This is a genomic window from Corynebacterium sp. 2571A (assembly GCF_055700935.1).
The window spans coordinates 561,069-676,411 of record NZ_JASTTE010000001.1; the positions used below are offsets into that span (position 1 = coordinate 561,069).

The following is a 115,343-nucleotide window of genomic DNA, read 5'->3' on the forward strand; positions in this document are numbered from 1 at the left end:
GCCCGGGTCGAGGTACTCGATAAGGCCCAGGTCCAGGCTGGAGCGGTGCAGGTGCTCGAGGGCGGCAATCGGCAGCAGGTCGCCCAGGTTACGGCCGTCGATGCGCGCCGCCAGCGCCCCGTGCCACGCCTCCGGCAGGCGGATGAGCGGGTTCGGATCGCGCCAGTGGTCCGGCGCGGCGACGTCGAGGAGCTGGCGGACCAGCGAGGGGCGCCCGCCGGAGACGTGCTGCAGGCTCAGCGCCGACAGCGGTGACAGGTGCACGCCCAGGTGGGTCAGCGCCAGGGACTGGATCTCCTCCGCGCCCAGCGGCGGGATGTCGACGACGACGTCGGAGATGGCGCGCAGCCGCGGCATCGGCAGGCGGTTGGTGCCGGAGTGGGTGGCATCGATGGTAAAGACCAGGCACATCGTGCCCACCGTCAGGCGGCGCGCCAGGGTGACCAGTTGCTCGAGGGACTCCGGGTCGGCCCAGTGGGCGTCGTCGACGATGATGAGCGTGGCGGCATCGGGGGTATCCAGCACGCTATCCAGGCTGGCGTGCGGGTGGCGGGAGCGGGCCAGCAGGCGGGCGCGGATGAGGTCGAGCAGCGGGGTGTCGTCCCAGTCCAGCGCCGCGGCCTGCACCGTGGACCAGCCGGACAGCGACTGGAGGATGCGGCGGGTCAGTTCCGTCTTGCCCGCGCCGGCCGGGCCAGAGATGCTGGCGATGAGGCTTTCGCCCGGGCCCAAGTGGCCCAGGGCCGAAAACAGGTGCCGGCGCGAGTGACGGGAATCACTAGTGGGGTGGGGCATGTGTTCTGAGTCTACCGATTCTGCTCGGAGGCTGTCCTAGCCCTGATCCCCGCCGGCGACCGGCAGGACCGAGCCGTTGATGTAGGAGGCTTCCGGCGAGGCGAGGAAGGCGATCGGGGCGGCCTGCTCGTCCAGGGTCCCGTAGCGCTTGGCCAGCGAGGACTCGATGGTCTGGTCGACGATCTCCTGGTACCAGGCCTTTTCCTGCTCGGTGCCGGGGCCCGGCCCGCGGGGGACCTGCCGCTTGGGCGCCAGCGTACCGCCGGGCGCGGCGGCGACGACCCGCACGTTGTGGCCGGCCGCCTCCTTCGCCAGGGCGGAGGTCAGGGCGTTGACCCCGCCCTTGGCGGCGGCGTAAGGCACGCGGTTGATGCCGGCCGTGGCCACGGAGGAGACGTTGACGATGGTGCCGCCGCCGGCATCGATAAGCAGGGGCAGCTCCGCGCGCACCGACCACAGGGTGGTAAACAGCGAGCGCTGGATCTCCTGCGTGATCTCGTCCTCGGTGTAGTGCTGGTAGGGCTTGGCCCAGATGGTGCCGCCGACGTTGTTGACGGCGGTATCCACCCCGCCGAGCGCCTCCGCGGCCTCCGCGAGCGCGTCCTGGGCGCCGCCGAAGGCCTCCAGGTCGGCGGTGGCGGAGCCGACCGCGCCCAGGGTCAGCTCGCACAGGGACTCGGCGACCTCGTGCACGATGGGAGAGCGGTCGACCAGGAACACGGAGCCGTTCTCGCGCGCGATGCGCCGCGCCACCGCCCGGCCAATCCCCTGCGCGGCCCCAGTGACCACGACCTTGCGGCCCCGGAAGCGGTCGGGCGTATGCAGCTGCGAGGTCTCTTCGCTGCCGACGGGGACCTCGCCGGGTCCGGATTGCGTGGAAGACATGGTTTAGGCGGACTCCTTTGCCGTTTCTTTAGCCTTTTCCGCCGTGGTGGACGGGTTGAACTTCTCGAAGTAGAAGTTGCGCGGCGGGGTATCCTGGCCGTCCAGGTACTTGCGGACGGCCTCGACCATCGGCGGCGGGCCGCACAGGTAGACGTCGGCGTCGCCGTCGTGCAGGTGCTCGCTGATGTCCATGTGGTCGGTGACGTAGCCGCGGCGCTCGTGGGAGGACTCCGGGTCCGCCACGACGGTGGTGTAGTCGAAGTCCGGCAGCTTGTCGCGGAAGGCATCGAGGCGCTCCAGCTCCACCAGGTCGTGGTCGAAGGTCGCGCCGTAGATGAGGCGGACGGGCACGTCCAGCAGCTCGTCGCGGGAGAGCTTTTCCAGGATGGCCATGATGGGTGCCAGGCCCGTGCCGCCGGCCAGCAGCAGGATGGGATCCAGCGGCTCGCGGAGGAAGAAGGAACCGACGGGGCCGGCCATCGTCAGCCGATCGCCGACGGCGGCGCGCTCGTCCAGGTAGGTCGACATCAGCCCGCCGGGGGTGTGCTTGATGAGGAACGTCGCCAGCTCGTCAGAGACGTCGGAGGAGAAGGAATAGGAGCGGTGCTCGGAGCTGCCCGGCACGGTGATGTTGATGTACTGGCCGGCCAGAAAGTGCAGGGCGGACGGGTCGTCGAGCTTGACCGAGAGCTTGAAGGTCGAGTCCGACAGGCGGTCCAGGGCGGCGACCTCGCCGGCGAACTCGCTGACGCCGGTCTTGGCCATCTCCGAGGTGGAGGCGATTTGCACGACCATGTCGGTCAGCGGCTTGGTCTGGCAGGCCAGGATGTAGCCTTCCGCGGCCTCGTCGGGGGAGAGCGCCTCGTCGACGTAGTCGCCCTCGGTGAAGTCGCCGGCGTCGCAGAAGGACTTGCAGGTCCCGCAGGCGCCGTCGCGGCAGTCGAAGGGAATGTTGATGCGGGCCTGGTAGGCGGCATCGGCGATGGTTTCGTTTTCCGCGCAGTCGATGAAGCGCGTGACGCCGTCCTCGAAGGCCAGCGCGACCTTATGCGGTGCAGTCATGATTTCTCACCTTTCCTAGTGTCGGGGTCTCTAGACCTGGTAGATGTCTACGACGTGGTGGATGTAGTCGTTTTTGAGCACGATCTTCTTCTTGGCGATCTGGAGGTTGTCCTGGGAGGTATCCAGGGTGATAAACGTGGTGCCGAAGTAGTGGTCGGTGGTGTTGTAGCGGAAGTAGTAGGAAATCCAGTTGAAGCGGATGTCCACGGCGTCGTCGCGCCGCTCCAGGATTTCGACGTTGGTGATGTTGTGGTTGTGGCGCGGCTCCGGGATGGAGGTCGCGGACGAGCGCTCGGTGCGGATGCGGAAGACGCGGTCCTCGAGGCCGGCGCGGGTCGGGTAGTAGATGAGCGAGATTTCCTGCTGCGGGTCCTGGGTTAGCTCGTCGTCGACGTCCCAGGCGGGCATCCAGTACTCGGCGTCTTCGCGGTAGCAGTTCAGCCAGTTCTCGAAGTCGCGGTCGTCGAGCAGGCGGGCCTCGTAGTAGAGGAAGTCTTCGATTTCCGTGCGCGTGATGGTCTGTGACATGGCGTTTCTCCTTCGGGCTTGTGTTTAGCGGCGGCGGCGACGGCGGCGGGCGGGGGCGTTTTCGGCGGCTTCGGCCTTGGCGGCGGCCTTCTGCTTGGCGTAGTCGACGGTCGCGGCTTGCGATGCCTCGTTGTCCTCCCGCTGCTTGATAGCGCCGGATTCCTCGTGCTCGAGGGCCTTTTCCATCACCTGCTCCCAGTAGCCGTGCTGGACCGGGTAGAGGCCTTCGTCCTCGGTGCGGGCGCCGGAGGAAAGAACCTCGTCCATGCCCAGCTCCTGCGCCTTGTCGTTGGGGCCTGCGGACTGCTGCTGCTGGCCGCGGGTCATGTCGTTCCACGGGAAGGCGGAGGCCTGGTAGGTCTTCTGGCAGCTGCGGAATTCTTCCAGGTCGTCCGGGGTGGCCATGCCGGTGGCGTTGAAGAAGTCCTCGTACTGGCGGATGCGCGCGGCGCGGGACTCTGCGGACTCGCCCTTCGGGGCGATGCAGTAGATGGTCACCTCGGTCTTGTCCACGCCCTTGGGCTCGAGGCGGCGGATCTGGGTGGAGAACTGGTCCATGATGTAGACGTTCGGGTACAGGCACAGGTTGCGGGAGGCGCCGACCATGAAGTTGGCGCGTTCCTCGCCGTGCAGGTCCTTGAGGGCGTCCAGGCGGTCGTAGAGTGGGCGGTCCTCCGGGTTGGCCCAGGTGGACCAGAGGGCCAGGTGGCCGTTCGGGAAGGAGAAGTAGCCGCCGCCCTGCTCGCCCCACTTGCCGGCGTCCATGGCCTTGGTGTCGTTTTTGGACTCGCCGGAGCCGCGGCGGGAGGTGGTCGCGGCGTAGTTCCAGTGGGTAGACGAGACGTGGTAGCCGTCGGCGCCGTTTTCGGCCTGTAGTTTCCAGTTGCCGTCGTAGGTGTAGGTGGACGCGCCCTTGAGCACCTCGAGGCCCTCGGGGGACTGGTCGATGAGCATGTCGAGGAAGACGCGGGCGTCGCCCAGGTGCTCCTCGAGGTCGACGACGTCCGGGTTCAGGGAGCCGAACAGGAAGCCGCGGTAGGAGGCGAACTTGGGTACGCGGCGTAGGTTGTGGGAGCCGTCGGTGTTGAAGTTGTCCGGGTAGCCGCCGTCCTTTTCGTCCTTGACCTTGATGAGCTGGCCGTCGTTGGAGAAGGTCCAGCCGTGGAACGGGCAGGTGATGGTGGTGCGGTTGTCCACCTTCTTGCGGCAGAGCATGGCGCCGCGGTGGGAGCAGGCGTTGATGAGGCAGTTCAGCTCGCCGTCTTTGGAGCGGGTAATGACGACGGGTTGGCGGCCGATATTCGTAGTGAAGTAGTCGCCGGGGTTGGGGATCTGCGAGTCGTGGGCCAGAAACAGCCAGTTGCCCTCGAAGATGTACTTCATCTCCAGGTCGTAGATCTCCTGGTCGGTGAAGACCTCGCGGTTCACGCGAACGATGCCCTCGTCCGGGCGGTTGTCCAGCGCCCGGGAGAGGATCTCGCGGGCGGAAGAGGTGGGGGCAGTCATGGGAAAACCTTTCCTCGTTGTGCGCTTAAAGCAACGTCATGTGTTCGCCCTCACGTTTTCGGTGAAGGTGTGACAATGATGGGTCGAACGTGACCCGAGTCGCATTAGGGAAAGTCCTAGGGTGATTTAAGGGTCCCGCGTTCGCGACGTCCCCAGGCGGTTCGCGGGGCGAAAACCCGCAGCACAATCCCGGTTAGGCAAGCCTTTATTTACTGAGATAAGTATTTTTCGCGCCGCCGGGTGTGCCGCCACCCCCAAGGCCCAGGGTGGCGCCTAGTGGTTGTTAGGGGTGCCACGTTCGCGTGGCGGCGGAGCGTGGGGAAAGTGCTGTTGGGGCATGCCGCAGGGTCAAATTAGGGCAGCGTAACCTAAAGAAAACGTTCCAAAAAGGGGCTTGCGCACCGAGGTGAGTTGAAACACACTTGTGCTCATCAAGTCGCCCACATCACGGGTCGGGCGCTTGGCACTCCGCAAGACCGAAACACGAACACCGAAGGAGCACCCCATGTCTAAGCTGGCAAACGCCCACGACGAGGAACTGTCCGCCAAGGGTTCCGGCAACGCCGCGACCGACGCGTTCAAGAACACCATCGTCAAGGCCGACACCTCGCAGGAACGCGCCGGGGAAATCTACAAGGACCTGCTGGCCGCCATCGCCGAGGTCGCCCACAAGCACCAGGTCACCTACGACGAGTACCGCGTGCTCAAGGACTGGATGATCAAGGTCGGCGAGTACGGCGAGTGGCCGCTGTGGCTGGACGTCTTCGTCGAGCACGAGATCGAGGAAATCAACTACAACCGCAACAACTTCACCGGCACCAAGGGGTCCATCGAGGGCCCGTACTACGTGCCCAACGCCCCGAAGCTGCCGTGGAAGACCGAGATGCCCATGCGCGACAAGGACAAGGACTCCGAGCAGCTGGTCTTCCAGGGCCAGGTCACCGACCTGGACGGCAACGGCCTGTCCGGCGCGACCGTCGAGCTCTGGCACGCCGATGAGGACGGCTACTACTCCCAGTACGCCCCGGGCATCCCGGAGTGGAACCTGCGCGGGACCATCGTGACCAACGAGAACGGCGAGTACGAAATCACCACCGTCAAGCCGGCCCCGTACCAGATCCCGACCGACGGCCCGACCGGCTGGTTCGTTGAGTCCTACGGCGGCCACCCGTGGCGCCCGGCGCACCTGCACCTGCGCGTCAAGCACCCCGGCTACCGCGAGATCACCACGCAGCTGTACTTCCAGGGCGGCGACTGGGTCGACAACGACGTCGCCACCGCCGTGAAGCCGGAGCTCATCCTGGACCCGCAGCCGGGCGAGGGCGGCATCGACGTGGTGACCTACCCGTTCGCACTCGACAAGGAAGAAGCCTAAGGGATTATCACCCCACCACACCTGGCCCCAGCCGCACGAAGTAGCGGTGGGGCTTTTGGTGCGTTAAACCTAGGAAAAAGAAGCGAGGATTGAGCAATGAGTGATCTGGTAATTGACAAGGTAGAAACCCGCCTGCTGGACGTGCCGCTGTTTCGCCCGCACGGCTTTGCCACCTACACGGCGACGGCGCAGCCCATCCTGCTGGTGATGGTGCGGCTAAAAGGTGGCATCGTTGGCTATGGCGAGGGCGTGGTGCCCGGCGGCCCCTGGTGGGGCGGGGAGTCGGCGGAGACGATGAAAGTCATCATCGACGGCCACCTGCGCCCGCACATGGAGGGCCGCCCGGTCAATGAGCTGGCGGGCATCGTGGCGGATTTCGAGCGCTCCGTGGCGAATATGCGTTTTGCGAAGGCGGCCTGCGACGTCGCCATGCACGACGCCTGGGCCCGCGCGCTGGGCGTGCCGGTCACGGACCTGCTGGGCGGGCGCGTGCGCGAGGCCATCGACGTGACCTGGGCGCTCGGCGTGCTGCCGCTTAAAGAGGCGCTGGAAGAAATCAACGACCGCCGCGAGCGCTTCGGGCACACCTCGTTCAAGCTGAAGATGGGCGCGGGCGATCCGGCGCGGGATACGGGGCGCATCGCGGAGCTTGCCGATGCCCTGGGCGGCGAGGTGGGCCTGCGCATCGACGTCAACGCGCGCTGGGACCGGCTTACGGCCCTGCGCTACCTGCCGCGCCTGGCGGCGGCCGGCGTGGAGCTTTTCGAGCAGCCCACCCCGGCGGATGATGTGGCCACGCTGCGCGAAATCACCACGCGGGTGGGCGTGCCGGTCATGGCGGACGAGTCGGTGTGCTCGCCGGCCGATGCCCTGCGCGTCGTACGCGCCCAGGCCGCCGACGTGGTGGCCATTAAGACCACCAAGCTGGGCGGGCTGCAGGAGTCGAAGAAGACCGTGGCCGTCGCGGCGGCCGCGGGCCTGGCCTGCCACGGCGCGACCAGCCTGGAGGGCCCCTTCGGCACGGCGGCCTCGCTGCACTTCGCGTGCTCCACGCCGGAGATTAACTTCGGATCCGAGCTCTTCGGCCCGCTGCTGCTGCGCGAGTCCTACACCACCGAGGACCTGGTCTACCGCGACGGGAAGGTCGAGCTGCCCGCAGGCCCGGGCCTGGGGCTCGAGCCGGACTGGGACAAGGTGGACTTCTTCACCCGCGACTAGGCGGACAGGAAGTCTGCCAGCGCCTTGGTTACGGCCGCGGGGGATTCCAGGGTCGGCACGTGCGCGCCGGGCACGGTGACTGTGGTTGCCGGCCCGCCCACGCCCTCGGCGATGGCGTGGACGGTGTCGGGTGGGGTGGAGGCGTCGTCGGCGCCGGCGAGGGTGAGCACGGGGCAGGTGATGTCGGTTAAGCGCTCGGTGAAGTCCCAGCCGGCCAGGGCGTGGGCGCAGCTGGCGTAGCCGGACCCGCGGGTGGCAAGGACCATGTCGAGGCAGGCGGCCGTGGTGGCCGGGTGGCTGCGGCGGAAGTCGTCGGTCAGCCAGAGCCCGACCACGGACTCGGCCATGGGGGCAAGGCCCTCGCGGCTGGTGAGCTCCACGCGGGGCAGCCACTTGTCCGGGCCGCCGAAGTAGGAGGCGGTGCACAGGAAGGCGGCGCGCTCCACGCGCGGCGAGGTCGCGGCCAGGTACTGGGCGATCGCCCCGCCCAGGGACAGGCCCACCACGCTAAAGCTATCGATGCCGGCTGCATTCAGCGTCTCCAGCACGTCGGCGGCAAGGGCCTCCATGCTGGCCGGCTCGGCGATGTCCGGCGAGCACCCGTGGCCGCGGTGGTCGATGGCGATGACGCGGTGGTCGCCGGCGAGTTCGTCGGCGACCGGGGCCCACATCGCGGTGGTAGAGGCGATAGAGCCCAGCAGGACGACCGGGCGGGAGGTGTCTTGGGTGGCGGGGAAGTCGTGGTAGTGCAAAACGGTCATGGTTTTTATCCTTTCGACTAGTCGCGGGTGAGGATGGCGGCTAGGCCCTGGCCGCCGCCGATGCACATGGTCACCAGCGCGGTGTGCAGGTCCTGGCGTTCCAGGGTGTGGGCGGCGGTCACCAGCATGCGCGCGCCGGTGGCGCCGACGGGGTGGCCCAGCGAGATGCCGGAGCCGAGCGGGTTCAGGCGCTTGTCGTCGGCGGAAATACCCCATTCGCGCAGGCAGGCCAGGGCCTGGGCGGCGAAGGCCTCGTTGAGCTCGATGAGGTCCAGGTCGTCGAAGCCCAAGCCCAGGCGTTCCAGGACGCGGGCGGTGGCGGGCACCGGGCCGATCCCCATGCGCTCCGGCTCGACGCCGGCGACGGCCCAGCCGCGCAGGCAGGCGGCCGGGGTCAGGCCGAGCTCCCGGGCGCGGGCGCGGGTGGTGACGATCATGGCGGCCGCGCCATCGTTTTGGCCGGAGGCGTTGCCGGCGGTGACCGTAGCCTCCGGGTCTTGGGCGCCCATGACCGGGCGCAGGCCGGCGAGCTTGTCGGCGGTGGTGCCCGGCCGCGGGTGCTCGTCGCGCTCGACCACGACGTCGGGGTCCTTGCGGCGCCGGCCCGGCACGGTCACCGGCACGATTTCGGCGTCGAAGAGCCCGCCTTCCTGGGCGGCGACGGCGCGCTGCTGGGAGGCGGCGGCGAGCTCGTCCTGGGCGGTGCGGCTAAGCCCGGCCTCGCGGCGGAGGTTCTCGGCGGTTTCGATCATGCCGCCGGGGATGGGGTGGTGCTTGCCGCCGGCGGTCTCGCGGGCCTGCTGCAGGCGGTCGCGCAGGACCATGTTGCCGGCCTTCACGCCGGTGCGGATGTCCGGGTCGACGGTGTATTCGGTCTGGGACATGGACTCGGCCCCGCCGGCGATGATGAGGTCGGCCGCCCCCGTGGCCACGTGCGCGGCGGCGGTGGTCACCGCCTGCAGGCCGGAGCCGCAGCGGCGGTCCAGCTGCATGCCGGGCACGCCCTCGCCCAGGCCGGAGTCCAGCGCCACCACGCGGCCCAGCGCGGGGGCGGCGCCGCTGGGGGCCGCCTGGCCCAGGATGAGGTCGTCGACGTCGGCGGCGCGCAGGCCGGTGCGCTCGACCAGGGCGCGCACGACGGTGGTGGCGAGATCCTGGACCGGCACGGCGGCCAGGGCGCCGCCGAAGCGGCCGACCGGGGTGCGCAGGGGCGAGCAGATGACGATGTCGGCATCGTTAGCGTCGTGGGCGGTGAACTTAGGCATGGTAAGGCTCCTTCGCGTGGGTGATATCGGCGCTGATGGCCTGCGTGGTGCGCAGCAGCGCGGGGATGAGGGTGGTCTCCAGGTGCTCGAGGTCGTAGGAGGCGGTCTGGGTGGAGATGTTGACCGCGGCCACGACCTTGCCTTGCGGATCGGTCACGGGCGCGGCGATGGACCGCAGGCCCAGCTCGAGCTCCTGGTCGACCAGGCTGTAGCCCTGCAGGCGGACCTCGTGCAGGATCTCGCGCAGCTGCGCCGGCGAGGTGACGGTCCGCGGGGTGAGCGGTTCGAGCGTGGTGTGGTCGAGGTGCTGGGCCAAGGAGGCATCGTCAAGCCCGGCCAGCAGGACGCGGCCCATGGAGGTCGCGTGGGCGGGGAAGCGGGTGCCGACGGTGATGTTGACCGTCATGATGCGGCGCACGGGCACGCGGCAGACGTAGACCACGTCGGCGCCGTCGAGGACGGACAGGGAGCTGGACTCGTCGATGGTCTGGGAGAGCGACTCCAGGTGGGGCTGGGCGAGCGCGGGCAGGCCCAGGCCGGAGACGAAGCTGTAGCCGAGCTCTAAAACCTTCGGCGTGAGCCAGAATTCGGAGCCGTTCGTGGCGGCGTAGCCTTCCCCCACCAGGGTGTGGAGGAAGCGCCGGGCGGTGGCGCGGGCTAGGCCGGTGGCGGTGGCGACCTCGGAGAGGGACTGCCGGGGTGCGTTCGGCCCGAAAGACCGGATGACCTGCAGCCCGCGGACCAGTGACTGGACCGGCTGAGGGGTCGGGGTGGACATGGTGGTTGCTCCTAAGCGTGTACGCTGCGTGTTCGCATAATGAACCCTTGTGCTCTGTACGAACTTCAGTGTACATTGTGGGGCATGTTTGACAAGACATTCCCCGAAATATCCGCGGCGGTGGCCGATATCCCGGATTCCGCATCGGTGGCCGTCGGCGGGTTTGGCCTGGTAGGCATCCCCGCCCGACTCATTGATGCGCTCCGCGAACAGGGCGCCAGCGATCTGACGATCATCTCCAACAACTGCGGCACCGACGGCTTCGGCCTGGGCCTCCTGCTGGCCGACGGCCGGATCGCCCGAACCATCGGCTCCTATATCGGCTCCAACAAGGAATACGCCCGGCAGTACCTGGCCGGCGAGCTGACCGTGGAATTCACCCCCCAGGGCACCCTGGCGGAGAAGATGCGCGCCGGGGGCGCGGGCATTCCGGCCTTCTACACCACCGCCGGCGTGGGCACCCAGGTCGCCGAGGGCGGGCTGCCCATGCGCTATAACCCGGACGGGAGCATCGCCGAGGTTTCCGAGCCGAAGGAGACCCGCGTCTTCGGCGGCCGGACCTACGTGCTGGAGGAGGCCATCGTGGCCGACTTCGCCCTGGTCCACGCTCATATCGCCGACCGCTGGGGCAACCTGGTCTTTTCCAAGACCGCGCGCAACTTCAACCCGGACGCCGCGCAGTGTGCGCGGACCACCATCGTGCAGGCGGAGCACGTGGTCGACCAGCTCGACCCGGACGAGGTCCACCTGCCCGGCATCCACGTCGACCGGGTGGTGGAAGTAGGACCGCAGGAAACGGGCATCGAAAACAGGACGGTGAGGTAAATGACCTGGACGAGGGAACAGATGGCCGCACGCGCGGCGAAGGAACTGACCAACGGGCAGTACGTGAACTTAGGGATCGGCATGCCTACGCTGGTGCCGGGCTTTCTGCCGGAAGACTCGGAGGTCATCCTGCACTCGGAGAACGGTGTGCTGGGCGTGGGCCCGTACCCGACCGAGGACGAGGTGGACCCGGAGCTTATCAACGCCGGCAAGGAGACCATCACGGTCAACCCGGGGGCGGCGTTTTTCTCCTCCTCGGATTCCTTCGGGATGATCCGCTCGCGCGCGGTGGACGTGGCCATCCTGGGCGCGATGGAGGTCTCGCGCTACGGCGACCTGGCCAATTGGATGATCCCGGGCAAGATGGTCCGCGGCATGGGCGGGGCGATGGACCTGGTGCACGGCGCCCAGCGGATCGTGGTGATGATGTCGCACACCAACAAGCACGGCGCGTCCAAGGTGCTCAACACCTGCGAGCTGCCGCTGACCGGCGCGCAGTGCGTGGACCTGATTATCACCGATTACGCGGTCTTCCGCGTGGACCCACAGGAAGGTCTCACGCTCATCGAGGTCGCCGACGGCGAGACCGTCGAGTCGGTGCGCGAGGTCACCGCCGCGGACTTCGCCGTCAGTGCAGAGTTAGAAGGCTAGAAGGCTAGAAGGCTAGAAGAGCCAGAAAAGCCAGAAAGCCCAGCGTCTTAAGCGCCCGGCCCGATATAGCTTTCGGGCGGGGTCAGCCGGGTGATCGCCAGGTTGATGCGGTCCTCGGTGAACTCGCCGAGCGACATGCTGCGGTGCAGCAGCAGGCCTTCGTAGAAGGCGTCCAACAGGTAGGTGGTGGGGGCATCGAAGTACTGGCCCATCACGTTGCGGCAGCCCTGCGTCCATTCCAGTAGGTTCATGCGGTGCAGGGGGCGCCGCAGGGACAGGGTGTAGAGCTCGGTGCCCAGGATCAGCGTCTTGCGGGAGGCCGCGGACGCGATGAGCATCTGGGACAGGGCGGCGCGGGCATCGTCAAGGCAGTGAATACCCGTGAAATAGGACCCGAAATCCGCCACGGAGCGCTCCGCGAAGACGGAAAAAGTGGCCGCCAGCAGGCCGTCCTTGTCGTTGAAGTAATAGGCGATGGAGCCCAAGGACACGTCCGCCTTGTCGGCGACGACGCGCATGGTGGTGCCGGCCACTCCGTTGTGCACGATGGAGTCTAGGGTGGCATCGATAATGCGCAGTCGGGGGCCGTACTGGGGGTTATTCTTGGGCAACCATCGCTCCTCAACGCAGCCGAAACGCGGCCGACAAGAAAGCGGGCGGCCGCGGCAGTAAACCGTGTGCTAGGGAAAGTATAGTTGCCCACCCCGGACCGGCAAGCAGGGGTCGGGGGTGGTGGCGTTAAATTTAGGCCTCGTTGCGGCGGGTGTCCGGCACGGCCTCGGCGGCCTTGCGCTTGCTGGAGGAGGTGAAAATCTTCCACAGGCCGAACAGGGCGACGATGGCCCAGACGGCCTCGGTGATGAACAGGCCCGGGTTGAACGGGGACAGGGCGGTGTAGACGAAGCCCATCGCGCCCAGGAAGTTCAGGGTCTGGTAGATGGGGGAGGTAGCGGTCAGGACCTTGAAGTTGAGCAGGCCGAAGGCAACGACGAAGCAGATGCCGGCGATGATGCCAATTTCGTAGGAGAGTGCCATGAGGGTTTTCCTTTCGTTCGTTGCGGACTAGGCGGTGGCGGACTGGGACTGGTTCTTCCGGCGGTTCAGGAAGATCTTGATGATGCCGTAGAGGCCTAGCAGGGACCAGATGAGCTCGGTCCAGAACACGCCCGCGTTGAACGGGTTGGCGGCAGAAGCGGTCAGGAAGCCGGCGCCGACGAAGTTCAGGATCTGGTAGGGGTAATCGTCCGGCGTCCACTTGCCCAGGTTGAGCATCGCGAAGGCGAAGAGCAGGGCGACCGAGGCGATCAGCCCGAAGATGACCATTGCTGACATTGTTCGACGGTCCTTTCAGAGTGTTTGCGATATGTGAGCGCGACTAGCCGCGCGCAGGAGCGCCCCGCGGGCGCTACATTTATAGACTCTAAGCTGGGTTTTTAATCCATGCGAAGTCGAACGAGCATACGGTTTTGGACGCTTGATCTAAACCGCAGGTAAACGGGATAGCCCCGCCCTTGAACGAACGATCAATTCAGCGCGTTTGCCCAGCTTAAACTACCTTGGGGTTATGGGCGCAGCGGCCTGATACCGGCCACCGGCCGGACGCGCGTGCCCCGTAAAGCCCGGAAAGACTTCAGTGTCTTTTCGCCCAAACCTGCAACGCGAAAACTCCGCCGGCGCGCACCCGCAGTGCCGGCAACCGAAGTCGATAAAGAACAATCTGAACAGAAAAGGAGCCGAGCCGTGTCACAGCAACCGAACCCGGACACCGAGGACATCAAGCTCCACGTCAAACCCGGGAAGACGCGGGCGCCGTTTTTCCGCTATATCCGCATCAACCTGCCGCGCCTGACCAAGGCCGCCATCCTGGTGGTCGTGGCGCTTATCGGCGGCTGCGCCTGGGCCGTGCTGTCCAGCGGCTTCGACATCTTCGCCGGCAGCGACATCGCGCTCGGCCTGGTCATCGCCCTGGCCGCAATCTTCCTGGTGCTGGGCCTGGTGACCAAGTGGCGCATCTGGGGCTTTGGCACCGTGGTGGCCGCCGCCGGCATCCTGGTCTACATCGGCGGCCTGTTCGGGCATGCGCCCTTCGTCGGCAACGGCGCGGGCGTGTACCTCGCGGCCGGCTGGAACACCATGTTCTTCGCCAGCCTGGCCTACTGCGTTATCTACTGGGCGCTGAACTACGGCGTGCTGGTGGCATACCCGGATACCCAAGGATTTGAGGATTAATCATGCTAGAAGAATTTCCGGTCTGGCTCCGCGTCGAGCACTTCGTCAACATCTTGTTCGTGACGCTGTTTATCCGCAGCGGTATCGAAATCCTGGGCACCTTCCCCAAGCTGCACCGCTCCGTGCACACCCCGCTGGGCGGGCAGTGGGCGCAGTTTTCCATTAAGCAAAAGCGCAAGCGCAAGTACTTCCCGGTCTCCGGCGAATACGACGACTACTCGCCCGTCATCTCGCTGCCCGGCCACGGCGCCCTGGGCCAGGGCCGCTACTGGCACTTCATCAGCGTGATGGGCTGGGTGCTGCTGATGGTCATCTACTGGGGCCTTTTGCTGGGCACCGGGCAGTGGCGCCGCTACTGGCCGGAGGACTGGGGCGTTTTCGCCCAGGCCTGGGACGACCTCATCCACTACCTGGCCTTCCAGATCCCGCCGGCGATGGATGGCTACCCCTTCAACGCCATCCAGCAGCTGTCCTATGGCTTCGTGGTGCTCATCCTGCCGCTGTGGATGATCATCACCGGCGCCTTCCAGTCGCCGGCCATTAACAACCACTTCCCGCGCATTTCCAAGCTGATGGGCGGGCGCCAGGTCATCCGCACCCTGCACTTCTGGGGCCTTATCGCCTACGTCGTCTTCATTGTCATCCACGTCGCGATGGTGGTCCTGCACGGCTACGGCCACGAGGTCTCCAAGATGGTCTTCGGCCACTCGGAGAACCCGATCGCCGGCGGGGTCATCTTCACCCTGGGCCTGGTCGGCATCGTCGCCTTCCACGTCTGGGCCACGAAGACCTCCCTGGAGCGCCCGAAGGTCATCGAGCGCCTGCACAACGTGGTGGTCCGCCCGTTGACCCGCGCGCTGCGCAAGCTGCCCTCGCGCCAGAACAGCTACAGCGATGCCGAGATCACCAAGGCGCCGCACCACCGCGCCTCGGGCATGCCGCCGGCAACGGAGGCCTATATGGCCCTGGTCTGCAACGACTACGAGGACGACTACGTGCTGGAAATCGGCGGGCTTGTCGAAAAGCCCATGCGCTTGACCATGGCGGATATCCGCGAAATCGCCGGCGGGCACTCGCAAAACACCGTCCACCACTGCGTGCAGGGCTTTTCCTCGGTGGGCAAGTGGGACGGCGTGCCGCTGTACAAGCTGCTCGACCTAGCCGGCCCGCTGGACGGCGCTAGCGACGTGGTGGTCCACAGCTTCCAGAACATGACCCGCGACGACGACAACTACAACGGTTCCTACTACTACGAGTCCATGCCGATGGAAGAGGCCCGCCAGCCGCAGTCCCTGATTGCTATCGGTTACGACGGCGACGAGATCCCCATCAAGAACGGCGCGCCCATGCGCCTGCGTCTGGAGACCTCCACCGGTTTCCGCTCGGCGAAGTGGCTGGACCGGATCGAGGTGGTCAACCGCTTCGACATCATCGGCAACGGGATGGGCGGCTTCTTCGAGGACACCGATTCCTACGACCGCCTGCAGATGCTCTAAGGAGGACACACCATGTCACGAGCGTTATACCAAGACATTTTCCTAAGCCCCGAGCAACAGCAGCGCGTGCGCGACTACCTCCGCGAGGTCGACTTCCACCTGCCGGGGGCGGGCCCGGACGACTTCGAGGTCAACCCGCGCGCCCGCTACCTGGGCTACATGTTCCAGGCCGAGGACCTGGAGTCCTTCGGCGTGGGCCTGCAGTGCACCCGCCCGGGCATGGAGGACCAGCGCACCTTCATCCGGGTTAGTCGCGGACAGCTGCTGGGCGAGGACGACGCCCCGCGCCTGCCCGTCAACGACCCGGTCCTGGCGCGCGAGGCCATGACCCTGGATCGCTTCTACCGCGCCGAGGACCCGCCGCGGCCCACCGGCGTTAACGCCTATGCTCACGATGCCGGCCTGCCCGGCGCCGACATGGACCTGTCCATGCTGGAGGAGCAGCTGCGCGACATCGTCGCCTTCCACAACGGCGAACAGGTGCCGGGCAACCAGGAGATCCTGGACCTGCGCATCTACTGGGGTACCCTGCTGGCCGGCCGCTACCCGCGGCTGCAGGCCCTGCGGGCCAAGCTCAGCGAGGACCAGGCCGCCCGCCTGGACCGGCTGGAGGCCGACATCACGGCCCTGGCCGGAATCCTGGAGGCGCTGGACCTGCCCACGCTGGAGGATCTCAAGAAGCCGAAGCGCGAGGACGGCTAGCCCGCCCGGTGGTCGAAGACCAGGGAGGTGTTGGTGGAGGCCACCTCGGGGCGCGCGCTGACCACATCGGAGATGAAATCCCGCAGACCGGCCGCGCTGGCCAGCTGCACGTGCGCCACGAAGTCCTGGTTGCCGGCCACGAAGTAGACGTGGCGCACCGGCTCTAGCTCCAGCAGGTAGTGGTAGAAGTCCCGCAGGGCGCCGCGGGCGCCGGGGTGGAGGCGGATGTGGATGAGCGCCTCCGTCCCCAGCCCCAGGGCCGCCGGGTCCACGTGCGCGGAAAAGCCGGTGATGACCCCGCGCGCGATGAGCGAGTTCAGCCGGCGGTGGGCGGTGGACTCGCTGACGTTGATGCGGTGGGCGAGTTCGGAGATGGGCAGGCGGGCATCGGAAGCCAATTCGCGGCAGATGGCCGCCTCAATCTGATCCAGCTGCATGGGGGTGTTCGTTCTCCGCGGTGGGGGATGCTTGCAAAATCGGGCGGATTCTGGGGGATCCTGCCAATGTGTACCCGCCCACTCTATCCTCCGTGGATGATATAGGTATTCAAATCATCTGTGAGGAGGAGCACATGACTAAGGCTATTGTGGTGGGCGCCGGTATGACCGGCCTGTCGACGGCGTGGTACCTGCAGGAACACGGCTACGACGTGGAAATTGTGGACAAGATCGGCGTCGCCGCCGGCGCGTCCTGGGGCAACGCCGGGTGGCTGGCGCCCGGCAAGACCATCCCGCTGTCCAATTCCAGCCTCTGGGGCTACGGCCCCACCGCTCTGTTCGACAAGGATGCGGCGCTGAGCGTGCCCACCCGCATCGACCCGAAGCTGTGGGCGTTCGTCGCCCAGTTCATGGCTCGGGCCAACCAGCGCTCCTGGGACAAGACCATGGCGGCCCTGACCCCCATCGACAAGGCCGCCCTGGGCGCCTACGACGAGCTCATCGACGGCGGCGTCGACGCCGTGACCCACGAGGGCCCGTTCATCGTCGGCTTCGAAAACGACAACCAGGCCAAGGGCTTCTTGGACGAGGTCGAGGGCGCCATCCGCCACGGCCAGGAGATCCCCTTCGAAAACCTCAGCCACTCCCAGGCCCTGGACTACGCCCCGATGCTCTCGGAGCGCGTCCAGACCGTCTACAAGCTGGGCGGCCAGCGCTACATTGAGCCGCAGTACTTCTGCGAGGCCATCGCAGAGTCCTTCGTGGCCCGCGGTGGCACGATCACCACCGGCGCGGAGGTCACCGACGTCCAGTCCACCCGCAAGCCGGCCATCCAGCTGGCCACCGGCGAGTGGAAGCCCGCCGACGTGGTGGTCATCGCCACCGGGGCCTGGCTGCCGAAGCTGGCCAAGTCCCTGGGCGTGCGCACCATGGTCCAGGCGGGCCGCGGCTATTCCTTCACCGTCAAGCCGGAGCAGGAGGCCAAGCACTCGGTCTACCTGCCGGAGACCCGCGTGGCCTGCACCCCGGCACCTACCCGCGGCCGCTTCCAGATCGCCGGCACCATGGAATTCCGCGGCCCCGACGAGGCCTTCCAGCCCGGCCGCATCGAGTCGATGATCAAGGTCACCGCCCCGATGTTCAAAGGCATCGACTGGGACGACATCCAGGACGAGTGGGTCGGCTCCCGGCCCGTGACCCCGGACGGCCTGCCGCTTATCGGCCAGACCCAGGTGCCCAACGTCTACACCTGCGGCGGCCACGGCATGTGGGGCGTAGTGCTGGGGCCCATCTCCGGCAAGCTGCTGGCCAAGCAGATCGCCACCGGCGTTATCGATCCCATCCTGGACCCGTTCGACCCGCTGCGCTAAGGCCAGCAGTCAAGCAGGCACAGCGCAGAAAGAATTCCCATCACCTCCCGCGAGGCGATGGGAATTTTTTGGCGCTTAGGCCAGGCCGATCTGGCGCAGCAGCTTCTGAATGGGGGAGAAGTCGATCTTCAGGATGCCGGCTGCCTGCGCGGCGGCGAAGATGGCGCCGAAGATAGCGGCCACCAGGCCCGCGCCCGCCAGGCCGGAGGCGGCGTTTGAACTGCCCTGCGCGGAGCCAGCGGTGCCGTCCTGGTCCCCATCGTCCTGGGCGTCATCGCCCGGCGTGCCCGGGGTTTCCTTCCACCAGGACTTCATGGCCAGCTGGGCGACGTCGGTGTTGTCGATGTAGTCGCCGCGGACCGGGTCGGTGCCCTTGACGCGGGACATGATGTCCTCGGAGCCGGCGCCCTTGAAGAAGAACGGAACCAGCTGGTTGGTGTGATCCGTAGAGTACCACTGGTGGCTCGGCAGGGACTCGGCGTCGCCGGCCATCTGGTTGAAACGGCCCTCCTCCGGCTCGTTCTCACCGGACAGGTAGCCGGTCTCGTGGTCGGCGGTGACGATCAACAGGGTCTCGTCCCAGTTGGAGTTCTGCTCTACCCACTCGATGGCGGCGTCGACGGAGGCGTTAAAGTCCTGCATCTCCTCGATCTCACGGGCGGACTGGTTGGCGTGGCCGGTCCAGTCGATGGCGCCGCCCTCAATCATCACGGAGAAGCCGTCGGCGTCCTGGCCCAGGGCGTTCAGGGCGCCGGTGGTCATGGTCGGCAGGTCGACGACATCGTTTTGCGGATCGGAGTACGGGGTTGTCCCCTCCCCGGAGCGGGACTGCTGCAGGGTGGAGTGGACCGGAGCCAGGCCCCAGTACTTCTTGCCCTCTTCCACGTTGCCTTCGGCCAGGCTGGCGAAGCCGTCGTTGGAGTCGAAGTACTCCCAGTCGGTCTGGCCCTCGGCCAGGCGGTTGTAGTCGGCCTCGTCGATGTAGCCAAAGGAGCCGGTCTCCGTCGGCTGGTTGTCATTGGTGAAGAACGGGTGGCCGGCACCCATGACCACGGACAGGTCCGAGTCGATCATGTCCTTGGCGATCTCGCCGTAGGCGTTGCGGTCCTGGTTGTGGGCGGCAAAGGCCGCCGGGGTGGCGTGGGAGAACGGCACGGAGGAGACCACGCCGGCGGACTTGCCCTGCTCGATGGCGGTTTCCTGGGAGTTCTTCTGGGCCATGCCGTAGTTGGACATGCCCAGGATGCCGTTTTCGACCTTCACGCCGGTGGCCATGGCGGTACCTGCCGCGGCCGAGTCGGTGATGATGCCTTCCTGCACGTACTCGTGGGTGGCCCAGGCCTTGGACGGGTCGTAGGACCCGCCCTGGGAGTAGGTGGACATGGACAGGCGGTTGAAGTCCTCGTAGGACTGGACGGACTCGCCGTCCAGCTCCTGCGGGCCTTCCTCGCTGAATTCGCCGTCGACCAGGTACTTGGACTGGCCGGTTTCGTACAGGTTGTTGTAGGCGACGTGGCCGTAGCCCATGCCGTCACCGATCATGTAGATGATGTTCTTTGGGCCGTTGGATTCCTGGGCGGTGGCCGGGGCAACGCCCGCGGCGATCAGGGAAGCCGCAACGGCCACGGAGCCGGCGCGCAGAGAAAAACGCATGAGAAGGGTCCTTCACTTAGACGAGATAGAGAGACAAGATGAGACAGCGTACGGGCAGTGGTGGCCTCCGTCCCCATGCTGCGCCAAGGGCGGCGTTATGGTTTTGACAGGCCGGTCACAGCCGCACGTGAAGAAACTCTAAACTCCGAACATCTCGGGACCATGACAGTGAAGGAAACTTCGCGTTAACTCTCGCGGGCGCACCCCGCGCCGGGGCGCGCCCAGGGGCAAGCCCCGGAGACAAACGTCGGGCGCTAGCCGGCCGGTACCTGCTCGACGAGCGCGGCGGCACGGGCGACCTCGGCGCGCTGGTGCTCGTAGAGCTCGTCCACGCCTTTGGTGTCCAGGTTCGCCGCGTGCGGGTCCCCGAAGCCGGACGCGCGGCCGGTCAGCTCCTCGATAACCCCCAGCCCGCAGATGGGCAGGTAATACGGGCTGTAGCCGCCCTCCTGGAGGAAGGCGATCCGCCCGCCGCAGAGGGCATCGGCAGCCGCCAGCAGCCGGCGGGTCAGCGCCTTGAAGCCGCGCTGGGTGACCATCATCTGCGCCAGGGGATCCATGATGGCGGCATCAAAGCCGCTGGCCACCACGATAAGCTCCGGCCGAAAGCGCTCGAGCGCGGGCACCACCACGTCCGCGAACGCCAGATCGTAGACCGCGTTGCCGCTGCCCGGAGGCAGGGGAATATTCAGCGCCGCGCCCTGACCCGCGCCGGCGCCGTTGTGCTCGCGGTGCCCGGAGCGCGGCGGGAAGTTGTTGTGCTGGTGGACGGAGATGGTCAGCACCTCCGGGTCCTCCCACCAGATGTCCTGGGTGCCGTTGCCGTGGTGGACGTCCCAGTCCACCACCGCCACGCGCCCCACCCCGTGCACCTGACGCGCGTGCGCAATCGCCACGGAGGCGTTCCCGAACAGGCAAAAGCCCATGCCGCGGGCCCGCTCGGCGTGGTGTCCCGGCGGGTTGACCAGCCCGTAGGCCGTATCCACCTCGCCGGTGACCACGGCCTCCACCGTGCGGATCGCCCCGCCGGCGGCCAGGCGCGCGATGTCGAACCCGCCCCGGCCGAACGGGCTGGCGTCGTCGCCGGCGTCACCCCCGCGCAGCAGCTGCGACTGCCGCTTCATCTCCGCGATGTGCCCGCGGGTGTGCACCCGCGCCAGCTCGTCTTCGCTCGCATACCGCGCCCGCAGCGGCGTCAGGTGCTCGCGCAGGGCGCTGACCTGCACCAGCTCGTGGAAGCGGCGCTTAGTGTCCGCGTGCGCGACGTGGTGGGAGATAGGCTGCAGGCCCCGCGCCGGGTCCGCGGCCTCCATCCCGCCGGTGCCGGTATCCACCCAGCCGTAGAGCGTGTCCCACAAATACCCAACCCGGTCCACCATCACAGCGTCCTTTCCTCGCGTTCACAAAACCAAAATGTGATGTGGAGCCTACCGAAGCACGGATGTGGTGTAAACGATAATCTGTGCGGCGGGGTTAACCGGCTAGGCCTCTCCAGTATCCGCCGAGTCCTCGCCGTCCGCGTGCTCCTCCCGCTGCGGCAGCAGCGGGCTGGGGTCGCCCACGACGCTGACCAGGAGCTGGTCGCGGGCGCGGGAGGCCGCCACGTAGAGCAGGGCGCGCTCGCGCAGGAGGGCGTCTTCGTACTCGGCCGGCGCCAGGCCGCGTAGCGCACTGCGCTGGGGCAGAGAACGCTCGCCCACGTCCAGCAAGATGACGTGGCTGAACTCCATTCCCTTGGCGTTTTGCATGGTCATCACGGACACCGGCATCTCGGAGGCGCGCACCGGCGAGTGGCTGTCATTGACCGCCACGCCCGCCTCCGATAGCAGCGTGGAGACCGAGCGGATGCGCATCTTGGACCGGGCCAGCACGCCGATGGACGCGTTCGGGTTCTGCTCCAGCCAGGTGCGGATGGTAGCTACCAAGAGCTTTGATTCCTCGCCTTCGTCCTGGCTGTAGGCCACCTGCGGCACCGGGCCCAGGCGCACCGAGCGGTAACCGGTGATGTCATCGGTGGATTCCGTGGAGTCAATCCATTCGGCCCCTTTCAGGATGGCGGAGGCATAAGCCAGGTTCTGCGCGGTGGTGCGGTAGTTCAGGCGCAGCTTGTGGCTGGCGCGCCCGCGGGTGCTGATCCCGTAGTGGGAGAGCACCAGGCGCTGGCCGTAGATGCGCTGGTGGGAGTCCTCGGCCAGGAAGATATCGTTCGGCCCCTGCGACACGCTTGCGCGCAGGAAGCGCCAGTGGCCGGGGTGGAAGTCCTGGGCCTCGTCGACCAGCACGTGGTCGAAGAGGCGGTCCTGGCCTTCGCCGTAGCGGGCCTCGAGAATCTCCGCGGCCACCACGGCCAGGGCGGGGAAGGGCAGGCGCTGCTCGCTCACGCACTTCTTCAAGAAGGCCTGCACCGTGGCCCAGACCGCCTTGCGCTCCTTCCGCGACAGGGAGGTCCCGCGCCCGGCCCGGGAAACGCGCAGGTAGTCGCGCTCGGCGTGGATGTTGCGGGTCAGGAAAACCGCGGCGAATTCCTGGGAGAGAAACTCCGGCTTTTCCTTGCCGCCGCTGAGATCCTGGCCGACCAGGTTGATGGATTCCTCCCAGAGCTTTGTCTCCGTGCGGGCGTCCATGGACTTGGGGTGGAAGGAGGCCTGGATACCTAAGCCAGCCTCGAGCGCGCTGCGGATTTCGCCCGGCTGGGCGTGATCGATGACGCGGCGGATGAGCTCGTCGATGCCGCTAATCCACAGCCCGGGCGCCCCGTGGGTGGTCGCCTCTGGGTAGGTGGGGTAGAGCTGGTACATCTGGTGCTTCAGCGACCGGGACAGGTCCCGGGTGAAGGTGGTCAGCAGCACCCGCGGCGGGCGCCCGGCCGTGGTTTCCTTGTCCAGCAGGTGCTTCGTGCGGTGGAGCACCACGATGGTCTTGCCCGTGCCCGCGCCGCCGACAATCCGCGCGGACCCGGAGTGCTGGGCCGTCACGGCGGAGCGCTGCGACGGGTGCAGGAAGATCCGCCAGTCGTCCATGGTGCCCTCGGTGAGCACCCGGCGCATCTCCTCATTGCTTTCCACCATGATGAAGCTGCGTTGGCCCGCCGGCGTGGACATACCCGCCACTAGCGCGTCGTCCTCATTCTGCGGCTCCTCGGCCGAAGGCGAAGCACCAGCATCAGCAGCACCAGCATCCGCCTCAGCCTCGACATCAGCGTCAACACCAGGCTCGCCCAAGCCAAGGTCCTCGATGACCTCGGCCACGCTCATCCCGGCCAGCAGGCCGGTGGCGGCGTCCAGGGTCCATTCGGGCTGGGTACCAAGCAGATCGACGAGCTCGTCCTCGCTGCCGGCGGCCAGCACGGCGGCGGCTACCTCCGGCCGGAAGCCTAGGCGCTCGATCAGCACCGTGCTGTCGATGCCGCCTTCTGCGAAGACCTCAGCCGGCGGCCGGCTAGCGGTGGGCGCCTCGGTGATGCCGCTTGTCGCAGCCGGCTCTTCCGGGGCCTGCTTTTCCTGCCAGCGGGCCAGCTGCCGGCTGGCCTCCTCGGCCGCCAGTGCCTTGGCGCGGGATTCGACCTCCGCCGCGATCGCAGCCTCAGACTCCGACGGGCCAGGCGCCCCCAACTCATCCGTGGCGAGCGGTTCGCCCATGATGAGCTCGGTGACGCCGTTGGTCGGGTTGATGTCCAGCTTCACCCGGGCGGCCAGCTCGTAGGCGTCGTCGTGGTTCAGCACGTCCGCGATCAAAAACGTGCGGTCCCGGCTGCCGTCCATGTCGAACAGCACCGCCCGGTATTTATGGTTGACCCGCCCGGTGCGCACGCGCTTGTCCCGGGCGTTGCGCACCGGCTCGATGTGCAGCGACGGGTTGGTGGGATCCGAGGTGAGCTTGTTGACAAACGCCATGATGTGCTCGGAGATCCCGTAGCGCTGCGTGATGGACTTGTAAAAGACAACTTTGGGCATGGTTTAGTTCTCCTCGCTACTGTCACTGCTACTGCCGGCGGTGAGGTTCTCAATCAGGCGGGCCAGCCCGGATTCGGTCGCCGCACACACGGCGGTGCCGGCGGGCACGTGTTCGCGCACCGCGTCGACGTCCTCGGGGTAGACCAGTACCGCGGCGGGCTCGGCCCAGCCGGCCACGGTGATAAGACCGGCGACCTCCTCGCCGCTCTCGTCCGGCACCGGCACGCCGGCGCGGGCCAGCTGCTCGAACCAGGCGGCCTCTTCGTCGCCCGCGTAGTCGGCGACCAGCTCGCTCCATTCTTCGGGCAGGGGCGCAGCACCGCCGGTGGGGGCGGGGCTTTCCGCTGCCGCGAGATCGGCCGCGCCCGGGTACATCTCCGTCACGGTCGGCTGGCCGAGCGGCTCGGCGGCCCCGGCAACGCGCACCTTCGACCGGTTACTATCCAGGTAGTACAGGTTGGAACGCGCCGTGAACGAGTTCCATACCTCCGGGGCGAGGGCCCGCCCGTCCAGGTTGAGCTGCAACGTGTACTGGTTTCTGGCGAAGGTCGCGTCGATAAGACCGGAGGGGGACTGGGCCTGCGAACTCAGCGCTGCGGCCGCCTGGGCGACGCCGGCCCAGTCGCCGGTGGGCTCGGCCAGGATCTTGAGCAGCTGGGTGAAAGGATCGGTGGTCAGCAGCTCCATCTTGCTGCGCTCCAGGTTTGTATTCATGGCCAACGCCTTGGCCAGGCGCTGGTTGTACCAGGCCGGCGGGGTGTCAGCCTCGCCCGCCTGAGCCCGCTCGAAGCTGTTGAGATCCTCCCAGGTCATGGTCCAGGGCAGGACGCCCATCTCGTGGTAGAGCCAGTTGCGCTTTTCAAAGTCGCCCACCACGCGGTTGTGGGCGGTACTCGCGTGGTACTGCTGCCCGTCGAGGTAGAGCGCGATGTCGCGCAGGCGTGAGTCCTGGGTCTCGAAGTAGAAATCCGGGATGGTTTTCCCCAGGTCCTTTTGCTCGTGCATCTGCCACACGTGCGGTGAGCCGGGGAACGTTATGGTCCACTGGGCGTGCTGACCATTGACCTTTTCCGAAACCGTGGCGCGACTAGACTTCAGCTCCTCGCGCAGCATGGTCAGGAAGCGGGCCTCGAGGTGGGACTGGGAGGTCTGCTTCGGCTCCGAGGTCGAGATCTTGCCGGACCAATCTCGCAGAAGCGGATCGTCCTCGGCGTCGAGGTGATCGGTATCCGCCAGGATCTTGGACAGCACGACTAGGGCGGCTTCCCTAGAGGTGGACTCGGCTAGGTGTTCGCTGGTATACGGCAGCAGGCAGTCCGGGCAGGCCAGGCGCGAGTCGTGCGCACAGGCGCATTTCTGGAGCTTCTCATAGACTGCAGTCAGCAGCTTGCGGATGTGCTCCGGGGTGATGAACTCGGCCAGGTAGCCGGTGCCACCGGGGATGGTGTCGTGCAACAGGAGCATCGGCGTGACCACCCCGTCCGACGGGGTGTACACCGCGGCGACGTCCAGGTGGGAAGGATCGCCGCCCAGGTAGGTCTTGAAGCCCAGGCGCAGCGCGGCGATGAGGCTCGGCACGGTCAGGCTATCGCCGGCGGTCAGGCGCTGCGGCAGGTTGAGCATGACACCCTGGGTGTTGAGCGTGCGGCCCAGGGCGAAGCTGACGGTGTCCTCTTCTTGTGCGTGGCGCTGCTTGCACCAGGGCGCGTGATCCCGCCAGCTGTTCCTGCCGGCCTCGCTGTCCAGGTGCCCGCAGTGACGGCAGACCCGAAACAGCGGGGCCTCGACGGTCTGGCCGGAGACCTCGCGCTGGTTGGCGCCGGCGGGCTGGCCCAGGTTGAGCCAGCGCATCTGCAGCTGCGGCAGGTAGCGCACGCCGAAGCCGGTGCCGGTCAGGTACCAGGCTTCCTCCTCACCCGGCGCCCGGGAGATAAAGCTCAGCGCCTGCTGGTAGTTCGTGGTTTGGCGCTCTTCCCGCAGGTCGTTGATGGCGGCGCGGGTGTGGTCCACGGACGCGTAGACCTTGGTCATCTCGACCACGGAGAAGACCTGGTCTCGGTCGGCGAAGGCGGCGGACCCGCACACCGGGCAGCCGGTCGGGGTAGCCGGCGCGGTGCCGGCTACGTCCTCGACGATGGTCTCCGAGTAGGAGCACTGCGGGCACAGGCGCCACTGCTGGATTGCGGATTCCTTCATCCCCAGTTCGACCGTGTCCACGGTGGCGGCCACGCCGCGCACGTAGAAGGTCGAGCCCGGCGCCAGCTCGTAGAGGGCGCTGGAGATCCCGCGCTGGTAGTCGTAGCCCTCGGTGGTGATTTCCGCGGTGGCCGGGTCCAGCTTCGAGACGGAGACGTGGAAGTCCACCGTGTCGTCCAACAGGGTGAAGTTCGGCAGGAGGCCGTAGCGCTCCAAGGCGGCGACCCAGTGCTCGTCGGTGACGGTCTCGCGCTGCTGGCGGCGCAGGAACCTCCGGCTGGCGCGCAGCGAGTCGAGCTCCTGCTGGAACTCGTCAGCCTCGCCTTCCGCCCGGGCCAGGCCCGCGGAGGCCTCCGCCACGTTCTGGGCTTCGAGGTCATTGATGGCGTTCTCGACCACCTTAAGCCGCTCCAGGAGTTCGCGCAGCGTGTCCTCCCAGTCGCGCCGGGCCGCGTCGATTTCTGCGCGCAGCCCTCCCGGATCGCGGGCCCAATCACGCAGGTTCTCCAGCACGTCGGCGTGGCTGTGCTCGGCCAGGCTGCCGGTGAAGACCTCTAGCTCCGGCTCGATGCCCGCGGCGATGGCGTCTCCCACCGCGTCCAGCAGGGTGCGCTTGTTGAAGGGGAAGATGTCGTTCGCGGTGCGGGGCGGCTCGATGTCGTCGGCCAGCTGGAGCCCGTCGATGAGGAAGGCCACGAACTGGCGGCGCACGATATCTCGCGCGGACAGGTGCGCGGCCGGCGCGCCCACGGTCCCGGCGATGGTGTGCAGGGGGTGCTCGAGCTTCATCAAGGACTGGCCGCGGCCGCGGATGAGTGCGAGCACCAGGGAGTTGCCCGACAGGCGGCCGGCGCGGCCGACGCGCTGGACGTAGCTGGCAACGCTGGTCGGCATGGACGACAGCATCACGGTGGACAGGTCGCCGATGTCGATACCCATCTCCAGCGTCGGGGTCGCCACCAGCACGTTCGGGGCGTTCGCGGCGGCGTCATCGAGGGGCTTTTTGAATTCGGATTCCACGGCGAGGCGCTCGGAGGACTCGAGCAGGCTCGTGTGCTCCTTGGAGACCACCGTGCGCGAGCTCTTCGACTCGTAGAGGCGCCGGTAGTAGTTGTCCGCAACCTCGCTGGCCTCGTAGACGCCCGCGCAGGACAGGTTGTAGCAGGGGGCGCCGAGCAGGGTGCTAAGGACGCTGGGCGCGACGCCGATCTGGGTGTGGCAGGTCGTGCACTCGAGCACCGGGCTAGCCCCGCCTCGCGCAGGCCCGTCCGGCGCGCTGATGACGATCTGCTCCGGGGCCAGGTAGTAGATCGTGCCGCCGCTATCCGTGGTGGCGGTGCCTAGGGCCCCATCGTCGGCGAGCTGTCGGAGCAAGGACGATGCCAGGTGGCCGGCGTCGTGTCCGGAACCGCCGATGGTGCGTCCCGTCCAGCGGGCGAACCAACCGGCCGGCGCGCCGACGGGCAGCAGGCCGTCGTCCCACTTGCGGTTGCGCGTCATCTTCGGGCCGGTGCGGGGGAACTGCGGCGCGCCGCCCTTGACGAATCCGGGCAGCCCCTTGGCGCGGGCCTCGCGCCGGTTGAGCTGGAACGGGTTGCAGTCCTGGCGCAGGTAGGAGCCAAACCACGGGTGGTTGATGGAGCCGGCCGTGCGCATGTATTCCACCAGCCCGCGGGCCCAGCGCAGCAGCTCGGAGTCCTCGGCGACAAGGCCCAGGGTGCGGGCGGCGTCTAGCAGCTGCTCGTCGCTGATATCCACGCGCACGGTCAGCGTGCCGGTCGAGACCAGCGAGCGGGACAGGTCCACGCGGTCACCGAATTCCAGGGCGGTGTCCAGCCCCAACCGCCGGAGCGCGGCGGTGGTCGCCGTACGGCGCTGGTTGCGGGTGGCCGCCGGGTCCCAGAACGCGGAAAACGCCCCGGACTCGGCCACGTCCGGCGGCAACAGCTCGTAGCGGGCGCGGGGGACCAGCTCCTTGCGGAGGCTATCCACGTGCTTGACCAGCTGCTGCGGGAGGGCGGCGAGCGTTACCTCGCCGTCGCCGACGATCTGCCGGATGCGGGTACGCAGCGTGAACGTGCGCGCACGGGCCTGGATGAAGCCGGCGCGGTGGGCGGCGTCCTGGACCGAGTCCGTGAACACGAGGGTCTTCTTTTCCTCGTCGGCCAGGTCGGCCATGCCGAAGAGATTGGAGATGGCTACGGACAGCAGCGTGGCAACGGAAGAACCGAGGTAGCGGATCGCGTCCGCTTCCCCGCACGCCGGGCAGGTATCCGAAGCGGCGAGCTCATCCACGTCCTCACCGTGGTAAGTAAGGACGGGAATGCACGGTTCATTTTCCAGCTCCTCCTCCTCGGGTTGGGTGGAGCTCAGCGAAGGTTCGTCTATTTTGAACCAGTAGAGGCGCGGATCCGAGTTGGGTTGGGAGGTCCCTTGTGCGGCGATTTCCGAGGAAGCGTCAATGAGCGGTCGCATGTAGCGCCGGTGCCGGATAGACTCGCGGCGGATGTTCTTCGGTTTGATCTCCAGCCCATCTCCGCCCGGGGCGACAGAGATCATCCACCCGGAGCGCCCGCAGTGCCGGCAGTAGCAGGCCGGCAGCCATTTATGCTTGGAGTCCGCGGTCGTGACGCCGTCATCGGACCAGCGGAAACTGTCCTCGCCGCTGTCGTCCAAGTCCACGACGCGCTCGAGGCGGGAGACCTCCCGGACCCACAGGTGGGTTTCCACGCCGGGCAGCTTCTTCGCCTCCCACGCGTCCACCTCGCCGTAGGCGGCTCGCAGGTGGGCCAGCTCGGTCAGTAGGTGCGTTACCAGTTCTAGCGCCCCGGTCCCGGCCAGGCGACGTGTCAGAGGATCGAAGACCATTTCCACCAGGTGCTGGCTGTCCTGGTCGCCGACCTCCTCGGACAGCGGCCGCGCGACTGCCGCCGCCTGCAGTACCTCCAGCACCAGCGCGTTGCGCGACATGGCCGCAATCGCGGACTCAAGGGAGGAATCACAAGAAAACAGCCGCCGGCACAACACCTCGTGCACAATCGACTCGTAGGACGAGGCGCCCTCAGAACTAGCAGAACTGGCACTGCCCAGGGAATCCAGACCTTCCGCAATCTCCTGGTTGATAAGCGCGATGGTATCCACGCTCGGCATGTCCGTAGGTCTGCCTTCCCGGCCGACCATTTTTTCCACCGCGGCCTGCCAGTCGGGCAGGTCCATTAGCGTTTCGCCCACGACGGCCTCGGCTCCCACGTCCTCGCCGAAGACGGTGTGGGCGAAGCTGGCCATATTTGTGGCCGCATCCGGCCCGCCACCCAGCGTGGCTGAGGTCGCCACCGGCGTGACCTGGCCCAGCGGCCGGGCCGCCGCGTCCGCGTCCAAGAAGCCTTCCGGCTGGTGCTTCTTCAGCCGCAGCCCCAGCCGGCGAATCAGCATGGCCACGTCCGTGCCCTGCGCACCGTCGTAGGTGTGGAACTCATCGAGCACCAAGTACTGCAAGGACGCTGCCGATGCCTCCCAGATCCCCCGGTCGGCCTCGCGCAGCAACAGCTGGTCCAGCATCTTGTAGTTGGTGAGCAGGATATCCGGCGGATTATCGCGCAGCACCGAACGATCACTAATCAACCCGTGCTCGCTCATCACCGTACGCGCGGAGTCTTTCGCCTCGCCGGTATAGATACCCGCGCGCACCCCGGCCAGCTCCGCGTGGGCGTGCAGCAGCTTCGCCAGACGCCGCTCCTGGTCATTGGCCAGCGCGTTCATGGGGTAGAGGATCAACGCCTTCACACCGGGGCTATTGACCCGGCGGCAATGGTCCAGGATGGGAAACAGGAAGCTCTCCGTCTTACCGGAACCAGTACCCGTGACCACCAGGGTGGGCTCCGGTCGCTTCGGCGCGCCGTCGGCCCAAGAGGCCAGGCGTCGGAAGGCCTCGGCCTGGTGCCGGTAGGGCTTGAACCAGTCCGGCAGCCACTCCAGGATCCCCTCCCAGTCGTCCGCGGGCGCATACGGCAAACGCGTGCGCACGTACGGACCGTGGAACATCCCGGCAGCGTCCGACTGCAGGAATTCGCGCAGCTTAGCCGCCGTCTTCGCCTCACTCAGCGCGAAGTTCGTGGCCAGGTATTCGCTGAGTCCCTGCGCAACGTGGGCCGCGGCATGGGTGGGGATAAGACTTGGCATGGTTCCCATTGTCTCCTAGGGTCTAACTCTCGTCCATCAGAGCAGCGAACTTGGCATACGATGCCCGCAGGTCCGCCTCACGGTCCAACGGCGCGAACGGGTACTCGAACAGGTACTCCACACCCGACTGCGGATGCGTCCACCGCCGCTCCGATTCCGGCAACTCGACATCAAAACCAGCCTTCTTCTGTGCCTTAGCCACAGGCCCCTGCACCAAACGTCCGTTAGCGTCGTACAAATCCTCCGTGTCGTAGCGCCGCATCACCGGGAACTGGGTGCGGTAGATCATGCACAGCTCATCAACCGTAATCCCCAAGGACAGAGCCACAATCGCATCAATCTCATTCTGCGCATGCCACCGCTCACGAGCATTGCGCAACGGCACATCCACAGTCCACGCAGTACCCATCACCGACTCCCACAGCTCCGCATACGCCGAGGTGAGGCAGTTGAGGCGGAGGTAGTTTTCGGAGGCAGTTTCGAGAAGTGACGATGAATCATTGAACGGAATGCTGTCCACCAAGCTTCGGAAGAGATGTCCGCTACCCGCAGACCGCGCCCAAAAATCACTTGTGATGGAGGAGAAAACTGCTCCGATTTGGGCAAGAGTCCTATCCTCAGCAGTGCAGCTAAGCACGGTGTTGACATGGGCTGAGTTGCGAGGAATTATTGATGGGTAGAGCGTGCGGAAACCCGTGGTCGCAGCCATTTCTCGCCAGGCGATGCGATAGGTACTGATGGCGTTCACGGATTTGCCATCTATGGTCCACTGACCGTAGTCGATATCGTAGTTGGGCTTGTCAGCTCGATTAGGAGCATATGCTGTCGCCGGAATGAAGTCCACGGGCATGGCCTCGAAATCAATCACCGACCAGTCCTGGTTGTGCTTCATTGTGGGGTTCGGCTGTTTGATCATGGGCGTGGAGACGCCCAGGTGCGGTCCCTGCAGGATGACGTCGCTCCAGGAATCTGGGTGCTGCCACGAGGAGTCGAAGTATCCGGCTTTCTTGTCCGCGCTTTCGTGCCACCCAGACGAGTACGAAAGACCTAGCTCGTGCAAGCGTGGGGCCTCGGCGAGCTTTTGAAGGACTTTAGCGGCCTCGGTGTTTACGGAATAGACCGTGCGCGACTCCAGCAGCGGAGTACCAGGGTCCTCCAAAATCGAGTTCCAGGTCTTGAGCATCTCCTTGTCGACGTGGATCAGTCGATCGCGGTGGGGGCGCAAATCCCAATTGTTGTTGTCATCCTTGAAACCGGGCAGAGGGCCGGTGCCGTCGTGGGCGAAGGAATCGATGACGGTTTGTGGGTGGTACAACGACGTCGCCATGAGGAAATCTGGGGAGTCCTGCGGATCACCGTAAACGTGAACACCGTACTGAACTAAGTGGTGGACATCGAAAAGTACATGTTCATTGATGAACTGCCAATGCCTGCGCAGGCGTCGATAGGCGCCGGCGCGCAGGGCCGCTGCCTTCTTCTCGGTGAAATGGGACTCGGGGTGAATCAGGGTGGTGATGCCCGCGGCGTTCGCGTTGCGCCAGGTTACCTCCATGAAGCCGCGGTACAGATCCGGCTGTTGCTTGACTAGGAGGGGGAACCGGGTGGCATCGCCAAGCACGGCAGACGTGACCACAGAGTCGGCGAGGCCCTTGGCCAGGGTGTCGCGGACGGCGGAATCGTTAGCTAGGTGTTGACGGCGTTCCTTCTTCTGCGCCTGGGTAGGTTTGTGTGCCAGGTTGAACCACGGGTCGTGCTCGGACAGGAGGGCATCGACGTCTGTGCGGGGGCGTACCCACGGCGGGTTGCCCACTTGGAAGTCGAAGCCGCCGCGGGACATGACTGCGGCGAAGTCGAGGTCCCAGTGGAAGAACGCCTGCTCTTGGGCGACGGTGATGGCGGTTTCTAGCCAGGGGTGGGCGACAAGGAGCTCGTCGCGGGACAGGGCGCTGGTGGCGGTAAGCTCGAAGGATTCGAGGTAGCCCAGATCCTCCCACCGCATGTCGAAGCCGAAGCCTTCGGTCTGCTTCGGGCGCTTGCGCGATTCGGGGAAGATACCCAGCAGGTCCTTGAGGGTGTTTAGCCACTCGTCGAGGTCAGGCAGTTCGTCGGTTTTGGTAATCGGCCAGAACCAGAGGGCGTTCCACGCGTCCATGGCTAGGCGCAGGCGCTGGTAGGCGCTGTCCGGGTTGTTGAACAGCTGCTCTTCGATCTCCGCGCGGGTAACGTTCTTGGCCGTCGGGTTGAATTCCTGGCCGAAGATGCGGATGTCGCGGCGGGATTGCTGCTCCGCGAGGCGGAGGCGGACCAGGGAGATCTGCCAGAGGCGTTCGACCTCCTTGGCCAGTTGCGTGGCCAGCTTGGCCTGGGCCGCGGTCAGCGAGGTGCGGATGCTCTTGCGCCAGGCCTTCATCGCCTTGACCTCGTCGGGGGCGATGTCCTTGAGATCCTTGGCATCGGCGGCAGCACCCCAACCATTCGATGGGAGCAGGAAGTGGTGGATGCGGCCGGCCAGCTTCGGGTCTGGGGAGCCGTTGGTGATGGACTCCGCCACGCTTTCGACGCCGTGGTAGGTGGGCATCTCCTTCAGATATGCCCGCTTCTTCACATCATTGGCGCTCAGCGTCGAGCGCGTTGCGCCAATCAGCGAGTTACCGGCGCGCAGGTGCAGGCCGAACCATGGGGCCTTCAAATCCGAGGTCATGGTGTCCAGCCAGAGCGAGATTTCGGCCAGCTCAACCGCAGTGTCGTTAAGGTCTACGCCGTAGACCTGGTGCAGTGCAATAGTTGCCTTCACCCGTTGCAGCTCCACAGGGCGCTGCTCGGGCTCAATCTGCTCGCCAAGCTCCTCCTGCTTCATCTCCAGGTAGAGCTCCGCCAGCTGATTGACCGTCTCCACCGCGAAGGCCCCGGAGCCCATGGCCGGCTCACAGATGGTCAGGCCCAAGATGTCGTCCGCGTGGTCGATACGGCCCGCCGCCTTGAGCTCCTCAATACCCTGGCCCACGGTGAAGCTGGACAGAACCTGCGGGGAGTAGAAGGAGGCGGAGCGCTCCCGGTCGCGGGAGGACTGCCGGTAGACGAAGCTGCCCCGCGGGTGGCGGCGGCGGTGCTCCGAGAAGCCGCCGGTGGCCTCCGCGCGCTTGACCAACACGAAGGAGTCCTCGGGAAGGCCTGCGGCCTTATCCTCGGCGACCAGCCAGGAGCCCTTCTCCGGGTTACCGTGGGGAGCGACCTCCAGCAGGTCCTCCTCCGCGATGAAGCCCGTATAAGACATCAGGCCCTCGTAGACCTGGCCCAGCTCTGTGACGCCGAGGGTGGCATAAGAGATGAAACCGCGGTCGGCCCCGCGCTTCTCCTTGGTCAGCAGCAGGTTGGACAGGACCTTCTGCAGCGCGGCGTTCGACAGCTTCACCCGGTCGATATACGCCGTGGCGGCCGGCTGAAACAGATCCGCCGACAGGTTGCGGAACGTCAAGCCTTCTTCGCCGGCCTTCGGCGCGTGCAGCGGGTTATCCGGGTCGAGCGGATCGTGCCCGTCATTGACCTGGCTGAACAGCAACTGCAGCGAGTCGTAGAGGTAGGTGCCGCGCCGGGCGCGGTCGCTAGTGGGCTCTACAAGGATCTGGTCCCGCAGGCGGGTCATGCCGTAGCCTTCGTCGTAACCGGCGTCCCCGGTCGGGAGGATTTCCAGCTCCGGGGAAGACTCCGCGAACAGCAAGAACAGGATGCGGTAGAGGTAGCGCAGCGACTGCTTGGCCAGCTCGTTGCCCTCCAGATCCTCGGTGGAAATGCCCTGCTGGCGGTAGCGCTCCAGCACGTCGTTGCCGAGCACCTCAATCGAGTCCTTAATTGCCTCGCGCAATCCCGCGGAGACCTTCGCGGTGTGCGCGTGCGAGTCCTCGAGCGTCTGCGACCACCAGCAGGTACCGTCCGCTGCGACCTCCACGTTCTCGCGCGCCAGGGAGGCGACCGTGCGCGGCACCTCACCCTTGGCGCGGGTGTCGTTGCGCTCGGTAGCCAGCGCCACGTCCACCGCCAGGAACCGGCCCAACGGCCAGGACTCCCGCTCGGCCAGGATGGCCCAGTTGCCGGCGAAGACCAGGATGAACTGCGGCGGGGTATCCGTCAGGAAAAGCTCACTGACCGTCTTGCGTGTAGACCAATCCTGCTCCTTCTCGTTGAGCCGCGGGGCAGTTAGCGGGCTGACACTGCTGAGATCTTCCACCGCCTCGATGGGGTGCGACTCCAGCGCCAACATCGAGCCCTGTGCTCCCCGGAAGGCGGTGAGGGTGAGGTCCTGTCCGTTGCGTTCCAGCGTCAGTTCTTCCGGCCCCGGGTAGCCGAAGGCCTGCTGGATGGCGCGGTGGCTGGCCAGGGCGGTGTCCGGGCGGTCCTTGTCGAGCTTGGACAGCGCGCGCTGTAGCTCCTCGCGCTGGCCGGTGTAGCGCGCGAGCGGGGAGGTGTGCGCCTGGTTCTCCTTATCGGCGGCCTTCCATTCCTTGACGCGTGCGTCGACCTTCTTGCCGAAGTTGTCTTCCTTCTTCTCGTCCGAGGTCAGGTAGTAGTCAGAGATCCACTCTTCAACGTTGATGATGGAATCAAAAGCAGACATGGTGAAAATTCCTGTAGAGGTTGGCGGGGAAGCGGTATTTGGGGATGGTGAGTGCTTGGGCGGTTGTGTGCTTGGGCCTGTGTGGTGGGTCAGGCCGGCAGGATGACGGCTAGCGGGCGGATGAGTAGGCGCTCTGGTTGCATGGCTGCGAGCAGGTTGTCCTCCTCTTCGAGCAGGGCCTTGGAGCGCTTGCGCGCGCGGGCCAGTTGCTGCGGGGTACCCTGCTTATCCCAGGCGTTGACGCGCTCGTGCCAGTGGTCGTTGATCTCTTTAAGCCGTTTGGTGACCTCGTCTTGGACGAAGAACAGCTCATCTTCCGAGGCCTCTACCGCAGCAGCGACCAGCTTGGCCAGGTTATCCGGGACGCTGGCGGTGGAAGCGTTGATCGACGTGGAGCTCAGCCCCAGTTCTTTTAGCCGGGTCAGCGGTTCCTTGAGCATTTCCACCTGCGCACCCTGCACGCCCGCGGGAACGTCCAGGCCGAAGGGGCCTTCGGTGGCCAAGGAGAACGCGCGGGTGACCACCTGGCCGCGTGCGTTGGTGAGAGTGCCCATGGAAAAGACGGTGGGCTTGTCCACGTTGCCGGTAAAGGCCGGGATTTCGTTCTGGCTCATCGCGGCCAGGGCCCGATCGGCCGCCCAGGAGGTCACCGGGTGCAGCGGCGAGAGGTAGTGGGCGACCGGCCAGGACTTTTCCGAATCACCCTCGCGGGCGGCCTGGAGCTGCTCGTTGCCGCGGGAGGTGGACGTGGCGAGCACGAGGCGCTCCATCACCTTGCGGTAGTCCACGTAGTCCTGGGGCAGGAACTCGAAACGGCGCTGTAAGTCATAAGGCGGGGTGAATTCCACGATGTCGTTGTCGAAGACCTCCAGATCCACGCCGCCGGCGGACGGGGACGCCTGCGGCACGTCGTGGAAGGCCTCGTTCAGCGCATCGATAAGGTAGTCGATCTCCGCGGGGTACAGGCTCACCCGGTGCTGGGCTTGCGGCTGGTCGTAGTCATCATCCGCGTCGTCGCTGGCGTCGAAATTCGCCAGGAGTTCCATGATGTCCCGGTTCTGCGCGGTGATATCGTCCTGTGCGGTGGTGTCTTTCTCCGGTGCGGGCTTGGCGTGGGCGCCGCGGGCGATATCGGTGGGATCAGCCACGACCGCGTCGAAGGCTTGCGAGCCCTGCAGGACGGTGCGGATGGCGTCTTCCTCAGCGCGCACGTTGTAAGAGCCCATCAGGGAAGCGGCGTCGCCCAAAACCTTGAAGGCTTCGGTTTCGCGGTCGACCAGCTTGGTCAGCACGTTGAGATCGCCGACCGAGGACCCGGTGTCCAGCAGTAGCGTGGTGATTTGCGGTTCATGCTCCTGGCCGTAGCGGTCGATACGGCCGTTGCGTTGCTGAATACGGATGAGCGACCACGGGATGTCGTAGTGAACGAGGTCGTGGCACTGGGAGTGCAGGTTCACGCCCTCCGAGGCGACGTCGCCGGTAATTAGGACGCGCAGCGGGGTGTTTTCCCGCTTGAACTCATCGATGAGGGCCATCTGCTCCACATCGGACAGGGACCCGTGCATGACCGCCACGGACTTGGCCGGCAACTTGAGGTACTTGACCAGGTTCTCCTGCAGCCACTTCAGCGTCGCGACGCGTTCGGAGAAGACCACCGCGCGCTTGGCCTTGCCCTTGCCGACCCCAATGTCAGTGAGGTAGGTGGCCAGCTCCGCGAACTTAGCTGAGTTCTCCGGCGTGACCTTGGCGTTGAGCTCTTGCAGGCGCTCGAGTGCCTTGATCTCCTCCGTGCGGTCAGTGCCCTCCAACGAACGCAGGCGGGTGTTCAGGGTTTCGGCCAGTGCGGCCGGCGAGGACAGGAACGCCTTGATGAGCGTCCACGGGAACAGGCGGTCCTTGCAGACCGAAGAGTTCAGCCAGGTGTCGTGGAGCTCGCGGGCGACGGCCTGCTCTTCCGGGCTGGGCTCGACCGGAACGTGCAACGGGTCTTTGCGCTTGGCCCACTTGGAACCCACCACGGAGGCAACCTCCGGGGAGTTGCGGTGGCGCCGGATAATCAGGTCCTTGGCGGCGTCCTGATCGATGGTCCCGTCCGGCAGCACCGCGAGCGGGTCGAGTAGGCGCAACAGCTCCTTGAAGGAGTCCGGGTCGCCGTTGTGCGGCGTCGCCGAAGCTAGGATGAGGGCCTCCGTAGTCGGCGCCAGCGTGCGGGCGAGCTCATTGTTTTGAGTACCCGCGTTGGTGGCGTTGTGGATCTCATCAATAACCACCGCGTCCCAGCGCACCTTCTCCAGCTGCGCGCGGTACTTCACCGACTTCAACGTGTCCATGGAGACGATGACGCGGGGGAAATACGTAAACGGGTTCTTTGAGGCGGGCAGCTTTTGGCGCACCTGCTGGATGCCCAGGGAGTCGAGGCGCACCAGCGGGATGGCAAAGCGCGTCCACATCTCCTGCTGGAACTGTTCCAGCACGTGCTTGGGGGTCACCACCAAGATGCGCTCGCCGCGGCCGCGCCGGATAAGTTCCGCCAGAATCATGCCGATCTCCAGGGTCTTGCCCAGGCCGACCGCGTCCGCGAGCAAGATACGGGTGCGCAGGCGCTGCGGATCGAGTGCCTTGTCCACGGCCGCCAGCTGGTAATCGAGGGGATCCGCCAGCATCTCGTCGGCGACCTCCACCTGCTGCTGGCCGACCGGGATGGGAGTTTGCCGCAGCGTGGACTCCAACCACAGCGCGGTGTGCCGGTAGCGGGGGCTTTCGTCCGCGACGACGGTGACCTCCGAGGGATCGAAAATCTTGATATCGTCCAGCGCGGTATAAAAGACCGCGGTCGCATCCCGGACGTAGTCGCTCAAACCGCGGACATTAACCCGGTAACCATCGGTGGTGCGCGCAACCTTGGTGACCAACCACTGCTCGTCGCGGCAGTGGACAGTCACACCGGGCGAGAGCTGGTCGAAGGAGTCAGTGTCGAATTTAGGGGCCGCGGTGCTGGAGGTGGAAGAGAGGTCCATAAGGAGGAATTTTATCTTTTCGGTCGTAGAGCTCGCGTCGATTAGCGACGCGTGTATGCTCCTGATTTCTGGGGGCCTATATAGGGGACCTTAAGGCTTACCCCCGACACATAACGGAATGGATTGGTTTCTGTGTTCTAAAGACGTTGGGGTGGCTACTTTAAGCGCGCGTTTGATTACTACTTATCTGATCTCTTCCGCAGATTCGTGTACGTAGGTTCGAAACCTGATGTAATTTTCACCAGAAAAGTCCTTCTCAGTTAGTAACTTGAGGAGCGCATTACTCGCTTAAAATGTATGAGTTGTTTTCCTCCGATTTTTGGAGGGAACCGTATGGGCGTTCTCGGTATAGGGCCCCGGAAGCGGGTGGCCGTTATCGCTATGCGTTGAGATTTGTGTGGCTCGTTGAGCCGGAGTTCGAGGAGTGTCGTGGAACCTCAGATTGAGAAAGCTGTCAGTCTCTTTGCCTTCCTGGCTGATATGCAAAAGCGTTCAGAAAAGCCGGTCAAGGAGACCAAAGATTACGGTCCTAAGAAACACCGGGTCTGGTTCCATGATCTGAAGGAGCTGGTGCAGCAGCGCGGAAAGTACCTGACCCTAGCTGCGCCTCTGCGCGCACTGCTGGGTTTGCCGGCAGGCAAGGCCGGAGCGGAGAGCGGGGACGCTGCCGCGAATGCGCTGCTGAAGATTGAGCGCCTAGAAAAAGAGTCCGCACCGGAGCCAGGCGCCGAGGTCCAACGCTGGCTGGACGGTGGAATCGATAACCCGCTCAAGCGCCCGCAGATCCGCGAAGAGGTCACCGTGGGCGTGGAAACCTCCTACTACGAGGAACTCGACACTACGGTCACGCAGGCTATCGAACAGTGGCTGCAGCTGTGGGACGAGTGGGCGCTGGATGAACGGATACGTGACCTCTACGATCAAATCTTCGAAATCCAAACCGATGCCAACCAGAATTCGGAAGAATTCGAGTTGGTATTCGGCTTCGGCAACCTGCACTGGGTGGCCCCCAACCGGGACAAAATCAACCGACACCTATTCGTTGCGAAGCTGGAGATCGAACATTCGCCGCGCAACGGTTCTCTGACCGTCAGGTTAGAAGATACTCCCGCAAAGGCGGAGCTGAACGCGTTGCCGCCGGACGCGCTGGATGACATTAATTTCATTGATGAGACCAAGCGTGCCGTCGCAGAGTTCGAGGGCGAGGTTGTGAACGTCAACGATCTGACCGATTTGCTGCGGACCACCGCTAACCGCTTGCACCGGCAGGCCGTCTACCGCCCGAGCGCCGAAATCATGGCCGGGGACGGACACCCGGTGCTCACCTACGCCCCGGCGATGATTCTCCGCAAGCGCGTCAAAGTGGGGTTGGGTTCTTTCTTCGAGCAAATTGCCCGCGCCATCGCTGAGACCGGCACCGTACCCCGCTCCCTGTGGGAGCTGGTGGAGATGCCAGTCGAGGAGAGCCCGGAGGAACGGCTGCGCGAAGACCATATCGCTGATCGCGGCGGAGTGCTGCGCATTGACGGCGAGATCTTCAGCCCTTTGCCGCTGAATGACAAGCAAAAGCAAGTCCTCGCCCGCGTGGACTCCAGCGCCCAGACCATCGTCCAGGGCCCGCCGGGTACCGGTAAGACGCACATGGCGGCGGCCCTGTTGTCGCATCTTCTTGCCCAAGGCAAGCGGGTCCTAGTCACCGCGGAGAAGGCCCGTGCTTTGTACGAGCTGCGGGATAAGCTGCCGGCTGAGATTCGTGAGCTGGCGGTCTCCGTACTTGATTGGTCAGATCAGAACATGAGCGAGCTCGAGGTGGCGGTGTCCACTATCGCAAGGAAAGCCGACAGCTTTGACGCCTCGCAGAATGTGCGGGACCTGGAGAGGCTCTCGAACGAGCTGGACCAGCTGCGGGAACAGCGCCAGCGCCTGGGGCAGGCGTGGAGCAAGCGCTTGGAGCGCGAGTTCACCGACTTCGGTGTGGCCGGTTACCCGGATAAATTCTCCGAGGCGGCCCTGCGTACCCAGGAAGAAACCGACGATTACAGCTGGGTCCAGCAGCTCAATGACGCTTCCTTTACTGAACCCTTTCCGCTGAGTTCCGGGGAGATCAACGAATGGTTCACGCTCCTTGATGATGCTTGTCTCACCGGCGCCCGGGGCAACGAGGACGAGCTCGACGTCATCTCCTTGGGCCTTCCCGAGCCGGCGCAGTGGGAGGAGCTCGTAGCTGACCTCGAACAGTCACGAGGCGCACTGGAGACCCTCGAATCTGAGCTGCCGGCATGGGCAACAGAATTGGCCAAACTGGATGAGTTCACTCGGGCCAGCCGCGAAGCAAAACTAAATGAGCTGAAGGAGGTGGAAGAAAAGATCCAGGGCTTCCACCAAGACTGGGCGGATGATGTTACCCGCGATTTCGCGCAAGACAGCGGCCAGCGCTCGGTATCTACGGCGAATTTCCTGGCAGGCAAGATATCTACTTTCCAGAAGGAGCGCCTGACTGACGGCAGCTTGGCCCGCGTCAGCGTTAACGGCAGCCTCGAGCAATTCACGGCTATGGCTCGTTCCCTGCAGGAATACCTCAACGGCGGCGGTACGGTGAAGACCCGCGCTGATGGCTCGGTTAAAACGGGTTTCTTCACCTCCTCGGTCGTTAAAGAAAGTGAACCTTTCTTCTCCAACGTGCGCGTAGACGGGCTTCCTCCCACGTCGCTGGAGGCGGTGCATACCTTCCTGGACTACGTCGCCCTGCGCTGGGTGGTCTCCGAGTTAGTCGAGGCTTGGGCGCCGCTGGCACGTATCCAGGACGCAAGCCTGGAGCTGCGGATGGGCAATATCCAGCGCGAGGTGAACAACCTCACCTCCCTCGTAGACCTACACCAGCAGCGCGCCACGAACTACCGGCAGCTCAAGGACCGCGGCCTGGTATCTGCCGATGGCAAGCCTTACGACCTCGCAGTAGTGCGCCAGTACCGTGCCTCCGAAAAGGAACTCAACCAGCGGATTAAAGACCTGGAAGCGCAGGCGCAAGAGGTAGAAGACGCCCTTGCTAGCCCAGCCGATAAGGCGGGTGCGTCGCAAAACCTGCGGGATCTATATGCGGCGGCGAAGGCCCGCTCGGCCGAGGGCTATTCGACCGCGATGGGCGAGCTTGTCCGTGTGGCGGGCGAAGCGCCCCGGGCACGCCGCCGCAATGAACTCAGCGCCGCGGTTAAGGAGTGGTCGTTCAAACTGACCTCGTTGGTCTCTGACGCGGAAACCGCACCGGAGTGGCGCCCGCGGGTCTTTATCCTGGATGACGCTCGGGCGTGGGCTCTTGCGGCGCAGCGCCTGGCCGCTACCGAAGACATCGACTTCGTGCAGCTACAGGAAGAGCTATCCTTCATCGACCAGCGGATCACCGACATCGCAGTGGAAATCGCCGCGCTGCGGGCCTGGGACAAGGCTGTCGGTCACGGCCGAATTAACCGGCAAACGCGGACCGACATGATGGATTACACCCAGCGGGTCCGCAAGCTCGGTAAAGGCAAGAGCAAGGACACCGAGCGCTATCGTCGCGCCGTGCGCAAGTCACTCGAGCGCTGTTCAGCGGCGGTGCCCGTGTGGATCATGCCTATCTACAGGGTAGTCGAACAGTTCCAGCTCAAGGAGAACATGTTCGACGTCGTCATCGTGGACGAGGCTTCGCAGGCGGGCGTGGAAGCAGTATTCCTCCAGTACTTGGCTGAGAAGATCGTTGTCATCGGTGACGACCAGCAGGTGTCTCCGATGAGCGTGGGTTCCCGTACCGATGAGGTGTACGAACTGGCGCGGCAGCACATCAAAGACTTCCGGTATTTTGATAGCTGGACCAACCAGGATCAGTCCCTGTTCGGCGCGGCCCAGATGTATTACCAGGACCGGATTGTGCTCGATGAGCACCGGCGCTGCGTACCGGAGATCATTGAGTTCTCCAACAAGCTGGCCTACCGGCCGAATAAAATCGAGCTCACCCCGGTGCGCCAGGTACCACCGGGAGAGCGGCTCGCGCCCTTTAAGGTCACCCGTACTCCGAATGCGTTTAGTGAAGCCTCTAGCGGCGCCCAGGTCAACCGCGCCGAGGCTCTCGTCCTCATCGATCGGTTGAAGCGCTGCTTGGACAACCCTCGGTACGACGGGTTGACCATGGGCGTGATCTCTCTGTTGGGTTCCGCACCGCAGATCAAATTCATCCGGGCCCGCTTACAGGAAGAACTGCCGCCGGAGATCTGGGAGGAACGCGAACTTGTTGTCGGTGCCCCGTCCGATTTCCAGGGCGCGGAGCGCGACGTCATTTTCCTGACTATGGTCTCCACGGCCCAAGTTCAGGAAAATGGACGACTGGCGCCCAAGCGTGTGGCAACCCTGAGCGGGAAGGAATACGTACAGCGCTACAACGTCGCGGTCAGCCGCGCCAAGGACCAAGTGTGGCTTTTCCACTCCATCGGCACCGACCAGCTGCACTCCAACGAGGACGTGCGCTGGCAGCTTTTGGAGCACGCCTACGCCGTGGCCGAAGCGGACCCGGAGGTCAGCTACAGCGAACTCGTTTCTGGTGACCAGCGTTGCGAACCCTTCGACTCGCTCTTTGAACAGCGCGTCTACAACCGGATTGCCCAGCGCGGCTTCCGGGTGATCCCGCAATACCAGTCCGCACACTATTACATCGACCTCGTCGTCGAGGGCGCCGGCGGACGACTCGCGGTCGAGTGCGACGGCGATCACTGGCACGGGCCAGCCCAAGCCAAGGAAGACCAAGGGCGCCAGCACGAGCTGGAGCGCCTCGGATGGAACTTCGTGCGCATCTTCGAGTCCGATTTCTACCTGAACCCCGACGAGCAGATGCAACGCGTCTTCGACGAGCTGGATAGCCGCGGGATCACTCCGTTCACCTCTGCCAACCAGGCGAAGAAGTCCAAGAACGTTGAGGTCATTGAGGAGGCATTCCGGCTGCTGGAGACCGGTGAGGTTCCCGGCGGCAGTGGGGTAATGGATGAGCCTGTGTCCCCGCAGATGAGTCCAGAGCCTGCTCCGCGGGAGGGCCAACCGCTACCAGCCAGGGAACCGAAGGACACCTCGGAGCCGGCTGCGTTGAGTGATTCTGGAGCAAGCACGGGCAAGCAAGTGGGGGAGTCTGGCCAAGGAGAAATTGACGGGCCGTTTGACGCTGTTTACAGCAAGTTTTCGGGGCAGGTTCATCCTTATGAGGCAAGCAAAGATATGCGCGTTCCGATCCAAAAGATCAGCGTTGGGATTCGCGCGATCGTGGAGCATGAAGGACCTATCACCGGTGAGCTAATCTACCGCCGTTACCAGGAAGCTAACGGGTTCCGCGTTACCCGCGCTTCTCGCACAGCGCTCAATAAGGCCTTGTCCGACTTGCTCCACAAGAAAGCTATCCACGTGACTGAAACAGCAGGTACAGCTGGATACAAGGAACGGACCTTCTACCTAGAGGGCCAAGACTTGGCTTGCGTTCGCACACGGGGTGACCGCGACTTCGATGTCATCCCGTTCGAGGAACGCGCAGAGCTCATGCGGCGAGTATTCGAGCTGACCGGAAAGAGCCAGCGTGAAGACTTGATGCGGGAAACCATGAAGTACTGGGAGCATCAGAGGCTAACTGCGAAGGTGCGGGAAGCGCTCGATGAGCCCTACAACTGGCTGCGAAAACAAGGGGTGTTCTAAACCGGAGTAGCCTTTCTCCCATGAGTCTGAATAACAAGGAACGCCAGGCCGCTGCGGGGGAGATTGCGGAGAACCTGCGGCGGGCGGGCATCGATGAGCCGGCGCTGCAGGCCATGACCGGGTTGCCGGATGGGCGCTTTGCGGCGGCGCTGAACGTGACTGCCGTCTGCGACCCGGCAGATGTCTGGCAGGAGCGGGCTCAGGAATGACAAAAGCGGCCGAGGGCTGGATGGTGGATCCGGTCCTCGGCCGCTTCTCTGCGCCCGGCAGGGTCGTGCGGTGGCTAGGCCACGGCCTCTTCGACGAGGGCGACGACGGCGCGGCGGTCCGCGGCGGCGTAGAGCTTATCGCGGAAGTCCTGCTTCATCAGGCTGCGCGCCAGCTTGGACAGAAGCTTGAGGTGCTGCTTGCCGGCGTCGTCGGGCACGGCGATGAGGAAGACCAGGCGGGAGGGTTCCTCCTCCGCGGCCCAGGGGATGCCGGGCTCGTCCAGGCGGGCAAAGGCCAGGGTCGGGGCGGTCACGCCGGCCACGCGGGCGTGCGGGATGGCCACGGCGTTGCCCACGGAGGTCGAGTGCTTGGCCTCCCGGTCCAGGGCGGCGTCGACGACGGCCTGGGCGTCGGTGATGCGCCCGCTGGAGGCCGCGGCGGCGACGAGCTCACGGATGACGTCGTCGCGGCTGGAGACGGTATCCGGTTCCAGCAGCACCACCGAGGGGTCGATGAGCGTGCTGGGGGTGGTGGCGGTCGCCGTAGTACTCGGGGCGGCAGTGGTAGCACCCGCGGCGCCGGCCGGGACCGCGGCAGCCGTGGTGTCGGTGCCGGGCTGGGTGGTGGCATCGGCGGTGTTGGCGGCGTCGGCGTCGGCGCCGGTGTTTTGTGCTTCAGGGGTGGCAGGGTTCTTCTTCTGGGTGAGCCCCACCAGGACCAGGATGAGGATGGTCGTGGCGGCTACGCCGGCGGCCATGGCGATGAAGAAGCCGACGACGTTGTCCACCGCGCCCAGCAGGGCGACGATGGGTCCGCCGTGCATGACGTGGTCGGCCGCGCCGAAGGCACCGGCCAGGGCGCCGGCGATGGCGCCACCGACGACGTTGGCCGGAATGACCTGCAGCGGGCGGGCCGCGGCCAGCGGGATGGCGCCCTCGGTGATGCCGAAGAAGCCCATGAACAGCGCGGCGATGCCGGAGTCGCGCTCCGCCTTGGTGAACCAGGCGCGGCGGATGAGCGTGGCCAGGCCCACGGCCAGCGGCGGGACGGCGATGGCGGCCGCGGCCATGCCCATCGGCAGCGCGTTACCGGAGGCGATCATGCCGCCGCCGAAGAGGAAGGCGGTCTTGTTGAAAGGCCCGCCCATGTCGAAGGCCATCATGGCGCCGATGATGGCACCCAGCACCAGCACCGAGGCGCCCTGCATGCCGGCGAGGTACTCGGTCAGCGCGGCGAAGACGCTGGCAATCGGGGCGCCGATGAGCCAGATGAAAGCCAGGCCCACGATGAGCGTGGTTAGGATGGGGATGACGATGATGGGCCAGATGGGCGCGATGAACTTGTGCACCGGGATCTTCCTAATCCCCAGGGCCACGTAGCCGGACAAGATGCCGGTGACGATGCCGCCCAGGAAGCCGGCGCCGGCCTCCGAGCCGTAGAGGGAACCGGTGGTGGCGATAAAGCCCGTAATCAGGCCCGGGGCGAGCCCGGGCCGGTCCGCGATGCCGACGGCGATATAGCCGGAAAGCACCGGCACCATCAGGGAAAACGCCAGGGTGCCCAGCTCAGAGATGGTGAACCAGAAGGAATCTTCCGGGATGGCCAGGCCCTCCGGGGTGGGCGTGCCGCCGATGGATAGGGCCACGGCCAGCAGCAGACCACCCGTGACCACGAACGGGATCATGTGGCTGACACCGTTCATCAGGGCCTTGTACATCGTCTGGCCCACGCCGGCGAGGCCGGAGGACTCGGACTTGGTGCCCGCGCCCTGGCCGGCCTGGTCGGCCTGCTGCTTTTGCAGCTGGCGGTCGGTGAAGGTGTTCGCCTCCAGGGACTGGCGCAGCAGCTCCTTCGGGCGCTTGATGGCGTCGTCGACGCCGGTGGCCAGCAGGCGCTTGCCCACGAAGCGCTCCTTGTTGATGACGGTATCGGCGCCGATGAGGACGGCATCGGCAGCCTCAATATCAGCGGGGGTGAACGCACCCTCGACGCCGATGGAACCGTGCGTTTCGACCTTAAGATCGAAACCCAATTCTTGCGCGGCCGCGGTGAGGTTTTCGGCCGCCATATACGTGTGCGCGATGCCCGTGGGGCAGGCGGTGATCGCCAGGATGCGCGGCGGGTTCTTAGTGTTATCGGACATGGAACCAATTTTATGGCCCCAGCCGGGCCGGGCCAAGACAATCCAAGATAATGGGGAAGAAAAACGACAAGAAAACTCCCTTGGTTGCGCGGGGAGGAATGACATTCCCAGTGCGCAACCAAGGGAGTTTCAAGCATCACCGCCTGAGGCGATGAGCAGATAGTCCCATGTAGTTCCTCTGTCCCTTAAGGAACCAGGTGGTCTTTAGTACAGACCGCTGTGCTTCTTACCGAAGTCGTTGGTGCCAACCTTGCGGGAGTCAACGTTCTGGTCGTTGCCCTTGGAGTTGTCACCGTCCAGGCGGGAGGTCTGGGTAACGGTGATGTAGTTCTTCAGGCGGCCTTCCTTGGTGTTGCCGTCGCCGAAGTCCAGGAACGCCAGCTCCTGCTTCTCACCCTTGTTGATCGGGTTGGACAGGTTAACCTCGAAGGAGCGGGTGGAGGTCTTCTTGTCGAAGCCCAGGTCGCGGATGTGAGCACCGTTGGTGGAGCGCGGGGTGATCAGGCGGTCGACGCCCTCCGGGCCCTCACCGGTCTTGACATCGACGCGGAACTGGGTAGCCGGGAACTCACCGTAGTAGCGCTTGGAACCAACGTTCTCAGCGCCGACGGCGACGGTGCCGGAGAAGCCAGCGTGCTTAGCGCCGGAGGTCTTGATGAACGGCTTCAGGTCCAGCTCGGAGTCTTCCTCGGTGGCCTCGCCCTTGTCGACCTCTTCCTGCTTCTTCTTGTCAGCAGCCTCTTCCTTGTCGCCCTCAGCCTCGGAAGCAACCTCTTCCTCAACCGGCTTCTCGTTCTCGGCGACAACCTCAGCGTCAGCCTTCGGGTCCTTCTCTTCCTCAGCCACCTTCGGGTCGTTGACGTCGGTGGTGTTCTGAGCGTCCTTGTTCGGGGCGAAGGAATCAGCCAGATCGTCGTACAGCTTGACGCGGACCTCGTTCTTGACCGGCTGCAGAGCGGACCAGAAGGTCGGGGTGGACCAGGTGCCGTTCGGCTTGCAGTACTGCTGGGTACCGGTCATGTTCAGGACGCGGAAGCCGTAGGTGGCCTCACCGGTGTGGTTCGGCGGAACGTCGTACGGGCCGATGGTCTGGCCAGCGTCCCAGGACAGGGAGTAAGAAGCGGAAGCACCGATCTTGGTGGCGATGGAGTGGGAGATGCCCACGGAGGACTCGCCGCCATCCTTGGAGTAGCCGCCACCCAGGTTCATGGAGGTGGTGGAGGTGCGGTCACCGTTGATCTCCACGTTGATGGACTGAGACTTGGACAGCTCCTGGCTAAGCGGGATGTCCTTCTTGGTCTGGTTGGTGGTGGAGATGGTGCCGGCCGGCATGAAGGTGTCGGTGGCCTTGTAGACCACGGTGCGGTGGTCTTCCCACGGGTTGCAGACCGGACGCGGGTTCAGCACGTTGGCCTTCATGTGATCGGAGCCGTGGGTGGTGTGGATGATCGGCAGCTTCGGGTTCAGCGCCGGGGTCTCCGGGTAGGACTCGGTCTGGGTGGCGGCACCGGCGACCGGGGCGGTCAGAGCGGTACCCGCAACGATGATGCCAGCGGTCAGGCCGGCAAAACGACGACGGATATTCATAAAGAAAAATCTCCTGAAGTAGGGGATGGGTTTTGACAGTACGACACGCATTCCTCAAGGCGTGATGCAGTCCAACGTAAAGGCCGCTGGAAAGAACCGCAATAGTCGGAATGTCTAGACAAATTATCGTTTTCGAGGATCGGACAGTTGGTTCATCCTTTGTTGAGCTTTTTCTGTAGATTCGCTGGCTACGGCGGGATAAATCATTATCTACTTAGGGATGAAAGGTATATACAAGTAGAATTTCCAGAAAAGCCCGACACCCTCGAATAGGGGTGAAATAGGGGTTAAAAATAAGGAAACTCTCAGACGTTACCGGCCGGTAAACACTGTTAAAAAGCGTTATTGAGCTGGCAGTTGCTTGGCGCCGGGGAAGTGGAGTCGATTTTGGTTTAGGCGTCAAGTTAACTAAAGGTTAACTACACCACGCCGGTTAGGCTGACCTCCGTTGATGGGTAGGAAGTGATAAAAAGTTTGCAATCCTAGGTCTAGCTGGGCACTGGGACAGCTGTTTCGGGGTGTTTCGCCCGTGGCAGGGGTCAGGCTGCCGCCAGCGCTGCGGCTTTAGCGCGCTGCGCCGCCCTGCGCAGGGAGGGACGGCGGGTGGGAGCGGCGAGCCAGGCTGTGTGGCGGCTGCTTAAGCCACGTGCACGCTGGGGCTGGGCTGACCGGTGTCCAGACTTGTCCGCCGTAGGATCTCGCGGGTGACCGTGGCGACCTGACCGCGGCCCAGGAAGACGGTGCGCAGCGCGGCCTTGAGCGGGCCATCGTCAGCCCACTCGAAGTAGACCTCCACCGGCTTGCCGGTGCGCCGCTGGATGTCCAGGGCGATAACGGCCACCGCGTTGGACACCGAGGCCGCCTCGACCACCAGCGCGCCGTCCACGCCGCGCACGGAGTAGGGCTCGGCGAAGGCGCTAGGATCGCGCACGGAAATCTCCAGTGCCACGATGTCCGCGGCGCTGTCCAGGTGGTGGGCGCGGCAGATGCGCTCCTTCTTTGGCCCCAACTCAGGGCAGGGGGCCGCCGGCATCAGCTGGATGCTAGATCCTGGGACCTCGAGCAACTCTACGGCGGCTGCATCCCAGGAGATGCCGTTGTCGCGCAGCTCGTAGGAGCGCAGGGCGCGGGAGGCCAGCGAGCTCAAGACAATGGCTACGATAAAGAACCCGGCCACGCGCAGGCCGTCGGGGCGCTCCACGAGGTTGGCGGCAAGGGTCAGGCCCATGACCACCGCGATGGCGGCGAACCAGGCCTTGGCGCGCGCAGTGCAGGTCACCGCCACGGCGCCGGAGAAAATCACCACCAGCACGCCGGTGGCATAGGCCCCCGACTGCTTGTCCACGTCCGCGTCGAAGACGCAGGTAATGCCGATGGCGATGGCGCTGAGCAACAACACCATCGGCCGGGAGCGCTTGGCCCACTCCGGGGCCATTCCGAAACGCGGCAGGTACTTCGGGATCAGGGCGAGCATGCCCGACATCGCCGAGGCACCGGCGAACCATAGGATGGCCGTGGTGACGTATCCGTAGAACTGCCCGAAGGTGGCCCCGAGGTAGTGCTCGGCCAGCCAAGCCAGCGCCCGCCCGTCGGCGCTGCCGCCGGCGCCGAATTGGTCGGCCGGGATAAGGGTGGTCACAAGTAGCGAAGAGGCCAGCAGGTACAGGCTCATAATCACCGCGCTGGTGGTCACCAGCCGGCGGGCGCGCTTGATGCGCTGCGGCAGGGACTGCGAGCGGATCAGCGGCATGACGGACACGCCCGTCTCAAAACCGGACAGGCCGAGGGCGAGCTTGGGGAAGACGATCAGGCACACCACCGCCATGCCTACCGGGTGTGGGTGCTGGGCGTGAAGGGTATCGGCCCAGTCGCCCAAGAGGGCCGGGTGGGTGGCCAGAGTCCACAGGCCGGCGGATACTACCACCAGGGTCAGCGAGAGATAGGTCACGACTAGGCCCACGGCCACGCCGACGGCCTCGCGGAAGCCGATCAAAAAGACCACTGCCAGGGCGCTGACCAGTGCGATGGTGACGGGAAGCTGGTGCGGGCTGTCGGTGGCGCCGAGAAGGTGCGCGGAGGCATCGGAGGCCGACAGCGTAATGGTGACCATGAAATCCGTGGCCGCAAAGCCCAACAGCACCAGGACGAGCAGCTTGCCCCACCAGCCGTGGGTGAGGGCCTCCATCATCGCGATAGATCCCAGCCCGTGCGGCGAGCGCGCCGCGACGCGCCGGTAGACCGGCACCGCCCCGGCCAGGGTGACGACCACGAGGATGAGGGTGGCGGCCGGGGCCAGGGTGCCGGCGGCCAGCACCGCGATGCCGGGCTGGTATCCCAGCGTGGAGAAATAGTCCACCCCGGACAGGCACATCACCTGCCACCACGGGTAGGTGCGCTCGGGAATGGGGTGCGAGGAAAAATTGTCCCTCCGCACTGGCTTGTGCGGGCGGGGAAGATGCATTGCCACGACAAAGAAATATACGCCGCGCGCCGGAGAATAAAAGTCCTGCGGCGGTGGTATATATCACTGCTTTGCAAGCGGGAGTCCGCCGCCTGAGCGGCTGAAGGCATGAAGTTGCCCCTCCGCCTGCTCGGGGGGGGTGATAGGCAGAGGGGCAACGGGTGCGAGGTGGGGCGGCCGGAACGCTCGGGGGGTGATGTTCCGGCGCCACGCTGCCTCGCAATTACGATACTAACGTAGGTCGGCTAAGAATGCACGCCCAAAGCAAAAACTTTTTTGTTAGCGCAGCTCAGTGGCCTTTTCGTTGGCCCGGATTTCCTCTAAACGGCGGTCATCTGCTAGGCCCGAAACCACTACTGCGGACCCGCCTTTAGCCAGCGGCACCAACACGTTCGCGCGGAAGCTGTCCCAGTCGTGCCAACCGGTGCTCAGCACGCGGGGTCCGTTAGGGCCGCCGTGGGCCTGGCCGGCGGGGCCCGCGGGGCTGTCAGGGTTGTCTGCGGCCGCGTCGGTGAGCACGAGCTCGGGCAGGGGCGTGGTCGGCTCGAAGTACTGGTCGCCGTAGAAGCGCACGGTGGGGCCGAAGTCGATGGCGCCCAGCGGCAGCGTGCCGCCGGATTCGGCCACGCCGCGGCCGAAGGGATCCTCGGTGACCAGGACGACGTCGCGGCCCGGGAAGTCTTTGAAGCGCTCCGGGCTGGTGAAGACCACCTGCGCGGTGTCGGAGCCGGCGCTGGCGCTGGTGGACAGCTGGACGTCGATGTCGCGGGCCAGGGCGCCGAGGCAGATGACGGCGGCCTGCCAGCTGACCGGCAGGTTCACGGCGATGGTGTCGCCGGGTTCCAAGTCGAGCTCCTCGGCCAGCATGTTAGCGATCTTCGCCACCCAGTTCTGCAGGGTCTGGGCGGAAAAGTCGAGGCGGGCGCCGGTGGCCTCCGTGTAGACGGTAATGCGCGGGGCGGCCGGATCCTGGTCCAGCAAAGCTTTGAGGAAATTCATGGCACCCCATGGTAGGCAAAAGCCGCCCGCCACGGCGCTGGAGGCGGTGGCAGGCGGCGGTGCTGGTGGGGCGCCGGCTGGGCGCCGGATGGGCGCCGGCGGTGTGGCTGTGTGGCTAGTTCACGCAGCGCGGGCCGTGGCCGCCGGCGTCGATCTCCGGGGAGACCTCGGCGGTGCCGAAATCGCCGCCCGGGGTGCCGACGGGGGCATCGGCGTTCGCGTCGGCCTCGCCGGCCGGGCCCTGCGCCTCCTCGTCGGAGGGGCCGGAGTACTCGTCGGCGGTGACCACGATGAGGGTGGAATCATCCAGGCCCTCGTTGACGGTAACCGGCAGGCCGCCGAGCTTCTCCGCCAGGGCCTTGGCCTTCTCATCATTGGCGTCGGCGGCGACCACCTGGGACTCGGCGTAGACACCCGGCTGCGCGTTCGAGGTGCGCGCCACGGTGTAGCCCTCGCCCTCCAGGAAGGAGCCCACGCCGCCGGCCAGGCCGGAGACCGAGCCGGCGTTGAGGACGTGGACCTCGACGCCGTCGACGTGGGCCGGGGCATCGCCCGCGCCCGCGGCCTCGCCGGAGTCCTCGGCCGGGGCTTCTTCCTTGTCCTTTTCCTCCTGGCTGCGGGCCAGGTCGTCCATGAACTTGTGGACCTCGGCCACGTCGATGGTGATAATCGACTCGCCATAATCGCCCGTGCCGTCCACGGAGGTGACCGGGATGGTGTTGAAGGTGACGTTGCCGCCGGCGAGATCGGCCAGCTGGGTGGCAAAGCTCATCACGTCCCAGTTCTCATCGATGACGACGGAGCGCTCCACCGCCTCGGAGATCTTGCCCAGCTTGGACGGGTTGGTCAGGGTGCCGGCGTCCAGCAGCTTGTTGACCAGGGAGGCCATGAAGGCCTGCTGGCGGGTGATGCGGTCCAGGTCGCCGCGGGGCAGGCCGTAGCGCTGGCGGACAAAGGCCAGGGCGTCGGCGCCGTGCAGGGTCTGCTCGCCGGCGGGGAACCTGGCGCCGGACATCTCGTCATCGACCGGCTCGTTGAGGCAAACGTCCACGCCGCCGACGGCCTCAGTCAGCAGGACGAAGCCCAGCAGGCCGATCTCCGCGTAGTGATCGATCTCGATGCCGGTGAGGTCCCGGACCTCCTCCAGCAGGGCGGCGCGGCCGGCCTCGACGCCCTTTTGCTCGATCTCCTTGGCGTCGTGCGGGGCAGACTTGCCGGCGGCCTCGGCCTCGTCGTTTTCGGCCTGCAGCTGGTCCGTCATCGCGCCCTTGTGCGCGGCGTAGACGCCGTTGATCTTCATGTTGCCGTGCTCGTCGTCGGAGATATAAGTATCGCGCGGGATGGACACGGCGGAGGCCCGCGAGCCGTCGTTGGGCACGCGGATGACCATGATGGTGTCGGTGTTTTCCTCGCCCTCGTCGACGCCGGCGTGGAGCTTTTCCAACTCCTCGTCGCTCAAACGGTTGCCGTGGGCGTCCGAGCGCGAGTCGGAGCCGACCAGCAGGATATCCACGGCGCCGTCCGCGGCGTCCTTATCCTTAAAGCCGCCCCCGCCGCCGAGCTGCAGGTTGGACACCGAGGACAGGTCCCCGCCCAGGCGGCCGATGGTGGCATAACCGATGCCGCTGACAACCAGCACTACCACCGACAGGATGGTCAGCACGGTCTTCAGTGCTGTGGACCCGGTCTGGGCGGTCTGCGGACCGCGCGTGGGGGCGGCCTGAATATCGCGCACGGGGCGGGCAGGTTCTTTGTTCACAAGTTCGACTTCCGTTGGACTGCTGGTAGCGAGGGGTACTGGAACTGGGAAATAATAGCACTCAGTTTAGGCGAGATCGGGTAAATCCCCGAAAGCCGGCCGCGCCTTCACCACCCTTTACGCTTTCTTGGTGGGGCAGTGGCCGGGGGACGAAGCCTCCCCGGGCGGGTGGCCGGAACTGGGCGCGCCGGCTCGTGTCGCGGGCGAGCCGGCCAGGCGGGGTGGGTAGTGTGGAAGCCATTGTGACTACCGATAACCAAACCCCGCTGGCCGTGGTGACCGTGACGTACTCGCCCGGCGCCTTCCTGGCGGACTTCCTGGATTCGCTGGCCGGCGCCTGCAGCCAACCCACCCACGTCGTGCTGGCCGACAACGGCTCCACCGACGGCGTGCCGGAGGCGGCCGCGCGCGAGCGCGACGGCGTCGACTTCGTGCCGACCGGCGGCAACCTGGGCTACGGCGGCGGCATGAACGCCGGCGTCAAGGCGCTGGGCAAGCTGCGCGCGGCCGGTGAGATCGACCCGGACTGGGTACTGCTGTCCAACCCGGACGTGGCCTTTTCCCCCGGCTCTATCGATGCCCTCCTGGCCTGCGCCCGGACCTGGGACCGGGTGGGGTCGGTGGGGCCGCGCATCGTTGAGCCGGACGGCAGCAACTATCCCTCGGCGCGCGCGGTTCCGGACCTGCTGACCGGGGTCGGCCACGCGGTCTTCTCCGATATCTGGCCGTCCAACCCGTGGTCGGCGCGCTACCGGGCGGGCGAGGACATGGCCCGCCAGCGCGAGGCCGGCTGGCTGTCCGGCTCCTGCCTCCTGGTCAGCTGGGAGGCCTTCGCCGCCGTCGGCGGCTTCGACGAGCGCTACTTCATGTACCTGGAGGACGTGGACCTGGGCGACCGCCTGGCGCGGGCCGGCTACCGCAACGTCTTCTGCCCGGAGGCGGTCATCACGCACGCCCAGGGCCATTCCACCAAGGCGCACTCGGCGGCCATGCTACGCGCCCACCACGACTCCGCCTATCGCTTCCAGGCGGATAGGCATCCCGCGGCCTGGCAAGCGCCCCTGCGCTGGGTGCTGCGGGCGGGGTTGCGCCTGCGCGCCGGGCTGGCTGTGGCGAAAGGTACAGACAAAGTTTAGTGCCGCTTTTATCGGCGTTGTGGCAGCTAGGAAGCTGTGTCGCTGCGGCGAGCGGGGTCGGCGGCCGGGAAAATGGCGGCGGCACGCGCGTGGCGCGGCGCGGCGGCCGGGGCTCGGGCTCTACAATCGGGCGAGAATATTATTAACTAAACCAAAGAAAGATGGATTCTATGGCCGAGCACGAGACTGCCGCAGCAGACAATCTGGGCGCGGTTACTGATGCCGTGATCCTCGTCGGTGGACGCGGTACCCGCCTGCGCCCCTTGACCATCGGCACGCCCAAGCCCATGCTGCCGACGGCCAACTATCCCTTCCTGCAGCACCTGCTGGCACGCATCCAGGCCGCCGGCATCACCCACGTCATCATGTCGACCTCCTACAAGGCCGAGGTCTTCGAGGAATACTTCGGCGACGGTGCCGATCTGGGCCTGGAGATCGAATACGTCGTCGAGGAAGAAGCCCTGGGCACCGGCGGCGGCATCCGCAACGTCTACGACCACCTGCGGCACGACACCGCCATGGTCTTCAACGGCGACGTGCTCTCCGGCATGGATCTCAACTCCATCCTGGAAACCCACCACTCCAAGGGCGCAGATCTGACCATGCACCTGCTCAAGGTCGCCGACCCGCGCGCCTTCGGCTGCGTGCCCACCGACGCCGACGGGCAGGTCACCGCCTTCCTGGAAAAGACCGAGGATCCGCCCACCAACCAGATCAACGCCGGCTGCTACGTCTTCGACAAGGAGCTTATCGCCACCATCCCGGCCGGCCGCGTGGTCTCCGTCGAGCGCGAGACCTTCCCGCAGGTCCTCGAGGCCGGCCGCAAGGTCATCGGGCACGTGGACAACTCCTACTGGCGTGACATGGGCCGCCCAGAGGACTTCGTGCGCGGTTCCTCCGACCTGGTCCGCGGGATCGCGCCGTCGCCGCTGCTGGCAGGCCGCACCGGCGAGGCCATCGTGGATGATTCCGCCGGCGTGGCCGGGGGAGCGCTCCTGTTGTCCGGCACCTCCGTGGGCCGCGGCTCCGAGGTCGGCGCCGGCTCCCGCCTGGACGGCACCGTGGTCTTCGACGGCGTGACCATCGAGCCGGGCGCGGTGATTACGAATTCCATCATCGCCTCTGGCGCCCACATCGGCGCCAACACGCACATCGACGGCTGCGTCATCGGCGAGGGCGCCCAGATCGGCGCCCGCTGCGAGCTGGAAGGCGGCATGCGCATCTTCCCGGGCGTTGTCATCCCGGACCGCGGCGTCCGCTTCTCCTCCGACGCCTAAACCTGCCTGGCGGGCCACCGGCTGGTGGCCCGCTTTGTGCTGCCGATGCCACCTGTCGCTCCCCGCAGCCCCCGCCACCGCGGTCGCCGCGGACTGCCGATGCCACCTGCGCCGGCGGCGCTCCCTGCATTGTCCGGGCCGCCCGCGCGGCTAGGTTGCCGGGCTGCCCGCCCCGGTTGGGCGGGCTGAGCTGCCAGGACTGCCCGGTCCGTGGCCGCCAGGATCAAAAACCTGGCAAAAGGGTAGCGACACGCCGGGGATTCCTGTGAATTGTGAACAGGGATCGGGGCGACCCCTATATGTAGTACCCCCGCCTTCTCCCCCGGGGAAGTCGTGTCTGTGATCCGTGTGAAGAATGTGAATAGTGACGTGGGGTTTCGGGATCTTTTCGCTAATTTAGCTCCCGACGGGTTGACGATATTTAGTGATACAGTGTGAAATAACAACAGTGTAAGAAACCACTTGGCGCGGCCCCCGGGCTGGCTAAGGCTGACTGAACTGACTGAACTTTTAACTACTGCAAACTACGGAGGAAGGACGAGGCGTGAAAGACATGGCTAACGGCGCCATTCCCCGTGGCGGTGCTGCTGCAGAGATGTCCATCGACGAGCTTTTCGGGGCGGTCGAGCAAGAATGGCAAGACCAGGCGCTGTGCGCGCAAACCGATCCGGAGGCATTCTTCCCGGAAAAGGGAGGCTCCACTCGGGAAGCGAAGCGAATCTGCCAGGCCTGCGCCGTACGGGATGAATGCTTGGAATACGCGCTCGAACACGACGAGCGCTTTGGCATCTGGGGTGGCCTCTCCGACCGCGAACGCCGCCGCCTGAAGCGAGAAATCAGCTAACTAACCTGGCCTGTCCGCCGCGGGTAGCTACCCGCTCCCAGCCTGCCGGGCTGGGATTTTTGAGATCTTGGGGCGCTTTGAAGGCCGGTGCGCGCCTGCGCCTGCTACCAGCTAAACCGCGGGTCGATGTCCTGCGGGCTGAGGTTCAGGTAGTTGGCCACCAGGGAGGTCAGCACCGTGGACAGGAGTTCGCTGCGCTCCTCGCGGGTGGCGCAGCGGGCCTCGATGGGCATGCGGAAAATCACCAGCCGCGAGCGCGTCGGCCGGCCCTTCGCATCCACGCCGGCTGGCACGATCCGCCCCAGCGGCACCGGGCCGTCCGCGACGATCTCGTCGGGCAGCACCGTCATGTCGGCGCGCAGGCGCATCCGCGGCACGGTATCGACGGCCAGATCCAGGGTGGTCAGCTGGTCGGCGAAGGCGTTCTGGATGGGCGCGTAGGCCTCCAGCACGGCCATGTCGAAGCTCTGGGCGCGCGTGCGGAAGCGCGGCGTCTGCTGCGGCAACAGGGGGCCGCGCTGGCCGCGGCCGTGGCGGTCGCGGCGGACGGAAAGCGGCGGGGTAGCGGGCATGAGGCTTACTCTAGGACGCCGCGGGGCGGATTTTTCCGGGGCGCGCCGGTCGGGGACTGTCTAAATGACTACTTGAGGTCTAGACTGTGTGGCTGTGACTGAATTTCGACGTTGTTCCCGCCCCGGCTGCGGCCGTGAAGCCGTGGCTACGTTGACTTACGCCTACGCCGAGCAGACCGCCGTGGTCGGCCCGCTCGTGGAAGAAGAAGACCCGCACTCCTGGGACCTGTGCGCCGAGCACGCCGAGCGCATCACCGCCCCGCAGGGCTGGGAGATGCTGCGCGTCGACCAGGTCGACATCGAAGACGACGACGATCTCCTGGCCCTAGCCGAGGCCGTCCGCGAGGGCGGGCGCGTGACCACCGGGCTGGTCGAAGGCGGCGAGCCCGGCTCCGGCGCGGACCCTATCGACTACGCGCCCACCTTCGACGGCGCCGATCCGGCCCGCTCCAACCACCCGGTCTTCCGCACCCGCCGCGTGGCCACCGCCAAGCAGCAGCGCCGCGCCCACCTGTCCGTGGTCCCGGACCCGGGCAGCAACAGCTAGCCTCCCGTTGCCTGTGAGTTAGCTACCAGTAACCCTCGGGGAGCCCGGCCCGTGGCTCCACCGCCGCAGCGGCGGACTAGACTGGTCATTTATGCGAGACCGTGAAAAGCTGGACCAAGTAATCAAGGCCTATGACGTGCGCGGCGTGGTGGGCGAGGACATCGACGTCGACTTCGTGCGCGAGGTCGGTGCGGCCTTCGCGGCGCTGATGCGCTCCGAGGGTGAGCACGTCGTCGCCATCGGCCACGACATGCGCCCGTCGTCGCCGGAGCTGGCCGCCGCCTTCGGCGAGGGCGTCAACGCCCAGGGCCTCAACGTGGTCATGCTGGGGCTGACCTCCACCGACGAGCTCTACTTCGCCTCCGGCGACTTGGACTGCGCCGGCGCGATGTTTACCGCCTCCCATAACCCGGCCAAGTACAACGGCATCAAGCTCTGCCGTGCCGGCGCGAAGCCGGTGGGCGAGGCCACGGGCCTGGCCGACATCAAGGACATGCTGGCCGCCGGCGTGCCCGACTTCGACGGCGAGCCGGGCGCGGCCACGGCCCGCGAGGTCCTGGACGACTACGCGGCCTACCTCAACAAGCTCGTCGACCTGTCCGCCACCCGTCCCCTCGTCGTCGCTGTCGATGCCGCCAACGGCATGGGCGGCCACACCGTCCCCGCCGTCCTGGAGGGGCTGAACCTGGACATTCGCCCGCTCTACTTCGAGCTGGACGGCACCTTCCCCAACCACGAAGCCAACCCGCTGGACCCGAAGAACCTGGTGGATCTGCAGGCCTTCGTCAAGGAGCAGGGCGCGGACATCGGCCTGGCCTTCGACGGCGACGCCGACCGCTGCTTCGTCGTGGACGAGCTGGGCCAGCCGGTCTCCCCGTCGGCCATCTGCGCGCTGGTCGCCGAGCGCTACCTGGACAAGTTCCCGGGAGCGACCATCATCCACAACCTGATCACCTCCCGCGCCGTGCCGGAGCTGGTCGAGGCCGCCGGCGGCACCCCGGTGCGCACCCGCGTGGGCCACTCCTTCATCAAGGCCCAGATGGCCGAGCACGACGCCGTCTTCGGCGGCGAGCACTCCGCCCACTACTACTTCCAGGAGTTCTGGAACGCCGACTCCGGCATGCTGGCCGCCATGCACGTGCTGGCCGCCCTGGGCGCTAGCGACAAGCCGCTCAGCGAGCTCATGGCCGACTACCTCAAGTACGAGGCCTCCGGCGAAATCAACTCCACCGTCGACGACCAGGACGCCGCCACCCAGGCCGTGCTGGACGGCATGGCCGACAAGATCGCCGGCGTCGACCGCCTGGACGGCGTGACCGTGGATCTCAAGGGCACCCCGGCCTGGTTCAACGTGCGCGCCTCCAACACGGAGCCGCTGCTGCGCCTGAACGTGGAGGCGCCGAGCAAGGACGAGGTCGACGGCATCGTCCAGGAAGTCCTAAGCTTCATCCGCGCATAAGCTCCTGTTCACGCGGGCGTCCCCAGCCGTTTACTAGGCGGTTTTAATATTCATCGCGTATTGAATCGTTCTAGTAAAAGGAAAGGCCGTCATGCCCAACCGTCGTATCACCGCCACCGTGGTTTCTACCGCGGTGGCTTCTTCTTTGGTCGTCATCACCCCTGCTACCGCCGCCGAGGACGCCGGCTCCCGGTTCACCCTGGGCGTCATCCCGGACACCCAGTTCTACTCCCGCTATTCCACCCCGGAGACCGGCAACCTGGCCAGCGAGCGCTACGGCAGCGAGCCCTACCAGGCCCAGATGGAGTGGCTGGCCGACAACCAGGACGCCCTCAACATGGAATTCGCCACCCACCTGGGCGACGTGGTCGACCAGGCCGACGTCGCCGGCGAGTGGGACGTCGCCGACAAGGCCATGCGCGTGTTGGACGACTCCGACCTGAACTACTCCATCCTGCCTGGCAACCACGACATGGCCGACGATGACCCGTTTGGCACCCACTTCCCGGCCTCCCGCGCCGCCGGCAACGACACCTTCGGCGAGCGCCACGAGGTGCCCAACCAGGAGTCCGAATACCACATCTTCGAGGCCGAGGGCCAGCAGTACCTGGTCCTGGCGCTGGCCTGGCGCGCTAACGATGCCACCCTGGACTGGGCCCAAGGCGTCATCGACGCCCACCCCGAGCTGCCGGTCATCCTGACGACCCACGAGGTGCTCAACATCGACGGCCAGGGCCAGGTCTTCTACTCCGACGACTACGGCCAGGGCCTGTGGGACAAGTTCATCCGCAAAAACGACCAGATCTTTTTGACCATGGGCGGCCACCACCACGGCGCCGGCTACCGCGTGGACACCAACGACGCCGGCCACGAGGTCGTTTCCATCCTGCAGGACTACCAGATGGCCTACCAGGGCGGCAACGGCCTGCTGGGCGTGCTGGAATTCGACCTGTCCGGCAACGAGCTGGAGATGGCCGCGCTGTCGCCGTGGGTGGCCAAGAAGCCGCACGCGGAGCTGACCCAGTTCGACAAGCTCATCCTGGACGGCGAGGGCGACAGCTACCGCATCCCGCTGAACTTTCAGGAGCGCTTCGCCGGCTTCGCCCCCGAGTGGGAGACCGGCGACGGGAAGGAAGGCGACCTGGCCGGCAAGGCCAAGGAGATCGTCGCCGAGGGCTACCAGCCCTACGAAATCACCGATGACGAGCTGCCGATTGACGATCAGGACTACGTTCAGGCCGAGGACACCGTGTTCCACTGGCGCCCGGGCCAGACCACCCTGGACGGCAAGCAGCTGGCTGAGGGCGAGGCCGCCGGCCGCGGCTCGGTCATCCCGGACATTAACGGCGACGGCGATCTCACCCGCGAGTCCGGCCTGGACGACCGCGTTACCTACAGCACCGAGCACCACCCGCTGTCCGCCGACGCCGGCTCCCTCTACTGGTCCGACCCGGCCGGCAAGCCCGCCGTGGCCTGGTTTAAGTCCGCCCCTGATGCCGCCATCAACAACGTCGACACCTCCCGCGGCTACACCTTCGAGTCCTTCGTGAAGCTGCCGGCCGACTTCGACGGCGAGAAGCACGGCTGGGGCAACGCGATTGCCCGTGATTCCTCCATCGCCGACCTGGTGGACGGCTCCACCGACACCGACCCGACCGTCATGATGGGCGTGTCCAACCTGCGCGAGCTGCGCTGGTGGGCCGAGCCGGAGGAGGGCAGCGGCAGCACCGTCTGGTCCCACGAGGTACCCACCGACGAGTGGATGCACGTCGCCGTCGTCAACAACCCGGAGCGCGACACCGTCGAGATGTTCATCAACGGCGCGCCCATCCTGCGCAACGCCGTCGGCGCGCAGGGCCTGCTGCCGCGCGAGCTGCGCTGGGTCATGGGCGCGGGCATGGACGACAAGCGCCCGCAGGACCCGTGGTACGGCTGGATTGGGGAGACCCGCCTGGTCAACAGCGTTATCGACGAGGACGAGTGGCTGACCGCCCGCGCCCACAACGCCGGCGATGCCACCGATGCCGGCTCCAGCTCCAGCTCGGCCGACGGCTCCAGCTCCAGCTCCGCCGACGGCTCCAGCTCCGCCGACGACTCCAGCTCCGACAACTCCAGCTCCGACAACTCCAGCTCCAGCTCCGACGGCTCCAGCAACGGTTCCAGCTCCAGCAAGGCTGGCCCCATCGTCGCGATTATCGCGGCTCTGGCGGCGGGCATCGGCTTGGCGTTCAACTGGCGGTCCATCGCCGCCCAGCTGGACAAGTTCGGTATCCACCTGCCGCGCTAACCACCCACCCCCGCGGCGTACCAAGCCGTCTAGACCAACCCGCCCCGGCGCTGATAAACCCAGCGCAGGGCGGGTTTTTCGCGATTGTGGCCCGCGTAACTTTCGGCTAACCGAATTCAGGTGGCCCCGCCGCGCTAATTATTTTCTAGCCAAAGCACCTACTAAACCCCAGCGCAAGGCATATATATCCACCGCCCCCACCTAAGACCGAGCGGTCTAGCTGGACCGTACCTGTTTGTTCGCTAGACTTTGGGCACACAATTTTCCCGCCCCGCGCCACACGGAAAGGCACACGACTATGGCAACCGACGTCAAAGAGCGAAAGCGATCCGCCCGGCCGAAAAAGCCCGAGGGCCAATGGAAAATCGACGGCCAGGACCCCCTCAACAACGACGAGTTCATCAAGCAGGAAGACGGGGGCATGTCGGCGCGCCAGCGCGTCATCGACATCTATTCTAAACAAGGTTTCTCCTCCATTCCGGCCGACGACCTCGCCCCGCGCTTCAAGTGGCTCGGCCTCTACACGCAGCGCAAGCAGAACCTGGGTGGGGAGCTGACCAGCCAGCTCGACAACTCCGAGCTGCAGGACGAATATTTCATGATGCGCATCCGCTTCGACGGCGGCCGCGCCACCCCGCAGCAGTTGCGCGTCGTCGGCGGAATCTCCCGCGACTTCGCCCGCTCCACGGCGGATTTCACCGACCGGCAGAACATCCAGCTGCACTGGATCCGTATCGAGGACGTCCCCGAAATCTGGGACCGCCTCGAGGCCGTCGGCCTGTCCACGCTCATGGGCTGCGGCGACGTCCCCCGCGTCATCCTCGGCTCGCCCGTCGCCGGCGTCGCGGCCGACGAAATCATCGACGCCACCCCCGCCATCGAGGAGATCGTCGACGACTACCTCCTCCGCGAGGAATTCCAGAACCTGCCCCGCAAGTTCAAGACCGCCATCTCCGGCAATGCGCGCCAGGACGTCACCCACGAAATCCAGGACGTCGCCTTCATCGGCACCGACCACCCGGACTACGGCCCGGGCTTCGACTGCTTCGTCGGCGGCGGCCTGTCCACCAACCCGATGCTCTCCCGCTCGCTCGGCGCCTTCGTGCCGCTGGAGCGCGTGCCGGAGGTCTGGGCCGGCGTGGTCGGCATCTTCCGCGACTACGGCTTCCGCCGCCTGCGCAACCGCGCGCGGCTGAAGTTCCTGGTGGCGCAGTGGGGCGTCGAGAAGTTCCGGCAGGTCCTCGAGGACGAGTACCTGGACGCCCCGCTAGCCGACGGCGTGCCCACGCCCATCAACCCGGGCAGCCGCGACCACCTGGGCGTGCACCAGCAAAAGGACGGCAACTACTACGTCGGCGTCAAGCCCACCGTGGGGCACGCGACCGGCGAGCAGCTCATCGCCATCGCCGACGTCGCCGAGCGCTTCGGGCTGACCCGCATCCGCACCACGCCCATGAAGGAGCTGCTCTTCCTCGACGTGCCGGAGGACCAGGTCGCCGCGCTCAGCGATGCCCTCGACGCCACCGGCCTCTACTCCCACCCGTCCGAGTTCCGCCGCGGCGTCATCTCCTGCACGGGCCTGGAGTTCTGCAAGCTCGCGCACGTGACCACGAAGGCGCGCGCCATCCAGCTCGTCGACGAGCTGGAGGACGCCCTCGACGACCTCGACGTGCCGATTTCCATCGCGCTCAACGGCTGCCCGAACTCCTGCGCCCGCACGCAGGTCTCCGACATCGGCTTCAAGGGCCAGACCCTGACCGACCCGGACGGCAACCGCGTGGAGGGCTTCCAGGTCCACCTGGGCGGCGCGCTGGGCTTGGACCCGGACTTCGGGCGCAAGCTGCGCGGCCACAAGGTCCTAGCCGACGAGGTCACCGATTACGTCATCCGTCTGGTCACCAAGTTCAAGGAGCAGCGCACCGAGGGCGAACAGTTCCGCCAGTGGGTGCTGCGCGCTCCGGACGAGGACCTGCAATGAGATTTCGCCGCCAGCCCAACCCGAACCGCAACCACCCGACGTACTGCCCCTATTGCGCCGGCACGCAGCTCTTCCCGGACACCGAGGACGAGTTTGCCTGGAACTGCCAGGACTGCCGCCGGGTGTTCTCGGTGCGCTTCCACGGCCAGGACGACTCGCCGGTCGCCCCGTCGCCTGCGCCCTCGTCCCAGGAGGCGCTGCAGCAGTCGCTGCGCCGGCGCGGTCACTCCACGGCCCGGCAGGAGGCCAACGATGCCTAAGCGCGCTCTCATCACCCTCGCCCACGGTTCGCGCCGGGCGGGGGCGGCCGCCGGCATCGAGCGGCTTACCGCCGCGGCCGCGCGCCGAGCCGGGGTGTCTCTGTCCGCCGCCGCGCACCTGGAGTTCAACGACCCCGACCTAGCCGGTGCCGCCGCCGGCCTGCGCGACCGCGGGGCCGACGAGGCCGTCGTCGTGCCGCTGCTGTTTACCCCCGGCTACCACCAGCGCGTGGACTACCCGGCCGTGCTCGCCGATGCCCACTCAGCCACCGGCCTGCCCCTCAAGGCCGCCGCCGGCCTCGGCACGGGCGCGGATCTCGCCGACGTGCTGGCCCCGCGCTGCCCGGCAAATAACCACGGCGTGCTCTACGCGGTGGGCTCTGCCGACCCGGAGGCGAACGCCGCCGTGACCGACCTGGCGGCTGAGCTGGGCTGGTCCACGCTCTTTGCCACGAAGGACTCCCCGGACGCCCCGCGCGGGGTGGCCGGGCTGGAGCACCTAGCCCGCCAGCACGCCGAGCAACACGCTCAACACCGCACCCAGCTGCAGGTTCAACAGCGCACCCAGCAGCTTGCCCGCCTGCACGTGGTGCCGATGTTCGTCACCGACGGCCTCCTGCTCGACCGCCTGACCGCGGCCGTGCCGGAAATCGAGGCGGCGACGGGGACGCGCGTGACCTGCCAACCGCCGCTGGGCGCTGCGCTCGCGGGCATCGTCGCGGCGCGGTACGGTGCCGCATATAAGCACGGCAAGCTGCCGGCACGGGAACTGTTGAAGGCGGGTGTCTAGATGACGGCATTGCTCTTGATTGCGGTGGGCGGCGCGGCTGCCCAGCTGGTCGATGGCGGCATCGGGATGGGCTTCGGCGTGACCTCGACGACCATCCTCATTTTCCTGGCCGGCCTCGGGCCGGCGCAGGCCTCGGCTGTCGTGCACACCGCGGAGCTGGGCACCACGCTGGTCTCCGGCATCAGCCACTGGCGCTTCGGCAATATCGACTGGAAGACCGTCGTGCGCCTGGCGGTGCCGGGGTCGATTGCGGCGTTTGCCGGCGCGACGGTGCTCTCCAGCCTGTCGCTGGATGCCGCGGCGCCGATTACCTCGGCCATTCTCTTCGCCGTCGGCCTGAACCTGGTCTGGCGCTTTTCCCGCGGCCGGGTCACGCGCAAGCTCACCGAGACCCCGCATTCCACCCCGTTCCTGCTGGGGCTGGGCTCGGTCGGCGGCTTCGTCGATGCCACCGGCGGCGGTGGCTGGGGACCCGTCACGACGTCCACGCTGTTGTCGTTGGGCAAGCAGCAGCCGCGGCGGATTGTGGGCACGGTCAACACCGCGGAGTTCTTGGTCACCCTCGGCGCGACACTCGGCTTCGTGGTGGGCCTGTGGGACGACTTGGTCGCGAACGCGGCCGCCGTCGTGGCGCTGCTGGTCGGCGGTAGCCTGACCGCGCCGGTCGCGGCGTGGCTGATTAGCCGCCTCAACCCGATCCTGCTGGGCGGGTTCGTGGGCACAGCCATCGTGCTGCTGAATGTCGGCACCATTGTGGGCGGGGCGGAGAACGCCTTTGGCTTCACGATGCCCACCGCCCTCACCGTCGCCCTCTACCTGGCGTTGGCCGCCGGGGGAGTGGCCCTGACCCTGCGGGGGCGCAAGCGCGCCCGCGCCAACCGGCAGGCCGCGGCTGACCAGACCCCGGCCGTGGAGGCAACCGACCCTGTGCCGGCGCCTTCCAGTCGTTAGGCGCGCCCAGTAGGCACGCCGAGTAGGCGCTACGGACGTGGTCCGTGGCGCCTTTTTGCGTATTTCGGCTGGCCTCGCTCCTTGTGGCCCGGCAGTCGTGGGGTTTGGCTGGCCTTGTTCCTTGTGGCGTCCCCTCGCAGCCTTCGTCCCGCGGCTTTGTTCTCTCGGCTTTGTTTTCACGGCGGGCCTAGGGCCCGCTGCTCCAGGGCGGGTCCCACGTGACTTCGCCGTGTCTTCGGTTGACCCTTCCGTGTCTGGGGTAGGCGGGGTCGTCGTCGTTCCAGGAGTTGTGGAACTCGCACAACAAGGTCAGGTTTTCTTGGTTGGTTTCTCCGCCGCCTGCCCAGGGGTGGATGTGGTGGACCTGGCACTCATCCGCAGGCTTCCTACAGTTCGGCCAGGCACAGGTGGTGGTCTCGGCTTTGGCCATGTCCTTCTGCTTGGGCGAGGCATGCCGTTGGTAACGGTATTGGTTGACCGGCCCGCGCCTCGGGTCCACCAGGGTGGCAAGGCCGGCGTCTAGGAGGCATTGGCGGACGTAGTCGGCACCGGTCATGGTGGTGCCGTTGCTTAGCTGCAAGGTGATCTCGTCCCCGTCGCCGGCGAGGATGCGCACCCAGTCGGGAAGGGAGATGACCACGTGGGTGGTCTTGGGTTGTTTTTCTAGGCCGCCGCTGAACAAGGCTTCCACGTCGGGGATGGTCTTAATGCTGGCCCAGAGGTTTTCTACCAGCTGCGGGTCCCCGGTGATGGAGAAGGTGCTGGGTCCGTCTTTGCGGCGGGTCACGCGCACGCCTTCGGCGGGTGGGGCCGGGCGGTTGAGTTCCAAGACTTTTTGGTTGGCCAGCCTGCGGAGTTGTTTGGTGGTGCCGGGGGTGTTGCACAGTTCGATGAGCATGGCCCAGGCGTCGCCCTGGTGGCGCACCCGGCGGAAGGCATTGTCCAACACCAGCAAAGTATCCAGGTGATGGCCCTGAGAAGCGGCGCCCCGGCGGGCGGCGGCTTGCTTGCGCGTATAGGACGTTTTCCCGAAGAAGGTTTGGCAGGCACGGTGCTGCGCGGCGGCGGCCACGTCGGACATGACAGCCTTCAAAGCGGGCAGGCTGAGCTGGCGGCACAGGTCCAGGTAGCTGATCCCGTCCGCGAAGATGGCGTGCGCTGCTTTGAGTGTGTCCATGGCTGTCGTTGTCATGACTCACACGCTAGAAGCACAGATCAACCCCTACAAGGGCCGGAATGCCGATCTGTGGATAACTCGGGGCAATATAACCGCCCTGCGTAAACCATCCACAGGCCGAAAACGGCCGTTTTTGCGGCACGAGCTGCCCAAAGGCCGAAAAATGGAGCAACGTGCCCAAGTAGGCGCAAAGCTGGTCTCAACACACGGCGCGGCTGTGGATAACTTAGGCCTCCGCGCGTAGTCCCGCGACGTCTCCAATGACGAAGACGGCCGGCGGCTGGATTTTTTCCTCCTCGACAATTGCGCCCAAGTGGGCCAGATCGGTGCGCACCACGCGCTGGCCGGACAGGGTCCCCTCCTGGATGGCGGCGACGGGGGTGTCGGCGGGGAGGGAGGCATCGGTGAGCGTGGAGGCAATCGCTCCGGCGTTGCGCACGCCCATGATGACGGCCAGGGTGGCCCCGGAGCGGGCGAGCGCCTCCCAGTCGACCAGGGAGCGCTCGTGGCCGGGTGGCAGGTGCCCGGAGACCACGGTCATGGCGTGGACCATCCCGCGCTGGGTCACGGGGATGCCCACGGCCCCGGGCACGGCGACGGCGCTGGTGACCCCGGGGATGACCTCGCAGCTTAAGCCGGCGGCGGCCAGCGCTTGGACCTCTTCGAAGCCGCGGCCGAAGACGAAGGGATCCCCGCCTTTGAGCCGGGCGACGCGGCGGCCGGCGCGGGCGTGGGAGATGAGCATCTCGTTGATCTTGTCCTGCGACGTCTGGCGCTTGTACGGCAGCTTGGAGACGTCGATGAGCTCCTTGCTGGCGATATCGCAGAGCTTATCCAGCTGCGCGGTCGGGCCGAGGTGGTCGGCCAGGATGACGTCGGCGTCCTGCAGGGCGCGCATGCCGCGCACGGTGATGAGGTCCCAGGCGCCGGGGCCGCCTCCGATGAGCAGGACGGGATGAACAACAGTGTTTCCGGTCATGATGTCGAAATAGTATAACCGGCGCTACTAAGGTGGGAAACCATGGAGAGCACACAGTGGACACCGGAGCAGGTGCGCTTTTTCGACATTGCGCACGAAGGGGCGCAATTACGCGCGCTCGCCGGCCAGGCGGCGGGTCTGAATGAATATCTGGCCGGCCTGCGCCCGCGCTCGGTCGTGGTGCTGGCCACTGACCAGGTCGCCGCCGCGGCCGCCGGCGCGCTCGCCCAGGCCTACCTGCCCCAGGCTCACTGCCCGGTGGTCGTCGCCCGCGCGCTGCCGGCCTACGTCGGCGCCCTCGACATCGTGGTGACGGTGGGGGAGGCCGCGGACTGCGAGTGGGCATCGCGGGCCATGCTCACCGCCCAGCAGCGCGGCGCCGCCACGGTCTTTGCCGGCCCGCCCGGGCCCCTGGCCGACGACGTCGCTGACGATGCCTTCTTGTTCACCGCCCTGCCCGACGTCACCGGCCCCGCCCCGGCCCGCGTGGCGGGGGCGCTCTGGCTGGTCCTGGGCGGCGACCCGCAGCCCTTGGGCGACGCCGCCGACGCCGTCGATGCCGAACTAGCCGCCTGCGCCCCCGACCGCAGCGCGGATACCAACCCGGCCCGGCAGCTGGCCGCCTTCGCCGCGCAGGCGGGAGGCAGCGGGGTGATGCACTCGGCGCCGATGGGGCAGACGGTGGGTGCGGCGGTGGCATCGGTAGCCGCGGCGGTCTGGGCCACCCGCGGGCGCTCCGGGACCGTCGTGGAGGCGGCCCAGCTGCCGCAGGCCCTGGATGGTGCCGGCACACAGCAAGCTGACGATATCTTCTACGATCCTTTTATAGATGGTGCGCTAACCTGGAGGGTGATTTTCTGGGGGCAGGAGGAGGCGAACCTGCCCCATAGCCTGGCTGTCAACGCGGCGGAGGGAAGCGAATTCTCCCGCGCGCTGCAGCTTTTGACGCGCGCCTATGCCGCGACCGCCTTCGATGAATGAGGAAGAGGACTCATAAACCGCATGAAGTTGCTCGATAGTTCCGTGCGTAACTATTCGTGGGGATCCAAGACCATGATCCCGCAGCTGTTGGGCCAGCCTGAGGGGGATAGCCCCGTGGCCGAGCTCTGGTTCGGCGCCCACCCGGCCGCGCCGGCGACGCTGGAGGGAACGCGCCTCGACGAGGTTATCGCCGGCGACCCGGAGACCCACCTGGGTCAGCGCGTGCGCCGCGAACACGGCGACCGCCTGCCCTTCCTGCTGAAGCTGCTGGCCGCCGAGGAGGTCCTCTCGCTGCAGGCGCACCCGTCCAAGGCCCAGGCCGAGGAGGGCTTTGCCCGGGAAAACGCCCAGGGCGTGGCCCTGGACTCGTCGCAGCGCAACTACAAGGACGACAATCACAAGCCGGAGCTCATCGTCGCCCTGACCGAGTTTTACGCCATGGCGGGCTTCCGCCCGCTGGCGCACACCCGCGAGCTCTTCGCCGCGCTGGACTGCGCCAGCCTGGACCGCTACCTGTCTATGCTGGACGACGACCCCGCCGCCGAGGGCGCCAGCCTGCGCGCGCTGTTTACCACCTGGATCACCATCCCGGCGGGCGTGCGCAAGGAGCTCATCTCCGACATCGTGACGGCCGGCGAGCGCCTTGTTGCCGCCCCGGCCCCGGGCACCCCGGAGTGGATTGTGCGCGACGTGCGCACGGTGCTGGGGATCAACGAGCAGTACCCCGGGGACATCGGCGTGCTGGGCGCGCTGCTGCTCAACCACATCGTGCTGCAGCCCGGCGAGGCCGTCTTCCTGGCCGCGGGGCAGCTGCACGCCTACGTCCACGGCCTCGGCGTGGAGCTGATGGCCAACTCGGACAACGTGCTGCGCGGCGGGCTCACGCCCAAGTACGTCGACGTGCCGGAGCTGGTCAAGGTCCTGGATTTCCAGGCCGCCGCCGACCCGCAGGTCCACCCGGGGGAAGTGAGCCCGGCCGCAGGCTGCGAGGTCTTCGACTACCCGGTGCCCATCGACGAGTTCTCCCTGCGCCGTTACGCCCTCGATGCCGGCGCGCAGGCCACCCTCGAACTGGACGGGCCTGCCATCGTGCTGTGCACCCGCGGCGACGGCGCCACCGCCGGGGACCTCAACCTCACCCCGGGCCGCGGCGCCTGGGCCCCGGCCGCCGAGAGCCGCGTCCACTTGGCAGCCGGCGATAGTCCGGCGGAATTCTTCGTCGCGAGCGTCTAGGCGTCAGCCGCCAACGCGTCAGACGCCCGCGCGCTGGAGACGCCTTGAGCGCCGGCCTGCCGCGCGCCGCAGCCAGCGCCTAGTTGTTGCCCTGGCCCGCGGTTTCCTCCGTGGGCTCGGGCGCGTTTTGCGTCTCGGCGCGTTCCTTTTCGGCCGGCGGGGCCTGTAGCTGCGGCGGCTCGGGCAGCAGATCGGAGATCTGGATGTCCAGGTGGCCGTTGTTCTCCTCGGCCGGCAGTCCCGGCACGGTTGGGGACGGCTCCGGCTGGTTCGGGCTGCTCGGCTGCGGCTCGTTCGACGTGGACGGCTTCTCGCTGGTATCTGGGCGGGTGGTCTGCGTGGGCTGTGCCGGCTGCGTCGGAGCGATCGGCTGGACCTGCTGGCCCGAATCCTGCGTGCCTTGCTGGCTCTGCTGACCCTGCTGGTTCTGCTGACCCTGCTGGTTCTGCTGACCCTGGGACGCGGAGAGGTTGTCCGGGCGGTAGTACGTCGTCGGCGCGGCGGGCCCGGTCTGGGCGTCGACCACGGCGTTGGGGGCCAGGAACGGGTCGTTGGCCTGCGGGGCGGAGTAGTTGGCGTCCTCGCGGGTAGCGCGCTGGTTGTCGTCGTTGTCCTTGGCGTCGTCGCGATCGCGGCTCTCGGAGGGCGCGGTGCTGGACGCGGAGCTCGACGAGGTCGTCGCCTTCTCCTCGGAGCTGGTTAGCTGCTTGTTGGCCACCGGCGTGGCATTATCGTCCATGGAAGAGGACTTGGGCGCACCGAGGTGCCAGACGCTCACCCCGACGCCGGCGGCCACTAGCAGGCCGACGACGACGAAGATGACGACGCGGCGCGTATCCGTATTCACCGTGCGGTCCCCTTCCGTGGTAACAAGTCGATAACAACAGTACCATGCACCTTAACGTCTGATACCCGACTTCCGCTAGTGCGGGAGCCAAATTCACCTTGCGAAGGAGATCACAGTGAGCACCTGGGACGAAGAGATTTTCACCCGCGACAGCAACACCGATTTTCTCGATGAGCTGTCTGCCCTCGAAGAAGAGGAGGTCGTAGAAGCCGTGCGGGACGCCGTCGTCCTGGCCGCCGACTCCGCCCAGCCCACCGACGAGGAGCTAGCCAACGGCCTAGCCGCAGCCACCATCGCGGCCATCTGGTCCGGCGCGCCGTTTAGCGCCGGCGACGTCGTGGCCGAGTACCCGTTCATCCGCTCGCTGGCCGGCAGCTCCGACGAACAGCTCAACGAAAAGGCCGCGGAACTGCTGGAAAACGCCGAGCCAGGCGAGGCGGACGACGCCGACATCGAGCCCTTCCTCGAGGCCCTGGCATAAGGGAGTAGGTGACGCACTGCTGTGATTATTGCCATAGAGGGCATCGATGGCGCGGGCAAGAACACGTTGGTGTCGCGCCTGCGCGAGGCGGTAAGCCGGGAGATCCACACGCTGGCCTTCCCGCGGTATGCCGACTCCATCCACGCGCAGCTGGCCCAGGACGCGCTGTACGGCCGTATGGGGGACATGACGGACTCGGCCTACGCGATGGCCACGATGTTCGCCCTGGACCGCTGGGGCGCGAAAGACCAGCTGCTGGCGGCCCACCGCGCGCCGGAGGTGTGGGTGCTGGACCGCTACGTGGCATCGAATGCGGCGTATTCGGCTGCGCGCTTGCGCGATGAGGCGGTGGCCGACTGGGTCTACCATCTGGAATTCGAGCGGTTGGGCCTGCCGAAGCCGCACCTGCAGGTCTTCCTGGACACCGACGTCGACCTGGCCGGGGCCCGGGCCCAGGGCCGCGCGGCTGACGATGCCACCCGGGCCCGCGACGCCTACGAAAAGGACGCCGGCCTCCAGGCACGCACCGCGGCGGCCTACCGCGCGCTGGCCGACCGCGAGTGGGCGGGGCGTTGGATAGCTACCGCAGATAGCGATATGATTATCCAAGCTGTACGACAACTGGTAGGGGAGAAGTAGTGGCACCGACAATCCTGGTGGTCGATGACGACCCGGCGATCTCGGAAATGTTGACCATCGTTTTGGAGTCTGAGGGCATGGAGCCCATCGCCGTGACCGACGGCAACGACGCGGTGCCCATGTTCCAACGCCACGACCCGGATCTGATCCTGCTAGATCTCATGCTGCCGGGTATGAACGGCGTGGACATCTGCCGCAGCATCCGCCAAAGCTCCTCGGCGCCGATCGTCATGCTGACCGCTAAAACGGACACCGTCGACGTCGTGCTAGGCCTAGAATCCGGCGCGGACGACTACATCACCAAGCCGTTCAAGCCGAAGGAGCTGGTGGCCCGCATCCGCGCCCGCCTGCGCCGTACGGATACCGCGACGACGGAGATGATCGAGGTCGGCGACTTGGTCATCGACGTGCCGGAGCACACCGTGACCCGCCGCAACGCGGACGGGTCTTCCCGCGAGCTGAACCTGACGCCGCTGGAATTCGACCTGCTGGTGGAGATGGCCCGCCGCCCGGGCCAGGTCCACACCCGCGAGGAGCTGCTGGAGAAGGTCTGGGGCTACCGGCACGCCTCCGATACCCGCCTGGTCAACGTCCACGTCCAGCGCCTGCGCGCCAAGATTGAACACGACCCGGAGGATCCCCAGATCGTGCTGACCGTGCGCGGCGTGGGCTACAAGGCCGGCAAGCCGGCCGGCGCCGAATAAGCCGGGGGAGTAACAGCCATCCTGGACCGCATCAGACAATTCCGCGATTCCGCCATCCAGTGGTGGCGCACCTCCCTGCAGGTGCGCGTCATCGGCCTGATCTTCATGACCGCCACCGTGGTGATGGTCATTTTGACCTACGCGCTGGTCTCCGTGTTGACCTCCCGCCTGGTGGACCAGAAGCAGGACGTGGCGCTGCAGGAGCTGGAGCGCGCCCGGATCGCGGTGGAGCAACAGATCGCGGCCACGGGCACGGCCAACTCGGTGCAGGTGCGCATTAATTCCGCGCGCGCCTCGCTGACGCAGCTGGGCTCCCAGAGCGGCGAGACGCAGGCCTCCTACGAGCCGGTGATCGTGGTCAACGGCTCCGACGGCTCGGTGACCACCTCGCCGGAGGGCTACCGCATCCCGACGGAGCTGCGCAACGGCGTCTCCCACGACCAGGTCATGGTCCAATACGCGCCCATCGACCACGGCGACGGCACCAAGTACAACGCGATGATCGTCGGCACGCCCACCGAGTCCGATATCCCGGACACCCAGGTCTACCTGGTGATGAGCATGGAGTCGGAGGAAGCCACGCTGGCGCTGATGCGCGGCCTGCTCTCGGCGGCCGCGGTGGTGGTCATCGTGCTGCTGGTCGGCATCGCCTGGCTGGCCACCCAGCAGGTGATTACGCCCATCCGCTCGGCGTCCCGGATTGCCCAGCGCCTGGCGGCCGGGCACCTGCGCGAGCGCATGGCCGTCGAGGGCGAGGACGAGATGGGCAGCCTGGCCCAGTCCTTCAACGACATGGCCGACAAGCTGTCCAAGCAGATTACGCAGCTGGAGGAGTACGGCGACCTGCAGCGACAGTTCACCTCCGACGTCTCGCACGAGCTGCGCACCCCGCTGACCACGGTGCGCATGGCCGCGGACATGATCGCGGCGAACGCGGACAGCCTGGACATCTCCACCCGCCGCGCCAGCGAGCTGATGAGCCGCGAGCTCGACCGCTTCGAGGAGCTGCTGGCGGACCTGCTGGAGATTTCGCGCCACGACGCCGGCGTGGCGGACCTGTCCACCAACAAGTTGGACCTGCGCAACTGCGTCACGAACGCCTTCGGGCAGGTCGACCACCTGGCCGACGAGCTGGGGGTGGCGGTCAACCTGCACCTGCCGGACGAGCCCATCAGCTTCGAGGGCGACGACCGCCGCGTCCAGCGCATCCTGCGCAACCTGCTGGCCAACGCCATCGACCACTCGGAGGGCAACCCGGTGGACGTGCACCTAGGAGTCAACGACACGGCCGTGGCCGTGACCGTCACCGACCAGGGCGTGGGCCTGAAGGAGGGACAGGAGGAGCTGGTCTTCAACCGCTTCTGGCGCGCGGATTCCTCCCGCAAGCGCCACTCGGGCGGGACCGGCCTGGGCCTGGCTATCGCCCGCGAGGATGCCGTGCTGCACAGCGGTACGCTGGACGCGACTGGTGTCTTCGGCCGCGGGTCCTGCTTCCGCCTGGTCCTGCCGCGCGTGCCCGGCGAGGCCGTGGAGGAGGCCCCGCTGGACCTGTACGTGCCGGAGCCCAAGGCGCTGGCACAGCCGCAGGGGCTGGCAGAGCCGCAGGCATCGAAGGCCCCGCAGGAACCGAATGAACCGAAGGGAGGCCAGCCGTGATGCACAAGACCCACCGGCGCCCGACCCGCCCGGCCCGTCCGGCCCGCGCCGTCCTCGCCGTCCTGGCCGCGACGTCGCTGACGCTTAGTGCGTGCTCGACGCTGCCGCAAAACTCCAGCCCCAAGGTGCTGCACTCCTTCGAGCCGGCCGCCACCCCGGAGCCGTCCATGGGCCCGCGCGCCGGGGAGGAGCCGGACCTTTTGCTGCGCGACTTCTACGCGGCCTCGGCGCTGCCGGCTGGGGATTATTCGGCCGCGCGATCGTTTATGACCGAGGAGGCGGCCGGGGACTGGGACCCGGACCAGCAGGTGCTCATCGTGGACTCGCTGGACATTATCACCGCCGCCGAGGCCGACTCCGCGGAGGGCGGCCGCAGCTTCAACGTGCGCGGCTCGGTCATCGGCACGCTCTCGGAGGGAGGGTCCTATACCTCCGAAAACGGCGACTTCGAGGCCCAGGTCCACATGACGCAGGTGGACGGCGAGTGGCGGATTTCGGATCTGCCGGAGGTCGTGGTCATCGAGCGCACGGAGCTGCGTAACCGCTACCAGCCGCATGCCCTGTTCTTCTACGAGCACACCGGCCAGGCGCTGGAAAGTGATCGCCGCTGGCTGTCCACGGGCCAGGAGTCCCTGGATACCGAGCTCATCACGCTGCTTTTGCAGGGCCCGGCCGAGGAGCTGGCGCCGGCGACGATGTCGGTGGTGCCGCGGGAGGCGAACTTTGGCGGCATCGAGGACGGGGTCTACCACTTCACCGGCATGTCGGACATGAGTCAGGAGGACCGCACTCGGTTTGCCGCCGAGCTGGTCTGGACCCTGTCCACCGCCGGCATCCCGGGGCCCTACCGGGTCGTGGCCGACGACGCCCCCTTGGTCGAAGGCCTCGACGAGCTGACCACCGACGACTTCGCGGACTACAACCCGAAGGCGAACACGGACGCCGCCACCTCGCTGTACGCGGTGACCAACGGCAACGTGGTGCGCCTGACCGGCAACGAGACGCAGCCGCTGAACAACCCGGCGGCGAACGCGGGCAACGTGGAGTCGGCGGAGATCTCGGCGGAGGAGACGTTCGCGGCCGTGCGCAAGAAGGGCGCGGAGAAGACCCAGCTGGTGCTGGGGACGCTGAACGGGGACGTGGCGGAGTCCTTGGAGGGTGAGAGCATCACCCGGCCCACCTTCGGCATTACCGGCCGGGGCGCGTGGGTCGCGGTCGACGGCAAGAAGATCTACCGCGTGGTGCGCTCGACTACCGGCGAGGTCACCGAGCAGCCGATCAACGCGGACGCGCTGGATCACATCGAGGGCGAGATCTCGGTGATGCGCCTGTCGTCGACGGGCGCGCGGGTGGCCTTCATCATCGGGGGCGCGGTCTACTCCGGCGTGGTGGCGCAGGAGACCGACGGCGATTACCGGATCGTCAACGTGCGCGAGCTCGACTCGGAGCTGGGCCGCAACGCGCTGTCGCTGGACTGGCAGCCGGACGGCTCGCTGGTGGTGGGCACCTCGTCCACGGAGACGCCGATCTGGCGCATCGAGCAGGACGGGTCCTCCCTGACCACGCTGCCCAGCGGCAATATCACCGCCCCGGTGGTCTCCGTGGCGGCCTCGCCGACGACCGTCTACCTGACCGACGCCAACGCCCTGCTGCAGCTGCCGGCCGGCGAGTCCGACTCCGTGTTCTGGCGCGAGGTCCCCGGCCTCCAGGGCGTGCGCGCGGCCCCCATCGTGGGCAACTAGGCGGCGCGCGCGATGGGGGTCTGGCAGCAGGTCGGGGAGCTGTTGGTCCCGCGCGCCTGCGCCGGGTGCCAGGCCCCGGGCCAGGTGCTGTGCGCGGCCTGCCGGGAGCACCTGCGCACCCCGCCGCACCGGATCAGCCGCCGCACGCTGCTGGACCCGCCCATCTTTGCGCTGGGTCCGTATTCGGAGATCCGCCGCAACCTCATCATTCAGATGAAGGAGTACCACAACCAGGCGGTGCGCCCCTTTGCCGGCGCGGTCATCGCCGCCGGGCTGGAGCAGCTGGTGGCCCAGGGCGTGCTGCCGCCGCGGCTGGTGGTGGTGCCGGCGCCGACGCGGGCATCGTCGGCCAGGGCCCGGGGCGGGGACCCGGTGCTGCACATGTGCCAGCACGCGGCGCGCCTGCTCGGCGACGGCCTGCCGCTGACGGTGGTCAACTGCGCGCGCCTGCGCCGCGGCGTGGCCGACCAGTCGCGGCTGAACGCAGACCTGCGGTGGGCGAATATGCGTGACGCCGTGGCTGTCGATGCCGACCCGCGGCTGGTGGGCCGGGCCACCGTCGTGGTCGACGACGTGGTGACCACGGGCGCGACACTGATCAATACCGCCGACAAGCTGCGGGCGGCGGGGGCGCTGGTGCGGGCGGGCTTGGTGCTGGCGGACGCCTAGAGGGGGAACGGCGTGGGGGTAAACAGAAATGTAATTCCAACCTTTGGTGGGGGATGGTTATGACCACTGGTATGATGAGGGGTGTCACAGGTTGAGGTTTTAGCCTCCGGATTCACACGGTTTCCGCCGGTGAAGGCCCGGGGCGGCGATCTCAGCAGGACGAGTCCAATAGTCCCCCGGGGGCGCCGGGATTGCGCGCCCCCAGCCAAATCTAGGGAGGCAAGTCAATGACCGAGCCACAGGCCACCAACGCACAGGTAACCATCACGGGGCGCAACGTGGAGGTGCCGGAACACTTCCAGGAGCGCGTCTCCGGCAAGCTGGCCAAGATCGAGCGGCTGGATCCGACGCTGACCTTCTTCCACGTCGAGCTGCAGCACGAGCCGAACCCGCGCCGTGACTCCCAGTCGGACCGCATCCAGATCACCGCCACCGGCAAGGGTCATATCGCCCGCGCGGAGGCCAAGGAAGACTCCTTCTACGCCGCGCTGGAGACCGCCCTGGCCAAGATGGAGCGTTCCCTGCGCAAGGTGAAGGTCCGCCGCGAGAACGTCAAGTCCGGCCACCGCGCCCAGAAGGGCACCGGCGAGATCGCCGCGGAGATGGTCGCCGAGGCCGAGGCCGAGCGCAAGGCCGCGCCGGCGAAGGAAGATCGTTACGTCGATCCGTACGCGGATTCCATCGAGGAGCAGCGCCCGGGCCAGATCGTGCGTACCAAGGAGCACCCGGCCAACCCGATGACCGTGGATGACGCGCTCAGCGAGATGGAGCTGGTGGGTCACGATTTCTACCTGTTTATCAACTCCGAGACCCAGCAGCCGGCGGTCGTCTACCGCCGCCACGCCTTCGACTACGGTCTTATCACCCTGACCGAGGACGCCGAGGGTGCGCAGGCTAACAGCTAGCTAGCCCGCCCTGCGCCCAGCTGCCCGCCCGCCGGGCACTGGGCGCTTTTTCGTGTCTTTTTGGGCCGGGGCGGAGACAGTTAAGGCGCCGTTGGTGGGTACAATGGCACGGAGTTAACTAGTTTACGTGTCGCGACAAAGAAGGAAACTACTACGTGTTAGGACTTTCGAAGCTGCTGCGTGCCGGCGAAGGGCGCACCGTCAAGCGTCTGGAAAAGATGGCCGACCGTGTCATTGCCCTGGAGGATGAGTACGCCGCCCTCAGCGACGACGCGCTCAAGGCCAAGACCGACGAATTCAAGCAGCGCCTCGCCGATGGCGAGGAACTCAACGACATCCTGCTGGAGGCCTTCGCCACCGTCCGCGAGGCGGCCTGGCGCGTGCTCCAGCAGAAGCACTTCCGCGTCCAGCTGATGGGCGGCGCGGCCCTGCACTTCGGCAACGTCGCCGAGATGAAAACCGGTGAGGGCAAGACCCTGACCTCGCTGCTGCCGGCCTACCTCAACGCCCTGGACGGCAAGGGCGTGCACATCGTCACGGTCAACGACTACCTGGCCAAGCGCGACGCGGAGATGATGGGCCGTGTCCACCGCTGGCTGGGCCTGTCCGTGGGCGTCATCCTGTCCGAGATGCGCCCGCCGGCGCGCAAGGAGGCCTACGCCTGCGACATCACCTACGGCACCAACAACGAGCTGGGCTTTGACTACCTGCGCGACAACATGGTGCGCAGCCTGAACGACATCGTCCAGCGCGGGCACAACTTCTGCATCGTGGACGAGGTGGACTCCATCCTCATCGACGAGGCCCGCACCCCGCTCATCATCTCCGGCCCGGTAGACGGTTCCTCCCAGTTCTACGGGGTCTTCGCGCAGCTGGCCCCGCGCATGCGCGAGGGCATCCACTACGAGGTCGACCACAAAAAGCGCACCGTCGGCGTGCTGGAAGAGGGCGTGGAATACGTCGAGGACCAGCTGGGCATCGATAACCTGTACGCCCCGGAACACTCGCAGCTGGTGTCCTACCTCAACAACGCGCTGAAGGCCAAGGAGCTGTTCACGCGCGACAAGGACTACATCGTGCGCAACGGTGAGGTCATGATCGTCGACTCGTTCACCGGCCGCGTGCTGGCGGGCCGCCGCTACAACGAGGGCATGCACCAGGCCATCGAGGCCAAGGAAAACGTCGAGATCAAAAACGAGAACCAGACGCTGGCCACGGTCACGCTGCAGAACTACTTCCGCCTCTACGACAAGATCTCCGGCATGACCGGTACCGCCGAGACCGAGGCCGCCGAGCTGCACTCCATCTACGGCCTCGACGTGGTGCCGATCCCGACCAACAAGCCGAACCAGCGCAAGGACCACTCCGACCGCATCTACAAGACGCAGGAGGCCAAGTTCGCCGCGGTGGTCGACGACATCGCCGAGCATGTGCAGAACAAGCAGCCGGTGCTGGTGGGCACCACCTCCGTGGAGCGCTCCGAGTACCTGTCGCAGCTGCTGGACAAGCGCGGCATCCAGCACACCGTGCTCAACGCCAAGCACCACGAGGAAGAGGGCAACATCATCGCCCGCGCCGGCCGCCCGGGCCAGGTCACCGTCGCCACCAACATGGCCGGCCGCGGTACCGACATCGTGCTGGGCGGTAACCCCGAGGTCATCCTGGACATGAAGCTGCGCGAGCAGGGCCTGGATCCCTTCGAGGATGAGGAAAAGTACCAGGAAGCCTGGGACAACCACATCGAGGAGGAGAAGGAACGCTCTAAGCGCCTGGGCGACGAGGTGCGCGAGGCCGGCGGCCTCTACGTGGTCGGTACCGAGCGCCACGAGTCGCGCCGTATCGATAACCAGCTGCGTGGCCGCACCGGCCGCCAGGGCGATCCGGGCGAGACCCGCTTCTACCTGTCCATGCGCGACGAGCTCATGGTGCGGTTTGTGGGCCAGTCCATGGAGAACATGATGAACCGGCTGAACGTGCCGGACGATGTCCCGATCGAGGCCAAGATGGTCTCCAACTCCATCAAGGGCGCGCAGGCCCAGGTGGAAAACCAGAACTTCGAAATGCGCAAGAACGTCCTGAAGTACGACGAGGTGCTCAACGAGCAGCGCAAGGTCGTCTACGGCGAGCGCTACAAGATCCTGGACGCCGGCGACATCAAGGACAACATCCGCTCCATGATTGATGACACGGTCTCGGACTACGTGGCCGCCGCCACCGCCGCCGGCTACGTCGAGGACTGGGACCTGGACAAGCTCTGGCAGGCCCTGGACTCCCTCTACGGCCCGTCGGTGTCTGCCAAGGAGCTGGTGGAAGGCTCCGAGTACGGATCGCCGGGCGAGCTGAGCGCGGAACAGCTGCGCGACGCCCTGACCGACGACGCCCAGCACCAGTACGACGAGCTGGAGGAGAAGATCTCGGCCATCGGCGGCGAGAAGCAGATGCGCAACACCGAGCGCATGGTCATCCTGCCGATTATCGACCAGAAGTGGCGCGAGCACCTCTACGAGATGGACTACCTGAAGGAGGGCATCGGCCTGCGGGCGATGGCGCAGCGCGACCCGCTGGTCGAGTACCAGAAGGAGGGCGGCGACATGTTCCGGGCCATGAATGAAGGCATCAAGGAAGAGACCGTCCGCCAGCTCTTCCTGCTGCGCAAGCAGTTCGCGACCGAGGAGGAAAACGCCGAGTCCGGCTCGACTTCCGAGGCCTAAAGCGGTCTAGACCCCGCTAGGAAAGCAGGTTTCCCATGGTGGCAGTCACCGTGACCTGGGCGCTGTTTAGCGTCCTGTTGGTAGCTGCCGCCATTTTTTCTGTCCGGCGGGCCCGCGCCGGTCAGGGGGTCGCTGCCGGCTTCGTCGGGGGCGTCGGCGCCTGGCTGCTGAGCCTGGGTTGGGGCAACCACACCCACTATGCCGTGTGGCAAATTGCCGTGGCAGCCATCGCCGTGGTGGCGCTGACCGCCGCGGTGGCTTGGCGCGTTCCCCGCACCGGCGCCGGCGCGCTGGGCGCGGTGACCGGTCCGACGCTGGGGTTTGGCTTCGCCTGGTCCGTGCAGGCGGGGCTCAGCGACTCGACCGGCATGTGGCCGGTCGGCCTCATGGCGCTCAACACCGGTCTGGTGGTCGGCTTGGGCGTGGTCGTCGGCCTCGTGTTCTGGTCCCGCCGCCGCGCGGAGCACGGAAATTCTGCGTCGCCGGCCGGCTTGAGGTAGGCTTAAGTCCTTGATAAGTACCTACTAATCGACTGGAGTTTTTATGCGAACGCCGCGCCGCCGAAGCCGTCTGGCTTCCCTGTCGGCCTTGGTGACCGCAGCGTTGCTGGGCGCGCCGACGGGGGCGAGCGCCGCGCCGACGGAAAACTACCGCGCCGATAGCTACGAATCCCGCACCGCACTAAGCGGCGGGCAGGAAACGGTAGGCGAGTGGCTCGATCGCGTCGAGGCAGAACAGGGCCAAGCCGGCCAGGCAGGCCGGGCAGATGGCGGTGCCGTAGGGCGAGCGGCCGACAACGCCGCCGCGCCGGACGCGTACGGTACCGAAAACGACCACGGCGCCGCTGGCAGCGCTGCTAGCGATGCCGACGCCGGGGTGCCCGTGTGGGGCATCGGCGCCGCGCTGGGTGGGATCCTGGCGGCGGTGGGGGCATCGGCAGCCGCGTGGTCTTCCGTGGACTGGACGCAGGTCCTGATGTTTTTGGGCTCGTTCTAGGCTAGAGCAGCCGGAAGGACACGAGCCGGTGCTGCTCGTAGGAACCGGTGAACGCGTGCTGCGTGACGCCGATGGTGGCGGTGCCGTAGAACTCCCCGTTGGCGTGCGCGTGCACGGCGACCAGATCGTGGCGCGCCGGCAGGCTGAACCCGCGCGTGCGCAGCCAGGCGGATAAGTGGTTGGCCAGCCGCGGCGGGAAGCGCTCGGAGCGCACGTGGCTGAGCGGGCGGCGGCCGGCGGCGGTCTCGATGACCTGGCGGATAAGCGTCTGGGCGCGCTCCTTGACCTCCTCGTCCATCGGCGTGGGCTGCCGGTCGTAGGAAATCGGGTCGGCCGGCACGTACAGCTGCAGGTGGGCGAATCCGGGAATGGGGGCATACATAGGCCGTATTCTGACACGCGCGGGGCCGGTGCGCAGGCCGAGGCGCGGAAGCTGTGAGCTTGCTGAAAGGGGTGGGGGCGCGCGCACTGCCTCTTCGCTATAATTTGCGGGGTTAGAGGGAAAAAACCCGAAGCGAGAAGAAAGAGAACTCATGCGTGGTTTGATTGTGGACTACGTCGGCGTGCTCGACGGCACCGACGAAGACGTGAAGCGCTGGCGCAACCTCCTGGCCGCAGCCAAGGCCCAGGGCGTGGCGACGGCCATCTTGTCCAACGACCCGGGCGGCCCCGGCGCCGAGGCAATCCGGGAGTGGGAGTACCGCGGCATCGTGGACGCGGTCATGCTCTCCGGCGAGATCGGGGCGGAAAAGCCGGAGCTCGCGGCCTTCCAGGCGGCGGCCGACGCCCTGGACCTGCCGGTCAACGACTGCGTCTTCGTGGACGACAACATCGTCAACGTCAAGGCGTCGGTGGAGTTCGGCCTGCTGGGCATGCTGTACACGGTCTTCGACCGCACCAGCATTGAGATCCAGGCCGTCTTCGACATCGAGGGCGAGTTCTAAGATGACTGATTGTCGCGTCTACCTGCCGGCCACCTTTGCCATGCTCACGGAGCTGAAGGAGACCGGCCAGCTGCACGCCCGCTCGGGCTGGGGCTTTATGGTCACCGACGCCCTGCGTGAGTTCTACACCGCCGGCGACGAGGAAGAGATCGCCTACTCGGCCTTCCTGGAGGCCTCCATGGCGTCGCTGCGGCTGCTAGCCATCGGCGACGAGGAGCACTTCCCGCACCGGCGCGTGGTCATCTCCGTGGACGTGCCCGCCGAGGCGGTCACCCCGCAGCCGGAGATGGGCGAGCCCGTGGTGAAGCTGGAGCCGGCGCTGGTGACCACCGAGCAGCTGGCCGCCATCCACGTCGACATCGAAGAGTCCGAGGCCGCGACCGCCAAGGCCATCGAGGTCATCGACACCGCGGACCTGGGCGACGAGGACGCGGAGCTGGCCGTCGGCGACGCCCTCGACAACTTCATGGCCTTCTACGACCCGAGCGAGCTGCCCTTCCTGGTGGAACTGCTCTAGGGGGGCAGCGGCTAGGGCTGGGTTAGTTTTCCCAGTCGACGTTGGTGCGCAGCGCGGCCAGCAGCTTGCGCACCGCGGCCGCGCGCCGGGCCGAGGCCGAGTCCGGGGGGATGAGCGCGGGATCGTCGAGCCCGCACTCGGGATCGGCCGGGGGACCGGCGTGCGTGCACCCGCGCGGGCAGGACTCGGCGGCCGCGGCGAGATCTTCGAAGACGCCTAAGACGGTGTCGGCATCGACGTGCGCGAGCCCGAAGGAGCGGATGCCGGGGGTGTCGATGATCCAGCCGTTATCGCCGGGCAGCGGCAGCGCGACGGACTGGGTGGAGGTGTGCCGGCCCTTGCCCACCGCGGAGACCTCGCCGGTCTCCCGGTCCGCGTCCGGGACCAGCCGGTTGACCAGCGTGGACTTGCCCACCCCGGAGTGCCCGATGAGCGCGGTGATGTGCCCGGAGATCGCGTTGCTGACCTGCTCCAGGCCGTCGTCGAGACCGGCGTAGACCACGCTGATGTCCAGGTCGGCGAATTCCGCGGCGAAGGGGGCCGGGTCGGCCAGGTCCGTCTTGGTCAGGCACAGGATGGGGTGGACATTGCCCACGAAGGCGGCCACGAGGGCGCGCTCGACGAAGCCGGAGCGCGGCGGCGGATCGGCCACCGCAGTCACAATCAGCATCTGGTCGGCGTTGGCCACGACGATCCGCTCGTAGGGATCGGTGTCGTCGGCGGTGCGGCGCAGCACGGAGCTGCGCTCGGCGAGCTTGACTATGCGCGCGAGCGTGTCCTTGCGGCCCGAGGTGTCCCCCACGACGCCGACGCGGTCGCCGACCTCGATGGCGGTGCGGCCCAGCTCGCGGGCGCGCATGCAGGTGACCACGGGGCCGTCGTCGAGGGCCACGCCCCAGCGGCCGCGGTCCTTGGTGATGACCATGCCGAACTTGGCGTCCTTGTGCTTGGGGCGGTCCTTGGTGCGCGGCCGCGAGCCCTTGCCGGGGCGGACGTGGACGTCGGACTCGTCGTAGTGGCGCCTAGGCATGCGCGCTGCCTTCGGAGACCATGGTCTCCCAGAGCTCGGCGAAGCCGGGGAGGGTCTTCGCGGTGGTTGCGATGTCCTCGACCTCGATGCCCTCGACGGCCAGGCCCAGGATGGCCCCGGCGGTGGCCATGCGGTGGTCGGCGTAGGTGTGCCAGCGGCCCGCGTGCAGGGGCGCCGGGGTGATTTCCAGCCCGTCGGGCAGCTCGCGGACGTTGCCGCCCAGGCCGTTGAGCTCCGTGGCCAGGGCGCTGAGCCGGTCGGTCTCGTGGCCGCGTAGGTGGGCGATGCCGGTTAGCCGGGAGGGGCTTTCGGCCAGCGCGCAGAGCGCGGCCACGGTGGGGGTCAGCTCGCCGAGGGCGGACATGTCGTAGTCGATGCCGCGCAGGCGGGCGCCTGGAGAGCCCACGACGGTGACCTGCCCGTGGGCCTGCTCGACGGTGACGGACATGCGGAAGAGCACGTCGCGGATGAGATCCCCGGCCTGGGTGGTCACGGCCGGCCAGTCGCGCACGGTCACGCGCCCGCCGGCCACTGCCGCGGCGGCCAGGAACGGGGTGGCGTTGGACAGATCCGGCTCGATGCTCCACTCGCGGCCGTTGATGGGGCCGGGGTGCACGGTCCAGGTGTCCCCGTCCTCGTCGACGGTCACGCCGGCCTCGCGCAGCATGGCCAGGGTCATCTCGATGTGCGGGCGGGAGGGGATGGCGCCGCCGACGTGGTGGACGGTGATGCCGTTGTTAAAGCGCGGGGCGGCCAGCAGGAGGCCGGAGACGAACTGGGAGGACTGGGAGGCGTCGATGGTGACCTCGCCGCCGCGTGGGGTGTTAGAGGCGGAGATGCTAAACGGCAGACTGTCGCCTTCGGCGTCGACCGTCACGCCCAGGTCGCGCAGGGCGCCCAGGATGGCGCTCATGGGGCGCACGCGGGCCTGGTCGTCGCCGTCGAAGGCGACCGGCTCGCCGGCCAGGGCCGCCACCGGCGGCAAGAAGCGCATCAGGGTGCCGGCCAGGCCGCAGTCGATGTGCCCGCCGCGCAGCTGGCCCGGGGTCACGTGGATCTCCGGGCCGGTGGTGGCGTCCTGGACTTCGATTGCGGCGCCGAGCTCGCGCAGGGCGGCGATCATGAGCTCGGTGTCGCGGGCGATGAGTGCTTGGGTGATGACGGAGGGGGCATCGGCAAGCGCGGCCAGGACCAGGGCCCGGTTGGTCATGGACTTGGACCCGGGGACGCGCTGCTCCCAGCGCAGGGGGCCGGTGGGATGCGGGGCTAACCAAAAATCTGCCATATAGGCCATAATAGAGGTTCATGTGTGGTCGTTTTGTCTTGTTCAGCGAGTCGTTGCTCGATTCCGTCGGTGCGCTGGAGGGAATCGCAGAAGTTTCCGCGCCCGCGGGCCTGCCCGGGCCGCGGTACAACATCGCGCCGACCCAGAAGGTGCCCGTGGTGCGCATCCAGGCCGCCTACGCGCAGGTGGATCCGGGGCGCTGGGCGCTGCTGCCGCACTGGAAGAAGGACTTAGACGGCCCGCCGCTGTTTAACGCCCGCGCGGAGACGGTGCAGAAGAAGCCGTCGTTCCGGGACGCGTTCGCCGGCCGGGCCGGCTCCGGGCGCTGCCTCATCCCCATGGACGGCTACTACGAGTGGCACGACGACGGCACCGGCAAGAAGCCCTACTACGTGCGGCTGGGTGACGGCCAGATGATGTGGGCGGCCGGCCTGTGGGCCACGGGGCTGGACCAGCTCTCGGCAACCATCGTGACCACCGCGGCCACCGAGGAGATGGCCTGGCTGCACGACCGCCTGCCGCGCTTTTTGGCCGCCGGCGAGATCCGCCAGTGGGTGGAGGGCACCCCGGAGGAGGCCGCCGAGCTTTTGCACCCCAGCCCGGTGACCGGGTGGCAGGTGGACCAGGCGGCGAAGGAGGTGGGCAATATCCGCAACGATTACCCGGAACTTCTGCCCCAAGGCGCCGGGGCCTAGGATGGTTGGGGCAGAAAGCTCATTTAAAGGAGTACGTTAATGGCGAAAGACCGGGCCGCCTCGTTCGAGGAACAGGCCATGCCGCTTCTGGACCAGCTCTACGGGGGAGCGATGCGCATGACGCGCAACCCGCAGGACGCCGAGGACCTGATCCAGGAGACCTATCTGAAGGCGTATAAGAACTTCGATTCCTTCAAGCAGGGCACCAACCTGAAGGCGTGGCTGTACCGGATCATGACCAACACGTACATCAACTCTTATCGCAAGGCGCAGCGCCGCCCCACGCAGTCCTCGGCGGACGAGCTGACCGATTTCCAGCTGTACACGACCTCCGGACACGACTCGACGGGCCTGGAGTCCGCGGAGGTCGCCGCGCTCAAGGCCATGCCGGACACGACGATTTCGGAGGCGATGAACGACCTGCCGGAGGACTACCGCATGGTGGTCTACTACTCCGATGTGGTGGGGCTGGCCTACAAGGAAGTCGCGGAAGTGATGGATATCCCCTTAGGTACGGTCATGTCGCGGCTGCACCGGGGAAGAAAACTACTGCGAAAAGCGTTGAAGGATGTAGCACGTGAGCAAGGCATTGGGCTCAACCACCCAGATATGGAGGCAGACAAGTGAGCAACTGCAACCACCGCGGGGCTTGTGACTGTTCTTCGCAGGAGATAGAGGCGCTGCTGTGCCGGCTGCTGGACGAGTCGCTGAGCCCGCAGCAGCGCGCGGCCGTCGAGGCGCGCATAGCCGAGTGCAACGTGTGCATGGAGCGCCTGGAGACCGAGCAGATCGTGCGCCGCCTGGTGCGCACCTGCGACAAAGCCACCCACGCCCCGGAGACCTTGCGGCAGCGGATCACCGTCCAGATCCGCTCCATCCGCTACCAGTAAATAACACAGCCTCCCCGCGCCGGCTCTTCTCCGGGTCCCGGTAAACACGGCCGGGGAGGCCAAGACACAACAAGCCCGCCGCGGCGGGGGCTTACGCTGTGAGGCGTTATCCCCGCTGCGGCGGGCTCGGTGTTTTTAGCTGTGATTATGCGTTAGGACGCTTGCCGCGGTTAGCGGACTTCTTCCGGCGATCCTTACGCTTACGGCCACGCTTGCTCATGGTGGTACTCCTTTGCAGAGAGCGGTTAGATGAACTGGTAATAACTGTAGCGGCAGGCAACGCCGGGGGCGAAATTGCCCTACCTTAGGCGGAGACGCGAGCGCGTCCGCGGCCGCGGTTGCGGCGGCGCTTCAGGGCGCGGCGCTCCTCCTCGGACAGGCCGCCCCACACGCCGGCGTCCTGGCCGGACTCCAGGGCCCACTTCAGGCACTGGGAGGAAACGGGGCAGCGGTTGCAGACCAGCTTGGCCTTGGCGATCTGGGTGAGGGCGGGGCCGGAGTTACCGACCGGGAAGAACAGCTCGGGGTCCTCGTCGCGGCAAATTGCTTCGTGGCGCCAATCCATGATTGATATCTCCTAACAAATTTTCGACAGCGTTTAACACCGGTGCCTGGAGCCGAATTCGGGAGCCACCACAAATGGCGCACCGAAAATCAGAGCCAAGCCCTAATGTCATGGGGTTTGCGTGCCAGGGCCGGTCTGCAACGCGGGGTGTCTGGTCTCGAGGTCAGGCCTCCGCTTGCCGCCATGGTTTACCTGGCGTTCACTCTGCGTTGGTGCAGAGTTTGGAGCTGGTTAAGCAGCTCGTCTTTTTTGCTACCTGAAGATAATGACACGTTTACAAAGACTTCGCTAGGGTTAAAGGCTAAATTGTGGCCAACATCACCGAATTATATGTCGGTGGCTTGGGGAGCTTTCGCCGAATTTCAGGCAGCTGACAGGTACTAATAGCGCGCTGGCCTGCGCGGACAGTTTTTGTCTGCTAAATGCCTAAGGTATGCCTAGGTCAAATCCGGACCGGCGGACCACACCCGAGCGCGGTGGATCGGGCGCCCGCTCAGTGCCCTATCAGTGCCCTAGACAATGCGTTTAACATTACGGCGGCTAAACCCGCCTTTAAGCTTCGGAGGCTATGGCGAGTGGAGGCGCGCGGGCGGGAAAACGTAGACTAAGCGCCGTGAGCTCTAAGAAATCGACATCCGCTGCTTCCGCCGCTGGCAACTCGGCCGGCCGCGCCGGTGGGCTGGGCGCCCCAGCGACGGTCCGCCTGGGGGCCGGGATCGGCATCGTCCAGTCCATCGCCGTCATCATCTTCGGCATCTTTTTGATCGTGCACGAAGCCACCCACCCGGAAAACCCGTCGCTGGTCTCCGAGACCGCCGCGACCGACTACCTGGGCCTGGGCACCGCGATCTTCATCTTCATCGTCTTCGGCTTCGTCATCGTGGGCGCTATCGCCATGACGCGCGGCCGCCGGTGGGGGCGCGGCGCGGTGCTGCTGGTGCAGTTCATCCTGGCCGCCAGCTCCTTCCAGATGTTCTCCGGCGGGGCCATCGCCCTCGGCATCGCCACGCTGGTATCCGCCCTGGCGGGCATCTACCTGCTGATGGTCAACCCCATCTCGCAGGAATGGTTCCAGCAGAACTTCTAGGGCGGGCCTCAAGGCCCGCGTAGCCAGAGCAGGCCCAGGCAGCTAGGCCCGCGCGGCCTGCAGGGCCACCAGCTGCCCGCCGCGGGCCTCGACCAGGTTGCTGCCGGCGACGGTCAGGTGGACCGGGCCGCGGTAGGAGCCGCGGTCGACCGGCACGGTGCGCTCCGTCTGGCCGGTCTTCCAGTCGTAGACGGCAATACCGTCTGCGGTGGGCACCAGCAGGCGGTCGCCGATGGCCGCACCGGTGCCGAGCGCGCCGTCGAAAACGCGGGTGACCTTGAGCTCGTTGGGGCTGAAGAGGTACAGGCGGGCGCCGTCGAACCACGTCATGTGGTGCGGCAGGTCCGCGGTGGCGGGCTGAAACAGCGTGGGGGAGTTGCTCACGGCCGGCGAGGAGGGGACGGCCTGGCGGTGCGTGACGGTGCCGTCGTCGCTAAAGGAGATGAGCTCGGGGGTGTCACCTTCCGCGTAGACGGTGGCCGCGGACTGGCCGACGGCGACCAGCCGGGCGGAGGCGGCCTCGACCTCGGCGGTGGCGTTGACGTCCGGGGTGCGGGAATCCTCCGGCTCCGTGGTCTGGAAGCGCAGGAAGTCGCGGTTGGCGGCGTCCGGGCAGGTCTCCGAGACGACCAGCAGCTCGGTGCGGGTCAGCGCGGAGTTGATGGTGCACTCCGGGTGCGGCTGCGTGTGGGCCTCCTGCGGGGCGGGGATCTCGCCGTATTCCACCGTGCGCACCATGTCGGAGCGCCACAGCTCGACGCGGTCGGTTGAGGCGGTGCCCACCCGGTCGTTGGAGCTGACCGGCACGGTCTCCTCCGAGTTCAGCGCGCTGCGGGTGTCCGAGTACTGGCCCGTGGTGGCATCGATAGCCACGGTGTCGCCGCAGCCGACCGAGGTGCGGTAGGTGGCCACGACCTTGTCCCAGGCGGTGGCCAGGCTGCACAGTGGGGCATCGGTGCGGGTATAGGACCAGAAGTCCTGGCCTTCGGTATCGACGGCGCGGACGGTGTCCCCGTCGGCGGCGATGATGAGCCCGTTGGTGGCGATGGGTTGGACCCCGGCCGAGGTCTGCGGGGCGGCGCCGTTGGCTAGCGTGAAGGCCGGGGTTACCTGCGCGGGGATCTCCGCCAGCGTGGCGGGGGCCTCCGGGACCGGCTGGTCGGCCGGGTGCAGGTCCGCGGCCCTTAGGGAGCCGGAGAAATAGGCGCCGACCACCGCGACGACGCAGACTACTGCGATGACCGCGGTGAGCACCCAGTCGCGGCGGGAAGCGCGCAGCACCACCGCGCGGCTCATCGCTTCCGGCCCCGTGCTTGAGGCGCGGTCCGGGGGCGGCGGGGGCGCCCGGAGCGGCGCTCGCGCCCGGGCCGCTTGCGGTCCCCGCCCACCACGGCGCGGGCCGGGCCGACCGACTCCTCGGCGTCTTCCGGGAAGCCCAGGACCTCGGCCAGCTCCGGGGAGGTGCTGAACCAGGTGGGCAGGTCGTGCTGGCCCAGGTCCAGCTCGGCATCGATAGCCTCCCACTTAGCCTGCTCGTCGTAGCCGACCAGGGTGATGGCCGTGCCGGTGTCGCCGGCGCGCCCGGTGCGGCCGATGCGGTGGACGAAGGTCTGCGGATCGTCCGGGACCTGGTAGTTGATGACGTGGGTGACATCATCGATATCGATGCCGCGCGCGGCCACGTCCGTGGCCACCAGCGTGGAGACCGCGCCGGAGCGGAAGGCCTCCAGCGAGCGCTCGCGGGCGGCCTGGCCCATGTCCCCGTGCACGGCGGCCACGGCGAAGCCGCGCTGGGCCAGGTCCTCGGCCACCTGGGCGGCCGAGCGCTTGGTGCGGGTAAAGATGATGGTCCGGCCCCGCCCGCGGGCCTGCAGCGCGCGGGAGAGCACGGCCAGCTTGTCCATGCGGTGGGCCAGGAAGGAGATCTTCTTCGTCGAGGCGTGGGTCTGGTTGGCCTCGCCGGACTCGGCGCGGATGTGCACCGGCTTGTCCATGAAGCCGCGGGCCAGCGACAAGATGGCACCCGGCATGGTGGCCGAGAACAACATCGTCTGCTGCAGGCTGCCGGCCACCGCGCCGGCGAGCTTCTCAATATCGGGCAAAAAGCCCAGGTCCAGCATCTCGTCGGCCTCATCTAGGACCAGGATGGCCACCGCGTCCAAGCGCAGGTGGTGCTGGGCGTGCAGGTCCAGCAGACGGCCCGGGGTGCCGACCACGACGTCCGCGCCGCGTTCCAGCTCGGAGATCTGCTCGGCATAGGGCCGCCCACCGAAGACCGTGACCACGCGCAGCGGCAGGTTGGCCGCCGCCGCCCGCAGGTCGTCGCCGACCTGGTGGGCCAGCTCGCGGGTGGGCACCACGATGAGGGCGTGCGGGGTGCCGTCGCACTCCGGCAGGGCCGCGTCGTCGAAGACCCGGTCGAGCAGGGGAACCCCGAAGCCCAAGGTCTTGCCCATGCCGGTGCGCGCCTGGCCGATGATGTCGGCGCCCTTGAGCGCCAGCGGCAGGGTGAGCTCCTGGATGGCGAAGGTGTGGGTAATGCCCTGGGCGGCCAGGGCATCGCAGATCTCGGCGGCCACACCTAGGCGAGAAAACGTCGGGGTCGGCGGTACGGTGGAAGGCGTTTGCGAGTCAGACACACCTCGATACTAACCGGCACGGTTATAGTGGGGGCCATTAGATTGTTTGGCTTTGCGCTCAAACAGCAGGAATTGGCGCACCGCGGTGCGCCGGAGACGATGAAGACGCAGAAAGGCGGGTTTTTCACCCATGGATATCAAGTTCGGTTTCGCGGACACGGCCCGGGAATTGGTCATCAACGCGGAGGGCACCCAGGAAGAGCTGACCCAGCGCATCAACTCCGCCCTCGCGGACAACTCCACCCTGGAGCTGGCCGATGAGAAGGGCCGCAAGTACCTGGTGCGCACCGACCGCGTCGTCTACGTCGAAATCGGCGCGGTCAAGCCGCACGCCGTCGGCTTCGCCGGAGCCTAGTTTTCCCACCGCTGCCCGGGGTCTTCGGCCCGGCCGCCCGCTTGCGGGGCGCCGGCAGGCACCGGGTAACCTAAAGGGCCATGGAGAATTCGGAATTTCCACAACCCCGGCACCACCGCCGCGCCGAGCCGCGCGGTGAGAACGACCAGCGCAGCTGGGCCGGGGATTCTGGCGTGCCGGAAAACGCCCGCCATTCCGCCGCGCACAACAGCACGGGCGCCGGCGGGGCGGTGCAGCGCTTCGCCGCGGACTACGGCTGGTGGCGCGTGGTGGCCATCCCGGTCCTGGCGATCATCACCATCTGGGTGCTCATTGACATCTTCACCGGCCCCGGTGACCCAGCTGAGGAGGCCGGCTCCCCGCGCGCCCAGGAGCACGACAGCGCAGCGGCCGGCCACGACGCCACGGCCGTAGGCCCGGACCCGGCGGACGCCGGCGACGTCCAAGGCGCTATCGACCAGCTGCCGCCGGGCGGGGAGTTCACCCGCGCCGGGGACGACACCTACCGCGAGGTCGGCACGCCCGGGCTCGAGGTGGGGCAGGGCGAGGTGCGCACCGTGCGCTACTCGGTGGAGATTGAAAATGGCATCGACACCTCCAGCTACGGCGGCGACGCCGCCTTTGCCAGCATGGTGGACGCCACCCTGTCCGACCCGCGCGGCTGGACCAACGACCCGGCCTTCAAGTTCGTCCACGTGGGCGCCGACGAGGACCCGGACACCCGCTTCCGGCTGACCTCCCTGGAGACCACCGCCGAGCTGTGCGGCGCGCAGCTGGGCATGGAGACCTCCTGCCACACCACGATTACCGGGGACTCGACCGTGGTGGTCAACGAGTCGCGCTGGGTGCGCGGCTCCCGCGCCTTCGAGGGCGATGTGGGCAACTACCGCCAGTACCTCATCAACCACGAGTTCGGCCACGCCATCGGCTACGCCGAACACCAGGCCTGCGGCGGCGAGGGCAAGCTGGCGCCGGTGATGATGCAGCAGACCATCTCGCTCAACAACAAGGCTCTGCACGCCGAGGCCCCGGACGAGGTCTACCCGGACGAGGATGTGACCTGCGAGCCGAACCCGTGGCCCTACCCGGTCCCCGGCGTGGAGGATCCCCACGACCCAGGCCACGGTAAAGCCCGCAACGACTAAACACACCTCAAAACCTCAACTAGAGACGTAACCCCAAACCGAACCGAGTGAAGGAGCCGGACGTGATTTCTAACCCTCCGGAGCATGTCTTAAGCGCATTCCGCAGCAGCGGCCGGCCGGCCGTGGGCCAGCCCGAGCAGCTGGGGTATGCCTGGGACAACGGCCTGCGCGTGGGTGATGTGGTCTACGCCGTCGCCCCGGCCACGGCCACCTGGTCGGCCCGGGTGCGCGAAAAGTTGAGCGTGCCGGGGGCGCGGGTGGCCCGCCCGTTGCTGACCACGGACGGGCGCTACACCGTGGCCGGCTGGAAGGCCACCCAGTTCGTGGCCGGGGACCTAGAAAAGCGCGTCGACGAGACGGCGCTGCTGGCCGGGCGCTTAGAGGCCGCGCTGGCGGAGTACTCGGTGCCTTTCGCCGGCACCGCGGAAAGCCGCACGGACGTCTTCGCCCAGGCCGAGCGCGCGGCCTGGGAGGAAACCAGTGAGTACTACGCGGACCTTTCCGGTCTGCCGCGCGTGGTCGGGCACGCGGACCTTCTGGCCACCACCCTGTATTCCGGCCACAACCCGCCGGCCATCGTGGAGGTGGTGCCCACCGCCGCGCCCCGGCCGAAGGGCTACACGGCGGCCCTGGTGATTGTCGACGGGCTGATTAACCGCGCCGTGGACGACGCCATCTGCGACCGCTTCGACCACCTTGAGGGCCTGGGCCAGCTGCTACTGCGCGCGGCGGCCTACCGCCGCCACGTGAACTCCCTGCACGAGGATTCGCGCGTGAACGTACGTTCGGAGATCCAGCGGGTGGAGCAGATGCTCGTGTCCCGCGTGTGTGCCAAACTTTAGGGCATGACAGGACGTTATGACCCCCATGACACCGCCCGCAGCGGCGTAGTCCTCCCGCCCTCGCCCGAGGTGCGCCTCGTGGCCGGTGAGGAGCCCGAAGGCACCCGCGCGTGGCCGCACCCCCTGCCGGAGCGGGGGATATGGAAGGTGACCGGCCGGGCCGGGGCCGGGGTGAGCAGCTTTCTGGTGGACACCGTCCTCAACGTGCTGCGCGCCGGGGCGGACCCGGCCGGGGTGCTGGTGGTCAGCTCCTCCAAGGAATCCGCGGCGGCGCTGCGGCGCGAAATCTCCGCGCACCTGGGCGACTACGCCTCCTCGGCGGCGCTCGTGCGTTCGGTGCACTCGCTGGCCTTTTCGCTCCTGCGCCAGGCCAGCGACGAAGACCTGCGCCTTATCACCGGCGCGGAACAAGACGCCGTCATCCGCGAGCTGCTGGAAGGCCACGCCGCCGCCGGCGGGGCTAGCTGGCCGGAAGAGGTCCGCCCGGCGCTGGGCATGGTGGGCTTTGCCCGGCAGCTGCGCGACTTTTTGCTGCGCGCCATCGAGCGCGGCCAGTCGCCGGAATCCCTGCGCCGGAAAGGCCGCGAACACTCCCGCCCCATGTGGACTGCTGCCGGGGACTTCCTGGAGGAATACGAACAGGTCATGGCGCTCAGCGGCGCGCATTCCTACTCGGCCGCGGAGCTGGTCAGCCAGGTGCTCCTGCGCGCCGGGCAGCTGGATTTCGGCCAATGGCACACCATCGTGGTCGATGACGCGCAGCTTTTGGCGCCGGCCTCCGGCGAGCTGCTGGAACTTATCATCGCCCAGGCGAAACTGGCCGTGGTGGGCGGCGACCCGGAGCAAGCGGTCTTCGCCTTCCGCGGCGCTAATACCCGCTTTTTCGACGAGCTGGACGCCGAGCACCGGATCGACCTGGGCGCCTCGCAGCGGCAGCCGGAGCCGGCCTGCCTGGACATCGTGTCCACCGCGGCCCAGCTGCAGGCCTCCGTGGCCGACGCCATCCGCCGCCGCCACCTAAGCGACGGGGTGGCGTGGAGCGATATTGCCGTCATCGTGCGCTCGGTCGCGGATATCACCCCGCTGCGCCGGGGCCTATTGGCCGCCGGCGTGCCCGTGCACCTCAACCCCACGGACGTGGTGCTGGCCGAGCAGCGCCTCGTCGCCGCCATGGTCCAAGCCCTCGAGGCGGTCTACCAGCCCCTGCGCACCGCGCAGCTGGAAGAGCTCATGACCGGGCCCATCGGCGGCGCGGACCCGGTGACCCTGCGCCGGCTCATCCGCGGCCTGCGGCGCTGGAATCCCGCCCAGCGCGGCCTGGAGACCCTGCGGGAGCTCATCACCGGCCCGCTGCCGGACTTCGGCGATGTGCTGACCGAGCGGGAAGTCGCCGTGCTGGAGCGCGTGCGCGGCGTCCTGGGCGCGGGCGTTCAGCAGGCCCAGGCCGGCGCCAGCGTGGAGGAGATCCTGTGGGCCATGTGGAACGCCACGGGCCTGGCCGAGCGCCTGCAGGCGGCCGCCCTGCGCGGCGGCGCGACCGGCTCCCAGGCGGACCGGGACCTGGATGCCATGATGGCGCTCTTCGACGCCGCCGGCGACTTCGTGGAGCGCTACCCAGGCGCGGGGCTGGAGACCTTCGTCCGCCACATCACGGAGCAGGAGCTACCCACCGGCGTGCGCGACAGGCGCAACGCCACCCCGCAGGCGGTCAACATCCTGACCGCCCACGGCGCGGTGGGCCGCGAATTCGACACCGTGGTCGTGGTCGGCGCCCAGGAGACCGAGTGGCCGTCGCTGGGGGAGACCGGCACCATCTTCGACCAGGCGGACCTGGTCGACCTGGTCGACGAGGGCATCGACCCGGACGTGCCGGTCAGCCACCTGCGCGAGCGCCTGCACGAGGAGCGCCGCCTCTTCCACGTGGCCACCACCCGGCACACCGCCCGCCTGCTGGTCGTGGCTATCGATGCCCCCGATGCCGAACAGGTCCAGGAGCCCTCCCGGTTCATCGCGGATTTCGCGACCCCGGCCATCAACTTCCCGGCGCTGTTCGCCCGCCGCGCGGCCACCAGGCGCCTGCGCGCGAGCGTGTGGCCCAAGGAGCTGGGCCTGACCGTGCCAGAGCCGGCCGCCGAGTCCCACCCGCAGCCGGTGCCCAGCGCCCTGCCCACCACAACCCAGGCGCCGAGCGCGCCGGGGCAGGCCGGCGGGGCGGAGGTGGATCCGCTGCAGGTCTGGGTGCTGTCCGTGCCCGTCTTCGTAGCGGCACTGCGCCGGGTGGTCAGCGACGCCGAGCAGACCGAGTCCGCCCGCGAGCAGGCCGCCCGGCAGCTGGCGCGGCTGGCCGCGGCCGGGGTCCCGGGTGCGGCGCCACAGCAGTGGTGGGCCGCCCGCGAGGTGGCCAGCAGCCCGGAGCTTGACCCGCGGCCGGCACTGTCGCCGTCCAAGGTGGAAGCACTCATGCAGTGCCCGCTGCACGCGGTGCTGTCCAACCTGGAGGAAGAGCCCGACAACCAGATGGCCATGCTGCGCGGCAGCCTGGCGCACGCCTTCCTGGAGGCCATCGGCCGGGGGCTGAGCCCCGCCCTGGCCCACGAGCTGTCGCTGGCGGCCTTTAGCAGCATCCAAAACTCGCCGGCCTGGAAGCGCGCCTCGGAGGCGGAGTCCTTCGCGGAGCTTTTGCAGCGCACCCAGAGCTGGGTCGCGGAGGCGAACGTGAACTTCACGGCCGTGGGCACCGAGGTGCCCGTCGACGTGCGGCTGGACAACGGCGTGCGCATCTCCGGGCGCATCGACCGCCTGGACAAATCCGCCGAAGGCTACCGCGTGGTGGATCTCAAGACGGGCAGCTCCGTGCCCTCGGTCCAGGCCGCGGAGGACAACCCGCAGCTGGCCACTTACCAGCTGGCCCTGTCCCAGGGCGAGGTGGTCACCGAGGACGCCAGCGCGCGCAACCCCAGTGGGGTGAAGGTCGCCAGCGGCAACGGCCTGCCGCGCGAGGGCGGGGTGCTGTTCTACCCGGCCTCGTCGAACAAGTCGGTGCCGGGCCGCTACCAGACCGCCTGGGGAGAAGAGGCCCTGGAGGAATTCGCCGCGCAGCTGCCCGACCTGGTGGCCGAGCAGCGCGGGCCGACCGTGACCGCCCGCCTTAGTGATAGTTGTACGTTCTGCCGGATTAAGCCCATTTGCCCGGTGCAGCCGGAGGGAAGGATGACCACCGATGTCGAAGGCTAATTACCCCCACCTGAGCCCGGACGTGCTGGCCGCGTCGCTGGGCAAGAAATTCCCGCCCAGCCCGGAGCAGGCCCAGGTCATCGACAGCCCCCTGGGGCCGAAGCTGGTGGTCGCCGGCGCCGGCGCCGGCAAGACGGAAACCATGGCCTCCCGGGTGGTCTCCCTGGTGGCCAACGGGGTGGTCCGCCCCGAGGAGATCCTGGGGCTGACGTTTACCAAGAAGGCCGCGTTGCAGCTGGAAAACCGCATCCGCCGGGCGCTGGTGCTGCTGCGGGAGACCGGCATGTTCCCGCCAGGCTCGCCGGTGGCCGACGCCCTGGAGACCATCGCGCCGAAAGTGGCCACCTACGACTCCTACGCCGGAGACCTGGTCCGCGAGTACGGGCTGCTAGTGCCGGTGGAGCCGGGAGCGCGGATTATCACCGACGCCGAGCGCTTCGCCCTGGCCCACGAGGTGGTCACCAACTACACCGGCCGCCTGTCCAGCACCAGCCAGGTCGGCACCGTCACGGAGCAGCTGGTCAAGATGGTCTCCGCCATGGATAACGTGCTGGCGGACCCGGACGATATCCGCCAGCACGCCAAGGACTTCCGCGCCGAGGTCGACGACCTGCCCAAGGGCCCGCGCACCAAGGGCGAGTATTCCAAGAAACTGCAGAGCTACCTGGACACCCAGCAGGTGCGCGTGGACTACCTGGAGCTGGTCGAGGCCCTGCAGCAAGCGCAGCGGGACAAGGCCGTGGTCACCTTTGGCGAACAGATGGCCGTTGCCGCGAAGCTGGCCGCCGCGCACCCGGCGGTCGGCGCGGCCCAGCGCTCCCGCTTCCGGGTGGTGCTGCTGGACGAGTACCAGGACACCTCCCACTCCCAGCGCGTGCTGCTGCGCGCGCTCTTTGGCGGCGAGCCCCACCCGGGCCTGTCCGTGACGGCGGTGGGCGACCCCATGCAGTCCATCTACGGCTGGCGCGGGGCCACCGCGGAGAACCTCGCGGCGTTCGTCACGGACTTCCCGCAGGTTGGCGGCGAGCCCGCGGACAAGGACCAGCTGACCATCTCCTGGCGCAACCCGCGCAAGGTGCTGGAGATGGCCAACGCCGTGGCCGACGGCGTCTTCGCCGGCGGCCCGCGGCCGGTGGACCCGCTGCGCGCCCACGATCACGCCGGCGAAGGCGAGGTTTCCCTGGGCTTTTTTGCCAACGAGGACGCCGAGATGGAGTTCGTGGCAGGGCACCTGCGCGAGAAATACGCGGCGGCCCAAGAAGAAGAGCGGGACTTCAGCGCCGCGGTGCTGGTGCGCACCAACAAGCAGGCCCAACCCGTGGCCCGCGCCCTGGAAGAAGCCGGGGTGCCCTACGAAATCGCCGGCCTGGGCGGGCTGCTCTTCGAGCCGGAAGTCCAGGACCTGGTGGCGCTGGCCACCATGCTCATCCGGCCGCAGAACAACACCGCGGCCCTGCGCGTGCTGGCCGGGCCCGCCTGCGGCATCGGACTCAAAGACATCCAGTCCCTGGGCAAGCGCGCGGCCAACCTGGCCGGCCGCCTGCGCCACCCCGGCGAGGAGGACCCGGCCCAGACCACCGAACAACACACCGACCAACACACAGAGCAACCAGCAGACCAGGCGCCGGAGGAGCCGCTTAATCCCAGCGATCCGGAGGCGGTGCTGCGCGCGGAGCTGGACGATATCACGGCCCAGGCCCCGGAGCAGGTGCTGGGCCTGGCGGACGCGGTTGCGGACCTGGGCGAGCGCGAGCGCTACACCCCGGAGGGGCTGGCCCGCATCGAGGAGCTGTCCTCCCGGCTGCGCTACCTGCGCACCTATAGCCTGGCCAAGCCGCTGGGTGATCTCTTCGCCGACATCGAGGCGGTGTTCAACCTGCGCACCGAGGTCCTGGCCCGCGGCACGGCGGGCGGGGCCACACACTTGGACGCCTTCGCCGGCGTGGTGGAATCCCTGCCGGTCGACGGCCTCGGCGCGCTGCTGGACTACCTGGAGCTGGCCAAGGAGCACGAGAACGCGTTGGAGCCGGGGGAGGTGCCGAAGGTCAACAACCGGGTGCAGATCCTGACCGCGCACAAGGCCAAGGGCCTGGAGTGGGAGCACGTGTGCGTGGTGCGCGCGGACAACAACTCCTACCAGACCCGCGGCGGGACCTTCCTGTCCCAGGCGGCCATCGTGCCCGGCGACGACGACTACATCGAGGTCGTCGAGCCGGAGCCGAACGCCAAGGGCGAGGTGAAGGAGGCTACCCGCAGCGACTTCGAGAAGGGCTGCGAGGCCTACAAGCAGGAGAAGAAGGAACACCTGGCCCAGGAGGCGGCGCGCCTATTCTACGTGGCCATGACGCGCAGCGAATCCACGCTGACCGTCACCGGCAGCTTTACCGGCAAGCGCGAGGAGGGCGTCTACGAGCAGCTGGAGCTGCTGCGGGACAAGTTCCCGGACGCGGTGGTGCACTGGGACGAAGGCTTCGAAGACACCGACGCCGAGCAGGCCCCGGAGGCCGGCTTCCCGGTCCTGCCGCAGCGCCCGGGCGCCCGGGACGGCGCGCGGCGGGTGGCCGCGGCCATGGAGAAGCTACCGGAGCTGAGCGAGGGCGAGGCCTTCGCCCAGTGGGAGGCGGAAGCCAGCGCGCTCATCGAGGAATACCGCGGGCTGCAAGCACCCGTGGTGGAAGTGGCCCTGCCGGGCGAGCTGACCGCCTCGGACCTGGTGGCCCTGCGCGCGGATCCCGTGCAGTTCGCCCGCCGCCAGCGCCGCCCGGTGCCGTTCAAGCCGAATTCTTATGCCAAGCGCGGCACCGCCTTCCACGCCTGGCTGGAGGAGCGCTTCGGCGGCCAGGCGCTGCTGAGCGAGGACGAGCTGCCCGGCATCGATGAGCCGGCGCCGGCCGCGGACCTGGTCACGCTGAAGGAGAAGTTCCTAGACAGCGAATGGGCCAACCGCACCCCGGAGCACGTGGAGGCGCCGTTCGAGGTCACCATCGGTAGCGCGGTGGTGCGCGGGCGCATCGACGCGGTCTTCCGCGCCCCGGATGGCAGCTGGCTGGTGGTGGACTGGAAGACGGGCCGGCCGCCGCAGGGCGCGGATATGCAGGCCGCCCAGATCCAGCTGGCGGTCTACGCCGAGGCCTGGCGCCGGATGACCGGGGCGCACAGCGTGCGTGCGGCCTTCCACTACGTGGCGGATAACTACACGCTGGAACCGCGCCACCTGCCGGACGGGCCGGCCCTGGCACGGCTGCTCAGCGGGGCGGTGCACCCCGAGTGAGGGCGGGTGGTCGCCGCGGAAGTTCGGTAATATTGCTGCAATCGCACTAGGGTATTGCAATGCGTGGGGCAGGTCAGTTCCCCGCCCGCGCACCGGTTTGACACACGAAGGAGGCCGTCGAGCTCATGCCGACTCCCGCGCGCCGCTTCAAGCGGCGTATCACCCAGCGGTTCCACCCCGGACACGAGTTGTCCGCGCTGCCGGCGCACGGCCTCATCGACATCATCCGCGTGCCCCGCAAGGATGAGACCAACCCGTGGAAGCAGCTGATGCGGCGCATTGTCCTCGCGCTGGTTATCGTGGTCTTTGTGACCCTGGTGGTCTACCTCGACCGGGACGGTTACAGCGAGGAGAACATGTCGCTGCTGGACGCGGCGTATTATTCGGCCGTGTCGCTGACCACCGTGGGTTACGGCGATATCGTGCCGGTCAGCCCGGAGTCCCGCTTCTTAAACCTCGTTCTCATTACCCCGGCCCGCCTGATCTTCCTGGTCTTGTTGGTCGGCGCGACCCTGTCGGTGCTGACAGAAAAGACTCGAAAGACCTACGAAATCCAGCGTTGGAGGAAAAAGTTGCATAACCACACCGTCGTCATCGGCTACGGCACTAAAGGTGCCGGGGCCGTCGCGGCCCTGCTGGCCGACGATGTCCCGGCCTCCCACATCGTGGTCATCGACACCAACCGCGCGGCGCTCTCCCACGCGGAGCACCACGGGCTGGTCACCATCTACGGCAACGGCACCCGCCAGGACGTTCTGAAAATCGCGGGCGTGGAACACGCCAAGTCCGTGGTGGTCACCCCGTCCACGGATGACACCGCCGTGCTGTGCACCCTCTCGGTGCGGGAGCTGTCCCCGCACGCCAAGATCGTGGCCTCGGTGCGCGAGTCCGAAAACCGCCACCTGCTGCGCCAGTCCGGCGCGGATTCCGTGGTCACCTCCGCCGAGACCGCCGGCCGCCTGCTGGGGCTGGCCACCGTCACCCCGACGGTGGTGTCCATGATGGAGGACCTGCTCTCCCCGAACGAGGGCTTTTCCGTGGCCGAGCGACCCGTGCGCGAATACGAGGTCGGCTCCAACCCGCGCCACATCATGGACATCGTGCTGGCCGTGCTGCGCGACAACGAGATCCACCGCGTGGACACCGCCGACGCGAACGCCCTGCGGCCCGGCGACCGCCTTCTCTACATCAAGCACGACACGGAAGAACCCGCCGAGGTCACGGAGGATAACGACTAGTGCTTATCTACGTCTCCGCGCGCGGGCAGGTCCCCGCCAGCGGCGACGGGCTGCCGGTGGTAAACGATGCCCCGCCGGCGGCCGCGGACGTTACCGTCACGGTTTCCTATAGCCCGCTGGTCTACGCGCAGCCCGCGCCGCCGGCCGGGGTAGAGACCATCCCCGGGGCAGCGGGCTGGCTGGGCCCGCGCGAGCTCGCCGCCCTGGCCCGCAACCCAGAGGTCGACCAAGAAATCCGCCGGGATATTCAGTGGGCGCTGCGCGCGATTGGTCTGCTGCGCTACCGCCGCGAGTTCCGCTTCCACCCGCGCAGCGGGCAGGAGCTGGAATTCGGCGCCGGGGGAATCGCCGGGCGCGCGCCGGGTGAGGACACGCAGACGGTCTACCCGCGCCTGGATCCGGCGGTCATCGGGATGGTCCATCACCCGTTAAAGGAGGAGATCCTTCTCGCCCGCAACCGGCTGCGCCCGGGGTATTTCTCGCTTATCGCCGGCTACGTCGACGTCGGCGAGAGCCTAGAACACGCCTTCGAAAGGGAGGTGTGGGAGGAGACCGGCCGTCGGGTGCATAAGATAACCTATTGGGGATCCCAGCCGTGGCCGGCCAGCGGCTCACTGATGGTGGGCTTTAGCGCCACCGCCGCGCACCCGGACCCAGACCCGGCGGCTGCGACCGACGGGGAGCTGGCCGAAATCCGCTGGGTCGGGCGGGACCAGTTGCCGTCGTTGCCGCTGGCCGCGCCAGGTTCTATTGCACACACGATGATGATGGAGTGGTACGCCCGTGGCACCAGACGCTAAGTTCAGTCTCGACCTCAGCCAGCTGGACGAGGACCAGCGGGTCGCGGCCACCGCCCCGCGCGGGCCGGTGTGCATCCTGGCCGGCGCCGGCACCGGCAAGACCCGCACCATCACCTACCGGATCGCGCACCTGGTGGAACAGGGCTTCGTCAGCCCGCAGCGCGTGCTGGCGGTGTCTTTTACCACCAAGGCCGCCGGGGAGATGCGCGACCGGCTCGAGTCCATGGGCGTCGGCGGCGTGCAGGCGCGTACCTTCCACTCCGCGGCCCGCCGGCAGCTGAAATACTTCTGGCCACAGGTGGCCGGGGACCTGCCCTGGGCCATGGTGGACAAGCAGTTCTCCCTGGTCGGGCGGGCCGTCAACCGGGCGGGCGTGGAAAACACCAAGGAGACCGTGGGGGATCTCAAAGAAGAGATCAAGTGGGCCAAGTCTTGCCTCCTCACCCCGGGCACGTACGCCGAAAACATCGCCAAGCTGGGCCGCAAGGCCCCGGTGAGCCCGGACAAGGTCGCGGCGGTCTACCAGGCCTACGAGGACCTCAAGACCCGCCCGGACGGCGTCCTGCTGGACTTTGAGGACCTGCTGCTGCACGTGGCCGGGGCGCTGGAAAACGTCCCGGCGGTGGCGGAGGAGTTCCGCTCGCAGTACCGCAGCTTCGTGGTGGACGAGTACCAGGACGTCACCCCGCTGCAACAGCGCGTGCTGGACGCCTGGCTGGGCGAGCGCGACGATCTCACGGTGGTTGGCGACGCCAACCAGACCATTTATTCCTTTACCGGCGCGAGCCCGGACAACCTGCTGAACTTCTCGCGCAAGTACCCGAACGCCACCGTGGTCAAGCTGCAGCGCGACTACCGCTCGACGCCGCAGGTTACCGACCTGGCTAACCGGGTCATTGGCCAGGCCAGTGGGAGGGCCGCGGGCACCCGCCTGGAGCTACAGGGCATGCGCGAGCCCGGCCCGGAGCCGCAGTTCCAGGACTACGAGTCGGAGGAGACCGAGGCCCAGGAGGTCGCCGGCAAGATCTTAAGCCTGCTCAACGACGGCGTGCCCGCCAAGGAGATCGCGGTGCTCTACCGCATCAACTCCCAGTCGGAGCCCTTCGAGCAGGCGCTGGCGGATGCCGGGGTGGTCTACCAGGTCCGCGGCGGGGAGGGATTTTTCAACCGCGCCGAAATCCGTGAGGGCGTGCGCGAGCTGGTGCGCGCGACCCGCCGCGACGACCTGCCGGCCGACCCGGTGGCCGTGGCAAAGGCCGCCTTCGCGCCGCTGGGGCTTTCCGAGCGCGAGCCCGACGGCGCCCAGGCCCGGGAGCGCTGGCAGTCCTTGAGCGCCTTGGTGGACCTCATCCGGCAGCTGGTGGACAACCGCCCGGGCATCGACCTGCCCGGCGTGGTCGCCCAGCTGCAGGAGCGCGCCCGCAACAAGCAGAACCCGGTCATGGAGGGCGTTACCCTGGCCACCTTCCACGCCGCCAAGGGCCTGGAGTGGGACGCGGTCTTCCTGGTGGGCTTGAGCGAAAAGCTGTTGCCACTCAACCACGCCATCAAATCCGGCAACGCCGAGGACATCGAGGAAGAGCGCCGCGTGTTCTACGTCGGGATTACCCGCGCCCGCGAACACCTGCTGTGCTCCTGGGCGCGCGCGAAGACCACCGGCGCCCGCGCCAGCCGGGAGCGCACCCGCTTTTTGGACGGAATAGTCCAGGACCAGACCGCCAACGCGCCGTCGCGGAGGTCCCGGCGCCGCTCGTCCTGCCGCGTGTGCGGGCGCCCGCTGGCCACCCCGGCGGAGAAGTCGCTGGGCCGCCACGAGTTCTGCGCCTCCGATGTCGACGAGGAGCTCTTTGCCCGCCTGCGGGCCTGGCGCAAGGACGTCGCGGCCGAGGCCCAGGTGCCGGCGTACGTGATTTTCTCCGACGCCACGCTGCTGGCCATCGCGGAGCAACTGCCCACGGACGAAGCCGCGCTGCTCAGCGTCTCCGGCGTGGGGCCGAGCAAGATGGAAAAATTCGGCGCGGAAATCTTGAGCCTGGTCTCTAGCCACGTGGCGGGCTAAGTAGCACTGCCCGCGGGCAAAGCACTGCTCGCGAGCTAGCAGGGAACACTAGAAGCAGGCGGGGCAGTGCGGGTGCGGTTCGAGGATGCGGTGCGTGGTCTGCCCGTAGACGTCCAAGTCGATGAGCGCTCCGGGCACGGCCCGGGCGGCGGGAACCCCCGGCGGGGTAGGGGTGCCGGTGACCGCGCCGACTGCCACCAGCGTGTGCGCGGCGATGGCGTGGTAGACAGCGAAGTCGTGGGCCTTGGTGTGCTGCCCGTACTGGGCGATGACGGTGGGCCAGGACGGGTCCATGTCGCTGCGCACCAGGTCGAAGCACAGCGGGCAGGGTCCTTCGCCGCGGTAGTGCAGCGGCCCGATGATCCCGCGGGAGTCGATGGCGCTGACCGGCAGCCAGGTAAAGGCCTTGGCGCGGTACCGGGCCAGCAGGGGCGCCCAGTAGAGGGCCTCGGCCAGCTCGTCGACGAGCACGATGGGGGTGTGCGGGGCGGTGTGCGCCAGGTAGGAGCTCATCGTCTCCCGGTCGAAGGGGTTGCGCACCCGGCACCCGTGCGCGCGCAGCGTCTCCGTGACCAACCCGGCCAGCCGCGTGCGGCCGAGTACCACCACCGCCGGGCCGAGCCCCTGGGTACACACGATGCCGTATTTGAGCAGGTCGTCCAGCAGGCTGCGGGAGGCACTCGGCGGCAGACCGGCCAGGTCCTCCCAGTCGGCGCGCGTGAAGGGATCCGGGAGGTTAGCCAGCGCCCGGGCCAGGCGCAGGGGTTGGCCGGTGCCAATCAGGCCGGCGCGGGTGGCATCCAGCCCGAACTGCAGCGTGCCCGCATCCCGCGCATAAAACCCCACCCCGGGCGCGAAGCGGAAGCTCTCAGCCGCTCCGGCCGGCGGGTCTGTGTCCTCCGGCTCGGCGACAAAGGCCGTGCCCTCATCAGACCTGGCGTTAGTCGTGTCTTCGTTATCCACCTGCGGATTGTCCCCCTCGCCGTGATGGCGTCTCTTCACCCCTTTGCGTAGCGCCCCCGGCGGCATGGGCCTTGAGCGCGTGTCCTCATTGGAACACAGCTAGGATGGGCTGTCATGTCGAGACCACAGCAGCCGGGGGAGTCAGCCGCCACCATGCCGGTGCGGGTTATCCGCTCGGCCCGGCGCAAGCGCACCGTCGAGGCCCGGGTGGTAGGCGGCGTCCTCCAAGTCCGGGTCCCGGCCTGGATGTCGCAGGCCCAGGAGGACCAGGCCGTGGCGGATATGCGCCGGCAGCTGGCTAAGAAGGAAGCCTCCCTGCACGCCAGCGACGACAAGCTGGCCGAGCGCGCCGAGTACCTCAACCAGACCTACCTGTACGGCCAGGCCCAGGTCGGCTCTATCCGCTGGGTGAGCAACCAGAACACCCGCTGGGGCAGCTGCACCCTGACCACGGGCGCCATTCGGATCTCCCACCGGCTGCAGCGGGTGCCGGAATACGTGCTGGACTCGGTCATCATCCACGAGCTGGTGCACACCTTCATCCCCAACCACGGGGAAGCGTTCTGGATGTGGGCCAACAAAGCCCCGCACGCCGAGCGCGCGCAAGGCTATTTGGAGGCCTATCAGCGCTTCGGCGGCGGGGCTGGGGAAACAAACGAAAGCTAAGAGCCACCGCGGGTCAGGCCGGGTGGCCTACCCCGGCTTAGTCGTCCTTCGGGGCGTCGTCCTCGCCCTTGTCTTCGCCCTTGTCCTCGTTATCACCGTTTTCGGTGTCGGACTTGCCCTCAGCGGACTCGGCGTCGGCGGACTCGTCCTTGGTGTCCTCGTTGCGCAGCATCTCTTCCAGCTTGGCGAACTCGGCGTCGAAGTCGTCGCTCGGGGCGTCGTCCAGCAGGGCGTCGATGAAGGAGGCCGGGTTGTCCAGCTGCTCAGCGGTGGGCAGCAGGTCGGGGTGCTCCCAGGCGCCGTCGCGCTTGGTCACGCCCACGGCCACGGTGGAGCGGCGCCACAGCTCGGCGGCCTCCCGGACCTTCGGGGCGGCCAGCTCGATGCCGACCACGCGGGAAAACGCCTTCTCGGCGGAGCCGCCGGAGGTGCGCCGGCGGGCCCAGGCCTCGTTCATCGCCGAGGTCGACGGGATGCGGTCCTGCATGGCCTCGGTGACGACGTGCTCGACCCAGCCCTCGACCAGGGCCAGCAGCGTCTCCAAGCGGGAGACGGCCGCGGCGTTGCGCGAGGAAATGCGCGGGGACAGGTCCATGCCCTGCAGCTTGCTCATCGCGTCCTGGATGGCCTGCGGATCGCCGGACTCCAGGTTGAGCTCGCGGGTGGCCTCCTCGATGTGGGAGGTGTCAATGACCAGTCCCAGGGCGTATTCCTCCACGGAGGAAACCAGGCGTTCGACCAGCCACGGCACGTGGGTGAACAGGCGCTGGCGGGCGGCCTCCCGGGCCGCGATGTAGACCATGACCTCCTGGGCCGGGATGTCCAGGTCGCGCGCGATGTGCTGGATGTTGTGCGGCAGCATGGCGGTCACCCCGGACGGGGCGACGGGCAGGCCGAAATCCGAGCCGGTCAGCGCCTGCTGGGCCAGGTCGCCCAGCGCGCGGCCGAGCTGCATGCCGAAGTTCATGCCCGACATTTGGTTCATCATCTGCGACAGCGGGCCCATCATCTCCCGGGCCTCTTCCGGCATGGACTCTAATTGCGCCTCGTTCATGTGCTCGGCCACGGGAGTGACCATGCGCTTCCACATCGGCAGGGTGTTTTCTAACCACTCGGTGGAATTCCACGCCGCCACGGTGGAGCTAGCGGTCGGCAGGTCCGTGGAATCATCCAGCCACAGCTCGGCCAGGCGCAGGGACTGCTCGACGGCCTGGGTGTCCTTGTCACCGACGGGCTTGTCGCTGGAAATCTGCTGGCGGGCGATGCGCTCGGCCATGGTGTAATTAACCGGGCCGGAGTTTTCCGGCGAGTTCATAGACGAGCCCATGCCGGACAGCATCTGCCCGAACTGGTTGAGCATATCGCCTAATCCGCCGCCCCCGGCTCCGCTAAATCCGAAGGCGCCAAACGGGTTCTGGTCGCGGCGATCGTTGTTATCGTCGTCGTCATCATTATTGGGGAAAGAAAAGCCGAATCCGTTAGTCATAGTCCCCAATCTACCGTCCGGGCTCAGGCCGCCACCATGCCAACTTAAACGCTGATAGCGAACACGGTAGGCTGTGTGGCCATGACCTCTTCATCCTCGCGCCGCCGGCGCACGCTCGTGTGGGGCGCAATCCCAGTGGTCCTGCTCGGCGCCGCGGTCAGTGTCACCGAAATCCCCGGAACCGATATCAACCTCGCGGTGCCTTATGCCGCCGAGGGCCCCGGGCCGACCGTGAACACCCTGGACGAGGTCGACGGCAAGCCCGTCGTCGAGGTCGACGCCCCGAACACCGATAATCCGGCCGGGCACCTGAACATGACCACCGTCTCGGTGCGCACGCAGATGAGCCTGGTGCAGATGCTGGGCCGCTGGCTGACCAGCGACGACACCATCGTGCCCATCGAGACGGTCATCCCGAAGAATATGTCGCCGGAGCAGATGGAAGAGGCTAACAAGCAGGCGTTCACCGACTCCGAGTCCGCCGCCACGATTGCGGCCATGGACTACCTGGACAAACCGGTAGAAATCGTCGTCGCCGATCTGACCGAGGACTCCGCGGCCCAGGGCGCCCTGGAGCGCGAGGACGTGATCAAGGCGCTGGACGGGGATGCAGTCGGGGAGCCGCAGGAGCTGCAAAAGCGCATCCAGTCCCACGCGCCGGGCGACGAAGTCACCTTGACCGTCGAGCGCGACGGCAAGGAACGCGAGGAGAAGGTAACGCTGGCCGCTTCGCCGCACGACGAGGACGTGCCCCTGCTAGGCATCTTGATGACCACCCAGCCGGCGGAGGACATCAAGGTCAACTACAACCTGCAGGATATCGGCGGCCCGTCGGCCGGCATGATGTTCAGCCTCGCCGTCATCGACAAGCTCTCGCCCGGGGACCTGACCGGCGGGCACTTCGTGGCCGGCACCGGCACCATCGGCCCGGACGCGAAGGTCGGGCCCATCGGCGGGATCGTGCACAAGGTGGACGCGGCCGAAGAGGCCGGCGCCGAGCTGTTCCTGGCTCCTTCCGCGAACTGCGCGGAGGCCACCAGCCGCGACCACGGCGACATGGTCATCGCCAGCGTCGACACGCTGGATGATGCCATCGCGGCCATGGATGACTTCGACGCCGGGCGCGACGTGAAAACCTGCCCGGCGCAGTAAAAACCCGCACAACCTGCGCGGGCGTGGGCCGCGGCCCAGGGCTGAGGCACGCCGGAGGGTGCGCGCGGCCTGGTGGCGGGAGGTTTAGAGGACGCCCATCTCCTCGAGGAGCTCCTCGGGCTCTTCCACGTCGGAGGGGGCCAGCTGCTTCATGACCAGACCCTTGTCGTTGTCCACGACGGACAGGATGGTGTCGGTGCCCAGGGTGGACCAGCCGACCAGGATGTCGCCCTCGTCCTTGACCACGTGCCCGTTGCGCAGGCCGGTGAGCACCTGGGTGGCCTGGGCGGCCTGGGAGGAGGACTTGTAGAACTGGATGGAGCCGATCTCGGCGCCGGTGCAGTTGTAGGAGTCGCGCATGCCCACGCCGTCGCAGCTATCGAACTGGGCGAACAGGGAGCGCGGCGCCAGGCTGGAGAAGATCTCGTAGACCTGGGCGACGGACTCCTCCAGCTTTTCGTCGCCGGCGGCCTGCGAGGACTTGGCGGCCGAACTATCGGCCGGCTCAGACTCATCGGCGGCGGACTCCGAAGCGGATTCCGCGGAGCTGGTGGCCGGAGCCGAAGACTCGGTGGACTCCTTAGCTTCGGAGGTCTCGGTCTCCGGGGCCTTGTCCGTTTCGCTGGCGGCCGGGGCGGGATCCGGCTGGGGCTCCTCTTCTGACTGGCCACAGGCGGCCAGGCTCAGCGCGCACAGTCCGGTAGCGGCGGCCAGGCTCGCCCGGCGGAAACGGTTGGCAAGACGCACGGGATCAATCTCCTCAAAGAACATCGCGATAGGGGACCAAGCGGGGCTGGACAAACCGTAGCCCCGTTTCCTACAGCTTAAACTACCTCATCCGGTTCCTGCTCCAAGCCATAGCGCAGGGCCGCGAGCACCCCCGGCGCCACGTCGGGGCCGCCGCGCAGCTGGATATCGTCTTGGGCGAAGGGGCCGGCGGCTTCCAGCTCCTCCTCGGTGGGGCGCAGCTGCAGCAGGGTCAGCTCCACGCCCTCCTCGCGCAGCACGCCGGAATACAGCCGCGCCGGGCGGGCCGGGGCGCCTGCCCCCGCGGCGGCGTCTCGGAACTTGATCTCCTGGGCCAGGACCACGCCTTCCACGTCGTGCGGCCACGCCAGCCGGGAGACGTAGTCGGCCAGCTCCTCGGAACCTGGCTCCAAGTTTTCGGGAAGGTTATCTTGCACGATGAGCGTCAGCGGGGCGTCGTCGTGAGCGCCCAAGTCGTCGAGCTGCGCGGCCACTAAATCCGTGGGCACGAGGGCGAAAAGGGTAGGGGCGGCGTCCCACCCTTCGGCGTGGACAAACTCGACGGCCTCCCGCATGGCTTTGTTAAGAGCTGGCTGGGAATTGCTGGGGGAACTCATGAACATCCTTATTCGTTGTCACTTTAGTGCTTGCTTAAACTGGAAGCCTATAACTTTCTATATTCGCACGATAATTGATTGGAGCTGGCGTTGGTTTCAAACCTATCCCAACCCGCTGCCCCTATGAAGCGCCCGCCGCGCGTGCTGGGCTGGATCGTGGGCATCATTGCGATCCTCGTCATCGTGGGCCCGATTTTCGTCGGGCTCTACACGGACTGGAAGTGGTTCGGCGCGATTGACTACCGCGGCGTCTTCACCACGGCCATCATCGCCCGCGTCGTCCTCTTCCTGGTCGCGGCGGTCTTTTCCGGCCTGGTGGTGGCCCTGGCAGCCCACTTCGTCTGGCGGGGCAGGCCCGACAGCCTGGACGCGGACATGGGGGACCTGAATTCCCCGGTCTACCAGTACCGGCAGTCGATCGAAAAGACCATGAACACGGTCCTGAAGTTCCTGCCCATCCTGATCGGCTTGGCCGCGGGCTTCATCCTCCAGGGCTCCTGGCGGATCGTGCTGTTGTTCTTCAACGGCAATGACTTCGGCGTACAGGATCCCCAGTTCCACCACGACCTGGGCTTCTACGCCTTCACCCTGCCGGTCGTCCGCCTGGTGGTCAGCTCGCTGAGCGTGCTCGCCGTGGTGGCCTTCCTGATCGCTCTCATCGGCCACTACGTGCTGGGCGGCATCCGCTTCGGCAACCAGGCCGCGGGCGTGAAGGGCCAGGTCTCCAAGCCGGCCCGTGTCCAGCTGGCCGTGACCGCCGGCATCTGGATGCTGCTGCAGGTCGCCGGCTACTGGCTGGACCGTTACGACCTGCTGACCAATACCAACGAGCTGTTTACCGGTGCCTCCTACACCGATATCAACGCCTACCTGCCGGCGAAGATCATCCTCATGGTCATCGGCGTCTTCGTCGCTATCGCCTTCTTCGCCGCCGTGGTGATCAAGGACCTGCGCATCCCCGGCCTAGCCGTGGTGCTGATGCTGGTGTCCTCCCTGGTCATTGGCAACGGCTGGCCGCTGCTGATGGAGCAGTTCTCCGTCCAGCCGAACCGGCAGATGAAGGAAGCCGAATCCATCGAGCGCAACATCGCGTCCACGCGCTTTGCCTACGGGATTACGGATGATGATGTTGACTACGTCGAAAACTGGGGCGCCGAGGAGGTCCCGGACGCCAAGGTGGCCAAGGACGAGGAGACCATCAACAACCTGCGTCTTTTGGATCCGGACATCCTGAGTGAGACCTTCACCCAGATGCAGCAGCTGAAGAACTTCTACGGCTTCCCGGAGACCCTGGCGATGGACCGCTACGAGGTGGACGGGCAGCTGCGCGACTTCGTGGTCGCCGCCCGTGAGCTGGACCCGAACGCCCTGCAGGAAAACCAGCAGGACTGGCTGAACCGCCACACGGTCTACACCCACGGCAACGGCTTCATCGCGGCCGAGGCCAACAAGGTCGATGAGGTCGCCCGCGACGCCGGCTCCTCCCGCGGCGGCTTCCCGGTCTTCACGGTCTCCGAGCTGGATACCCAGGAGGCCGAGGAAGACCGCGAGGGCGAGGTCCGCGACGCCGAGGAGGAGCTGGGCATCAACGTCCAGCAGCCGCGCGTCTACTACGGCCCGGTCATCGCTTCTGCGAACGACGGCCTGGACTACGCCATCGTCGGCCAGACCGGCGATCGCTCCGTAGAGTACGACACGGACTCCAGCACCTTCACCTACGACGGCCAGGGCGGCGTCGACATTGGCAACATCGTCGACCGCACCATCTACGCGGCGAAGTACCGCGAGCTGAACTTCCTGCTGTCCGACCGCGTGGGCTCCGAGTCGAAGATCCTCTACGACCGCGACCCGCGCGAGCGCGTGGAGAAGGTCGCGCCGTGGCTGACCACGGATTCCTCGACCTACCCGGCCGTTATCGACGGCAAGATCAAGTGGATTGTGGACGGCTACACCACGCTGGAGGCCCTGCCGTACTCACAGCGCACCACCCTGTCGGAGACCACCCAGGACGCGCTGAACCCGGACGGGACCACCCAGCGTCTCATCAACGACCAGGTCGGCTACATCCGCAACTCGGTCAAGGCCGTGGTGGATGCCTACGACGGCACCGTGGACCTCTACGAGTTCGACACCGAGGACCCGGTCCTGAAGGCCTGGGAGGGTGTCTTCCCAGACGTCGTGAAGCCGGAGTCGGAGATCTCCGACGAGCTGCGCGAGCACTTCCGCTACCCGGAGGACATGTTCAAGGTCCAGCGCGACATGCTGGCCCGCTACCACGTCGATGACCCGGGCGTGTTCTTCAACAACGACGCCTTCTGGTCCGTGCCGGAAGACCCGTCCGCGGCGGAGGGTGCCCAGGCCAAGGATCAGCCGCCGTACTACGTGATGGCCCGCGATCCGCAGTCCGAGGAAGCCAGCTTCCAGTTGACCACCACCTACCGTGGTCTGCGCCGCCAGTTCCTCTCGGCGCACATGACGGCGACCTCCGACCCGCAGAACTACGGCAAGATCACCGTGCGCGTGCTGCCGACGGACACGCAGACCCAGGGCCCAAAGCAGGCCCAGGACGCGATGATGTCCTCTGACCAGGTCGCCCGCGACCGCTCCCTGTGGGAGGGCACCAACGAGCTGGAAAACGGCAACCTGCTGGCCCTGCCGGTCGGCGGGGGAGAGATCCTCTACCTGGAGCCGATCTACTCCAAGCGCGCCGATCAGGAATCCGCGTTCCCGAAGCTGTTGCGCGTGCTGATTTCCTACAAGGGCCGCGTGGGCTACGCCCCGACGATTAGTGAGGCCCTGGAGCAGGTCGGCATCGACCCGGAGGCCGCCCAGGACATCGAGGAAGTCGATGGCCGTGGCGGCTCGGGCGACAAGTCGGACGCGGATAGCTCCGGCGACGACAAGGGTCAGGAGGCTTCTACCTCCGACCCGGCCAGCGCCCCGGCGGATAGCGCTGCTGGCGATGCCATCTCCGGCATCAATGACGCCCTCAAGGGCATTGAGGACGCCCGCGGCGGCTCCCACGAGGAGTACGGCCGGGCCCTCGACAAGCTAGACGAGGCCGTCGAGCGCTACCAGGACGCCGAGAACCAGTAACGAGGTTCGAAGCGACCGCGCCCACCCGGTCCCCGCACCCCGGACGATATGCCGGGTGCGCTGGGGATTTGGGTGGGCGCCTTACTGTCTGTATAGTTACAAGAGTCGCCGACACAGAGAGGACACGATAAAAACCCACTGTGGAAAGCGCAGATGTTAGAAGTCATCTCGACGCGGGGTGGAGCAGCTCGGTAGCTCGCTGGGCTCATAACCCAGAGGTCGTAGGTTCGAATCCTGCCCCCGCTACCAACTTCTTCGAAGGCCCCCTCTCCGGAGGGGGTCTTTTTTGATCTCCCTGCGTTAGGCGACACCCTGTCGCCATGATGGAAACACTGTGTTGCTAACATTCCTGGGGAGCGGCGAAGCCGCTGGTTGTTGTCGACTACTCAGGAAGTTGAACCATGTATCTAGCTTGGCGCGAAATGCTTTTCGCGCGCACACGTTTTCTTTTGATGGGCGTTGTCTTGGCGCTCATGTCGATGCTCGTCGTGATTATCTCCGGCCTGACGGCGGGGCTGGTCAATGATGGTGTATCCGGGCTGAAGGCGATGGACAGTGACGTCATCGCTTTCGCCGACGGGACGCAGACGGATTCGGCGTTTACGCGCTCGGTCGTTGACAAGGCTGAGGCAGACGCGATGGCCGGCATCGACGGCGTGACGGAGGCGGCCCCGTTGGGCCTGGCCATCGTCAACGCTCACAACCAGGACGGTAAGGCGGTTGACCTGACGCTGTTCGGCGTGGAGCCGGACTCCTTCCTAGCCCCGGAGGGCCTGCCGGAGCTCAGCGGGAAGCCAGAGGCTGGCGCCCCGACCGCGACGAAGCACGAGGTGGTGGTGTCCTCCACGCTGGCGGAAGAGGGCATCGCTATCGGCGACACGATTACCATTGACCGCCTGGAGATCCCGCTGCAGGTCGTCGGGTTCACCGACGAGCAGCGGACCTTCGGTCACGTGGATATTGCCTACCTACCTATTGATGTCTGGCAGGAGGTCCACGCCGGGGCCCGCCACGGGGAAGCGGTAGCCCCCGAGGCTTATGAAGAAGCCTCCATCATCGCGGCCCGCACCCAGGACAAGCCGGATACCGCGGCGCTGTCCGAGCAGTCCGGGCTCGACGTGCGGACCTTGGAGGATAGTTTTGATTCCTCGCCGGGCTATGCCGCAGAGACCATGACCCTGACCATGATTACGTGGTTCCTCTACGTCATCGCAGCGCTTGTCACCGGCGCCTTCTTCCTGGTCTGGACTATCCAGCGCGCCGGGAATATCGCCACCCTGCGGGCGATGGGCGCGACCCGGGGCTTCCTGCTGCGCGACAGCCTGGGTCAGGCCGTGGTGATCCTGGCCGTATCCATCGTGGTGGGCCTGCTCATCGCGGTGGGGCTCGGCACCCTGCTGGAGCAGACCGCCATGCCGTACGCCACGGAGCTGGGCTCTGTCCTCGGCGGGGGAGCGCTGCTCTTTATCGCCGGCCTAATCGGCGCGATCGTCGCGGTCGTGCGCGTTACCCGAACCAACCCGCTCGCAGCCCTAGGAGAGAATCGATGAGCCCCGCACTGGAATTAACCGACGTCACCGTGAGCTACAGCGACGGCGACTCGCAAGTCACTGCGCTCGACCGGGTGAGCATGAGCGTCGCGCCCGGGGAATTCGTCGCGGTGGTGGGCCCATCGGGCTCCGGGAAATCCACCCTGCTGGCCGTGGCCGGCGCGCTGACCACCCCGGATAGCGGGCGCGTGGTTGTCGCCGGGGAAAAGATCTCCGACTGCGACGACGCCGCCCTGGCCCGCATCCGCCGCGACCATATCGGGTTCGTCTTCCAGTCCTCCGGCAGCCTGCCGTCCGCGCTGACCGCGCAGCAGCAGCTCGAGCTGGCGGCGCGGGTGGCCGGGAAGTGGGGGCGGCACACCGGCGCGGAGCTGCTCGACAAGGTCGGCATGACCCAGCGGGCCCAGTACCGCCCGGCGAAGCTCTCCGGCGGCGAGCGCCAGCGCGTCGGCATCGCCCGCGCGCTCGTCGGGGACCCGGAGGTCCTCCTGGTCGACGAGCCCACCGCCGCCCTGGATAGGAACCGCTCCCAGGACATCGTGGCGCTGCTGGCCCGGGAGTGCCACGAATTCAACGTCGCCGGTGTCATGGTCACCCACGACCACGAGGTCCTGGGCCACTGCGACCGCGTCTACGAGATGGTGGACGGGCGCTTGAGCCTGATGGATTAAAGAGCATCTAGACTCTTAGCCATGCCGAAAATCACGGAAGAGACCGTCTCCCAGCACCGCGCCGTCCAGCACCGCGCGCTGCTCGAGGCCGCTGAGCGCCTCATCGTGGACGGGCACGGGAAGATGCCCTCGCTCGGCGAGGTCGCTGCCGCGGTAGGCCTGGCGCGCTCCAGCATCTACCGCTACGTCTCTTCACAACACGACCTGCTGGTCCAGTTGCTCGTGCAAGCCACCGAGACCTGGAACCAGCAGCTCGCCGAGAACTTGCAGTCGGTCCCGGCGGACCCGGCGCAGCGCATCTGCGCCTACGTGGACGCCGCGCTGGATCTGTTCGTCCACGGCTCGCACGGGCCCTTGATGGTCGCGGTCCAAAGCTTCCCCGAGGCCTTTACGGACGAGAAGGTTAAGGCCTCCCACGCCGGATTCAACGAGGTTGTGGACCAGCTGTGCCCGGGCGTATCCGAGCTAGAGTTCTCCCTGCTCAACGCGGCGATCCTGCGCGCGGCCGAGCAGGCAAATGACCCGGCCGTGCAGGAAAAGGCGACGGCCGCCCTGCACACGATGGCGACCGCGCTGGTGCGCTAAGCCCGGGTCGGGCAGGGTAGTCCGCTGGGGGTAAGGAATCCCAAATCACATTGCAATCGTTTGCGTGGATATTCCGCCCAGTTATAGCGTAAGTAAGTGGCGCGTATAAAAAATCGCGCAGCACGTGCGGGAAAGGCGCGTGTTCCCTAAAGGCTAGGCCCGAAAAGGCCAAGGTGAGGTACATGTCGGACTCGGCTACTGGCAATCACCCGGTATACGCGCTCGCCGCCGGTGACTACCGCGCGGAGATCGCAGGAGTAGGCGGCGGCATCAAGGCGCTGACCTACAACGGCCGCGATCTGGTGGAAACCTACCCGGACGGCGCAGACGCGCCCGCCGCGTGCGGGGTGGTGCTAGCGCCCTGGCCGAACCGCACCGAAGACGGCCGCTTTGGCTGGGCAGGCCAGCAGTACCAGCTGCCTATTACCGAGCCGGAGCGCAACAACGCCATCCACGGCTTCGTGCACGAGCGCCTCTGGGAATGCGTGTGGGTCGAGGACGGGGATGCGGACGAGGATGCGGCGGTCCAGCTGCGCACGGACATCGGTCCGCGGCCCGGCTGGCCGTGGCAGATTCGGCTGACCGCTACCTACCGGCTGGGCGCGGACGGCCTTGCTGCCGAATACCTGGCGGAGACCGACGGTTGCCCCGCGCCCTTCGCACTGGGCGTACACACCTACCTTTCGGCCGGCGGTGACGCTATTGATGACTGCCGCCTCCAGCTGGCGGTTGAAGACAACCTCCCGCTGGGTAGCCGCAACTTGCCCTGCGGGCAGCTGCGGCCGGCCGAGGAGGTACTCCCCGGCATCGCTAGCGGCGTGCCGCTGGCCGCCGCGGGCGCGCCGGGTACCTGCCGGGATGAGTCCGGGAAGGTGTGGCTCGACCACTGCTTCCGCGGCGCGCACCCGGTAGCGCGCCTGACCCGCCCCGACGGCCACGGCGTGCAGCTCGACCCCGGGTCGGGGAGCCAGCCCGCAATGCGCTGGGCCCAGGTCTATACGGCGCCTGACTTCACGGATTACCGCACCGGTGGCGACC

General features: G+C 67.0%; 90 protein-coding genes, 1 tRNA gene and 1 pseudogene (2 of these 92 cut by a window edge). 54 read left to right on the forward strand and 38 right to left on the reverse strand.

The window, feature by feature from the left end:
- From QQS53_RS02725 to benA, 5 genes and pseudogenes are all read right to left on the reverse strand, one after another.
- Positions 1 to 795 carry the 5' end (the start) of a helix-turn-helix transcriptional regulator gene (locus QQS53_RS02725; RefSeq protein WP_472774399.1) on the reverse strand. It extends 1,863 nt beyond the left edge of the window, so only the first 795 of its 2,658 coding nucleotides appear in the window; its start codon is at positions 793 to 795; its stop codon lies off the left edge, out of view.
- Between the two features lie 36 nt (positions 796 to 831).
- Positions 832 to 1,680, reverse strand: a complete 849-nt coding sequence (locus QQS53_RS02730) for a 1,6-dihydroxycyclohexa-2,4-diene-1-carboxylate dehydrogenase (protein ID WP_472774400.1) — start codon at positions 1,678 to 1,680, stop codon at positions 832 to 834.
- 27 nt (positions 1,681 to 1,707) lie between these two features.
- A pseudogene (benC, locus tag QQS53_RS02735) lies at positions 1,708 to 2,742 on the reverse strand (benzoate 1,2-dioxygenase electron transfer component BenC); the annotation flags it as partial.
- 30 nt (positions 2,743 to 2,772) lie between these two features.
- Positions 2,773 to 3,270, reverse strand: coding sequence for a benzoate 1,2-dioxygenase small subunit (benB, locus tag QQS53_RS02740; RefSeq protein WP_472774401.1), 498 nt, complete (start codon positions 3,268 to 3,270; stop codon positions 2,773 to 2,775).
- A 24-nt stretch (positions 3,271 to 3,294) separates the two neighbouring features.
- Entirely contained in the window at positions 3,295 to 4,776 is a 1,482-nt protein-coding gene (gene benA, locus QQS53_RS02745) for a benzoate 1,2-dioxygenase large subunit (protein WP_472774402.1), read from the reverse strand.
- Positions 4,777 to 5,281: 505 nt separating this feature from the next.
- Here benA and catA point away from each other — a divergent pair.
- Both catA and QQS53_RS02755 read left to right on the forward strand, forming a co-directional pair.
- Complete coding sequence (catA, locus tag QQS53_RS02750) at positions 5,282 to 6,151, forward strand: catechol 1,2-dioxygenase (RefSeq protein WP_472774403.1); 870 nt, start codon at positions 5,282 to 5,284, stop codon at positions 6,149 to 6,151.
- Positions 6,152 to 6,247: 96 nt separating this feature from the next.
- The gene (locus tag QQS53_RS02755; protein WP_472774404.1) at positions 6,248 to 7,369 is read left to right on the forward strand and encodes a muconate/chloromuconate family cycloisomerase; all 1,122 of its coding nucleotides are present in this window, start codon (positions 6,248 to 6,250) and stop codon (positions 7,367 to 7,369) included.
- Here the strand turns inward: QQS53_RS02755 and QQS53_RS02760 are convergent.
- Genes QQS53_RS02760 through QQS53_RS02770 form a run of 3 tightly spaced genes read right to left on the reverse strand, consistent with a single transcriptional unit; the run spans position 7,366 to position 10,173 of the window.
- Positions 7,366 to 8,130: an alpha/beta fold hydrolase gene (locus QQS53_RS02760; protein WP_472774405.1), complete on the reverse strand. Its 765-nt coding sequence runs from the start codon at positions 8,128 to 8,130 to the stop codon at positions 7,366 to 7,368. The two genes, QQS53_RS02755 and QQS53_RS02760, sit on opposite strands and share 4 nt — an antisense overlap.
- Before the next feature lie 17 nt (positions 8,131 to 8,147).
- Positions 8,148 to 9,395: an acetyl-CoA C-acetyltransferase gene (locus QQS53_RS02765; protein WP_472774406.1), complete on the reverse strand. Its 1,248-nt coding sequence runs from the start codon at positions 9,393 to 9,395 to the stop codon at positions 8,148 to 8,150.
- Positions 9,388 to 10,173, reverse strand: coding sequence for an IclR family transcriptional regulator domain-containing protein (locus tag QQS53_RS02770; RefSeq protein WP_472774407.1), 786 nt, complete (start codon positions 10,171 to 10,173; stop codon positions 9,388 to 9,390). Before QQS53_RS02770 ends, QQS53_RS02765 begins: the two co-directional genes overlap by 8 nt.
- Positions 10,174 to 10,257: 84 nt before the next feature.
- Here QQS53_RS02770 and QQS53_RS02775 point away from each other — a divergent pair, with 84 nt between their 5' ends.
- Both QQS53_RS02775 and QQS53_RS02780 read left to right on the forward strand, forming a co-directional pair.
- Positions 10,258 to 10,998, forward strand: a complete 741-nt coding sequence (locus tag QQS53_RS02775) for a CoA transferase subunit A (protein ID WP_472774408.1) — start codon at positions 10,258 to 10,260, stop codon at positions 10,996 to 10,998.
- The gene (locus QQS53_RS02780; RefSeq protein WP_472774409.1) at positions 10,999 to 11,649 is read left to right on the forward strand and encodes a 3-oxoacid CoA-transferase subunit B; all 651 of its coding nucleotides are present in this window, start codon (positions 10,999 to 11,001) and stop codon (positions 11,647 to 11,649) included.
- 47 nt (positions 11,650 to 11,696) lie between these two features.
- Here QQS53_RS02780 and QQS53_RS02785 read toward each other — a convergent pair whose 3' ends face one another.
- From QQS53_RS02785 to QQS53_RS02795, 3 genes are all read right to left on the reverse strand, one after another.
- Positions 11,697 to 12,260 (reverse strand): TetR/AcrR family transcriptional regulator, encoded by a 564-nt coding sequence (locus QQS53_RS02785; RefSeq protein WP_472774410.1) that lies wholly within the window; start codon positions 12,258 to 12,260, stop codon positions 11,697 to 11,699.
- Between the two features lie 133 nt (positions 12,261 to 12,393).
- Complete coding sequence (locus QQS53_RS02790; protein WP_070768715.1) at positions 12,394 to 12,684, reverse strand: CBU_0592 family membrane protein; 291 nt, start codon at positions 12,682 to 12,684, stop codon at positions 12,394 to 12,396.
- A gap of 27 nt (positions 12,685 to 12,711) precedes the next feature.
- On the reverse strand, positions 12,712 to 12,981 hold the full coding sequence (locus QQS53_RS02795; protein WP_070768716.1) for a CBU_0592 family membrane protein: 270 nt from the start codon (positions 12,979 to 12,981) through the stop codon (positions 12,712 to 12,714).
- A 408-nt stretch (positions 12,982 to 13,389) separates the two neighbouring features.
- Here QQS53_RS02795 and QQS53_RS02800 point away from each other — a divergent pair, with 408 nt between their 5' ends.
- Genes QQS53_RS02800 through QQS53_RS02810 form a run of 3 tightly spaced genes read left to right on the forward strand, consistent with a single transcriptional unit; the run spans position 13,390 to position 16,076 of the window.
- Entirely contained in the window at positions 13,390 to 13,878 is a 489-nt protein-coding gene (locus QQS53_RS02800) for a hypothetical protein (protein ID WP_448886972.1), read from the forward strand.
- Positions 13,879 to 13,880: 2 nt separating this feature from the next.
- Positions 13,881 to 15,374: a molybdopterin-dependent oxidoreductase gene (locus QQS53_RS02805; protein WP_472774411.1), complete on the forward strand. Its 1,494-nt coding sequence runs from the start codon at positions 13,881 to 13,883 to the stop codon at positions 15,372 to 15,374.
- 12 nt (positions 15,375 to 15,386) lie between these two features.
- A complete protein-coding gene (locus tag QQS53_RS02810) occupies positions 15,387 to 16,076 on the forward strand; it encodes a hypothetical protein (RefSeq protein ID WP_472774412.1) in 690 nt (229 codons plus the stop codon).
- Here QQS53_RS02810 and QQS53_RS02815 read toward each other — a convergent pair.
- Positions 16,073 to 16,513, reverse strand: coding sequence for an Lrp/AsnC family transcriptional regulator (locus QQS53_RS02815; RefSeq protein WP_070768719.1), 441 nt, complete (start codon positions 16,511 to 16,513; stop codon positions 16,073 to 16,075). The genes QQS53_RS02810 and QQS53_RS02815 overlap by 4 nt on opposite strands.
- 134 nt (positions 16,514 to 16,647) lie before the next feature.
- On the opposite strand from QQS53_RS02815, the gene QQS53_RS02820 reads away from it, so the two are divergent.
- Positions 16,648 to 17,883 (forward strand): NAD(P)/FAD-dependent oxidoreductase, encoded by a 1,236-nt coding sequence (locus QQS53_RS02820; RefSeq protein ID WP_472774413.1) that lies wholly within the window; start codon positions 16,648 to 16,650, stop codon positions 17,881 to 17,883.
- 75 nt (positions 17,884 to 17,958) lie between these two features.
- Here the strand turns inward: QQS53_RS02820 and QQS53_RS02825 are convergent, their stop codons facing one another.
- The 6 genes from QQS53_RS02825 to QQS53_RS02850 form a co-directional block, all read right to left on the reverse strand.
- Positions 17,959 to 19,536 (reverse strand): alkaline phosphatase, encoded by a 1,578-nt coding sequence (locus tag QQS53_RS02825; RefSeq protein ID WP_472774414.1) that lies wholly within the window; start codon positions 19,534 to 19,536, stop codon positions 17,959 to 17,961.
- Between the two features lie 254 nt (positions 19,537 to 19,790).
- Positions 19,791 to 20,915: a class II histone deacetylase gene (locus QQS53_RS02830; protein ID WP_472774415.1), complete on the reverse strand. Its 1,125-nt coding sequence runs from the start codon at positions 20,913 to 20,915 to the stop codon at positions 19,791 to 19,793.
- Positions 20,916 to 21,017: 102 nt separating this feature from the next.
- The gene (locus QQS53_RS02835; protein ID WP_472774416.1) at positions 21,018 to 23,489 is read right to left on the reverse strand and encodes a UvrD-helicase domain-containing protein; all 2,472 of its coding nucleotides are present in this window, start codon (positions 23,487 to 23,489) and stop codon (positions 21,018 to 21,020) included.
- A gap of 3 nt (positions 23,490 to 23,492) precedes the next feature.
- Positions 23,493 to 29,864 carry a DEAD/DEAH box helicase gene (locus tag QQS53_RS02840; protein WP_472774417.1) on the reverse strand — a complete coding sequence of 2,124 codons (6,372 nt, stop codon included), beginning with the start codon at positions 29,862 to 29,864 and terminating at the stop codon, positions 23,493 to 23,495.
- Positions 29,865 to 29,886: 22 nt separating this feature from the next.
- The gene (locus QQS53_RS02845; RefSeq protein WP_472774418.1) at positions 29,887 to 34,476 is read right to left on the reverse strand and encodes an Eco57I restriction-modification methylase domain-containing protein; all 4,590 of its coding nucleotides are present in this window, start codon (positions 34,474 to 34,476) and stop codon (positions 29,887 to 29,889) included.
- Between the two features lie 89 nt (positions 34,477 to 34,565).
- Entirely contained in the window at positions 34,566 to 37,493 is a 2,928-nt protein-coding gene (locus QQS53_RS02850) for a DEAD/DEAH box helicase (protein ID WP_472774419.1), read from the reverse strand.
- A gap of 429 nt (positions 37,494 to 37,922) precedes the next feature.
- On the opposite strand from QQS53_RS02850, the gene QQS53_RS02855 reads away from it, so the two are divergent.
- On the forward strand, positions 37,923 to 43,196 hold the full coding sequence (locus QQS53_RS02855; RefSeq protein ID WP_472774420.1) for an AAA domain-containing protein: 5,274 nt from the start codon (positions 37,923 to 37,925) through the stop codon (positions 43,194 to 43,196).
- A 20-nt stretch (positions 43,197 to 43,216) separates the two neighbouring features.
- Positions 43,217 to 43,405: a DUF2316 family protein gene (locus QQS53_RS02860; RefSeq protein WP_472774421.1), complete on the forward strand. Its 189-nt coding sequence runs from the start codon at positions 43,217 to 43,219 to the stop codon at positions 43,403 to 43,405.
- Between the two features lie 74 nt (positions 43,406 to 43,479).
- Here QQS53_RS02860 and QQS53_RS02865 read toward each other — a convergent pair whose 3' ends face one another.
- From QQS53_RS02865 to QQS53_RS02885, 5 genes are all read right to left on the reverse strand, one after another.
- A complete protein-coding gene (locus QQS53_RS02865) occupies positions 43,480 to 45,549 on the reverse strand; it encodes a fructose-specific PTS transporter subunit EIIC (protein WP_472774422.1) in 2,070 nt (689 codons plus the stop codon).
- A gap of 204 nt (positions 45,550 to 45,753) precedes the next feature.
- Entirely contained in the window at positions 45,754 to 47,136 is a 1,383-nt protein-coding gene (locus tag QQS53_RS02870; protein WP_472774423.1) for a hypothetical protein, read from the reverse strand.
- Positions 47,137 to 47,773: 637 nt separating this feature from the next.
- Positions 47,774 to 49,597: an APC family permease gene (locus tag QQS53_RS02875; protein ID WP_472774513.1), complete on the reverse strand. Its 1,824-nt coding sequence runs from the start codon at positions 49,595 to 49,597 to the stop codon at positions 47,774 to 47,776.
- A gap of 279 nt (positions 49,598 to 49,876) precedes the next feature.
- Positions 49,877 to 50,596 carry a TIGR03089 family protein gene (locus QQS53_RS02880; RefSeq protein ID WP_472774424.1) on the reverse strand — a complete coding sequence of 240 codons (720 nt, stop codon included), beginning with the start codon at positions 50,594 to 50,596 and terminating at the stop codon, positions 49,877 to 49,879.
- Positions 50,597 to 50,711: 115 nt separating this feature from the next.
- Positions 50,712 to 52,355: an LCP family protein gene (locus QQS53_RS02885; protein WP_472774425.1), complete on the reverse strand. Its 1,644-nt coding sequence runs from the start codon at positions 52,353 to 52,355 to the stop codon at positions 50,712 to 50,714.
- 221 nt (positions 52,356 to 52,576) lie between these two features.
- On the opposite strand from QQS53_RS02885, the gene QQS53_RS02890 reads away from it, so the two are divergent.
- The 3 genes from QQS53_RS02890 to QQS53_RS02900 all read left to right on the forward strand — a co-directional run bounded on the left by QQS53_RS02890 (position 52,577) and on the right by QQS53_RS02900 (position 55,612).
- On the forward strand, positions 52,577 to 53,491 hold the full coding sequence (locus tag QQS53_RS02890) for a glycosyltransferase family 2 protein (protein ID WP_472774426.1): 915 nt from the start codon (positions 52,577 to 52,579) through the stop codon (positions 53,489 to 53,491).
- 170 nt (positions 53,492 to 53,661) lie between these two features.
- Complete coding sequence (manB, locus tag QQS53_RS02895; RefSeq protein ID WP_472774514.1) at positions 53,662 to 54,768, forward strand: mannose-1-phosphate guanylyltransferase; 1,107 nt, start codon at positions 53,662 to 53,664, stop codon at positions 54,766 to 54,768.
- A gap of 595 nt (positions 54,769 to 55,363) precedes the next feature.
- On the forward strand, positions 55,364 to 55,612 hold the full coding sequence (locus tag QQS53_RS02900) for a WhiB family transcriptional regulator (RefSeq protein WP_210400090.1): 249 nt from the start codon (positions 55,364 to 55,366) through the stop codon (positions 55,610 to 55,612).
- 104 nt (positions 55,613 to 55,716) lie between these two features.
- Here the strand turns inward: QQS53_RS02900 and QQS53_RS02905 are convergent, their stop codons facing one another.
- A complete protein-coding gene (locus QQS53_RS02905) occupies positions 55,717 to 56,184 on the reverse strand; it encodes a metallopeptidase family protein (protein WP_472774427.1) in 468 nt (155 codons plus the stop codon).
- A 94-nt stretch (positions 56,185 to 56,278) separates the two neighbouring features.
- Between QQS53_RS02905 and QQS53_RS02910 the strand changes: the two genes are divergently transcribed.
- From QQS53_RS02910 to QQS53_RS02940, 7 genes are all read left to right on the forward strand, one after another.
- Positions 56,279 to 56,731: a DUF3499 domain-containing protein gene (locus tag QQS53_RS02910; RefSeq protein WP_083319157.1), complete on the forward strand. Its 453-nt coding sequence runs from the start codon at positions 56,279 to 56,281 to the stop codon at positions 56,729 to 56,731.
- Between the two features lie 91 nt (positions 56,732 to 56,822).
- A complete protein-coding gene (locus QQS53_RS02915) occupies positions 56,823 to 58,190 on the forward strand; it encodes a phosphomannomutase/phosphoglucomutase (RefSeq protein ID WP_472774428.1) in 1,368 nt (455 codons plus the stop codon).
- 91 nt (positions 58,191 to 58,281) lie between these two features.
- Positions 58,282 to 60,477, forward strand: a complete 2,196-nt coding sequence (locus QQS53_RS02920) for a LamG-like jellyroll fold domain-containing protein (RefSeq protein WP_472774429.1) — start codon at positions 58,282 to 58,284, stop codon at positions 60,475 to 60,477.
- Between the two features lie 298 nt (positions 60,478 to 60,775).
- Positions 60,776 to 62,455, forward strand: a complete 1,680-nt coding sequence (locus QQS53_RS02925) for a nitrite/sulfite reductase (RefSeq protein WP_472774430.1) — start codon at positions 60,776 to 60,778, stop codon at positions 62,453 to 62,455.
- Positions 62,452 to 62,715, forward strand: a complete 264-nt coding sequence (locus tag QQS53_RS02930; RefSeq protein ID WP_472772282.1) for a hypothetical protein — start codon at positions 62,452 to 62,454, stop codon at positions 62,713 to 62,715. The genes QQS53_RS02925 and QQS53_RS02930 overlap by 4 nt, the downstream gene beginning before the upstream one ends.
- The gene (locus tag QQS53_RS02935) at positions 62,708 to 63,505 is read left to right on the forward strand and encodes a sirohydrochlorin chelatase (protein WP_472774431.1); all 798 of its coding nucleotides are present in this window, start codon (positions 62,708 to 62,710) and stop codon (positions 63,503 to 63,505) included. The genes QQS53_RS02930 and QQS53_RS02935 overlap by 8 nt, the downstream gene beginning before the upstream one ends.
- Positions 63,506 to 64,456: a sulfite exporter TauE/SafE family protein gene (locus tag QQS53_RS02940; protein WP_472774432.1), complete on the forward strand. Its 951-nt coding sequence runs from the start codon at positions 63,506 to 63,508 to the stop codon at positions 64,454 to 64,456.
- A 187-nt stretch (positions 64,457 to 64,643) separates the two neighbouring features.
- On the opposite strand, the gene QQS53_RS02945 is transcribed toward QQS53_RS02940, so the two are convergent.
- Both QQS53_RS02945 and cobA read right to left on the reverse strand, forming a co-directional pair.
- The gene (locus QQS53_RS02945) at positions 64,644 to 65,648 is read right to left on the reverse strand and encodes an HNH endonuclease signature motif containing protein (protein WP_472774433.1); all 1,005 of its coding nucleotides are present in this window, start codon (positions 65,646 to 65,648) and stop codon (positions 64,644 to 64,646) included.
- A gap of 211 nt (positions 65,649 to 65,859) precedes the next feature.
- The gene (cobA, locus tag QQS53_RS02950) at positions 65,860 to 66,612 is read right to left on the reverse strand and encodes a uroporphyrinogen-III C-methyltransferase (RefSeq protein ID WP_472774434.1); all 753 of its coding nucleotides are present in this window, start codon (positions 66,610 to 66,612) and stop codon (positions 65,860 to 65,862) included.
- Between the two features lie 42 nt (positions 66,613 to 66,654).
- Between cobA and QQS53_RS02955 the strand changes: the two genes are divergently transcribed.
- Both QQS53_RS02955 and manA read left to right on the forward strand, forming a co-directional pair.
- Positions 66,655 to 67,593: an exopolyphosphatase gene (locus QQS53_RS02955; protein ID WP_472774435.1), complete on the forward strand. Its 939-nt coding sequence runs from the start codon at positions 66,655 to 66,657 to the stop codon at positions 67,591 to 67,593.
- Between the two features lie 21 nt (positions 67,594 to 67,614).
- Positions 67,615 to 68,826 (forward strand): mannose-6-phosphate isomerase, class I, encoded by a 1,212-nt coding sequence (manA, locus tag QQS53_RS02960; RefSeq protein ID WP_472774436.1) that lies wholly within the window; start codon positions 67,615 to 67,617, stop codon positions 68,824 to 68,826.
- A 79-nt stretch (positions 68,827 to 68,905) separates the two neighbouring features.
- Here manA and QQS53_RS02965 read toward each other — a convergent pair whose 3' ends face one another.
- Positions 68,906 to 69,673: a hypothetical protein gene (locus QQS53_RS02965; RefSeq protein ID WP_472774437.1), complete on the reverse strand. Its 768-nt coding sequence runs from the start codon at positions 69,671 to 69,673 to the stop codon at positions 68,906 to 68,908.
- Positions 69,674 to 69,788: 115 nt separating this feature from the next.
- On the opposite strand from QQS53_RS02965, the gene QQS53_RS02970 reads away from it, so the two are divergent.
- From QQS53_RS02970 to QQS53_RS03015, 10 genes are all read left to right on the forward strand, one after another.
- Complete coding sequence (locus QQS53_RS02970) at positions 69,789 to 70,154, forward strand: DUF4259 domain-containing protein (RefSeq protein ID WP_472774438.1); 366 nt, start codon at positions 69,789 to 69,791, stop codon at positions 70,152 to 70,154.
- Between the two features lie 21 nt (positions 70,155 to 70,175).
- A complete protein-coding gene (locus tag QQS53_RS02975; protein ID WP_472774439.1) occupies positions 70,176 to 70,793 on the forward strand; it encodes a dTMP kinase in 618 nt (205 codons plus the stop codon).
- Entirely contained in the window at positions 70,793 to 71,497 is a 705-nt protein-coding gene (gene mtrA / locus QQS53_RS02980; protein ID WP_472774440.1) for an MtrAB system response regulator MtrA, read from the forward strand. Before QQS53_RS02975 ends, mtrA begins: the two co-directional genes overlap by 1 nt.
- A gap of 75 nt (positions 71,498 to 71,572) precedes the next feature.
- The gene (gene mtrB, locus QQS53_RS02985) at positions 71,573 to 73,153 is read left to right on the forward strand and encodes an MtrAB system histidine kinase MtrB (RefSeq protein ID WP_472774515.1); all 1,581 of its coding nucleotides are present in this window, start codon (positions 71,573 to 71,575) and stop codon (positions 73,151 to 73,153) included.
- Complete coding sequence (gene lpqB / locus QQS53_RS02990) at positions 73,153 to 74,895, forward strand: MtrAB system accessory lipoprotein LpqB (protein ID WP_472774516.1); 1,743 nt, start codon at positions 73,153 to 73,155, stop codon at positions 74,893 to 74,895. The genes mtrB and lpqB overlap by 1 nt, the downstream gene beginning before the upstream one ends.
- Before the next feature lie 12 nt (positions 74,896 to 74,907).
- Positions 74,908 to 75,564: a ComF family protein gene (locus QQS53_RS02995; protein ID WP_472774441.1), complete on the forward strand. Its 657-nt coding sequence runs from the start codon at positions 74,908 to 74,910 to the stop codon at positions 75,562 to 75,564.
- A gap of 227 nt (positions 75,565 to 75,791) precedes the next feature.
- On the forward strand, positions 75,792 to 76,469 hold the full coding sequence (gene hpf, locus QQS53_RS03000) for a ribosome hibernation-promoting factor, HPF/YfiA family (RefSeq protein WP_472774442.1): 678 nt from the start codon (positions 75,792 to 75,794) through the stop codon (positions 76,467 to 76,469).
- 155 nt (positions 76,470 to 76,624) lie between these two features.
- Entirely contained in the window at positions 76,625 to 79,180 is a 2,556-nt protein-coding gene (gene secA, locus QQS53_RS03005) for a preprotein translocase subunit SecA (protein WP_472774443.1), read from the forward strand.
- Between the two features lie 35 nt (positions 79,181 to 79,215).
- Positions 79,216 to 79,680, forward strand: a complete 465-nt coding sequence (locus tag QQS53_RS03010) for a hypothetical protein (RefSeq protein WP_472774444.1) — start codon at positions 79,216 to 79,218, stop codon at positions 79,678 to 79,680.
- A gap of 43 nt (positions 79,681 to 79,723) precedes the next feature.
- Positions 79,724 to 80,176 (forward strand): hypothetical protein, encoded by a 453-nt coding sequence (locus QQS53_RS03015; protein ID WP_472774445.1) that lies wholly within the window; start codon positions 79,724 to 79,726, stop codon positions 80,174 to 80,176.
- A gap of 1 nt (position 80,177) precedes the next feature.
- Here the strand turns inward: QQS53_RS03015 and QQS53_RS03020 are convergent, their stop codons facing one another.
- The gene (locus QQS53_RS03020; protein ID WP_070769712.1) at positions 80,178 to 80,558 is read right to left on the reverse strand and encodes a hypothetical protein; all 381 of its coding nucleotides are present in this window, start codon (positions 80,556 to 80,558) and stop codon (positions 80,178 to 80,180) included.
- Between the two features lie 151 nt (positions 80,559 to 80,709).
- On the opposite strand from QQS53_RS03020, the gene QQS53_RS03025 reads away from it, so the two are divergent.
- Together QQS53_RS03025 and QQS53_RS03030 are read left to right on the forward strand one after the other, a co-directional pair.
- Positions 80,710 to 81,120: an HAD-IA family hydrolase gene (locus QQS53_RS03025; RefSeq protein ID WP_070769713.1), complete on the forward strand. Its 411-nt coding sequence runs from the start codon at positions 80,710 to 80,712 to the stop codon at positions 81,118 to 81,120.
- 1 nt (position 81,121) lies between these two features.
- Entirely contained in the window at positions 81,122 to 81,637 is a 516-nt protein-coding gene (locus QQS53_RS03030; protein ID WP_472774446.1) for a DUF6912 family protein, read from the forward strand.
- Between the two features lie 22 nt (positions 81,638 to 81,659).
- Here the strand turns inward: QQS53_RS03030 and rsgA are convergent, their stop codons facing one another.
- Positions 81,660 to 82,667 carry a ribosome small subunit-dependent GTPase A gene (gene rsgA / locus QQS53_RS03035; protein ID WP_472774447.1) on the reverse strand — a complete coding sequence of 336 codons (1,008 nt, stop codon included), beginning with the start codon at positions 82,665 to 82,667 and terminating at the stop codon, positions 81,660 to 81,662.
- On the reverse strand, positions 82,660 to 83,952 hold the full coding sequence (aroA, locus tag QQS53_RS03040) for a 3-phosphoshikimate 1-carboxyvinyltransferase (RefSeq protein ID WP_472774448.1): 1,293 nt from the start codon (positions 83,950 to 83,952) through the stop codon (positions 82,660 to 82,662). Before aroA ends, rsgA begins: the two co-directional genes overlap by 8 nt.
- A 20-nt stretch (positions 83,953 to 83,972) precedes the next feature.
- On the opposite strand from aroA, the gene QQS53_RS03045 reads away from it, so the two are divergent.
- From QQS53_RS03045 to QQS53_RS03055, 3 genes are read left to right on the forward strand one after another with little or no spacing between them, the layout of a single operon-like run.
- Entirely contained in the window at positions 83,973 to 84,647 is a 675-nt protein-coding gene (locus QQS53_RS03045; RefSeq protein WP_472774449.1) for an SOS response-associated peptidase, read from the forward strand.
- A 39-nt stretch (positions 84,648 to 84,686) separates the two neighbouring features.
- Positions 84,687 to 85,274 carry a sigma-70 family RNA polymerase sigma factor gene (locus QQS53_RS03050; RefSeq protein WP_472774450.1) on the forward strand — a complete coding sequence of 196 codons (588 nt, stop codon included), beginning with the start codon at positions 84,687 to 84,689 and terminating at the stop codon, positions 85,272 to 85,274.
- Entirely contained in the window at positions 85,271 to 85,537 is a 267-nt protein-coding gene (locus tag QQS53_RS03055; RefSeq protein WP_472773664.1) for an anti-sigma factor, read from the forward strand. Before QQS53_RS03050 ends, QQS53_RS03055 begins: the two co-directional genes overlap by 4 nt.
- 145 nt (positions 85,538 to 85,682) lie before the next feature.
- Here QQS53_RS03055 and QQS53_RS03060 read toward each other — a convergent pair whose 3' ends face one another.
- Positions 85,683 to 85,757, reverse strand: coding sequence for a 50S ribosomal protein bL37 (locus tag QQS53_RS03060; RefSeq protein WP_100227335.1), 75 nt, complete (start codon positions 85,755 to 85,757; stop codon positions 85,683 to 85,685).
- 84 nt (positions 85,758 to 85,841) lie between these two features.
- Positions 85,842 to 86,102: a WhiB family transcriptional regulator gene (locus QQS53_RS03065; protein WP_070769720.1), complete on the reverse strand. Its 261-nt coding sequence runs from the start codon at positions 86,100 to 86,102 to the stop codon at positions 85,842 to 85,844.
- Between the two features lie 613 nt (positions 86,103 to 86,715).
- Here QQS53_RS03065 and QQS53_RS03070 point away from each other — a divergent pair.
- Positions 86,716 to 87,189 (forward strand): hypothetical protein, encoded by a 474-nt coding sequence (locus QQS53_RS03070; RefSeq protein WP_472774451.1) that lies wholly within the window; start codon positions 86,716 to 86,718, stop codon positions 87,187 to 87,189.
- 42 nt (positions 87,190 to 87,231) lie between these two features.
- Here QQS53_RS03070 and QQS53_RS03075 read toward each other — a convergent pair whose 3' ends face one another.
- The gene (locus QQS53_RS03075) at positions 87,232 to 88,485 is read right to left on the reverse strand and encodes an Rv3212 family protein (RefSeq protein ID WP_472774452.1); all 1,254 of its coding nucleotides are present in this window, start codon (positions 88,483 to 88,485) and stop codon (positions 87,232 to 87,234) included.
- Positions 88,482 to 89,828 carry a DEAD/DEAH box helicase gene (locus QQS53_RS03080; RefSeq protein WP_472774453.1) on the reverse strand — a complete coding sequence of 449 codons (1,347 nt, stop codon included), beginning with the start codon at positions 89,826 to 89,828 and terminating at the stop codon, positions 88,482 to 88,484. The genes QQS53_RS03075 and QQS53_RS03080 overlap by 4 nt, the downstream gene beginning before the upstream one ends.
- 130 nt (positions 89,829 to 89,958) lie before the next feature.
- On the opposite strand from QQS53_RS03080, the gene QQS53_RS03085 reads away from it, so the two are divergent.
- The 8 genes from QQS53_RS03085 to QQS53_RS03120 all read left to right on the forward strand — a co-directional run bounded on the left by QQS53_RS03085 (position 89,959) and on the right by QQS53_RS03120 (position 102,772).
- On the forward strand, positions 89,959 to 90,183 hold the full coding sequence (locus QQS53_RS03085; protein ID WP_472774454.1) for a DUF3107 domain-containing protein: 225 nt from the start codon (positions 89,959 to 89,961) through the stop codon (positions 90,181 to 90,183).
- Positions 90,184 to 90,263: 80 nt separating this feature from the next.
- A complete protein-coding gene (locus QQS53_RS03090) occupies positions 90,264 to 91,328 on the forward strand; it encodes a DUF3152 domain-containing protein (RefSeq protein WP_472774455.1) in 1,065 nt (354 codons plus the stop codon).
- 65 nt (positions 91,329 to 91,393) lie between these two features.
- A complete protein-coding gene (locus QQS53_RS03095; RefSeq protein ID WP_472774517.1) occupies positions 91,394 to 92,170 on the forward strand; it encodes a TIGR02569 family protein in 777 nt (258 codons plus the stop codon).
- A 3-nt stretch (positions 92,171 to 92,173) separates the two neighbouring features.
- On the forward strand, positions 92,174 to 95,404 hold the full coding sequence (locus QQS53_RS03100; protein WP_472774456.1) for a PD-(D/E)XK nuclease family protein: 3,231 nt from the start codon (positions 92,174 to 92,176) through the stop codon (positions 95,402 to 95,404).
- The gene (locus tag QQS53_RS03105) at positions 95,391 to 98,675 is read left to right on the forward strand and encodes an ATP-dependent helicase (protein WP_472774457.1); all 3,285 of its coding nucleotides are present in this window, start codon (positions 95,391 to 95,393) and stop codon (positions 98,673 to 98,675) included. Before QQS53_RS03100 ends, QQS53_RS03105 begins: the two co-directional genes overlap by 14 nt.
- A gap of 125 nt (positions 98,676 to 98,800) precedes the next feature.
- A complete protein-coding gene (locus tag QQS53_RS03110) occupies positions 98,801 to 99,913 on the forward strand; it encodes a potassium channel family protein (protein ID WP_472774458.1) in 1,113 nt (370 codons plus the stop codon).
- On the forward strand, positions 99,913 to 100,713 hold the full coding sequence (locus tag QQS53_RS03115; protein ID WP_472774459.1) for an NAD(+) diphosphatase: 801 nt from the start codon (positions 99,913 to 99,915) through the stop codon (positions 100,711 to 100,713). Before QQS53_RS03110 ends, QQS53_RS03115 begins: the two co-directional genes overlap by 1 nt.
- Positions 100,697 to 102,772, forward strand: a complete 2,076-nt coding sequence (locus tag QQS53_RS03120) for an ATP-dependent helicase (protein ID WP_472774460.1) — start codon at positions 100,697 to 100,699, stop codon at positions 102,770 to 102,772. The genes QQS53_RS03115 and QQS53_RS03120 overlap by 17 nt, the downstream gene beginning before the upstream one ends.
- A 48-nt stretch (positions 102,773 to 102,820) precedes the next feature.
- On the opposite strand, the gene QQS53_RS03125 is transcribed toward QQS53_RS03120, so the two are convergent.
- The gene (locus QQS53_RS03125) at positions 102,821 to 103,735 is read right to left on the reverse strand and encodes a hypothetical protein (RefSeq protein ID WP_472774461.1); all 915 of its coding nucleotides are present in this window, start codon (positions 103,733 to 103,735) and stop codon (positions 102,821 to 102,823) included.
- 114 nt (positions 103,736 to 103,849) lie between these two features.
- Between QQS53_RS03125 and QQS53_RS03130 the strand changes: the two genes are divergently transcribed.
- Positions 103,850 to 104,401 carry a M48 metallopeptidase family protein gene (locus tag QQS53_RS03130; protein WP_472774462.1) on the forward strand — a complete coding sequence of 184 codons (552 nt, stop codon included), beginning with the start codon at positions 103,850 to 103,852 and terminating at the stop codon, positions 104,399 to 104,401.
- A gap of 37 nt (positions 104,402 to 104,438) precedes the next feature.
- Here QQS53_RS03130 and QQS53_RS03135 read toward each other — a convergent pair whose 3' ends face one another.
- The gene (locus tag QQS53_RS03135) at positions 104,439 to 105,887 is read right to left on the reverse strand and encodes a zinc-dependent metalloprotease (protein ID WP_472774463.1); all 1,449 of its coding nucleotides are present in this window, start codon (positions 105,885 to 105,887) and stop codon (positions 104,439 to 104,441) included.
- An 81-nt stretch (positions 105,888 to 105,968) separates the two neighbouring features.
- Between QQS53_RS03135 and QQS53_RS03140 the strand changes: the two genes are divergently transcribed.
- Complete coding sequence (locus QQS53_RS03140; protein ID WP_472774464.1) at positions 105,969 to 107,039, forward strand: YlbL family protein; 1,071 nt, start codon at positions 105,969 to 105,971, stop codon at positions 107,037 to 107,039.
- Positions 107,040 to 107,123: 84 nt separating this feature from the next.
- On the opposite strand, the gene QQS53_RS03145 is transcribed toward QQS53_RS03140, so the two are convergent.
- Positions 107,124 to 107,786 carry a beta-N-acetylglucosaminidase gene (locus QQS53_RS03145; protein ID WP_472774465.1) on the reverse strand — a complete coding sequence of 221 codons (663 nt, stop codon included), beginning with the start codon at positions 107,784 to 107,786 and terminating at the stop codon, positions 107,124 to 107,126.
- Between the two features lie 77 nt (positions 107,787 to 107,863).
- Positions 107,864 to 108,403, reverse strand: a complete 540-nt coding sequence (locus QQS53_RS03150; RefSeq protein ID WP_472774466.1) for a PPA1309 family protein — start codon at positions 108,401 to 108,403, stop codon at positions 107,864 to 107,866.
- 123 nt (positions 108,404 to 108,526) lie between these two features.
- Between QQS53_RS03150 and QQS53_RS03155 the strand changes: the two genes are divergently transcribed.
- The 6 genes from QQS53_RS03155 to QQS53_RS03180 all read left to right on the forward strand — a co-directional run.
- The gene (locus QQS53_RS03155) at positions 108,527 to 111,499 is read left to right on the forward strand and encodes a UPF0182 family protein (protein WP_472774467.1); all 2,973 of its coding nucleotides are present in this window, start codon (positions 108,527 to 108,529) and stop codon (positions 111,497 to 111,499) included.
- Between the two features lie 172 nt (positions 111,500 to 111,671).
- Positions 111,672 to 111,748 (forward strand) — tRNA-Met (locus QQS53_RS03160).
- 152 nt (positions 111,749 to 111,900) lie between these two features.
- Positions 111,901 to 113,049 carry an ABC transporter permease gene (locus QQS53_RS03165; RefSeq protein ID WP_472774468.1) on the forward strand — a complete coding sequence of 383 codons (1,149 nt, stop codon included), beginning with the start codon at positions 111,901 to 111,903 and terminating at the stop codon, positions 113,047 to 113,049.
- Entirely contained in the window at positions 113,046 to 113,720 is a 675-nt protein-coding gene (locus tag QQS53_RS03170) for an ABC transporter ATP-binding protein (protein ID WP_472774469.1), read from the forward strand. Before QQS53_RS03165 ends, QQS53_RS03170 begins: the two co-directional genes overlap by 4 nt.
- A 21-nt stretch (positions 113,721 to 113,741) precedes the next feature.
- Complete coding sequence (locus QQS53_RS03175; RefSeq protein WP_472774470.1) at positions 113,742 to 114,305, forward strand: TetR/AcrR family transcriptional regulator; 564 nt, start codon at positions 113,742 to 113,744, stop codon at positions 114,303 to 114,305.
- Positions 114,306 to 114,487: 182 nt separating this feature from the next.
- On the forward strand, positions 114,488 to 115,343 hold the 5' portion of the coding sequence (locus tag QQS53_RS03180; RefSeq protein ID WP_472774471.1) for an aldose epimerase family protein. Its footprint extends 137 nt past the window's final position; the window shows 856 of its 993 coding nt (coding positions 1–856); its start codon is at positions 114,488 to 114,490; its stop codon lies beyond the right edge, outside the window.

Bases quoted from the DNA above. Each gene is read 5' to 3' on its own strand.
- QQS53_RS02730 (WP_472774400.1), bottom strand. From the start codon at position 1,680: ATGTCTTCCACGCAATCCGGACCCGGCGAGGTCCCCGTCGGCAGCGAA.
- benB (WP_472774401.1), bottom strand. From the start codon at position 3,270: ATGTCACAGACCATCACGCGCACGGAAATCGAAGACTTCCTCTACTAC.
- benA (WP_472774402.1), bottom strand. From the start codon at position 4,776: ATGACTGCCCCCACCTCTTCCGCCCGCGAGATCCTCTCCCGGGCGCTG.
- catA (WP_472774403.1), top strand. From the start codon at position 5,282: ATGTCTAAGCTGGCAAACGCCCACGACGAGGAACTGTCCGCCAAGGGT.
- QQS53_RS02755 (WP_472774404.1), top strand. From the start codon at position 6,248: ATGAGTGATCTGGTAATTGACAAGGTAGAAACCCGCCTGCTGGACGTG.
- QQS53_RS02760 (WP_472774405.1), bottom strand. From the start codon at position 8,130: ATGACCGTTTTGCACTACCACGACTTCCCCGCCACCCAAGACACCTCC.
- QQS53_RS02765 (WP_472774406.1), bottom strand. From the start codon at position 9,395: ATGCCTAAGTTCACCGCCCACGACGCTAACGATGCCGACATCGTCATC.
- QQS53_RS02770 (WP_472774407.1), bottom strand. From the start codon at position 10,173: ATGTCCACCCCGACCCCTCAGCCGGTCCAGTCACTGGTCCGCGGGCTG.
- QQS53_RS02775 (WP_472774408.1), top strand. From the start codon at position 10,258: ATGTTTGACAAGACATTCCCCGAAATATCCGCGGCGGTGGCCGATATC.
- QQS53_RS02780 (WP_472774409.1), top strand. From the start codon at position 10,999: ATGACCTGGACGAGGGAACAGATGGCCGCACGCGCGGCGAAGGAACTG.
- QQS53_RS02790 (WP_070768715.1), bottom strand. From the start codon at position 12,684: ATGGCACTCTCCTACGAAATTGGCATCATCGCCGGCATCTGCTTCGTC.
- QQS53_RS02795 (WP_070768716.1), bottom strand. From the start codon at position 12,981: ATGTCAGCAATGGTCATCTTCGGGCTGATCGCCTCGGTCGCCCTGCTC.
- QQS53_RS02805 (WP_472774411.1), top strand. From the start codon at position 13,881: ATGCTAGAAGAATTTCCGGTCTGGCTCCGCGTCGAGCACTTCGTCAAC.
- QQS53_RS02810 (WP_472774412.1), top strand. From the start codon at position 15,387: ATGTCACGAGCGTTATACCAAGACATTTTCCTAAGCCCCGAGCAACAG.
- QQS53_RS02815 (WP_070768719.1), bottom strand. From the start codon at position 16,513: ATGCAGCTGGATCAGATTGAGGCGGCCATCTGCCGCGAATTGGCTTCC.
- QQS53_RS02820 (WP_472774413.1), top strand. From the start codon at position 16,648: ATGACTAAGGCTATTGTGGTGGGCGCCGGTATGACCGGCCTGTCGACG.
- QQS53_RS02825 (WP_472774414.1), bottom strand. From the start codon at position 19,536: ATGCGTTTTTCTCTGCGCGCCGGCTCCGTGGCCGTTGCGGCTTCCCTG.
- QQS53_RS02830 (WP_472774415.1), bottom strand. From the start codon at position 20,915: ATGGTGGACCGGGTTGGGTATTTGTGGGACACGCTCTACGGCTGGGTG.
- QQS53_RS02835 (WP_472774416.1), bottom strand. From the start codon at position 23,489: ATGCCCAAAGTTGTCTTTTACAAGTCCATCACGCAGCGCTACGGGATC.
- QQS53_RS02840 (WP_472774417.1), bottom strand. From the start codon at position 29,864: ATGCCAAGTCTTATCCCCACCCATGCCGCGGCCCACGTTGCGCAGGGA.
- QQS53_RS02845 (WP_472774418.1), bottom strand. From the start codon at position 34,476: ATGTCTGCTTTTGATTCCATCATCAACGTTGAAGAGTGGATCTCTGAC.
- QQS53_RS02850 (WP_472774419.1), bottom strand. From the start codon at position 37,493: ATGGACCTCTCTTCCACCTCCAGCACCGCGGCCCCTAAATTCGACACT.
- QQS53_RS02860 (WP_472774421.1), top strand. From the start codon at position 43,217: ATGAGTCTGAATAACAAGGAACGCCAGGCCGCTGCGGGGGAGATTGCG.
- QQS53_RS02865 (WP_472774422.1), bottom strand. From the start codon at position 45,549: ATGTCCGATAACACTAAGAACCCGCCGCGCATCCTGGCGATCACCGCC.
- QQS53_RS02870 (WP_472774423.1), bottom strand. From the start codon at position 47,136: ATGAATATCCGTCGTCGTTTTGCCGGCCTGACCGCTGGCATCATCGTT.
- QQS53_RS02875 (WP_472774513.1), bottom strand. From the start codon at position 49,597: ATGCATCTTCCCCGCCCGCACAAGCCAGTGCGGAGGGACAATTTTTCC.
- QQS53_RS02880 (WP_472774424.1), bottom strand. From the start codon at position 50,596: ATGAATTTCCTCAAAGCTTTGCTGGACCAGGATCCGGCCGCCCCGCGC.
- manB (WP_472774514.1), top strand. From the start codon at position 53,662: ATGGCCGAGCACGAGACTGCCGCAGCAGACAATCTGGGCGCGGTTACT.
- QQS53_RS02900 (WP_210400090.1), top strand. From the start codon at position 55,364: ATGTCCATCGACGAGCTTTTCGGGGCGGTCGAGCAAGAATGGCAAGAC.
- QQS53_RS02905 (WP_472774427.1), bottom strand. From the start codon at position 56,184: ATGCCCGCTACCCCGCCGCTTTCCGTCCGCCGCGACCGCCACGGCCGC.
- QQS53_RS02915 (WP_472774428.1), top strand. From the start codon at position 56,823: ATGCGAGACCGTGAAAAGCTGGACCAAGTAATCAAGGCCTATGACGTG.
- QQS53_RS02920 (WP_472774429.1), top strand. From the start codon at position 58,282: ATGCCCAACCGTCGTATCACCGCCACCGTGGTTTCTACCGCGGTGGCT.
- QQS53_RS02925 (WP_472774430.1), top strand. From the start codon at position 60,776: ATGGCAACCGACGTCAAAGAGCGAAAGCGATCCGCCCGGCCGAAAAAG.
- QQS53_RS02930 (WP_472772282.1), top strand. From the start codon at position 62,452: ATGAGATTTCGCCGCCAGCCCAACCCGAACCGCAACCACCCGACGTAC.
- QQS53_RS02935 (WP_472774431.1), top strand. From the start codon at position 62,708: ATGCCTAAGCGCGCTCTCATCACCCTCGCCCACGGTTCGCGCCGGGCG.
- QQS53_RS02940 (WP_472774432.1), top strand. From the start codon at position 63,506: ATGACGGCATTGCTCTTGATTGCGGTGGGCGGCGCGGCTGCCCAGCTG.
- QQS53_RS02945 (WP_472774433.1), bottom strand. From the start codon at position 65,648: ATGACAACGACAGCCATGGACACACTCAAAGCAGCGCACGCCATCTTC.
- cobA (WP_472774434.1), bottom strand. From the start codon at position 66,612: ATGACCGGAAACACTGTTGTTCATCCCGTCCTGCTCATCGGAGGCGGC.
- QQS53_RS02955 (WP_472774435.1), top strand. From the start codon at position 66,655: ATGGAGAGCACACAGTGGACACCGGAGCAGGTGCGCTTTTTCGACATT.
- manA (WP_472774436.1), top strand. From the start codon at position 67,615: ATGAAGTTGCTCGATAGTTCCGTGCGTAACTATTCGTGGGGATCCAAG.
- lpqB (WP_472774516.1), top strand. From the start codon at position 73,153: ATGCACAAGACCCACCGGCGCCCGACCCGCCCGGCCCGTCCGGCCCGC.
- QQS53_RS02995 (WP_472774441.1), top strand. From the start codon at position 74,908: ATGGGGGTCTGGCAGCAGGTCGGGGAGCTGTTGGTCCCGCGCGCCTGC.
- hpf (WP_472774442.1), top strand. From the start codon at position 75,792: ATGACCGAGCCACAGGCCACCAACGCACAGGTAACCATCACGGGGCGC.
- QQS53_RS03010 (WP_472774444.1), top strand. From the start codon at position 79,216: ATGGTGGCAGTCACCGTGACCTGGGCGCTGTTTAGCGTCCTGTTGGTA.
- QQS53_RS03015 (WP_472774445.1), top strand. From the start codon at position 79,724: ATGCGAACGCCGCGCCGCCGAAGCCGTCTGGCTTCCCTGTCGGCCTTG.
- QQS53_RS03020 (WP_070769712.1), bottom strand. From the start codon at position 80,558: ATGTATGCCCCCATTCCCGGATTCGCCCACCTGCAGCTGTACGTGCCG.
- QQS53_RS03025 (WP_070769713.1), top strand. From the start codon at position 80,710: ATGCGTGGTTTGATTGTGGACTACGTCGGCGTGCTCGACGGCACCGAC.
- QQS53_RS03030 (WP_472774446.1), top strand. From the start codon at position 81,122: ATGACTGATTGTCGCGTCTACCTGCCGGCCACCTTTGCCATGCTCACG.
- rsgA (WP_472774447.1), bottom strand. From the start codon at position 82,667: ATGCCTAGGCGCCACTACGACGAGTCCGACGTCCACGTCCGCCCCGGC.
- aroA (WP_472774448.1), bottom strand. From the start codon at position 83,952: ATGGCAGATTTTTGGTTAGCCCCGCATCCCACCGGCCCCCTGCGCTGG.
- QQS53_RS03045 (WP_472774449.1), top strand. From the start codon at position 83,973: ATGTGTGGTCGTTTTGTCTTGTTCAGCGAGTCGTTGCTCGATTCCGTC.
- QQS53_RS03050 (WP_472774450.1), top strand. From the start codon at position 84,687: ATGGCGAAAGACCGGGCCGCCTCGTTCGAGGAACAGGCCATGCCGCTT.
- QQS53_RS03065 (WP_070769720.1), bottom strand. From the start codon at position 86,102: ATGGATTGGCGCCACGAAGCAATTTGCCGCGACGAGGACCCCGAGCTG.
- QQS53_RS03075 (WP_472774452.1), bottom strand. From the start codon at position 88,485: ATGAGCCGCGCGGTGGTGCTGCGCGCTTCCCGCCGCGACTGGGTGCTC.
- QQS53_RS03085 (WP_472774454.1), top strand. From the start codon at position 89,959: ATGGATATCAAGTTCGGTTTCGCGGACACGGCCCGGGAATTGGTCATC.
- QQS53_RS03090 (WP_472774455.1), top strand. From the start codon at position 90,264: ATGGAGAATTCGGAATTTCCACAACCCCGGCACCACCGCCGCGCCGAG.
- QQS53_RS03100 (WP_472774456.1), top strand. From the start codon at position 92,174: ATGACAGGACGTTATGACCCCCATGACACCGCCCGCAGCGGCGTAGTC.
- QQS53_RS03105 (WP_472774457.1), top strand. From the start codon at position 95,391: ATGTCGAAGGCTAATTACCCCCACCTGAGCCCGGACGTGCTGGCCGCG.
- QQS53_RS03110 (WP_472774458.1), top strand. From the start codon at position 98,801: ATGCCGACTCCCGCGCGCCGCTTCAAGCGGCGTATCACCCAGCGGTTC.
- QQS53_RS03130 (WP_472774462.1), top strand. From the start codon at position 103,850: ATGTCGAGACCACAGCAGCCGGGGGAGTCAGCCGCCACCATGCCGGTG.
- QQS53_RS03135 (WP_472774463.1), bottom strand. From the start codon at position 105,887: ATGACTAACGGATTCGGCTTTTCTTTCCCCAATAATGATGACGACGAC.
- QQS53_RS03140 (WP_472774464.1), top strand. From the start codon at position 105,969: ATGACCTCTTCATCCTCGCGCCGCCGGCGCACGCTCGTGTGGGGCGCA.
- QQS53_RS03150 (WP_472774466.1), bottom strand. From the start codon at position 108,403: ATGAGTTCCCCCAGCAATTCCCAGCCAGCTCTTAACAAAGCCATGCGG.
- QQS53_RS03155 (WP_472774467.1), top strand. From the start codon at position 108,527: ATGAAGCGCCCGCCGCGCGTGCTGGGCTGGATCGTGGGCATCATTGCG.
- QQS53_RS03165 (WP_472774468.1), top strand. From the start codon at position 111,901: ATGTATCTAGCTTGGCGCGAAATGCTTTTCGCGCGCACACGTTTTCTT.
- QQS53_RS03170 (WP_472774469.1), top strand. From the start codon at position 113,046: ATGAGCCCCGCACTGGAATTAACCGACGTCACCGTGAGCTACAGCGAC.
- QQS53_RS03175 (WP_472774470.1), top strand. From the start codon at position 113,742: ATGCCGAAAATCACGGAAGAGACCGTCTCCCAGCACCGCGCCGTCCAG.